We start from the raw sequence: 115,343 nt of genomic DNA on the forward strand, positions 1-115,343 counted from the left end.
TTTTTTGTGATGAAGGGGCGGAAAAAATCGTAGAAATGTTGGCAACCGAATGTAAAAAATACCAAGTAAAGATACACTTACGCAGTGAAATATCGCAAGTGAAACGCATTGAGAATGATGAAAGAGTGCAGTTTGCTTTAAGCGTTAATGGCACGCAATGGCAATGCAAAAACTTGGTGATTGCCACTGGAGGGCTTTCTATGCCGGGGCTTGGTGCCACGCCTTTCGGTTACCAAATCGCAGAACAATTTGATATTCCGGTTATTCCGCCACGAGCAAGCCTCGTGCCTTTTACTTACCGTGAAACCGATAAGTTTTTAACCGCACTTTCAGGCATTAGCCTACCCGTTACCATCACCGCAAAATGTGGAAAATCTTTTCACAATCAGCTTCTTTTCACTCATCGTGGTATTTCCGGTCCTGCCGTATTGCAAATTTCAAATTATTGGCAACCGAATGAAAACCTAGAAATTGATTTGTTACCAACGCATAATTTGGAAGATGAAATCCACCAAATGAAACAAAACTCGCCAAAACTGATGTTAAAAACCGTGCTGACACGTTTACTTCCCAAAAAATTAGTAGAACTTTGGATCGAACAAGGTTTTATTCAAGATGAAGTGATGGCTAACCTCAGTAAAGTGCGGCTAAAAAATCTCTTGGATTTAGTTCATCATTGGCAATTTATCCCCAATGGAACGGAAGGTTATCGCACGGCAGAAGTGACCATGGGCGGTGTTGATACCCATTATATTTCTTCCAAAACCATGGAAAGCCAAAAAGTAAAAGGCTTATATTTTATCGGCGAAGTATTGGATGTTGCCGGCTGGCTTGGCGGTTACAATTTCCAATGGGCATGGAGTTCGGCTTATGCTTGTGCCTCTGGAATAGGGAAAAAAATGTAGGGACACACGCAGTGTGTCCGTTTATAACATATTGAGATGATTTTGATTTTATACCGGACACACGCAGTGTGTCCCTACAAATAACGCCTAAATCATGTTTCAGTCACTGCCACATAATACCGGCTTTTTACATTATAAAACTTGCGGAAAAACAACCGCACTTTTATTCATCCATATAGCCCAAACTGCGTAATGCACGCTCATCATCCGCCCAACCGGATTTCACTTTCACCCATAATTCAAGATGCACTTTGTTATCAAACAAGCGTTCCATATCCGCACGGGCTTCCATACCAATGGTTTTGATTTTTTGCCCTTGTGCGCCAATCACCATTTTCTTTTGCCCTTCACGTTCCACCAAAATCAATCCGTTAATTTCATAAATGCCACGTTCATTTACTCTAAATTGTTCAATTTCAACGGTTACCGAATAAGGTAATTCTTCACCGGTAAAACGCATCAATTTTTCACGGATAATTTCCGATGCCATGAAACGTTGCGAGCGGTCTGTCACATAATCCTCCGGAAAATGATGCACGCCTTCACGCAAAGCTGAACGTACAATTTTTTCCAGTTGGTGAACATTATTTCCCCGTTGGGCGGAAATCGGCACAATATGGGCGAAATCAAATTTTCCGCTTAATTCAGTGATAAACGGCAATAAATCATCTTTATTTTTGATGTTATCCACTTTGTTGATCGCCAATACCACCGGTGCTTTTGCCTGGCGAAGTTTGTTTAACACCATTTCATCATCGGCATTCCAATGAGTTCCGTCCACCACAAAAATGATGAGATCCACATCACCGATAGCACTACTTGCCGCTCGGTTCATTAAACGGTTAATCGCACGTTTTTCTTCAATGTGCAACCCCGGGGTATCCACATAAATTTCTTGGTAAGCCCCTTCGGTTTTGATCCCCACAATACGGTGACGGGTAGTCTGTGCTTTGCGTGATGTAATTGAGATTTTTTGCCCTAGAATTTTGTTCAAGAGCGTTGATTTCCCGACATTCGGGCGGCCTACAATAGCGATAAAGCCACAATAGGTTTTGTCAAGTTGTGCTGTCATTTGATGTCCAGTTCGTTCAAAATTTGTTCTGCTGCTGCCTGTTCTGCTTTACGGCGGCTTGATCCTTTCCCCACAAAAGTGCGGTCAATTTTATCCACATTTTTCACTTTGCACTCTACAGTGAATGTTTGACAATGGGGTTCTCCTTGAATATTCACGACTTCATAGCTCGGTAATGCCAACCCTTTACTTTGTAAATACTCCTGTAGGCGGGTTTTCGCATCCTTTTGATTATCACCCGGTTTGATTTCTGCTAACAGGGGTTGATACCAAGTTCGAACTACTTGCGTTGTGAGAATAATGCCTTGATCCAACGACATTGCACCAATAATGGCTTCGACACAGTCCGCCAAAATTGATTCACGGCGAAAACCACCGCTCTTTAACTCACCGGAACCAAGGGACATATATTCCCCCAGTTCAAATTGACGAGCCAGTATCGCTAATGTTTTTTCTCTCACTAAAGTTGCTCTCATACGACTCAACTCCCCTTCATTGCAATGAGGGAATTGATGATACAAGGCTTCGGCAATGGTGAAATTAAGAATGGAATCGCCCAGAAACTCTAGGCGTTCATTATGTTTTGCGGCAGCACTTCGATGTGTGAGTGCTAATTTTAAGAGCGAAATATCCTTAAATTGATAACCGATTTTTCGCTCTAATCTCTCTAAATGATTCATTTTATTTAATTGCTGTAAAGAAACGTTCAAAACGTAAGCCTGTCGGCCATTCGTTCGGTTCTTTTTCTAAGCTCATCCAAATATAAGTGGCTTTACCTACGATATTTTTTTCCGGTACAAATCCCCAAAAACGGCTGTCATCACTGTGATCACGGTTATCACCCATGACAAAATATTGTCCTTCCGGCACGACCCATTCTGCCGTTGGGTTGCCTTCTTGTGGGAAAAATTCCGGGCCGGCATAACGACGATAAGGGCTGATTAGCACGTTATGTACTACATCGCCTTTTTCAGTCAATTCCAATTCATTCGGAAATGCCGGATTCGTTGGATTTTGACTATATTCGAACGTTTTGCTTTCACAGTTTATTTCGCAAGGTTTCCCTTCTTTACCATACACAACTTTCAAGGTTTTTTGATCTATATCGAAAATCACTCGATCTCCACCTTGCCCGACAATACGTTTAATGTAATCCACACCGGACATATTATCTTTTGAGCTCAATGCTAAATTTTCTGCGTAGGCTGCTCGGGTAGCACCCAGTCCCGTACGAAGTAATGCCTGTTCCGGTGCTTTAAATACGATAACATCACCTCGTTGCGGTTTCTCCCCTGCAATAATCGTATTTTGGAAAATCGGATCTTTAACGCCATACGCATATTTATTCACCACGAGAAAATCGCCGACACGCAATGTGGATTCCATCGATCCGGAAGGAATTTGGAAAGGTTCAAACAAAAAAGAACGCACCAGGAAAACCACAGCTAATACAGGAAATAAAGAAGATAAAAACTCCGAACCTTCCGAAATAGGTTCGATTTTGGCTTTTTCTTCATCACTGAGTGCTTGACCACGCTGCTCCATACGGGCGATTTGACGCTGGCGTTTAGGGCTGATAACAAAACGGTGATAACACCATAATATGCCGGAAAGTACGGTCAAGATCAGCAATAAAATGCTAAACGTATTGGGTAATTGGAAATAATCCAACGCTTTCCAAATACCAAAGCCTACGGCTAAAAAAATCACGAAAAATAAATTAGACATACTGTTCCTTATTTATCCTTACCCACATGTAAAATCGCCAAAAACGCCTCTTGTGGGACTTCCACATTTCCAAGGGATTTCATCCGTTTTTTACCCTCTTTTTGTTTTTGTAAAAGTTTTTTCTTACGGCTCACATCACCACCATAACATTTTGCCAATACGTTTTTACGTAATTGTTTCACCGTTGAACGGGCAATAATGTGGTTACCAATTGCGGCTTGAATCGCAATATCAAATTGCTGACGAGGGATCAATTCACGCATTTTTTCCACTAATTCACGACCACGATACTGAGCGTTATCTTTGTGTACAATTAATGCTAAGGCATCCACACGTTCACCGTTAATCATAATATCCACACGCACCATATCCGCCGCTTGGAAACGTTTGAAACCATAATCTAAGGAAGCGTAACCGCGTGAGGTGGATTTTAGACGGTCGAAGAAATCCAGCACCACTTCCCCCATTGGAATTTCGTAAGTCAACGCAATTTGATTACCGTGATACACCATATTGGTCTGAACACCACGTTTTTCCACACAGAGCGTAATCACATTTCCGAGGTATTCTTGCGGCACGAGCATATTACATTCCGCAATCGGTTCACGAATTTCAGAAATATTATTAAGCGGTGGCAATTTCGCCGGGCTATCCACATAAACCACTTCACCGTTAGTCATTTGCACTTCATAGATTACTGTCGGTGCAGTTGTGATCAGATCTAAATCATATTCCCGCTCTAAACGCTCTTGGATGATCTCCATATGAAGTAGCCCCAAGAAACCACAACGGAAACCAAAACCCAGTGCCGTTGAATTTTCCGGCTCATAGAATAATGAGGCATCATTGAGGCTTAATTTACCTAAAGCATCACGAAACGCTTCGTAATCATCCGAACTCACCGGGAACAAACCGGCATAGACTTGCGGTTTAACTTTCTTAAAGCCCGGTAAAACATCACTTGCCGGATGATGTTGATGGGTTAAGGTATCTCCCACCGGCGCCCCTAAAATATCTTTAATGGCACAAACCACCCAACCTACTTCGCCACAATTCAATATGGTGGTATCCACTTGTTTCGGTGTGAAAATACCAAGGCGATCCACGTTATAAGCCTGCCCTGTGGACATCACTTTAATTTTATCGCCTTTGCGTAGCGTGCCGTTTTTAATTCGTACAAGGGAAACCACGCCCAGATAATTATCGAACCAAGAATCAATGATTAAGGCTTGTAATGGTGCGTCAGGATCACCTTCCGGTGCAGGAATTTTCGCCACAATTTCTTCTAATACGTCTTCAATGCCTTGTCCGGTTTTCGCTGAGCAGCGAACCGCCTCCATCGCATCAATGCCCACAATATCTTCAATTTCTTCTGCCACACGTTCAGGATCTGCCGCAGGCAGGTCGATTTTGTTTAAAATCGGCACCACTTCGAGATCCATTTCAATGGCAGTGTAACAGTTGGCGAGGGTTTGCGCTTCCACGCCTTGACCGGCATCCACCACCAACAACGCCCCTTCACAAGCCGCAAGGGAACGTGATACTTCATAGGAAAAATCCACATGTCCCGGCGTATCAATAAAGTTTAATTGATAGGTTTCGCCATTTTTAGCTTTGTAATTTAAGGTAACGCTCTGTGCTTTAATCGTGATGCCACGCTCACGTTCAAGATCCATTGAATCCAACACCTGTGCTTCCATTTCACGATCGGAAAGACCGCCGCAAGTTTGAATCAAACGATCGGAAAGGGTGGATTTACCATGGTCAATATGGGCAATAATAGAAAAGTTACGAATATTCTTCATAAAGGTTTTGGTTTTCTCAAAAATCATTAAATTTAACTGGCGGATTGTACCTGAAAAGCATAGAAATCGCTAGAAAGAAAGGAAAGTGCGGTGGATTTTTTCTGAGTTTTAGAAAAACAAAACCCCGATAAAATCGGGGTTTCTCTCATTCAATTTGAAATTATAAACTTTCAGTGAAAGTACGAGTGATTACATCACGTTGTTGTTCTGGGGTTAAAGAATTGAAACGCACCGCATAACCTGAAACACGGATGGTTAATTGTGGGTATTTATCCGGGTTGTTTACCGCATCTTCTAAGGTTTCACGACGTAATACGTTCACGTTTAAATGTTGACCGCCTTCCACTTTGACAGTTGGTGCGACGTTTACCGGTAATTCACGATATTCGATTTGACCCAATTCGCTCACCGCAACAACTTGATCTTCTTCAAAACCACCTTTTGCACATAAACAACGAGCTTCGTTGGTTTCGCTATCTAATAACCAGAATGAGTTAAGTAAATTGTCATTCGCTGCTTGGGTAATTTGAATACCTTTAATCATAATAGACTCCTAATTAGTATGGGGATAATTATAAAACTGTGCAAATTTTATCAAAAAATTTTAATACATCAAATTCTTTTGATTAAGAATAAGCTGCTTTTCACAAATTTTTAATTAAATTCAAGATTTTCTTGTGATGAAATTTATTTATAGACTTTAATTAGCAACTATTATCAACAAATTCTATCGTTCCATAGGTTGAAAGTTGGTTTATAATAACACAACTCAATTTGAAGGGGATTAGATGATGAAAACATGGACAGATGTGATTGGCAAAGAAAAAGAGCAGCCTTATTTTCAACACACATTAAAACAGGTGCACCTTGCCAGACAAAGTGGAAAAACCATTTATCCCCCACAAGAAGAGGTATTTAACGCATTTAAATACACGGCGTTTGAAGATGTTAAAGTGGTGATTTTAGGGCAAGATCCTTATCATGGACCGAACCAAGCACACGGTCTCGCCTTTTCAGTGAAACCTGAAGTCGCCATTCCTCCGTCCTTATTAAATATTTACAAAGAATTAAGTCAAGATATTCCGGGCTTTCAAATGCCAAGTAATGGCTATTTAGTGAAGTGGGCAGAACAAGGTGTGTTATTACTCAATACTGTTTTGACTGTTGAACGGGGATTAGCCCACTCGCATGCCAATTTAGGTTGGGAAACTTTTACTGACCGTGTCATCGCTGCACTCAATGAACAGCGTGAAAATTTAGTTTTTTTACTTTGGGGAAGCCACGCTCAGAAAAAAGGCAGTATGACTGACCGCACCCGCCACTGTGTTTTAACCGCCCCACACCCCTCCCCTCTTTCAGCACACCGAGGATTTTTCGGATGTAAACATTTTTCTAAAACCAATCAGTACCTTAGGGAGCATGGAATAACAGAAATTGATTGGCAAGTTTAAGTGCGGTCAATTTTGAGCGTGTTTTTTATGGATTACCTCATCAAGAGATTCAATGGTTGGCTCAGTTAATGGAAGAAAGTAATAAACTTACGAAAAAACAATGATAATTGGTGTGCAAGAAAGGTTTATTGAGAAATAAAACCTACAACACTTATCTTTTCTAACTTCTTCTCCGCTCGTCTTTTACGGAAAAAAGCACTTAATTTTTCACCGCACTCTTGTGCCAATATGCCGCCGGTGATTTCGACCGTATGATTCATTTGATAATCATCAAAAAAGTGAAAACGGGAACCTACCGCGCCGGTTTTATAATCTAGAGCACCAAACACCAAACGCTGAATTCGACTGTGCAAAATCGCACCAGCACACATCGTGCAGGGTTCAAGTGTGACATAAAGGGTGGTATTCAGTAGGCGATAATTTTGCACCTTTTTTGCCGCATTGCGTAATGCCACAATTTCGGCGTGAGCCGTTGGGTCGTTTTCAGTAATGGAAAGATTCCAGCCTTCCCCCAGGATATTCCCCTCGCTATCGACCAAGACAGCGCCTACCGGAATTTCGCCTAAGGATTCGGCTCTATCCGCCAAGCTCAAAGCATGACGCATAAATTTCTCATCAAAATCCGACCGCACTTTTTTGCCTTACACTGAGAAAGGATATTTAATCGGCTCATGAGATTGATAGCCAATTACCTTGAAATCATCCATGGTGACCCAAGTTTCTAAATCTTCGAGAGTTTTAATATCAGGATTAATTTCCAATTTCGGCAGTGGGAAAGGCTCACGCTTTAATTGTACATCCCGCATTAATTCCAGTTGATCTTCATAAATATGCGCATTAATAATTTTGTGGAACGCTTTACCCGCTTTCTTTCCTGTAATTTGCGCCATTAACGCTAAGAACGTAAACACTTGAATTTGGTTGAAATTCAGCCCTAAAGGGACATCACAAGAACGTTGATAACTGGTGAGATGCAGGGTATCCCCCACAAGAGAGAAGGTGTGCGTGTGCATACAAGGACGTAAACAACCAAGATCAATTTCACCGGGGTTGAAAAATGTCATAATTTCACCACGATCGTCAATGCCTTGAGTGAGATTGTTCACAATTTTGCGAAGTTGATCCACCGTTTCGCCATTCGGTTTACGCCAAGCTCTGCCCTGAACACCATAAACCCGTCCCATATCGTCCGTACCTTTACGATGAGGATTGGCAAGCCATGCAGCATTTTCATTGGCATTGGCATCCCAAGTTTTAGTGCCGAGTTTGCGAAAATCCGCTGCATTATCATAACCACGAATATAGCCTAGAAATTCTGCAATGGCGGCTTTCCAATAGCTTTTTCTGGTGGTGATAAGGGGAAATTGGTTATTGGCGACATCATATTCTAAATCCGCATTAATCACCGTTAAGCAACGTTTTCCCGTGCGTTCATTGGCAATCCACTGCCCTTCATCAATAATGCGGCGACACAGATCGAGATATTGTTTCATAAAAAACTCCTTAATTTTTTACCGCACTTTTGCGTGTGTAAGCCCACCACATAATCAATGCGCCACCGATAATCATCGGTAAACACAAGGCTTGACCACGGGTCATAATGCCAAGGAAAGATTCCACTTCAGGCTCTCGCACATATTCCACAATAAATCGGAACACACCATAGCCGACTAAGAATAAACCGGCAACAGACCCCATCGGGCGTAGCTTTTTGATAAAGAGATTGAGCAACACAAAGAGCACAAATCCTTCTAAAAAGGCTTCATAAAGTTGCGAAGGGTGACGAGGCAATAAAAGAGGATCATTTGGGAAAATCATCGCCCAAGGTACATCGGTTTCACGTCCCCAGAGTTCAAGATTAATAAAATTACCAATACGCCCTAATCCTAAACCAAAAGGAATTAAAGGTGCGACAAAATCTGCCGTTTGCCAGAAATGACGTTTTTGCGAATAAGACGTCCAGATCATCGCAATGATTACACCGATTAATCCGCCATGGAACGACATTCCCCCTTCCCAGACCCGGAACAAATAAAGCGGATCTTGTAAGAAATGATCAAGGTGATAGAAGAACACATCACCGATACGCCCCCCTAGAAATACCCCCATAAAACCGTTGAAAAGTAAGGTATCCACTTGCTCAACCGTCCAACCGCTATTAGGTTGATTGGCTCGTCTCACGGCAAGCCAACGGGCAAATACAAAGCCAAGTAAATACATTAAACCGTACCAACGCAAGCCGATATTGCTATCACCAAAAGTAAAAATGCTCGGGTCAAAATGAGGAAGGAGTAGATATTGATTCATAATTTTCCTTTATTTCAGAAACATATCAATGGCAATCACGATTAATAGCAATGCAAAGCCTTTCTTCAACGTTGGCACCGGTAATTTAGCCGTTGCCGTTGCACCTAGTTTCGAGGTAAAAAATGAGGTGGCAGTAATACCGAATACTGCCGGTAAATAGATATAACCTAAAGAATAATCCGGCATAGCAGGATTACCCCAACCACTTACCATAAAACTCAACATACCGGATAAACCGAGCAACATACCGCAAAAGGCTGAAGAACCAATCGCTTTTTTCATATCAATGCCACGAGAATTTAAAAACGGGACAATAAAGCCACCGCCACCAATGCCTGCCGCACTGGATGCCATACCGATTAAAATACCGCCAATAATGGAAGATTTTGTTGTCAGAGTTTTTGTTGATTCCGTTGTTTTAGGCTTAATAGAAATCACCATTTTGACGGCTAAATAAACCACAAGACAGGCAAATAACTTTGCCGCAATATCACGATCTAACTTGCCGATAAATAAACCGGAAATAAAGACCGTCATCATAATCACAGGCGCTAAGATTTTCACTGCGTCCCACACAATATTACCTAATTTATGATGACGTTGTGCCGAAGAAAATCCTGTAATCACAATGGTTGCAAAAGAAGTGCCAAGCGCAGTTGACATCAGTAACGGCTCCGGTACTCCCATCATAGGTAACAAATAAACCAATACCGGCACAATCACCAATCCGCCGCCAATGCCGAATAAGCCAGCAAGAAACCCGACTATTCCGCCCACTAACAGGCAAATTACAATAAAAGTCAGCATAACCTAACCTCTTTTATTAAACGAACGTTTAGAATACTTTGAATAATGGGGTTTACGCGCAGGTGGGGATTTTTGTTCTCGTTCTACTTGCTCTATCGATTTATCCTTCTCGTTGGAAAACAAAAAAGTTGCAAATTCTTTCATCGCTCGGCGATATACATCTTTTTTAAACGATACAACTTGGCGTACGGGATACCAAAAACTCACCCAGCGCCAGCCATCAAATTCAGGTGATTTGGTTGTTTGCATATTGATATTTTTTTCATCTGAAACCAACTGCAATAAAAACCAACGTTGTTTTTGCCCAATACACATCGGCTTACTGTCATAACGCAGTAAACGCTTTGGTAATTTATAACGCAGCCAATGTTTTGACACAGATAAAATACGTACATCTTTTGGCTGCAATCCCACTTCTTCATACAATTCGCGATACATCGCTTGCTCGGCACTTTCATTATCATTAATGCCGCCTTGTGGGAACTGCCAAGAATTCTGCCCATAGCGTTTCGCCCAAAGCACCTGTCCTTTTCGATTGCAAATCACAATCCCCACATTTGGACGGTAGCCATCAAAATCGATCACTATCGTTTTACCTTAAATTTTTTATAAAAATAATCTGCGAATTGTTCCATAAATCAGTGTTTTTATCAACCAAGGAGGTAAAAGAGTACTCAAGCAATTTTTAAATTGTGGATAACATTGTGACTAACTTGATCATAATCCACAATCAACCTGTGTGAAAAATTATAAAAAGCGTTTTCTCCCATTGGATCCGTTCACTTTAATGAATTTTTTTGTAAAGATCCTTTTAAAAAAAAGAAACCGCACTTTATTTCATCAAAGTGCGGTTGAAAAATATGCATTCTCCCCTGATAAGAAATGCCCAACTAAACTCTTTCTCTCTTTTCAAGATTATCCAATATTTCTGTGGATAAAATTGTGATTGGGAAAATTCAAAATAGGGTATAACTTTTTACAATCCGGCAAATGAAATTTTATAGGAAGTTTAATTCCTTATAATTCAATCAATTAGATTAAATCTCACGAAGCAACCATAGTGTGAATAAGATCGCAAATGCGACTGTCTATTTTTTAAACTAGGAATTAATCCCACTCAAATAACGTGCCCAATCAAAGTATTGACCGGGATCGATTTTACGTCCCGGAGATATGTCAGAATGCCCCACAATACGCTTTAGCGTAATATCCGGATAAGCAGATATAATGCACTTTGTAAGTTGTTGCAGCGCTTCATATTGTGCATCGGTAAAAGGTTGCTCATTACTCCCTTCAAGTTCAATACCAATAGAAAAATCATTACATCTTTCACGCCCTTCAAAGCTAGAGATCCCTGCATGCCAGGCACGATCATTGAAATTTACGTATTGTGTGATGACACCACAACGATCAATCAAACAATGGGCTGACACTCTCATTTGATAAATTTCTTCAAAATAGGGATGAAGGCAAGGATTTAATTTTCCTTGAAAAAAATCATCAATGTAACCACCACCGAACTGCTCCGGCGGAAGGCTGATATAGTGGATGACCAATAAAGAAATGTCTTTAGGATCAGGGCGATCATCAAAATGTTCTGAAGGAATTTGACGGCAATCTTTCAGCCAACCCAGCTCAATACATTTCAGTTTTTCCATTATTTTCTCCTATTTTTACGATCAGTATCGCAGAAAAAGTGCGGTCAATTTTACAAAGTTTTTTGCCTTCCACAAAATGCCCTCGCCAATATTGGCTTAACTACGTCTATAAAGGAAAATCAATGAAATACATCGCTCAACTCAGACTGAAAAAAGGATTTACACTCATCGAATTAATGATCGTGATTGCCATCATTGCCATTCTTGCCACTATCGCAATTCCGTCTTATCAAAATTATACTAAAAAAGCGGCAATGTCTGAATTACTACAAGCCTCTGCGCCGCTTAAATCAGATGTCGAACTTTGTATTTATGGAACAGGGAATAGCTCAAATTGTAGTGGTGGTTCAAACGGCGTTTCCGCTAACATCACGACAGCAAAAGGCTATATAAAAAGCATTAGCACAAGTGCAGGCGCAATTACCGTTTCAGGCAATGGAACACTAGATGGAGTGGAATATACCCTCACTGCAAACGGTGACAAATCTAACGGTGTTACTTGGTCAACAACTTGTATCGGTGATACTTCATTATTTCCTGCCGGATTCTGTTCAAAATGACAGATTTTGCATTACTTGAACATAGCGTAACGACCCAAAATGGTGAGATTTTTTCAATCTCACCGGATTTATGGGAACGTAATCAACAACAACATACATTGTTCTTGAACTATTTTGCCTTGCCTTTAAAAGAAGAGGAAAATCGTTTATGGCTCGGTGTAGATTCTCTTTCTAATCTTTCTGCCTGTGAAACTATTGCTTTTGTTAGCGGAAAACTGGTCGAACCGGTTTTACTTGACAGCGAACAACTCAAAGATCTCCTGCAACAACTCTCACCTCAATCCATGCAAGTAGAAGATCAAATGAATTTCTATCATCATCAGGAACAAGAGTATCAGGAAAAAAATAATGACGAACCCATCATCCAATTACTAAATCGTATTTTTGAGTCAGCACTACAAAAAAATGCCTCCGATATTCACTTGGAAACGTTGCAAGACTGTTTTCAAGTACGCTTCAGAATTGATGGCGTTTTACAACTCCAATCCCCAATTAGTAAAAGTTTAGCCAATCGATTAATTTCCCGATTAAAACTTCTTGCTAAACTGGATATCAGCGAAACCCGATTACCACAGGACGGACGTTTTCAATTTAAAACGACATTCTCCGATATTCTTGATTTCCGTCTTTCGACGTTGCCTACCCATTGGGGCGAAAAAGTGGTGCTGCGGGTACAACAAAATAAACCGGTAGAATTGAGTTTTGCTGAACTAGGGATGACAGAATCACAGCAACAGGCTTTTCAGCAGGCCCTCAGCCAACCGCAAGGTTTAATCCTAGTTACCGGCCCAACCGGTAGCGGAAAAAGTATCTCACTTTATACCGCACTTCAGTGGCTCAACACATCGGATAAACACATAATGACCGCTGAAGATCCCATCGAAATTGAATTAACCGGGATCATACAAAGCCAGATTAATCCACAAATCGGACTTGATTTTAGTCGCTTACTACGTTCTTTTTTACGACAAGATCCCGATATTATTATGCTCGGAGAAATTCGAGATGAAGAAAGTGCAGCAATGGCACTAAGGGCTGCTCAAACCGGCCATTTAGTCCTTTCAACACTGCACACCAATGATGCCCTTTCTGCTATTTCACGCCTGCAACAACTGGGAATCCACCAGCATGAAATCGAGAGTGCTTTATTATTAGTGATAGCCCAGAGGCTTGTGAGGAAACGTTGCCAAAAATGCAGTCAATTTCCTACAAATTCTTGTGATTGTCATCAGGGTTATCGCGGGAGAATCGGTGTTTATCAATTTTTACATCGTCAGCAAAACGGCTACCAAACCGATTTTGATAATCTCCATCAAAGTGGGTTAGAAAAAGTGAAACACAGCATTACCGATGAAACGGAAATTTATCGTGTTTTGGGAGGTTTATAAAATGGCAAAAAAACTTTTTTATTACCAAGGAGAAAATTCTTTAAAGCAAATGCAAAAAGGCTCAATCATTGCCGAGTCTGTTCAACAAGCACAATTCCAATTGATGAATAGAGGTTTGACCAATATTAAATTAAAACGGAATTGGCAACTCAGCAGCAAACCTAAAAACGCAGAAATTAGCACATTATTAAACCAACTTTCAACACTCCTTCTGTCAGCTATTCCACTCAAAAACAGTTTACAGATTTTGCAACAAAATTGTACGCAACTTGCCTTAAATGTATGGTTAGAACAAATTTTAAAATCTATTGAAACCGGGCTTGCCTTTTCTCAAAGTATTGAACAACAAGGTAAATATATTACACGTCAAGAAATTCAACTAATTCAGGTTGGTGAAATGACAGGAAAACTGGCAGCGGTTTGTAGCAAAATTGCCACACATCGTCATCAATCCCTATCACTACAACGTAAATTACAGAAAATTATGCTTTATCCCTCAATGGTATTAGGAATTTCTTTATTACTCACTCTTGGTCTTTTGCTTTTTATCGTGCCGCAATTTGCTGAAATGTATCAAGGTAATCACTCCGAATTACCAGCGTTAACCTCTGTTTTACTTACCACATCAAATTTTCTAAAAGAGGACATCAGCATCTTGCTGTTTTTTACAGTGATATTTATCCTTTTTTATCAGCTAAAATTGAAACATTCCACACATTTTCACCGGAAAAAATCTCAAATCATTACGATCATGCCTATTTTGGGAAATATCCAGCAGCTATCCCGTTTAGTAAATTTTAGCCAAAGTTTATACATAATGTTGCAAGCCGGTGTTCCCCTTAATCAGGCTTTAAACAGCTTTCTGCCACGTACACAAACTTGGCAAACCAAAAAAATTATCGTGAGTGATCAGATTCTTGATACAGAAGTGCGGTCAATTCTACAGTGGGTTTCACAGGGTTATGCCTTTTCAGACAGCGTCAGTAGCCACCTCTTTCCAATGGAGGCACAACAAATGCTGCAAATTGGTGAAAAAAGCGGAAAATTGGCGCTGATGCTACAGCACATTTCAGAAAGCTATCAAGACAAACTCAATCATCAAATTGATCTCCTTTCTCAAATGTTAGAACCGCTGATGATGGTGATTATTGGCAGTCTCATCGGCATCATTATGATGGGAATGTATTTACCGATTTTTAATATGGGATCGGTAGTTCAATGATCTACTTTGCAAGTTTTTTACTCGGCGGAATCTTTGGTATCGCATTATGGCTTTACGTTTCCACCTTTGCCGAACGCTTACAAACCGATATTTATCGCTCTTACACGGAACTTTTTCCACAAAATCCTCCGCCATTTCAACCACATTTTTCCATTATTCAAGGAAAAAAGTGCGGTCATTTTTTACGCTATTTTTGTATCGTTGGATTTTTGTTTGCCTGGTTAACCCTTACCACAGAAAATGCATTTTTAACTTTATGGCTTGGTTGCTCAATCGTTTTACTTTGGGCTATCGCTTACCTCGACTGGCAATATCAACTGATTTCAACAACACTTTGTCTTATATTGACAGCTTTGGGACTCATTGGTGCATCACAATCTTTTTCTTTTTTAACGTTAGAAGAAAGCCTACAAAGTGCGGTTATTTTTTTCCTCGTTTTTTATGGCATTTATTGGATCGCAAAATGGTCCTATAAAGAAGAAGCATTCGGGCAAGGCGATTATTGGCTCGCCCTTAGCATTGGCAGCTACTTACCGTTAAAACACTTCCCTATTTTTTTATTAATTGCTTGTTTATTGGGCATTTTCTATACTTTTCTCTCACCCAAAAGACTGTTTTTTTTGCCTTTTGCCCCTTTTCTCATTCTCTCAAGTTTTGTAGTATGGGTATTCAATTATTATTCATAGGGAACAGTGATGACTTATATCGTAGGGTTGACCGGCGGCATCGGCAGTGGCAAAAGCACGATTGCCAATTTATTTGCAGAGCTTGGGGTACCTATCGTGGATGCCGACATTGTCGCACGTGAAGTGGTGGCAAAAGGTACGCCTTTACTTGAACAAATTGCCGAACATTTTGGTAAATCTATTTTATTAGAAAATGGTGAACTCAACCGTCCCGCATTACGGCAGCTAGTCTTTGCTAACGAAGCGGAAAAAAATTGGCTCAATAGTCTATTGCATCCTGCGATTCGCGAAGCCATGTTGAAACAACTTTCCACCCAGACTACTCCCTACACACTTTTAGTTGTACCACTTCTGATTGAAAATAACCTTACTGAGCTTTGTCATCGCGTGCTTGTTGTAGATGTCAGCCCACAGACCCAACTCATGCGGGCGGCAAAACGCGATAAAAATAATTTTGAACAAATTCGACAAATTATGAATTCACAAGTGAGCAGAGAGGAACGGTTAAAATGGGCAACAGAGATCATTAATAATGACAAAGATTTGGCTGAAAACTTACCGCACTTAAAGCAAAAAGTGCTAGAATTGCACTGTTTTTATTTACAACAAGCGGAAAAAATAGATGTCTGAAGAAATTATTGAAGTCCCTTGCCCGATTTGTCAAAAAGCCGTTCCTTGGACAGCGGAAAGCCCATTTCGTCCCTTCTGCAGTAAACGTTGCCAACTTATCGATCTTGGTGAATGGGCGGCAGAAGAAAAATCCATTCCAAGTGATACCGCCGATTTTGCTATGAATCCTAATTTAAGCGATGAATGGAGTATAAAATGAAAATTCAACATCAAGACGATCATCAACGAGGTGAATTTTTTATTTTAAATGAACAAGGGGTGAAAATCGCCGAACTCACTTATTTTTACGAAACGGAAAATAAAATTAATGCGAATCATACCTTTGTGTCAAACCAACTCCGCGGGCAAGGTATCGCCGATAAACTTTATCAAGCATTACTAGACTTCATCACAAAAAATCAGTTGGAACTTCATCCCACTTGCAGCTACCTCGAACGCAAATGGGAAAAGAGCAATAACAAAAAATGAATAATTAAAACAGAAAATAACTTCCATTTTCTGTTTTAATGTAAAGTGCGGTCATTTTGAGTAATTTTCCCATTCGTGCTATCCTCAAGCCATTTTTAAGAAACTGTAATTTCCATGAAACAAGATTATTTAAGCCAACAGCGATTTGCTGATTTTTCTTTACACCCTATTGTTTTAAAAGCCTTGCAAACCAAAGGCTTTGAGTATTGCACGCCTATTCAGGCACTTTCATTGCCTATCAGTCTGCAAGGTAAAGATATTGCAGGACAAGCTCAAACCGGTACAGGCAAAACGATAGCGTTTTTAACGACCACCTTCCACCATCTGCTTACCTATAAAAAAGATAAGACGGAGTTCAATCAACCGCGGGCATTGATTCTTGCGCCAACTCGTGAACTTGCTGTTCAAATTAGCAACGATGCGGAGTTTTTAACAAAAGCAAGCGGATTAAAAACCGCCCTTGCGTATGGGGGGGACGGCTACGATAAACAGTTACAGGCTATTGAACGTGGAGTGGATATTTTAATTGGTACGACAGGGCGTATCATTGATTATGTAAAACAGGGTACGATTCGTTTGGATCAAATCCAAGTTGTCGTATTGGACGAAGCAGATCGAATGTTTGATCTGGGTTTCATTCGCGATATTCGTTACCTATTACGTAAATGCCCTTCTCCGCAAAAGCGTTTAACAATGCTTTTTTCGGCAACGCTGTCATACAAAGTACGTGAACTTGCTTTCGAAGATATGAACGATCCGGAATACATCGAAATTGAACCCGAACAAAAAACCGGTCATCGTATAAAAGAGGAATTATTTTATCCTTCGAACCAAGACAAAATGGCACTATTGCTGACTTTAATAGAGGAAGAATGGCCTGAACGCTGTATTGTATTTGCCAATACTAAACATCGTTGCGAAGAAATTTGGCGCTATTTAGTGGCTGATGGACATCGTGCGGGCTTGCTAACCGGCGATGTTGCACAGAAAAAACGTCTTACACTCTTGAAGCAATTCACTGACGGTGCTTTAGATATTCTTGTCGCAACCGATGTAGCGGCTCGAGGCTTACATATCGCAGATGTTACCCACGTATTTAACTATGATTTACCAGATGATCGTGAAGATTATGTACACCGCATCGGACGTACCGGTCGTGCCGGTGAAAGTGGTATTTCAATCAGTTTTGCCTGTGAAGAATACGCAATGAATTTACCGGCTATTGAGGAATACATCGGGCATTCAATTCCTGTCAGCCAATACGACCAGACATCTCTATTAAATTTACCTAAACCGTTTCCTTTAAAATCCCGCTCAAACAATCATTCACGGGTTCCGATGAGAAGTCGGACTTACCGAAAATAATAGAAAAAGGCAGAAATTTACCTCTGCCTTTTTTATTTTACTGCAAGCTAAATCGAATCGGGACAGATACATTACTTGCAAATCCATGTGGTTTGGGCCCAATCGGCCTTGCTCTTTTCACCGCCTTCAATGCGGCGGTATCCAGACTATCATCGCCTGAAGATTTCACGACATTTTCACCACTTAGTGAACCATCGTTACCAACATTAAACGAGATATGAACAACCCCTTGTTTACGCATCATTTTCGCACGCATCGGATATTCTTTTCGACGCTCAATTTCACGATAAAGTGCGGCTTTATAAGCAGAAATTTCATTTGTATTTGAACCGCTTCCCTGCATATTTGCATTGGTATTTACACTACCGGTTGTCGTCGCTTTTGAATTTACCGTTGATGTAGAATTGACGTTACGATCGCCTATCGGCAAAGATTGTGGTAATTTTTGTGCTTTTTCAAACGGTTTCACCTGTTTTTTCGGTTTTTCTTTAGGGGGTTTTGGTTTATCTTTTGGCTTTTCCGGTTTCTTATCCGGCTGTTTTTTCTTTTCTGGTTCCGGTTTTTTTGTCGGATCCGAAACGACCTCTTCTTTTGGTGGCTCAGGTTCAACTTTTTGAGGTTCCGGTTCAGGCTCGGGTTCAACCTCTTCAATACGCATTCCTTGCACCATTTCCATTGAAATGGTCGTCGCTAGCTCACCGGCATGATTATTTGCGCTATCATTAGATTCATGCCAATTCCATGACAAGGCGCCAACTACTGCTCCATGAATGAGAAGCGAAATAAGCAAAGCTAGAGATGAACGTTTAGCTTGTTGCATAACTCTTCCTATTTACCGGCAGGTGTCGCACCGGCACCTTTATCTTTCATTGATACCAGAGCCACATTTTTAATCTCGTTTTTGGCAAGTAAGTCGGTAATAGTCACAAAGTCCTGAAAACTCGCTTGCGCATCAATTTTCAAAGTCACCTTTTGCCCTTTATCCCATTGGCTAATTTCCACTTCTAAAGCTTCTTGTGAAATAGGTTTATCGTTGAAGTAAAGTTCCCCTTTCGAAGTCACCGTGAGCAATTTAGCCAAATCATCGGATTTAAAAGCGACGGTTGTACTTGCCTTTGGCACATTTACTTGAATTTTTCCCTGCGAAATAAATGATGCGGTAATTAAAACAATGGCCAACAACACCAACATAATGTCAATGAAAGGAATAATGTTGATTTCATCAAATTTTTTCACGATTATTCCTTATCATCTTTCTGTGAATTTAACACTTTCCATTTTAAACGGTTTACTTCAATTTTACGGTTTAAACCGCTATAAAACACCATAGCCGGAATAGCCACCAAAATACCAAGTGCGGTCGCTTTTAGTGCCAAAGAAAGGTGTAACATAATTTCACCGGCATCCACATCACCGCCACCCTGACCGATTTGATAGAAAGTTAATAAAATACCGATAACCGTACCTAATAACCCAACATAGGGAGCATTCGCACCGACAGTAGAAATCGTGGTCATATTACGATTCAGATCGATATCCAATGCATGAATATTGGAATATTTGCCTACATTAATTCTGCTTAGAAAAATAAAGCGTTCAATAACCATTGCAAGCATAATTATGCTCATAATCAGTAAAAGTCCGATAATGATGTAATCGCTGTATTGCTGTAAAAATTCGAAAAGTTGAGGCATTTTTTATCCTTAAGACATAAAAGTAATTGAGAATTAGTTTCAATTAGACATCGAATTCTAGCAAAAGGAAATGAGGTCGTAAATATTAATTGAGGGAAAAACACAGTGATTTTTAACCGCACTTTGAGTACAAAAAACAAAAGTGCGGTAAATTTTATGAGAGATTTAGAGGGATTGAAGGTAATCTAAAACGACTTGATGATGCTCACCTGTCTTAAATTTATCAAATACTTGTTGAATTTTGCCTTGCTCATCAATAAGAAAGCTTATCCGATGGATACCATCGTAAGTTCTTCCCATAAATTTCTTTTCTCCCCAGACGCCAAATTGCTCGGCAACTTGATGAGTTTCATCTGAAAGCAAGGCGAAATTGAGTGCTTTTTTCTCTACAAACTGTGCTAATTTCTTAGGACTGTCGGGGCTAATACCTAAAATGACGACACCCAATTTTTCCAGTTCATTTTTTACATCTCGTAATCCGCAAGCTTGTGTTGTGCAACCCGGTGTGAGGGCTTTGGGATAAAAATAAACAAGGACTTTTTTCCCGTTAAACTCAGCAAGGGAAACCGGCATTCCCTCCTGATTAATCAATGTAAATTGTGGTGCGGTATCGCCCACTTGTAATGTTTTCATAGAAAATTCCTCAAAATAAAAAAATGATTTGCAAATTTTAGTCATTTTAGCGATCCTAAGGGACACTTTTCAAATGTTAATCACGATAATCTGAGACGGAGGTTTTATGTCTACGCAAAATCCCTTATTTTTTGGCAGCATTGTTGCTTTAGTCACCCCAATGGATAATCACGGCGGAATTGATTTTGAAACCCTAGAAAAATTAGTGGAATTTCATATTGATGCCGGCACCGATTCCATTGTTTCAGTAGGCACTACCGGTGAATCCGCGACATTAAGTATTGAAGAAAATGTCAAGGTCATTGAAAAAACCGTAGAACTAGCAAAAGGACGCATTCCAATCATTGCAGGAACAGGCGCCAATGCAACGAGTGAAGCGATTGTCATGACTAAATTATTACGTGATAGTGGCGTAGCCGGTTGCCTTTCCGTTGTCCCTTATTATAACAAACCAACGCAAGAAGGAATGTATCAACATTTTAAAGCCATTGCCGAATGTACCGATTTACCTCAGATTCTTTACAATGTACCGGGACGTACGGGAAGTGATATGAAACCGGAAACCGTTGCACGTTTAGCCCAAATTGAAAATATTGTGGGAATTAAAGAGGCAACCGGTGAAGTGAGTCGTGTAACAGAAATCAAAAAATTAGCAGGAAAAGATTTCATCGTATTAAGTGGTGATGATGCAACCGGGTTAGAAGCAATGAAATTAGGTGCTGAAGGTGTCATCTCCGTGACCAACAACTTAGCTGCAAAAGACATGGCTGAAATGTGCCGTTTAGTACGTGCCGGTGAATTTACTAAAGCAGAAGAAATCAATCAACGCTTAATGGTATTGCACCGTGATTTATTTGTCGAATCAAACCCAATTCCGGTGAAATGGGCAGCTTATCGTTTAGGATTGATTAAATCACCTTCTCTTCGCTTACCATTAACGATTCTAAGTGAAAGCGCACAACCAAAAATTGAAGCGGCATTAAAAGCAGCCAGTTTGATTTAATGAATCATAAGGGGCTGGATTCAGCCCCAAACCTTTCCAATAACTCATTGTCAAAGTGCGGTCGTTTTTTTATTTATTTTTAAGGATTTATTATGAAAAAGATTCTCTTAGGATTAGCAACGGTAGCGTTATTATCCGCCTGTTCAAGCGATCCTGAAAAATTACAAAGCGCAAATGATAGCTATCAAAAATCAAACTCTCCCATCCCAAGTTTCGCACCTTTAGCGAGCGGTGGCGTTAATCTACCACAACAAGCCTCTACCTACGATTTACCCAATGTTGCCGTTAAAAGAGATACAACCGTTGATATTCGTCCGCCGGCAGTCCCTTTGGCGATTATAAAAAACTCACTGACACAATTTGATGGAGAACGTGCTTTAATCGTTTATTCCAATGAACAAGCCTCTCTTTATAACTTACAGCAAATTCAACGTTTATTAAAAGAAGAAGGGATTGATTCCACTATTAATGGCGCAGTTTTATTAACAGATTGGCATAGTACAGAACGCGCAGACGACAAAACAGGCACAGAAATTCGTTATCAAGTTGAGCAATTTACTGCACATGATGCCAGTGCATTAGGTGTTTCTGTCTCGCAGATGCGCCGCAATAATATTCTTTTCACGCCAAGCGTGGCTGAAAAACAACGTTATACTTCCGATCGATTAAACCGTTTTGTTGCAACGTTAACCAATAACTACACGAAGCAACAACAAGATCTCAATAACGCCTCCGTAGGTGCATTCCAATCAGGTTTAATCACCGATATAAACGGAAGAACGGCATTAGGTATGGATGCAACCTTTGGTCAGGCATGGGAAAAATTAGGTTCTGTACTGCCAAAATTGGGATTTGCCATCAAATCAGAAACAGCCGGTCGTGGACAACGTGAGCTGAAATATTCACCTTTAAATAAGGAAGATTGGTTACGTTTAGGGGTCAATGCACCGAATCTCGAAAAAGGTACTTACTTGATGCAAATTTCTGCGGTTGGCAAACAAAGTGCCCTTGTGATTACCGACGAGGAGAATAAAGCATTAAGTGGCGAATCCGCCCAGGAGGTTTATCAAGCCCTCGGTACTTTACTTGCGAAATAAATAAAAAGTGCGGTTGATTTTCGCCTTGAATTTCAACCGCTCTTTGCTTTCCGAAAATAATACTATTCCGCTTTCACACCGAGATTGCCAATTTTTACGCCAAGCACACCAAGAGATACCGCATCTAAATAATCGCCCAAAAACTTAAATAATTCATTCAATTCTGTGAATGAGCGTTGGATTTTGATTTGATCTTCTACTCTCCGAACAAACTCATAGCGAATGCCACTTTCTTCAAAATGTGCCGTCAGGGTTAAATAAACCGTTTCAAAAAAATGGCTGTGCGCGCCTTCTTCACCCGGATCACTAATACGTACGTTCCATGTTGTATTGAATAATGTTTCTGTTTTATTTGACATTTTTTACCTCATATTGCGCTTTTAACTTAAGAAAAACCCGATTATAAAGTTTCTGAAATCAAAAAATTTATAATCGGGCTTTTCAAAAAATTTCCCTACGTGTTTTGCTTTTCGTTGGTAACTGCCTTTCCCCTTACGTTTTTTCTCAATACGCTGACGGAATAATTTGTCATGTAATAATGCCATGATCGCATTATCTCTTACGACACCTCTCGTGTGCTGATAAACGGTTTGATTTTCAACCGCACTTTTTTGTTTTTTTGCCATAATTTTTCCTTAAAAAAGCCGTGAAGACATTTCCACGGCGGTTGTATTATACGAATAAACCTTAAAATTACAAAATTTCAAGAACGCTTTCCGGCGGTCGTCCGATTTTTGCTTTCTCACCATTCACTACAATAGGCCGTTCAAGTAAAGCGGAATACTCACTGATTGCATTCAATAGTGCTTCATTTGTCAATGCCGAATCCGCGAGATTCAGCGAACGATAAAGTTCATCTTTCACTCTCATCATCAAGCGAATATCTGTGATGCCTAATTTATCCGCAAGTTGTTGTAATTCTGCAACGCTATAATGTTTTTGCAAATAAAGCTCAATGTTTGGCTGAATCCCTTGCTCTTCCAATAACGCCAAAGTTTCCCGGCTTTTGGAACAACGAGGGTTGTGATAAATAATAACAGACATAGAATTTCCTCTCGCTGGCTATAACTAGAAGAAATTTTAACTTATAATGGCGAAAAATGCTCACTTGGATGTTGATTATGTTAGAAATGTTGAAAAGCTGGTATGCCCGCCGTTTAGGCGATCCGCAAGCTATGGGGCTATTGGCAATTTTACTCTTTGGTTTTATTGCCATTTATTTTTTCGGTGATTTAATCGCCCCTTTACTTATCGCCATTGTCCTTGCCTATTTATTAGAAATGCCGATTAATTTTCTGACGAAAAATCTGAAACTTCCTCGTATGTTAGCCACTGTTGTGATTTTTGGTGGATTTATCGGTTTGGCGACAGTTTTCTTTTTAGTCCTTGTACCAATGCTTTGGAACCAAACCATTTCTTTATTGAGTGATTTGCCGGCAATGTTCAATAAATTAAATGAATGGCTTCTTGGTTTGCCTGAACATTATCCTGAGCTGATCGATTATTCCATGGTCGATGCTATTTTTAGTTCGGTACGTGAAAAAATTCTCGGCTTTGGAGAATCTGCCGTCAAACTTTCTTTGGCTTCCATAATGAATCTCGTGTCGCTTGGTATTTATGCTTTCCTCGTGCCGTTAATGATGTTTTTTATGTTGAAAGACAAAGGTGAACTATTACAAGGTGTGAGCCGTTTTTTGCCACGCAACCGTCACCTCGCGTTCAAAGTATGGACAGAAATGCAACAACAAATTGCCAATTATATCCATGGAAAACTCTTAGAAATTTTAATTGTCACCTTAGTCACTTACGTGATTTTCTTAATTTTTGGATTAAATTATCCACTCTTATTATCCGTTGCCGTTGGGCTTTCTGTGCTGGTTCCCTACATCGGTGCGGTGCTTGTGACTATTCCCGTAGCGCTCGTTGCCTTGTTCCAATTCGGCATTAGTCCAACCTTTTGGTATATCATCATTGCCTTTGCAGTGAGCCAACTCTTAGACGGTAATTTATTAGTCCCTTATTTATTCTCTGAAGCGGTGAATTTACACCCTCTAATTATCATTATTTCTGTCCTTATTTTTGGCGGTTTATGGGGATTCTGGGGCGTATTTTTTGCCATTCCTTTGGCAACACTGGTCAAAGCCGTACTCAATGCGCTACCGGAAGATTAATAAGAAGATAAATTTTATTGTCTGTACAAGAGCATAAAATAAAACAGGGTACTCTCACTGTTCAAAGATGGATTACCCTACTTTATTTTTTCAATATCTAATATTTCAACCACATCCACTGTCCCCACTTTAATCTGCCACTTGATATTAAAATCGTAAAGGCTAATCCCATAAATACGTTCGCTCGGCTTACCATGTTGATAGGCAGGACGCGGATCCTGTTCGATGACTTCACGAATAAAACGCCTTAAGTGCGGTCGTTTCTCTTCCAATTTTTTGACTACACTTTGAGCATGTTCGGTAAATTCCACCTGAAGTTTTGCTGGCGGTTTTTGTTGTGCAAAACTTGATCGAGCATCCGGCTCACTATCGGCATAAGCAATATAAGGTTTAATATCGAAGATCGGCGTACCGTCCACCAAATCTACCGCCCCTAAATGTAAAAATACTTTGCCGTTAATGCATTCTACCTCTCGTAGTGCCACCTTTGATAATCCTAGCGGATTGGGGCGATGGGTCGCCCGTGACGCAAACACACCTACCCGTTGATTTCCCCCTAAACGGGGTGGCCTTACAGTGGGCTGCCATTTGCCTTGCTGAATTTGATCAAACTGAAAAATTAACCAAAGATGGCTAAATTTTTCCAAACCTCGCACCGCTTCCGGTGAATTATAAGGCGGGAGTAATTCCACAATACCAACCCCATCTTGCACTAAGTCCGGTTGACGGGGGACAGAAAATTTTTCTTTATAAGGCGTGTGAATAATCGCAATAGGCGATAGGGTTAAATCATTCATAAATATTTAGGATTATTGTAGAATACGCCACTTATTGTAATCAAAAGTGCGGTCAAAAAAAATGACAAATGAAAAATTGAAAATGTGGTGGGAAACAGCGCGCCCGAAAACTTTGCCCTTAGCATTAGCCTCAATCTTCACCGGCTCGGCTTTAGGCTATTGGGCAAATCCGGAGAAATTTAATTATTGGGTGATGGTACTTTGTTTACTGACGACGATCTTATTACAAATTCTTTCAAATTTTGCCAATGACTATGGCGATCATCAAAAAGGTTCGGATACCGAAGAACGTATCGGACCATTACGTGGCATTCAAAAAGGGGGAATTTCAGCCACTGAATTGAAATGGGGGTTAATTTTAATGGCTGTGGCAAGTTTTATTGCCGGGAGTTTACTGATCGGCATTGCTTACGAAAATCTTGCTGATTTATTAACTTTTGCGGGACTGGGTATTTTAGCCATTATCGCCGCGATTACTTACACGGTGGGAACCAAGCCCTATGGTTATATGGGATTAGGTGATATTTCCGTTTTACTGTTTTTTGGTTTGCTTGGGGTGGGCGGAACCTACTATTTACAAACGCATAGTATCGACAGCAAAATTCTTCTACCGGCCCTCGGCTCAGGTTTATTAGCCGGTGCCGTGCTAAACATTAATAACTTACGGGATATAGAACAAGATGCCAAAGCGGGGAAAAATACATTAGCTGTACGTTTAGGGGCGCATAAAGGACGCATCTATCACTGCATTTTATTAAGCAATGCAGTATTATATTACTTCATTTTTACCATTACTAGCGCAACCTCTTGGACAAATTATTTATTCTTACTCACCGTTCCATTACTTATAAAACACGCAATTTTTGTCTATCGTAGCCAAGAGCCCGGCACGTTACGCCCAATGCTTGCACAGATGTCAATGATTTCATTACTCGTCAATGTGCTTTTTAGTTTGGGCTTGCTTATCGGCTAAATCGGCATATACTAGGCATGATCTCAAAATTTTAATAGGGGAAATTTATGTTTATTGATACTTCAGAACTTTGTGATCTTTACGCTGATCAAGTGGATGTGGTAGAACCCATCTTTTCCAGTTTCGGTGGCGTAAATCACTTTTATGGTAAAGTCACAACGGTGAAATGCTTTGAAAATAACGGACTCATCGCTGAAGTATTAGAAGAAAACGGCGAAGGGCGTGTATTGGTTGTTGACGGAGGTGGTGCCGTGCGTCGAGGATTAGTCGATGCAGAACTCGCTCAACTTGCAGCAGATAACGACTGGGAAGGCATTATTGTTTACGGTGCGATTCGCCAAATCCAACAACTTGAAAATATTGATATTGGTATTCATGCATTGGCACCCATTCCCGTCAGTGCCGATGAAAATAACATCGGCGAAACTGATATTCCCGTAAATTTTGGAGGGGTAACCTTCTTCCCTGAAGATTATATTTACGCCGACCTTACCGGTATCGTTCTCTCCCAAGAACCACTCGATCTAACAGATTTTGAGGAAGAATAATCAAAATTGAAAGTGCGGTAATTTTTTACCGCATTTTTTGTTTAATTTTTTTGCACTTGATCACACTTTTGAATTTTGCTCGTTGCAAGTTCATGACATTCCTTTAACATTATTTCGTTCATTTAGTTTACAAAAATGTGGGGGAATTTTATGAACGCAACATCTTCACTTAAAATACATAAAAATGGCATCATATTCCTTGCGGATATTGTGTTATTTTTTGTTTTATTAAAATTTTTACCTTTTTCACCTAAAGAGAATGCCGGGCTTGCATTACTAGGTTTCATTGCCGTACTTTGGTTGAGTGAAGCTTTGCATGTTACGATCACTGCATTACTTGTTCCATTACTGGGAATTGTATTAGGTCTGGTCACTACAAAACAGGCTCTTGCTACTTTTTCCGATCCCACTATTTTCCTATTCTTTGGCGGATTTGCATTGGCAACAGCGTTACATATGCAGAAACTGGATAGAATGATAGCCAATAAAATTATGGCTCTCGCGAAAGGAAACCTTTTTGTTGCAGTGATTTATCTCTTTCTCATCACCGCTTTCCTTTCAATGTGGATGAGTAATACGGCAACCGCTGCGATGATGTTACCGCTCGCAATGGGTATTTTAAGTAATATGGATAGAGAAAAAGAACATAATACTTATGTATTCGTTTTGTTAGGGATCGCCTATAGCGCAAGTATTGGTGGAATGGGAACCTTAGTCGGAAGTCCGCCAAATGCCATTGTGGCGAGTAACTTACACCTCACGTTCTCAGATTGGCTCTGGTACGGCTTACCAATCATGTTGATCTTATTACCTTTAATGATCGGTACACTTTTCATTGTATTCAAGCCTAAACTGAATAAACGTTTTGAACAATCTTTTGAAAAAATTGAGATGAATCCGCAACGGATTTTAACTTTAGTCATCTTCGTATTTATCGCTTTGTGCTGGGTATTTAGTGGCAAAATTAATCCTATCATCTCTGGCTTTCTAGGATTACCAAAAAACATTGCAAGTTTTGATAGCGTTGTTGCATTACTCGCCGCCATTATTATCTGCGCAACAGGTGTAGCGAGTTGGAAACAAATCCAAGATAATACCGATTGGGGTGTATTGATGCTCTTTGGCGGTGGCTTAACATTAAGTGCCATTTTGAAAGATTCCGGTGCAAGTAAAATTCTTGCTGACGGCATTGTCTTCTTAGTTCAAGGACAACATTACTATCTAATTGGTTTATTAGTCGCAACATTTATCATTTTCTTAACAGAATTTACATCTAATACCGCCAGTGCAGCATTGCTTGTGCCAATCTTTATTTCCATCGCTCAGTCCTTAGGGATTCCGGAAATTGGTCTTGCATTAATTATCGGCTTAGGCGCATCCTGTGCATTTATGTTGCCGGTGGCAACGCCGCCAAATGCCATTGTGTTTGGTAGCGGTCAAGTCAAACAAAGCGAAATGGTACGTGCCGGTCTGGTATTAAATATTGTCTGTGTCTTTGTGATTGCTACATTCGGCTATTTATTCTGGTTGAACTAACGAGAAAAACACTATAAAAAACGACCGCACTTTGAGCCAAGTGCGGTCGTTTCTCTTTCTGTTTTAATCTAAATGTTCATGGCTACTTAAAAAACCACCGCTTTGATGTTTCCAAAGTTTGGCATACAAACCATTCTGTTCAAGCAATTCGCTGTGTGTCCCCTGCTCTACAATTTGACCTTTATCTAACACAATTAAACGGTCCATTGCCGCAATAGTAGATAAACGATGGGCAATAGCGATCACCGTTTTATTTTCCATCATTTTATCGAGGCTTTCTTGAATCGCCACTTCCACTTCAGAATCCAACGCACTGGTGGCCTCATCCAGTAATAAAATCGGTGCATCTTTCAACATCACACGGGCAATAGCAATACGCTGACGTTGACCGCCGGACAGTTTAACCCCTCGCTCACCCACGTGTGCATCATAGCCTTTTCGCCCTTGTGCATCCGTCAAAAACGGAATGAAATCTGCTGCTTCGGCACGTTCTGCCGCCCATTTCATTTCTTCATCCGTTGCATTTGGGCGACCATAAATAATATTGTCACGGACGGAACGGTGTAATAGCGAAGTATCTTGTGTCACCAAACCAATTTGACGACGCAAACTTTCTTGTTGCACATCCAAGACATTTTGTCCGTCGATGGTGATGGTGCCATGCTGTGCCTCGTAAAAACGAAGCAAGAGGTTCACAATCGTGGATTTTCCCGCCCCGGAACGCCCGATTAAGCCGACTTTTTCTCCCGGTTTAATGGTGAGATTAAAATGATTTAATAGCGGCTTTGTCGGATCATAGGCAAAGGTAATATCATTAAATTTAATTTCCCCTTGCTTGACCTGTAACGCCGGACAATTCGGTTTATCCACAATGGTATGCGGTTTTGTCAATGTCGCCATTCCATCATTTACCGTACCGATATTTTCAAATAAGCGTGCCGATTCCCACATAATCCAACGGGACAAGCCGTTCACACGCAATGCCATGGCAGTCGCTGTGGCAATCGCCCCGACGCCCACTTGCCCCTGTTGCCATAAAATGACCCCCAATACGGCAGTGGTAAGGGTTAAGAAAATATTACTTGCATAAGTTAAGGTATCAAGGGAGGTGGCAAGACGCATTTGTGCGTGTACCGTCACCATAAATTCTTCCATGGAGCGTTTGGCATACGCTGCCTCACGGGAACCGTGAGAGAATAATTTCACCGTTGCAATATTGGAATAAGCATCGGTTACCCGTCCGGTCATCAAAGAACGGGCATCGGCTTGGCGTTCTGCCGTTTTCGCTAAACGAGGAATCAGCAATTTCAAAATGGTGATAAAGAGGAAAATCCAAATCGCAAAAGGCAATAAGAACCAAATATCCAATGCCGCTAACACCAAACCTGAGGTAATAAAATACACCGCCACATAAACCAACATATCAGCGATCGTCATCACCGTATCACGCACGGCAAGGGCGGTTTGCATCACTTTTGCCGAAACCCGCCCGGCAAATTCATCTTGGTAAAAACTCAAACTTTGTCCAAGCATTAAACGATGGAAATTCCAACGCAGCCGCATTGGGAACACCCCTTGCAAGGTTTGCAATCGAACATTCACACCAATAAAAGACCATACAATGCTTAACAAAAGCAATGCAACCATACCAATTAATAAATGCCCTTTTTCTTGCCATAAGGTTGCCGGAGTATAAGCCCCAAGCCAATCGACCAGTAAGCCCATAAATTGGAAGAGTAACGCCTCCATTATGCCGGTCCCCACCGTTAAAATCGCCAGCAAGAAAATCCAGCCTTTCATTCCGTCAATACTTGACCAAATAAAACGGAACAAGCCTTTTTCCGGTGTTGTCGGATTGCCTTCCGGATAAGGATTTAAACGGTTCTCAAACCATGAAAAAATTTTATCGAACATAAGATTTCCTTAAAAACAAAAGGCAACATAGGTTGCCTTCAAAACTTAGCCATTATAGCGTAAAAAAACTGCAATTTACATTGCACAATTTTTTTAAATCATCCATCATACTTCCGCTGTAAAAATTGAGATGAATAATCCGAATTCCATTATCAATGGATTATTTACCTCACAAATTAATTATTCCATTAACTTTAGGAGAGAATACGATGTTTACCGATTGGAAAGAACACACTTCACACGTTAAAAAATCATTTGGCGAGCTTGGCAAAAAACACCCGAAAATGTTGCAAGCCTATCAAGCATTAGGTGCGGCGGCTGCGGAGGGGAATGTACTTGATGCCAAAACCCGTGAATTAATTGCTCTTGCGGTGGCTATCACCACTCGTTGTGAAAGTTGCATTAGCGTTCATGCAGAAGAAGCGGTAAAAGCAGGGGCGACGGAAGAAGAAGTTTCCGCAGCTTTAGCGATGTCTATCGCCCTTAATGCCGGTGCTGCTTATACCTATTCTTTGCGTGCATTAGAAGCATTTAATGTACAAAAAGGGAAATAATCTTTCTAAAATGAATGATATTGGCGTTCAATGAACGCCTTTTTTATTGCCACAAATTCAATTTTTCCATTTGTGCAATCACCTCTTTCACTTGAATTTCCGCCATCAAATTTTTCCCTTTCAATTTTGTCGCCCAGGGCAATTCCGCAGAAGGTTTGCCAAATTCTTTTTGCACGTTTTGTTCATACACAGACACCACATTTTCCCTATTATTGTAGGGGGCAGTACGCAATGGATTGTGATAGGCATACAATCCGATGATCGGCGTTCCCTGTGTTGTGGCAATATGAGCCGGGCCGGAATCCGGCGAAAGTACAAGATCAACCTTCGCAATCAATGCTGTCAGTTGTTTTAAACTCGTTTTTCCGGCGGCATTGGTCGGTGAAAAATCACAAAGTGCGGTTATTTTTTCCACCATTTCCAACTCTCTTTTCGCCGGAGAACTACAAAAAATCACATTCACATTATGCTGATTGGCGATATTTGCCACTTCCGCATAACGTTCCACCAACCAATCTTTTTCAGCCTTACTGGAACAAGGGGAAATTAATAAATTTTTACGGGTCGGATCAATAAATTGTGCGGTGGCGTGCTGATCTTGTGGTGAAATGGCTAAATGCCAGGTGGGAGCCACTTTGGGCACACCAATATATTCGGCAAACGCCATAAAACCGTCTAATACATGGGGCGATATCGGATCAATCACACGGCGATTGACAAAAAGCCATTGCCCCTCACGAGAACGTTTTTTGCCAAAACCGATTTTATATTTTGCCTTAATCCCGAGAGAAAGGATGGATGCTCGAAACGCCGTTTGCATATTCAACAAAGCATCAAAATGAGTATTTTTAAGCTGTTTCCATAGGGAAAAAACGCCCTTCCAGCCGGTTTTCTTATCATAAGGGATCAAGGTCACATTCGGTATCCCTTCTAATAAAGCCGCTTCCGTTTTCCCCACAATCCAAGTGATTTTTGTCTGCGGATAATAGGTCTGAATACGTTGCACCACCGCAAGGGCATGACACACATCCCCCATGGCAGACAGACGAAGAATACAGATTGATGTAGGAGCTTCGGTAAAAAGCGACATAGGCATTCCTTTCTCGTTTAAATTAGCGTTATTTTAAAGTAGAATGGGGGCATTTTCTATCATTCAATCCATCTAAAATGCTTGAGTTCCAACAAGATAACCAATTTTTTGTCTTCAATTTTGACCGCACTTTTGACCAACAACATCAGTTTTTCGACCCTCAATTTTGGCAAACAAAAAACCGTATTCTTGGCTCGGCGAAAGGTCGGGGAACCACTTACTTTTTGGCAACACAAGATTGGTTTGGCGTAAATTGTGCCCTTCGTCATTATTATCGAGGCGGTTTATGGGGAAAATTCAATAAAGATCGTTATCATTTTTCAAGCCTTCCCCAAACACGCAGTTTCGCAGAATTTTTTTTATTACAACGCTTGTATGAAGCGGGTTTACCTGTCCCTAAGCCCATTGGCGCACGCATAAAAAAAGGTAAGATTGGCGTTTGCTATCAAGCAGATATTCTCACCGAAAAGATCGAAAATGCACAGGATTTGACCGCACTTTTGCAAACTCAACATCTTGCTGATGAAACTTGGCAACAAATCGGTGGGTTAATTCGTCAACTGCACGATCTGCAAATTTGCCATACGGATCTCAACGCCCATAATATTCTGGTTCAACACACAGATCTCACACAAAAATGTTGGCTGCTGGATTTTGATAAGTGCGGTGAAAAATCAGGGGATTTTTGGAAAACGGAAAACTTGAACCGTTTACACCGCTCTTTTATGAAAGAAAGAGAAAGAATGAAAATCCAATTTACAGAACAAAACTGGGCAAAATTAATCTCCGGTTATCATCAAAATTTCAACAAAAAGGATAAACAATAATGCAGAAAATTGTACTTGCCACCGGCAACCAAGGCAAAGTAAAAGAAATGGCAGATGTGTTAGCCACATTCGGATTTGAGGTTATCGCTCAAACGGATTTAGGGATTGAAAGCCCGGAAGAAACCGGACTGACCTTTGTGGAAAATGCTTTATTGAAGGCTCGCTATGCAGCAGAAAAATCAGGCTTACCAGCGATTGCGGACGATTCCGGTCTAGTCGTCAACGCGCTGAATGGCGCACCGGGTTTGTATTCCGCCCGCTATGCCGGAGAAGAAGGCAATGATGCCAAAAATCGTCAAAAATTATTGGCAGAACTTGCCGATGTACCAAAGGAAAAACGCCAAGCAAAATTTGTGAGCTGTATTGTGTTATTACACCACCCCACCGATCCTTCCCCAATCATTGCAGAAGGCGAATGCCACGGTGTAATTGGTTTTGAGGAAAAAGGGGAAAACGGATTTGGTTACGACAGCTTATTCTTCAGTCCGGAACAAGGCTGCACCTTTGCAGAACTGGAAACAACTGAAAAGAAAAAAATTTCTCACCGTGCACGGGCATTGCAAGAATTAAAGGTAAAATTGAGCGTTTAATAAAAACCGGTGTTATATAATGCCAAAAAAGGAAAATAAATGACCGCACTTTAATGCTTAAAAGTGCGGTCATTTTTGTCAAATGTTTTAGTTTTCTTCTTGTTCTAGCTCTTTTTCTTTCGCTCTTAGCAAGATTTCTTGAATATCAGCTGCCATTTTTTGGTCGCATTCTCGAGCAATATCCCGTAGTGCCGGATTTTTAAAGAACTGGGCTTGAGGATCGTACACTTGCGACATTAATTTCACTTCATGACGATCAGCATGGAAATAATATTCCGCAATTTCTTTTGCCACTTCCGCTTCCATACCAAGGTTTTCAAGTGCCACCCGACCGGTACGAACCGCAGAATCGAAGGTTTCACGAACCGCTTCATTTACCCCCGCATCATATAAATCAAAGGTATGAAAACGATCATAGGCTCGAGCAATAATTTTAATATTTGGGTTTACTTCACGGGCAAAATGCACGATGGCAGATGCCTGCTCTTTATTGTCAATGGCAACAACGAGCATTTCAGCCTGTTCTAATCCCGCCGCAATTAAAAATTCACGGCGTGAGGCATCACCGAAATAAGATTTAATGCCATACTCATTGAAACCTTTAATCATATTTGGATTGAGATCCACCACCGTGGTGGCATAACCGCTCAAACGCAGCAAATCATTCACAATTTGTCCAAAGCGCCCCATTCCTACAATAAGAATTGGGTGTTGTTCATCAATTTCATCCGCTTGAATATCTTCCTCTTTATCTTTCGCACCGTATTTCTCATAGAGAACCAAAATAATTGGTGTCATCACCATCGAAAGTACAACAATTGCCGTCATATTAGCATTGACCGTTTCATCAATTACGCCTTTAGACAAAGCAGCGGCAAAAAGAACGAAAGCAAACTCCCCCCCTTGAGCCATTAAAAGAGTGCGTTCCAACGCTGTTTTATGGGTACTTTTAGCGAGTCGGGCGACAACATAAATACAGAGACCTTTGGTGATCATCAAAACAATCACACCAAGGAAAATTAATTGCCAATTCTCCGCAACGACTTTCAAATCCAATGCCATACCGACACCGAGGAAAAAGAGTCCAAGCAACAGTCCTCTAAAAGGCTCAATATCAGCCTCTAATTGGTGGCGGAATGCGGATTCAGACAACATTACACCGGCGACAAAAGCCCCCATCGCCATAGATAATCCGGCTTCTTCCATTAACAATGCCGCACCTAATACTACAAAAAGCGCTGCGGCCGTCATCACTTCACGGGCTTTGGCATTTGCTAAAATACGGAAAACCGGGTTTAAAATGAACCGGCCAATAAACACTAATACCGCTAAAGCAAGCATAGCAATGCCGGCCGATTGCCACCAAGGCATAGAAGCTTCTGTTTTTTCAAAAGGAGAAAGAAAGGTTACAACGGCAAGTAATGGTACGATTAATAAATCTTCAAAAAGTAAAATCGAAACGATTTTTTGACCGCGCTTTGTAGAAAGTTCTTTACGTTCACCTAAAACCTGCATAACAATAGCAGTGGAAGTCAATACGAAACCGGCAGAAGAAACAAAGGCGACTTCCCAAGATACGCCAAATTGGACACCAACAATAGTCATTAAAATAGCGGAAATAATCACCTGCATACTGCCAAGCCCAAAAATCTGGCGGCGCAAGCTCCATAAGTGTGAAGGTTTCATCTCAAGCCCAATCACAAATAAGAACATCACAACACCAAATTCTGCAAGGTGAATGATGGCATGGGGATCGGCTATCAAATGTAAACCATAGGGTCCGATAGCTAATCCTGCCGCTAAATAGCCAAGTACAGAACCTAACCCAATACGTTTAAATAGCGGCACTGCAATAACCGCTGCTCCTAATAATGCTACAACTCGAATTAAATCACCTGCGCCTTCCGCCGCCATAGTCACTCCCAAAAAAATAATTTAAAAAAGTAAAAAACGGACACATTTTACTTGGTTTCAGTGAGGATTTGTAGAAGATAAAGAAGGTATTTGAAATAATTAGTCACAGTATTTTTATAATTAAGGTTAATCGAATTTATATTATTTGGTGACAACTCGTTTTATATAAAAACTATCAAATAACAGTTTTATACTAAATAAATTTTGGATTTAATAATACGATTTAACCCCTATATTGACTGAATCTTGAACGTTTTAAGGGTACACAAAATTGATGAATCTAAAACGTCCCCCTAAAATTCCTTGCTATAAACATATAAACTCGTAAGAAAACGTATGAAGAAATAAAGTAAAATGGCGTTAAGGGTTTAGTTTATGAAAAGGTAAGAAGAAATAAGAAGAGAAAAGTCCGTTTGGTCCCCCCTACCGGACTTGAACCAGTGACCAAGCGATTATGAGTCGCCTGCTCTAACCGACTGAGCTAAGGGGGGAAAGTGCGGTGATTATAGAGAAATAATCCGTTGAAGTCTATAAGGAAAGGGATGGTCGCTGAAAAAACAACCACCCTTATACTCCATTATTGAAGCACTGAAATATCCGCTACTTGTAAGAACAAGCTTTGCAACGTATTCAGGATCGCCAAACGATTTTGGCGTAGTGTTGGATCTTCTGCGTTCACCATCACATTGTCGAAGAAATTGTCCACCGGTGTACGTAAGTTGGCAAGTTTATCCAACACCTGCGTATATTCACCTTGTGCGATTAACGGCTGCACTTCGGCTTTTAATGCCAGCACCGCTTCAGCTAAGGCTTTTTCCGCAGGCTCGACACAAGCGTTTAAATTAATCTCACCGATAGTAATATCCGCTTTGGCAAGAATATTTGCCACACGTTTATTGGCTGCCGCCAAGGCTTCTGCGGAATCTAAAGTACGGAAATGGGATACCGCACGCACTCGAGCATCAAAATCTGCCGGGCGGGTTGGGCGGCGAGCCAATACGGCTTGAATCACATCCACCGCAATGCCTTCATCTTGATACCATGCACGGAAACGTCCGAGCATAAAATCCACCACATCCGCAACCACATTTTTATTGGTGAGTTTATCGCCGAAAAGTGCGGTGGCTTTTTGCACTAAATCTTCCAAATCAAGAGGGAGATTTTTCTCTACGATAATGCGTAGCGCCCCTAATGCGGCACGGCGTAAAGCAAAAGGATCCGCACTGCCTTTTGGTGCTTGTCCGATACCGAAAATTCCCGTTAACGTGTCGAATTTATCCGCTAATGCGACCGCACTTGCCACAAGGGATTTCGGCAATTCATCGCCGGCAAAGCGTGGCATATATTGTTCGTTCAACGCTACCGCCACCTCTTCGTCTTCACCATCGTGGCGAGCATAGTGCATCCCCATCACACCCTGCGTATCGGTAAATTCAAACACCATATTGGTCATTAAATCACATTTTGACAGCAAACCGGCACGTTTCGCTTTGGTTTCATCTGCGCCTATCTGTTTGGCAATTTCACCGGCCAACTGTTCAATACGAGCGGTCTTATCACGCAATGTACCAAGTTGTTGTTGGAACAATACGGTTTCCAAACGTGGTAAGCGCTCCACCAATTTTTGTTTTAAATCGGTTTTGAAGAAGAACTCCGCATCGGTCAAACGTGGACGAACCACTTTTTCATTCCCTTCAATAATCGCACTCGGATCGTCCGGGTTAATGTTCGATACGAAAATAAAGTGCGGTAATAATTTGCCCGCTTTATCGTAAATCGGGAAGTATTTTTGGTCGCCTTTCATGGTATAAACTAAGGCTTCCGCAGGCACGGCAAGGAAACGCTCTTCAAATTTTGCCGCCAACACGTTCGGATATTCCACCAATGAGGTCACTTCATCGAGTAAATCGTCCTCAATATCCGCCACACCACCAAGTGCGGTCGCTTTTTGTTGAGATTTTGCCAAAATTTCTGCTTTACGTTCGTTGAAATCGGCAATCACCGAGCCTTTTTCACGCAACAATTGTGGATATTGATCAGCGTGCTGGATTTCAAATTCACGTTCACCCAAGAAACGGTGTCCACGAATAGTGCGACCACTTGCCACACCTAAAATTTCACCTTCAATGAGTTCATCACCCAGTAACATCGTGACGGTATGAACAGGGCGAATGAATTGCACGGTTTTGTCCGCCCAACGCATTGGTTTTGGAATCGGCAATTTCGCTAAAGCATTTGCCACAATCTCACCAAGCAAATTTTTGGTCGGCTGACCTTCAATTTTCGCACGATGAACCAACCATTCGCCTTTGTCAGTAGCAAGGCGTTCTGCTTGATCGACAGTAATCCCACAACCACGCGCCCATCCTTCTGCTGCTTTGGTTGGTTTGCCTTCCGCATCAAAGGCCGCCGATACCGCAGGCCCACGTTTTTCAATTTCTTTGCTCGGCTGCTGTGTGGCAAGTGCCAATACTTTCACCGCTAAACGGCGTGGTGCAGCAAACCATTCGATTTTGTCAAAGGTTAAGCCCGCTTGAGTCAATTCCACCTGCACATTATCTGCAAAGGCAGTAGCTAATGTTTTCAGAGCTTTTGGCGGCAGCTCTTCTGTGCCGATTTCTACTAGGAAGTTTTGGGTTGTCATTGTTTAATCTCTTTTTTATTAAATTTGATTTTTATTGGATCTTTCTTTTTCTGTATATCTTTCCCTTTCTTCTTGAGTATAATCCCATACTCTGTAAGCTCCTCCTCCAATAGGGGTATTGCCAGGGTAATAATCTGCAGTATAGTCTGTAATTATATTTGGATTTTTTCGTTTAATAACATCTGCAATATTAAAAAAAGCAGTCATCGGATTTTTGCACGGAATGATTATTTTACGTCCTCCTATTCTTACTTCTACACCATAAATATGTAATTCATGATTAGCTGCCGCTGCTGCAGGTTTAAATAAAGAAACCTTATTATATGGATAATATATATAATTTATAAATACACCATTTTCCTTGAATATTATTTTATCTAAAATTGGATCAAGTGATAGAAAAATAACAAGAAACACTAATATAATAATATATTGAGCATTCATAATTACACTTCCTGATAAAACGTTCCGCCCAAATATTTCAAAAGAATACTTTGAACTTGAAAACATTAACCCTATATAACCAATCATAAGAAAATTTATATAATATTTATATTTTTGATTTTTTCTACCTAAATCAAGAGAATAAATACAACGCCCACCAATAACACCAGATAATACAAAACTTTTATATAAAACAAACAAAACCATACCTATAATAATTATTATAGATAAAATATAGAAATTGCCATCATAAGTAAAATATTCTTTCATAATCACTCCTCAATCAGTAAATATAATATGTATAAATTCTCACAATTCACGCACGAAAATAAGATATTTCATCCTAAGTAAAACTTTATTTTCCAAGCCCAACTTAGTTAGCCAATGCCCCAATCGAGCTATAAAAATTCAGGGCATAGCGGATGCCAAAGACGAACACCATAAATACTGCAACGATATTTACTACAAGGAAGAAAACAAGCTGTTTGGCATTGGTTTCTTGCCATAGATAATTGAACATTTCCCTATTAATTTCTTGCTGAGCTTCGTCTTTATGATGTAATTCATTTAATGCTTTGAGCATTTTTTTGCTGAAGCCGACAATGTTAATCAAGATAACACTAAAAGCAATAAACGCCGATGAGAGACCAAAGAAAAGCATTAATCCAATATCGACACTCTGTTTGGCTCGTTCCATAGAACTGAACATAAACAACGCTAACGCTAAAAATAATACCGCAGGTGTTAGGTTGCGTAGGAACGTTAAATAATCATCGCCAATTTTAAATAGAAATTGCCAAAAACTGATCTTATGGTTTGACATTATTTTTCTGCTTTAACCTTTAAGCTCCGCTGTAAAATTTGCTGAAAATCAGTGTAATCGCATAAGCCGTCATTATCCTTATTGCAATCTGCTAATGTAAGCGGAATGCGATGAGGGGGCGTAGATAAACTTAATGGTGTCAGATTGATTAACTGTTCGGTGGTTTGGTAAACATATTCCAAGCGAAATTTCGGTTTACCACTTACGTTGTGTTTCCACACTTCAAACATCAGTTTTCCGCCGATGGGAATATTTTCCAAAGAATTTTCTAATTCATAAGGCTCAACCCCAAGGGCGGCAAGCAATGCGACAATGTTGGAATCATGCCCCACTAGGAGCGTGATTTTATTTTCGCTCTGTAATTGTTGCTGAATAAATTGTAGTAAGGGGTGAGCCACATGTTGTGCCAATTCTTGATTATTTTTAAATAGAGTTCGGTAATATTCATTTTTGATTTCATTGATCGCCTGCCATTTTTGCAAGCTATCAATGTTACCATTAGCAATCTCGTTTGGTGATTTGCCCACATAATGCGCCAGTAATAAACTGCTCACTATTTTTTTAGCAGTGCTGATAGAACCGGTAATCCGTACCGATTTCCCCTCTTCGATACGATATTCCCCTTGCTTTCCTCCTAAATCACATTCGGCTTTTTGTAAACAATTTGGTGAATTTTGATAATCTATCAGTTCACTTAACAAAGCGTAATTTGGGGCGAGTTTTTGTTGTAAAGCGGTTAAATCAACATTTTTTTTAGCCTGTTCAATCAAGGCAATATTAAGATTTTTTGCCTTAGTGTGAAAAATCGGATCTTTTTCGTCACCGATTTCACCTTGATGTTGCAAAGCAACATGACACCCGGCAAAAGCCCCTGCAATGAGTGCCTGCCCGGTGGCAATGGTTCGTTGCACACTGTTTGCGTAAACAAAAATGCTTTCACCGGTGGCACAACGTTCTGTGGTGAGTAAGCCATTTTGTTTAAACCACTGCCCCAAATATTGTCCAAAATAGGTTTCTAAAATCGTGCCTTTCGGTGTGAGATAACCGGACGGAACATCCCATTTCGCCCAAGGATAAGGGGAATATTTGGCCATTTCCTGTGGATCTTTTTCCACCGGTGAACGTAATCCATGACGGCTAAAAATCAACACCTTATCTAACTGGTAATCTTTTGATGATAAATCCTTCTGTTCACTCGCCCCTGCCTCATTAATACATATCAAAAGGCAGAAAAGTGCGGTTAAATTTCGGGAAATTTTTGTAAAGATACCTTTCATCATTAGGATTACCCCTTATCCAAGCCGCTATTCTGCTTGCGCCGCAAGAGCAGTCGGATTTGGCGTTGGTTCTGCGATTTTGGTTAAACGGTTACGATCCGTATGATGGAAAGGTTCATCATAGTTCGGAATCAGCATAACCGTATCCTGCTCGTAAGACCAAGTGCCGTCATCGTTGATTTTGACTTTAATCGTATAACTTTCCGTGGTGAAGTTTTGTTCGATAAACGGATTGGAAATAATCCCGTTGGTGAGTGAACCACGCACGGCCTTCACGGTAAATTCTTTTGCATCCGCCGGTGCATTGCCCGTCGCCATCAGGGTTTGTCCACGTGGAATACTTAAGGTGAAAAGAATGTTCCCCGTTGCCGGCTCCCATAACCAATAGCCCACTTGATCGTGGAAAGTTTCCACCTCATTGGGCTGTACAATACGGGTATGATAGCGTAAACCATAAAACAGTTGAGGACCGTTTGTCTGTGCATCAATGGGTTGCAATTCAATACGTTCGATATAGGGCTCTTTCTCCGCACCTTCTGCTTTTGGATTGATATCCAACCCACGTTTGCCTTCCCAAATCCCTGCCATACCACTTAATGGTCCAAGATTGGCAAGGGTGTTTACATCGGGTTCGGCTTCCGTGTAAATGTCTTTTGGATATTGGTAATCGGTCATTTTTATCTCCTGTTTCATCCTGTCTAAAGTGCGGTCGTTTTTCGAGTTATTTTTTACAACCCGGGAAACCTAAGGCTTCACGGCTGGCGTGATAGGCTTCAGCCACCCCTTTGGTTAAAGCACGGATCCGCAAAATATAGCGTTGGCGTTCAGTCACTGAAATCGCTTTGCGTGCATCAAGCAAGTTAAAACTGTGCGCTGCTTTTAAAATGCGTTCATAGGCAGGCAATGGTAATGGTTTTTCTAGTGCCAATAATTCTTGCGCTTCTTTTTCGTATTGGTCGAAACAGTAGAATAAGAAATCCGTGTTGGCATATTCAAAATTATAAGTGGATTGTTCCACTTCATTTTGGTGGAATACATCGCCATAGGTGGTTTTGCCAAGCGGACCGTCTGACCACACTAAGTCATACACGCTATCCACGCCTTGAATATACATGGCTAAGCGTTCTAAACCATAGGTGACTTCGCCTGTTACCGGTTTACATTCCAAACCGCCCACTTGTTGGAAATAAGTGAATTGGGTCACTTCCATACCATTCAGCCATACTTCCCAGCCTAAGCCCCACGCTCCCAGGGTTGGATTTTCCCAGTTATCTTCCACAAAGCGAATATCGTTTTTGGTTGGATCAAAACCAAGCATTTCAAGGGAGCCTAAATACAATTCTTGAATATTATCCGGTGAAGGTTTAATCACCACTTGGAATTGATAGTAATGCTGTAAGCGATTTGGATTTTCACCATAGCGACCATCTGTCGGGCGGCGTGAAGGCTGAACATAAGCAAATGCCATCGGCTCAGGACCTAACGCACGCAATGCGGTCATTGGGTGAGATGTGCCTGCTCCCACTTCCATATCAAAGGGCTGAACAATAGTGCAACCTTGTTTTGCCCAATAATCTTGCAGGGCGAGAATCATACCTTGGAATGTTTTTACGTTGAATTGACTGCTCATAATCTTGAATATCAAATGTGATGAAAAATGCCGCCATTATACTTGAAAGCAAGGGGCGGATAAAGGCGAAAAGTGCGGTGAGAAATAGGCGTTTTTTTATGAATGAAATTAACGCTTGATATGAAAAATCTCAATTAGGAAAGCAAAAGGAGTTATGACAAAATACCCTTTTATTTAACCGAAGGAACATATCAATGAAAAAAAATTTAATTACAACCGCACTTTTGCTGGGCTCTTCCACGTTTGTCTATGGGGAATCTTCCAGCACAGAACTGCCACCCATTAACGTTTATTCCGCTTATGCCACACCGGTCAATCAAGATCAAACCGCATCATCTGTTACCGTTTTGACTGAAAAAGATTTTGCATCACGTAATGCCACTTATGTGAGTGATGTGTTGAAAACCGTGCCGGGGGTGGCGATAGCAGGTACAGGAGGACGTGGTGCGGTAACCAGCCTATTTTTACGTGGTGCCGAATCAAATCATACCGTTGTGGTTATTGACGGTGTAAAAATGAACCCTGTCAATGATGGTTTTGATTTTGGCGGCTTAACATTAAGCAATATTGAGCGTATTGAAGTATTGCGTGGTGAACAATCTGCCCTTTGGGGAAGTGATGCGATTGGTGGCGTAGTTTATATCACAACAAAAAGCGGACTTTACAAAGAGAAACCGTTTAATGTCGATTTTGATTTAGGCACAGGTTCGCATGGCACTTATGATGCCTCAGCAACAGTTTCAGGTTATAACCAAGGTTTTTACTATGCCCTTCACGGTAATAGCCATCGTACACGTGGTATTTCCGTATTAAGCCGAGATAAGTTTAACTATACCGCAACAGATGGTACGCAAATCCAAACAGGTGGTGCAGTTGAACGTGATAAATTCCATCGTGATAACAGTTCATTACGTTTAGGCTATGATGACAACAACAAAGGCATTGAACTTTTAGCCGCACATTCTTCACAAACTACAAGAAATGATACCTCAATATTTACTGAAGCAACGGATAAAGACTATTTCAGAACACGTGAAACGACATTCAAATTAAGTGGCTATGTTGGCAGCGATCAAGAGCTATTCAAACATAAAGCAAGTGTCAGCCATATCAAAAATGATTATAACTATATTAGCGCATCACCTTATACCCGCGACTGGAAAAAACTAAACACCAATTACCAACTTGATATTAATTTCGACCGTGAAGGCTATATTAAACAAGGCTTGAGCTTATTAGGTGAATATCAAAAATCACATTACGAAGCACAATCCGCCTATTCGACATTTAAAGAGCAAAAACTAACGGAAAAAAGTATTGCCGCAGAATATCGTTTATTTACCGAGGATGATCATAGCCTTTCTGTGAGTGGTCGTTTTACAGACAGTGATAACTTCAAAAATACCTTTACCGGTCGCCTTTCTGGTGCTTATCGTTTATCTGAAAATGTTAAAGCTCATGCAAGTTTTGGTACAGCGGTGCATAACCCTACCTTTACTGAACTTTATGGCTATGGCACATCTTCATTTGGCCCGGTGATAACTTGGATCGGCAATCCTGACTTAAAACCAGAAAAAAGCCGTGGTGGAGAATTGGGTTTCTTATTAGAAACGGTAGATAACAAGCATAGCCTAGATATGACATACTTTGCTCGAATTGTTGATAATTTTATTAGCAGCGAGTCTGTCGCAACAAATGTCAGCCGAGCAATTAATGTTAAGGGTAAAACAAAAGTAAGAGGCATTGAAGTCGCATACAAAGGAAGAATCACCGATGATTTAACCGCTTATGCAAACTACACCTATACCCAAATCAAAAATGGTGAAGCAAGATTAGGTGCAGAAGGTGAAACCTTAATTCGCCGCCCTAAACATATAGCAAATGCCGGGTTGTCGTATCAAATCACAGAAAAATTGGGATCTGACATCAATGTGTCTTATGTTGGAAAACGGTTTGATACTTATTGGGGGACTTACCCTTCAAAACGTGTCGAAATGCCATCTTACACTTTGGTTAATTTAGGTGCTAATTATCAAATTTCACCGAACCTAAATATGTATGTAAACTTGAATAACGTCTTTGATAAAAAATACGAAACTGCCGTTGAATACGGTCAAGACGGTCGCAATGTTTATGTTGGATTGAAAGGTTCGTTCTAAACCCCAAAAGTGCGGTCATAAAAAACGGTATCCCACTTGAGATACCGTTTTTTCTTTAATTCACTTCTTTAATCCGCAATTCCTTCGGGACTTCAAAGAACATATTTTCTTCTAATCCTTGAAGTTCTTCTAATTCATTCGCACCAAATTCCTTCAAGCGAGAAATAATAGATTGCACCAATTCTTCCGGTGCAGATGCGCCTGCGGTAATGCCAATGGTTTTGACATTTTCAAACCAATCGGCTTGAATATCTTCTGGATCATCAAGCAGCTGAGATTGCACACCCATACGAGAAGCCAGTTCCGCCAAACGATTAGAATTGGAGGAATTTTTTGAGCCTACCACTAAAACGAGATCCGACAATTTTGCCAACTCACGCACCGCTTCTTGGCGGTTTGTGGTGGCATAGCAAATGTCATTTTTGTGCGGACCTTGGATTGACGGATATTTTTCTTTTAATGCTGAAATGGTTTCCGCCGTGTCGTCCAAAGAAAGGGTGGTTTGCGTCATAAAGGTTAGATCATCGCTTTCTTGCACCGGTAAACGGGCAATGTCTTCCACACTTTCAATGAGATAAATACCGCCTTCATCATTACTATATTGCCCCATTGTGCCTTCTACTTCAGGATGACCTTTATGCCCGATAAGAATCGCTTTCGTTCCCTTACGGCTCGCTCGTGCCACCTGCATATGCACTTTTGTCACTAATGGGCAAGTGGCATCAAAAACCTTTAACTGACGATCTTTGGCTTCTTGTCGGACGGCTTGAGAAACGCCGTGGGCAGAAAAAATCACAATAGCACCATCAGGTACTTCGCTTAATTCTTCCACAAAAATGGCACCACGCTCACGCAATCCATTCACCACAAAACGATTGTGTACCACTTCGTGACGCACATAAATCGGTGCACCGTGAATTTCAAGGGCAAGCTCTACAATACTGATGGCACGGTCAACACCGGCACAAAATCCCCGTGGGTTGGCTAAAATTATCTTCATTTTTGACCGCTCTTTTCTGTTTGTTTATCTTGGATTTTTTTCTTTTCGCTTTTAAAGACATCCAGCATAAGCAGGCCCGCACCAATACAAATCGCCACATCCGCGATATTAAACACGGGATAGTGGTAAATATCCCAATAAAAATCTAAAAAATCCACCACAAATCCGTGATAGGTGCGATCCACCATATTGGCTAATGCACCGCCAATGATTAAGGCATAGGCACTATTTTGGAGCTTTTGATCAGCGGTATTTTTCTTTAAAAAATACATCAACATCAAAGAAATAGCGATAGCTAATACAATAAAAAAGTATTTTTGCCAGCCATCGTGATCCGCTAAAAAGCTAAATGCCGCACCGTAATTACGCACATAAGTGAGATTAAATATCGGCAAAATATTCACACTCTCGTAGAGGGCAAACTTTTGAACTACAAGATATTTGGTGAAGATATCAAGGGCGAAAGCCACTACACTTAGCCAAAGAAAAGAAAGACCGGATTTGGTTTTAGTCATAAAAATTCCTAAATAAATGAAAAGTGCGGTCAAAATCAACCGCACTTTGAATATGACAAATCACATTATGCAAAATGTCTCACTTCACCGTTACCCACTACATTTTCCACACAACGTGGGCATAGTGCAGGATGTTGAGGATTGATGCCAATTTGATCGGAATAATGCCAACAACGTGGACATTTTTCCCCACTTGAACGCACCACGCTCACTGCAATGCCTTCAAGCTCGCCTTCTGCTACCTCTGTTGGCTTATCCGCAAGTGGTTTGACGATGGCTTTTGAGGTAATTAACACAAAACGTAATTCATCACCAAGTTGCTCAAGCAAGGCACAGTATTCGTCATTGGCATAAAGAGTCACTTCGGCTTCTAATCCGCCGCCAATCACTTTTTCATTACGGGCGATTTCCAACACTCGGTTCACTTCAGAACGCACGCTAATGAGTTTTTGCCAATAGGCATCGTCTAATTTTTCGTTTTCACCTAATCCGAATAAGCCTGTGTAAAATTCTTCAGTGAAGACAAATTCCGCACGCTCATTTTCGGTTTTTGGTAAATATTGCCAAATTTCATCGGCGGTGAAAGATAAAATCGGTGCCATCCAACGTACTAAGGCTTCTGAAATATGCCATAAAGCGGTTTGGCAGCTACGACGGGCAAGGCTATCTGCTTTGGTGGTATATTGACGGTCTTTGATAATATCTAAATAGAATGATCCCATTTCCACGGAACAGAAACGCATTAAGCGTTGCACCACTGCATGGAATTGATAGTTATCATAAGCCTCAATAATTTCTTTTTGTGCTTCTAATGCACAAGCTACCGCCCAGCGATCTAAGCTAATCATTTCTTCCGCTTTGACTAAATCACGTTTTGGATCAAAACCGTTGAGGTTAGCGAGTAAGAAACGGGCGGTGTTACGGATACGGCGATAGCTATCCGCCGCACGTTTTAGGATTTCGTCTGAAACCGTCATTTCGCCGGTGTAATCCGTTGATGCCACCCATAAGCGTAAAATATCGCCGCCGAATTTATCCATCACTTCTTGTGGCGTGACAATATTTCCGATGGATTTCGACATTTTGCGTCCTTGACCGTCCACCGTAAACCCATGGGTAAGCACTTGTTTATAAGGGGCTTGATTATCCGTTGCAGTGGAAAGCATTAAAGAGGACATAAACCAACCACGGTGTTGGTCTGAACCTTCCAAATACATATCCGCACTGTGACCTGCAAATTCAGGGCGATTAGCCACCACAGAAGAATAGGTCGAGCCGGAATCAAACCACACATCTAAGGTATCCGGCACTTTGCGATAATGCTCTGCATCGGCACCGAGTAGCTCTTTTTCGTCCAAATCCCACCAAGCCTGAATACCGGCTTTTTCTACCCGTTTTGCCACTTCTTCAAGCAATTCTAAGGTGCGAGGGTGTAATTCTTCCGTTTCTTTATGGACGAACATCGTCATCGGTACTCCCCAAGTACGTTGACGAGAAATACACCAATCCGGACGATTTTCCACCATTTTTTCAATGCGTGCTTGTCCCCAACTTGGGATCCAACGCACTTGTTTAATTTCTCCAAGGGCTTGTGGGCGTAATCCTTTCACTTCCATACCGATAAACCATTGCGGTGTGGCACGGAAGATAATCGGAGTTTTATGACGCCAACAATGGGGGTAACTGTGCGTAATTTTTTCTACTTTTAATAAATTACCGGTTTCTTGCAATTTTTCCACCACAAGCGGATTGGCTTCAAAGACGCCTTTTCCGGCAAAATATGGTGTCGTGGAAATAAATTTACCATCATTTGCCACAAGACAAGCCATCGGCAAATCATATTTTTGCCCCACAATAAAGTCGTCTAAACCATGATCCGGTGCAGTATGTACCAAACCGGTACCACCATCGGTGGTAACGTGATCGCCTAAAACCACAGGAACAGTATAATCATTAAAAGGATGACGGAATTTAACCAATTCAAGGGCTTGACCTTTTACCGAACCCAATATTTCTACCTTTTCAACGCCTGCTGCTTTCGCCACCGATTCCACAAGATCTGCCGCTAAGATCACACGCTCATCGCCTAATTGAACAAGTTGATAGTTCAATTCTGCATTCATCGCAATGGCACGGTTAGAAGGAAGAGTCCAAGGTGTGGTGGTCCAGATCACTGCAGAAAGTTTGCCATGACCTTTGCCTTGTGCATTAAATTTAGCTTCAATTTCGTCCGCACTTTCTGCCGGAAAACGGACATAAATAGACGGGGATACTTTATCTTCGTATTCCACTTCCGCTTCAGCCAAAGAAGACGCACAATCCAAGCACCAATGTACAGGTTTTGAACCTTTATAGAGATGACCGTTTTCAATGACTTTGCCGAGGGTTCGGATAATATTGGCTTCCGTATCGAAGTTCATCGTAAGATACGGATTATCCCAATCACCCAATACACCTAAACGAATGAAATCTTTCTTTTGCCCTTCCACTTGTTCCGCTGCGTATTCACGACATTTTTGACGAAATTCCGCCGCTGAAATTTTCTCGTTTGGTTTTCCCACCAAACCTTCCACTTTCAGCTCAATCGGTAAACCGTGACAGTCCCAACCCGGAATATAAGGAGAATCAAAACCCAAGGCGGTTTTGGATTTAATAATAATATCTTTTAAAATTTTGTTTACTGCATGACCGATATGAATACTCCCGTTTGCATAAGGAGGACCATCGTGCAAAATAAAGGATTTTTTACCTTTTGCCGCTTCACGAATTTTTTGGTAAAGATTTTTCTCATACCAATTTTTCAACATCACAGGTTCGCGCTTGGCTAAATCACCACGCATTGGAAAGCCTGTTTCCGGTAAATTAAGCGTGTTTTTATAATCGACTGTCATTTTATTTTCCAATTTTTACTTTTTAAAATTCTTGCTAAAAAACGCTTTTGCGGTTTCAACATCCCGTTTAATCTGTGTTTTTAAATCATCAAAAGAAGGAAATTTCATTTCCTCTCTGATTTTATGGCAGAACTCAACCTCAACCTGTTCACCATAAATTGTCTTTGCAAAATCAAATAAATGCACTTCTAATAATTGCATTACGCCGTTAATGGTTGGGCGTTTTCCCATATTGGCGACACCGTTAAAAATCTCACCGGATTTTAACCGCACTTTTACCGCATATACCCCTTTAATCGGATTGACTTGGCGATGTAAACGGATATTTGCCGTCGGAAATCCCAATGTTCTGCCCAATTTATTGCCATGAATGACACGACCAAAAATGCGATAAGGTTTGCCTAACAAACTTTCCGCCAGGGATAATTCATCTTTTGCTAAGGCTTCCCGAATGGTGGTACTGCTAATACGTTGTTCATCCAAACAGAAACTGTGATTGTCTTCCACGGTAAAACCGAAACGCTCACCTGCCTGTTTTAACATAGCGAAATTGCCTTGACGATTTGCACCGAATTGGAAATCATCGCCAATACTTAAAAATTTTACGTGGAGTTGCTTCACTAAAATCTGTTCAATGAACTGCTGTGCCGATTGCTCGGCAAAAGTGCGGTCAAATTTCGCCACAATCACCACATCCACATTGGCTTGTTGTAAATAGTAAAGTTTATCACGCAAACGCATCAAACGTGCCGGCGCATGATCCCCCATAAAATATTCTCGGGGCTGCGGTTCAAATAATAATACCGCCACGGGTAAATGTAATTCGTCCGCTTTTTGGCGAAGGTGGCGCAACACCGCTTGATGCCCTAAATGCACACCGTCAAAGTTGCCGATTGTGAGCGCACAACCTTGTAAAACCCGGCTTGCATGATGTAGCCCACGAATTAATTGCATGACCTTACCCAAGAAAATTTCAGAATTTCGGCATTATAGCGGTAAGTTAGTTTTTTGTCAGCAAATGGTGCGGACGAATGCCTAACAAAACCAACATTCCGCCATAAACTATCGCAGCCAGTGCAATGAGCCAAGCCAACCAATGAGCCCGTTGCATAAAACTCATCACAGCCCATTCATTAATCTCAGGGGTGTAATACCACACCGCCGCGCCCATCACACAGGTAGCCAACAAAACTTTCACAAAAAAGACCGCACTTTGGCGTGAAAAATGGTACACATCAGATTTCGCCAAACCACGATAAAGTAAGTAAGCATTAAGGGTAGCGGACATGGCAGAAGCCATCGCTAGTCCCACATAACTAAAGGGAATTGCCAACACATTAAATCCCATATTACTCACCATCGCGATAATGCCGATTTTTACCGGGGTTTTGGTGTCTTGCCGTGCGTAATAGCCATTGGCAAGAATTTTAATCAGCATAAAACTCAACAAGCCGGCATTAAACGCCCACAAAGAATAGGAGGCAGCGTGCACATCGTTAAAGGTAAAGCTCCCCCGCATAAAAAGGGTGAGTAGCATGGGTTGCGCCAGTACAGCGATGCCCACTGCAGCAGGTACACCAAGTAATAAAATCATCCGCACGCCCCAATCCATAGTGTGGCGAAAATCTATCGCACTCTGTTCGGAATTATCTTCCCGATTAACGTGATGGCGAGCAAGAGTGGGTAAAATCACGGTGGAAATGGCAATGCCGAATAAACCGAGAGGAAACTCCAACAATCGATCGGAATAATAAAGCCAACTAATCGAACCCGTCATGAGAAAACTGGCAATGACGGTATCCAATAATAAATTGATCTGGCTGACGGATACGCCAAACAATGCCGGAATCATCAATTTACGAATTTTTACCACGCCTTCATCGTGCCACGCCCATTTCGGTTTCACCAAAAGTCCGGCTTTTTTCATAAAAGGAATTTGGAATAAAAATTGCAATAAACCACCTAGAAAAATCCCAATGGCAAGGGCAAGATCGGGATTATCCATTCTCGGCGCTAAGAAAAGTGCGGTGGCAATCATTGCAATATTTAATAATACCGGCGAAAAAGACATTACGCCAAACTTACCTAGCGTATTCAGCACCGCACCGGAAAGCGCAACAAAGGTGACAAACCACAAATAAGGAAAGGTAATTTTTAATAGCAAGGAGGCTTGTTCAAACTTATGAGCATCGGGGCCGTCATTCAGCCAATCGGTGAACCATCCCATACCAAATAATGCCGCCACAACAGGTGAACCGACCATCGCCAACAAGGTTACAATACTCACTAAACCGCCTAATGTGCCGGACACTTTGCCGATAAATTCACGGGTTTTATCCAAATCACCGCTTTTACGATATTCGGCTAATACCGGCACGAAAGCTTGGGAAAAAGCCCCTTCGGCAAATAAACGCCGGAGAAAATTCGGAATACGATTGGCAAATAAAAAAACATCCGCCGCCGCGCCTGCCCCAATCAAATGGGCGATGACAACATCACGCACCAAACCTAATACACGCGATAATAGCGTCATACTGCTAACAATCACGCCCGATTTTAAAAGTCGTTTACTCAAAACATTGTTCTCTTGGCTAAAAATTTTGCTTAATTGTATAGAAATTTTGTTTTTACGCTATATTCCACGTAAAAAAACTGATAAAATCCGCCCACATCGTTTGTGTGAGCCCCTATTGAAAGCGCTTGTAAAAATAACGATGCTTACTTTCGGTTGTGTCTCACCGAAATCAACACAAATTTTCCATTGACAAACGTATAAAAAATCGTCATATTGACGCCCTTTATTTTGTCACACTAATTAACAGAAATTTTAGGAGTTTGACCTTGGCTAATATCAAGTCAGCAAAAAAACGAGCGGTACAATCTGAAAAACGCCGCCAACACAACGCAAGCCAACGCTCTATGATGCGTACTTACATCAAAAAAGTTTATGCTCAAGTAGCAGCAGGTGAGAAAGCAGCAGCTGAAGCAGCATTCGTTGAAATGCAAAAAGTTGTTGACCGTATGGCTTCAAAAGGCTTAATCCACGCTAACAAAGCAGCGAACCACAAATCTAAATTAGCTGCACAAATCAAAAAATTAGCGTAATTAAAACAGCTTAAAAAGGCCGCACTTTTAGGTGCGGTTTTTTATTGCCGAAATTATAGAAAAAGTGCGGTTAAAATTCTCTGTGATTTTTCACCGCACTTTTCGTTTTCTAATTGTCGTTCTGTGAACTCGGCTTTCTCCGTTTTCCAATATTTTTCGTATCCTTGTGCCGTAATTTTACTTTTTTCTTCGCCGCCTCTTTTTTCTTTTCCTCAAGTTTGGCTTTAATACGGGCTTTTTGTTTTTTAGTCACCGATTTAATTTCACCGTCTTTCGGTGGTTTGGTGCGGGGTTCTAAACCTTCCAGAACACGGGCTTTTAATATTTCTTCCGTATAACGCTTAATTTTGCCAAGTAATTTATAATCGTGGGCTTCCACAAAAGACACCGCAGTGCCTTTTTTGCCCGCGCGGGCGGTGCGCCCAATGCGGTGTAGATAAGTATCCGCACTATATGGCAAATCGAAATTCATCACATGGCTGACATCATCAATATCAATCCCACGTGCCGCCACATCCGTTGCCACTAACGCCGTCACCACATCCGATTTTAATTTATCAATGGCATGATTACGCTGGGTTTGTGCCATTTCCCCTTCCAAATAGGTGGAACGAATCCCACGCTTGCGTAAAACTTCAGACAGTTCTCGTGCCTCCTCACGGCGGCGTACGAATACAATACCACGATTGACATTTTCCGTTTCGATAAAACGAGCCAGTAATTTCACTTTGTGTTCATGACTATCGGCGTGGTAATACCACTGATTGATTTTCTTCCGTTCACGGCGGCTGGGTTCTGCATCCACTTTTACAGGATCATTAAGCAAGCGTTCGGCAAAATCCACCAACAATTCCCCTTCAAGGGTGGCAGAAAACAATAAGGTTTGTTTGCGCCAACGGGTTTCCGCTGCAATTTTTTCCGCATCTTGTCCAAATCCCATTTGCAACATTCTGTCGGCTTCATCAAAAATTAAGATTTCCACCGAACGGCAATCAAAATTCTCTTCTTGAATATATTGCAATAAACGCCCCGGAGTCGCCACCACCAAATCTTGATTGGTGTTAAATACTTCACCGTGATTTTGATATGCCACACCGCCGGTGATGGTGGCAATATTTAAATGGGTAAATTGCGCTAATTCTTCCGCCTGTTGCGCCACCTGCATGGCTAATTCTCGGGTGGGCGTTAATACCAAAATTCTTGGCGGACCGGGCTTACGGCGTGGATAATCAAGTAGATGTTGCAATGCCGGTAATAAAAATGCCGCCGTTTTTCCTGTTCCCGTAGGGGCAGAACCTAATACATCACGGGCTTCCATTGCCGCCGGTATCGCATTTAATTGGATTGCCGTTGGGCGTGAATAGCCTTTTTTTTCAATGGCTTGAAGAAGTTCAGGGGAAAGATCGAATTGGTCAAATTGGGGAAAATTCATTATTGTACGGTTCTTTGTTAAAATTGGTGCGAATTATACCTGAAAAGCCCTGAAACGCCTAAAAATAAACAGGAAAGTGCGGCCAATTTAAGAAATATTTATGAGTAGTTTCACCTTTAAACAATTTCACATTAATCAACAACATTGTGCGATGAAAGTGGGCACTGACGGTATTTTATTGGGGGCTTGGGCAGATGTTGCACAGGTTAAAAATGTGCTGGATATGGGCAGTGGCACAGGCTTGTTAGCCTTAATGCTCGCACAACGGAGTTCACCGGATTGTTTAATTTCTGCAGTGGAGTTAGATCCTGCCGCCGCCCAACAAGCACGAGAGAATATTGCCCATTCCCCTTGGCAAGAACGTATTAATCTGATTCAAGCGGATGTGCGGGATTTTCTGCATACCACTGCTGAAACCTTTGATCTCATTGTCGCCAATCCTCCCTATTTTGCACAAGGAGTGGAATGTAAAAACGAAGAACGGGAGTTAGCCCGTTATACCAAACAAAGTCATTTAGACTGGCTAACTTGGGCGGATAAACGCTTATCCGAAACAGGAAAAATCAGTTTTGTTCTGCCTTATGAGGCTGCAAAAACACTCGAAAAACTGACCGCACTTTATTGTATCAAGCAAACGGAGATCATCACGAAAGTCGGTAAATCGCCGCAAAGAATGTTAATCACTTTTTCCAAACAACCACAAAATTTATTGCGTGATCAAATCGTGATTTATGATGAGGAAAATCGTTATACAGAGGAATTTATTGAGTTAACCAAGGATTTTTATTTGAAATTTTAATGCTAAAGGCAACCTTAAATTTCTTGAGGTTGCCTTATTTATCTCCAAAATAGGAAGTTTAGTGCTTATTTTGTCAACTTCGTCCAGTTGTAATAACCGTAAAGGGAGTTCAGTAAATATGCACTGTACATTAAATACATCGCCGGTGTTTCCGCCCATAAAATAATAGAAAGAATATTGAGGACAATCCACAAAAGCCATTGTTCACGATAACGCAAAATCATCAGCAACTGTGCTGCCACCACGATAATGGTTGTTAAACCGTCTAGCCCCGTTGAACTTCCGCCCGCTGCCTGCAAGGCTTGCACAAATAAAAGCGTACCGATGCCAATAAAAAGCGCAAGAGTAATCCAACCTTTTGCTGTGAGCGCTTTTGCCACCACACTTTCACCGCCATTGTCATTTTGCATATTGTTTTTCCACATAAAATAGCCGATGAATTGTGCCGGTAAATAGACATAAAGCACGGTATTCATTTCCCCTAAGAAATTTTGTCCCCATGCCACATAGAAATAGGTATAAGCAAAAATCAAGCCGAAGAAATAGTTGCTGATTTTCCCTTTACTCACCAATACCACACATAAAATGCCTGAAATCCCGGAAATCATTGCCAGCCATGAATCCGGAGCCTGCACATACGCCCAAATTTGCGCAATAATAAACACCGCCAACCAGATCACTTCAAAAGGTTTCCAACCGGATAAAAACTCACGTTTAAGACGTTCAGACCAATCCATTTTTTACTCCATAATAATGAAAAAAGCGCACCATTCTTGCACCGCACTTTAACAAAGTAAAGCATAGAATCAGAAGTACTATCACGATTGTGATAGAGATCACAGTTTTCATTGCATTCCCTTTGAATCGGGCTACAATAGCCGCCCGAATTTTAATGAATAAAAAATAGAGAATTGTATGACACCTTTTGCCCTTGGTCAGCGTTGGTTAAGCGGAAGTGAAAATAATCTTGGGTTAGGCATTGTGACTGCTTTTGATGCCCGCACTGTCACATTATATTTCCCCGCCTCCGATGAAACCCGTATCTATTCGATCGCCCAAGCGCCTCTTGCCCGTATCCAATTTAACAAAGGTGAAACGCTAAAGCACAAAGACGGTTGGCAAGGCAAGATTGTAGATATTCAAAGCATGAACGGCTTGAATTTTTATTTGGTGGAAAATCCGCAAAATGAACAAATTATCGTACAAGAAGGCGACATTTCACCGCTTATTTCCTTTAGTTCGGCGAAAGATCGGCTCTTTTCCGCACAATTAGATCGTAGCCATCATTTTGCCTTGCGTTATCGTACATTAAAGCATCAACAAGCCCAATTTCAATCACCATTGCGTGGCTTGCGTGGTATTCGGGCGGGTCTCATTCCTCACCAGTTGCATATCGCCGCTGAAGTGGGTAACCGAGTAAATCCTCGAGTATTGCTTGCCGATGAAGTGGGTCTGGGTAAAACCATTGAAGCCGGGATGATTTTACAAAATCAGCTGTTTGCCGAAAAAGTTCAACGTGTGTTAGTGCTTGTGCCGGAAACCTTGCAACATCAATGGTTGGTTGAAATGCTCCGCCGGTTTAATTTGCATTTTTCTCTGTTTGATGAAGAACGTTGTACCGATTTTACCACCACCGGGGAAAATCCTTTTGAGTCAGAATCACTGATTATTTGCGCCTTAGATTGGTTGGTGAACTCGCCAAAACGGGCAGAACAAGCCCTTGAGGCGTGTTTTGACTGCCTCATTGTGGACGAAGCCCATCATTTGGCTTGGTCTGAAACCGCTCCAAGCCGTGCGTATTTACATGTTGAGCAACTTGCCAATAAAATTCCATCGGTTTTATTACTCACCGCTACGCCGGAACAATTAGGGCAAGAAAGCCACTTTGCCCGCTTGCGATTACTCGATCCCGAACGCTTTTTTGATTATGCAGCTTTCCAAGAAGAACAGCAGCACTATCAACCGGTTGCCAACGCCGTTCAATCTTTATTAGCGGATAAACCCTTAAGTGCAGTGGAAAAAAATCAGATTTCTACACTATTAAAGGAGCAACATCTCGATCCACTGCTCCAAGCATTAGCTTCCCCGAATGAGGAAAACCAACAAGCGGCACGTCAAACCTTAATCCAAAACTTGATTGATCGCCATGGCACAAGCCGTGTGCTGTTCCGCAATACACGCCAAGGGGTGAAAGGTTTTCCACAACGTATTTATCACCCGATCAAGTTAACCGCTGAAAATACCGATCAAATAGAAGAAGTGAAAGCCCAATGGCTGTTAGATTTTTTAAAAACACAACGGGATAAAAAAGTCTTTGTGATTTGCCAATATGCTCAAACCGCCATTCATCTTGAACAATATGTACGAGAAAAAGAAGGAATTCGAGCCACAGTTTTCCACGAAAAAATGTCGATTATTGAACGTGACCGTGCCGCCGCTTATTTTGCCGATAGGGAAAGTGGCGCACAGGTTTTACTCAGCTCCAGCATTGGTTCAGAAGGGCGAAATTTCCAGTTTGCAGACACGCTAGTCTTATTTGATTTGCCACAAAACCCTGATTTACTTGAACAATGTATTGGGCGTTTAGATCGAATTGGACAGTTGAATGATGTGCAAATTTATGTGCCTTGTGTGGAAAAATCTGCCGATGATGCATTGGCTCGCTGGTATCACGAAGGATTAAATGCCTTTGAACAAACCACGCCAATGGGTATGACATTATTTGAACAATTCTCGAGCTTGCTACAAAAAGTGCGGTCAAATCCAACCGCACTTTCAGAGCTCGATAGCCTTATTGCAGACACCAAACAAGCACGAGAAAAACTCAAAATCGCTTTAGAGCAAGGACGTGATCGTCTTCTAGAACTCAACTCCAACGGCGGAGAACAGGCAAAACAGCTAGCCAATGCTATCGCAGAGCAAGATAATGAGGCGGAATTAGTCAATTTTGCCCTCAATTTGTTTGATATTATTGGGGTAGAACAAGAGGATCTTGGTGAAAACAGCATTGTCTTGACGCCAACGGGCACCATGCTTGTTCCTGATTTCCCCGGACTAAAAGAAGAAGGCATAACCATCACCTTTGATCGCCAACTTGCCCTTGCCCGTGAAGAATTGGAATTTCTCACTTGGGATCACCCAATGATTCGCCAAGGTATCGATCTTATTGCCTCCGGCGATATTGGCAAAGCGGCCATGGCGCTATTGATTAACAAGCAATTACCGGTTGGTACCTTATTGTTAGAATTAATTTATGTGGTAGAAACACAATCACCGAAAGGATTACAGCTTAATCGTTTCCTACCACCGACACCGATTCGCTTGTTACTTGATAACAAAGGCAATGATATTGCAGAACAAGTCGCATTCGATACCTTGCACGGCAAATTAAAGCCTCTTGGTCGGGATGTGGCAAATAAAATGATCAAAATGGCACGCCCAACGTTGGAACAATTATTTGTGCTTGGCGAAAAGAAAATTCAACCCCTTGCCCAAAGTTATATTCACCAAGCCCAAAAATTGGCGGAACAAACCTTGAGTATGGAAATTGATCGATTACAAGCTTTACAAAAGGTGAATAAAAATATTCGCCAAAGTGAAATTGAGATTTTAGCGTCACAGCGTGATCAAGCTTTAGAAACACTAGCAAAAGCAACTTGGCGATTGGATAGCCTTCGAGTTATCGTCACCAATAAGGAATAATGATGGCACTGATTGAATATCATCCTCCTATGGAACCGTATTTAGATATTATTTACCAAGATAACTACATTTGCGTGGTCAATAAACCGAGCGGGCTGCTTTCCGTACCGGGCAATCAACCGCAATATTACGACAGTGCAATGAGTCGGGTGAAAGAAAAATTCGGCTTTTGTGAACCGGCACATCGTCTTGATATGGCAACCAGCGGTATTATTTTGTTCGCTTTAAGCAAAGCGGCAGACAAAGAACTCAAACGCCAATTTCGTGAACGTGAACCGAAAAAATATTATCAAGCCTTGGTGTGGGGACATCTTGCGCAAGACTATGGAGAAGTTAATTTGCCGATGATTTGTGATTGGGAAAACCGCCCCCGCCAGCGTTTAGATTTTATCTTTGGCAAAAGAGCGGTCACAAAATTCGAAGTTTTAGATCGTTTACCCAATAACAGCACAAGGGTAAAACTCACTCCCATTACCGGCCGCTCCCACCAACTCCGCTTGCATATGCTGGCATTAGGCCACCCGATTTTAGGAGATAAATTCTACGCCCATCCGCAAGCCAAAAGTATGTCGCCACGCCTCTGCCTGCACGCAGAAAGCCTCAGCATCACCCACCCTATCACAGGGGAACCGATGACGTTTTGTGCTGAAGTAAGTTTTTAAAGAAAGACTCCTCCCCTGAGCATGGGGAGAATATCTATTATCTAATCTTCTTTTCCTAAAATCTGATTGACTTCGCTTTTATATAATACGGCTTTCGCACCGAAAACGGCTTGAATTCCCCCACCGACTTCTAATACATCAATGGCGCCAAGGGATTTTAAGCGGGCTTTATCCACTAATTTCACATCCTTAACAGATACCCGTAAACGGGTAATGCAGGCATCCACATTTTCGATATTTTCCGCACCGCCAAGACCTGTGATGATCTGATGAGCATTTTCGGTTAGAGAAGTGCTTTGCTGTTCCACTCTTTCCTCTACCTCTTCCGCTCTTCCCGGCGTCATGACATCAAAGCGAGTAATTAAGAAGCGGAACGAGAAATAATAGAGTAATGCCCAAGGAATACCCACCAAAACCACACGAATCCAATGAGTGTTCCCATTGCCTTGTAAAATACCAAAGAGCAAGAAATCAATAAATCCACCGGAGAATGTATTTCCAATAGAAATATTCAGTAAATCGGCGATATAGAAAGAAACACCGTCCAAAAATGCGTGGAAGACATAAAGCCAAGGCGCAACGAATAAGAACATAAATTCGATAGGTTCGGTAATACCGGTGATAAACGAGGTTAACGCCGCACCTAAAAATAATCCGCCAATTTTTGCCCGGCGGGCTTTTGGCACGCAATGATACATAGCTAAACAGGCGGCCGGTAAACCAAACATCATGGTATCAAAACGACCGGCAAAAAAACGCGTACCTTCGGTAAATAAACCTTGGTGGTTAGGATCCGCTAATTGAGCAAAGAAGATTTTTTGTGCACCAATAATGGTTTCGCCGTTTACGATTTCTGTTCCACCCAATTCGGTGTACCAAAATAGCGGATAGATCATATGATGCAATCCCACTGCGCCGCTTAACCGCATAAGAAAACCATAGAAAAATGTGCCGATCTCACCCATTGAGGCAATGCCTTTGCCTGCAGATACCAGCCACTCCTGAAAAGTCGGCCAAATTAAAAAGAAAATTGCGCCGATAAAAATCGCCGTAAATGCCGTGACGATTGGCACAAATCGAGAACCGCCAAAAAATCCCAAGATTTGCGGTAATTGGATATTATGGTAACGGTTATGTAGCTTCACTGTCACCAATCCCATCACCAATGATCCGATCACGCCGGTATCAATACTTTTCACTTCAGGAGAAAAAAGAGGAATTAAAGCAGAAATCGTCCCGGTCATAATCAAATAACCGACAACGGCAGCAAGTGCTGCCACGCCTTTATCCCGTTTTGCCAGACCAATACCTAAACCGATGCAAAGAAATAATGCCAAATTCGCAAAGACCACCGAGCCTGCGGAGGACATAATTTGAAAAATCCCCTGCAACAACGAATTATCCAGTATAGGATAGGCTTGCAGTGTGACTTTATTGGATAATGCCCCGCCAATCCCGAGTAGCAGACCGGCGGCAGGTAAAATAGCAATCGGCAGCATAAAAGCTTTACCGATTTGTTGGAGCTGTTTAAACATAGATTCCTCACATTAATTTGAAATTTGCGCTTTCCATTATTGAAGCTAGTACTTCAAACCAAATCACAAATAGGCACTATTTTTTCTTATCATAATAAGATAAATCAAGCAGTTACACTCTATGACTAAATCCTCCTATGATCAATAAGCAAACGTTGATTTTGTGATAGCGTTAACATTTTTTATAGAAATTTTATTTGCTAATTTTCCCCTAATTTTTTCTCTTTAGAATACACGACATCGGAAAGCAAATGGGTTGCGAACTGTCACTCTCAAACTTTATACAAGGAGAAAATAATGAAAAAATCAAACAAAACTATCTTATCTGCTTTATTAGCCAGTGTGATGATGTTCAGTGCCGTGAACATGGCACAAGCAATGTCGCCGGAGTCGCAAGAAGCCTTGGCTAAAGCTCAAATTACTGCAGCTCAGGCATTGAGTGCTGCACAAAATAAAATCGGTGCAGATGCAAAAGTAAAAGAAGTGGAATTCCACCACACTAAATACGGTAAAGATTATTTCCAAGTGGATCTTTTCGCCAATAACCAAAAACATCTGGTAGATGTGGATGCCGCAAACGGTGAAATTCTAGGTACAACCAGCAAAACACCAAAAGAAGTCAGAGTGCGTGCGAATCAAAATTCACCTAAAATTTCCTTTGAACAGGCAATGAATGTCGCCATAGAAAAAACAGGCGGCAAAGTGGCTGAAGCCGATTTAAAATTCCGAGACGGACAAGGATTTTATAAAATTGAAACTATTGCCAATGGGCAGCATTTCTATGTTGTCGTCAATGGTGAAAATGCTCAGATTATAGATATGCCAATGAAAGCCCAAAGTGGGGGCAAAGGCGGGTATGAAAGATACGCTAAAGGCAGACATCATCATGAAAAATGGTACAAAGGCGATTGCCCGGCTGAATGCCCAATGCAAAAAAATTAATTGAAAATCGACCGCACTTTTTCATAAAGTGCGGTTTTCCTTTGCCAAATTTTCGGTATGATGAATAAGCCCTGAGGACGTTTTATTTTGGTAAAAAATTATGCGAATTCTATTAGTCGAAGATGATCAGATGATCGCTAATGCCGTATCAGAAGGGTTGAAAAGTGCCTGTTATGCGGTGGATTGGGTCAATAACGGCAATACAGCGGAACAAGCATTGACTACACAATCCTATGATTTAGTGTTGTTAGATCTCGGTTTACCTGGACAAGACGGTTTGCAACTACTACGCCATTTACGCCAAACCCCAAATCATACCCCTGTTCTTATCGTCACTGCCCGAGATGATTTAGACAGTCGCCTAGCCGGCTTAGATGGTGGTGCAGACGATTATATTATTAAACCTTTTGATCTCGCCGAATTACTCGCCCGCATTCGTGCAGTATTGCGCCGACAAAGTGGACAAAGTACGCCTTTCTTATCGAATGGTTCGCTTACGCTAAATCCGACTAATTATCAGGTTTCCGTTTCCGATCAAGTAGAACCGATTATTTTAAGCAATAAAGAATTTGCCATTTTACAAGCCTTGATGAACCGACCGGGGATTATTCATTCTCGTGCAGAATTAGAAGATAAAATTTACGCTTGGGGTGATGAAGTGGAAAGTAATGCCATTGATTTTTTAATTCACAGTCTGCGGAAAAAATTGGTAAAGCGCATATTAAAAATGTACGTGGCGCGGGTTGGTTAGTGGCAAAAAATGAACAGATTGGAACATAAAAATGAGAAATTCCCTTCAATTTCGCCTCACACTAGCGTTAACAATTTTATTCACCCTTGTGGCATTAAGTGCCGGAGGAATGGCATTTTATAACACTTATCGAGAAACCAATAAACTACAGGATGAGATGTTGGAACGGTTTTCAGGATCGGTCAATTTATCGGAAAATCCCACCGCACTTTTACCGCCTAAAATGCTTGATGGGCGGGTTCGGGTTTATTTTGACCACAACCGTCCCGGCTCCCCTTCAACGGATTTTCCGCCACAAATGGCAGAGGGATTCCACAATTTGAGAAAAGAAGGGAAAAAATATCGTCGTATGCTCACTGAGAATATGCCAAAGGAAATGCGTCTCCATAAGCATGACAAAAACACCGACCAATTCTACCGCACTTATGTACGCAATACGCCGGAGGGCAGAATTATCGTAATTCAAGATAACAGCTATCGAGAAACTTTGGCATTCCGTAATGCTTGGACAAGTATATTGCCATTGTTAGTCTTGTTTCCACTCGTGATTTTACTCACCATTGTGATTGTGAGATTGACTATGAAACCGGTGCAACGCCTATCAAAAAAAGTGGAACAACGACACGAACAAAATTTACAGCCTTTACCAACCACTCATCTTCCCAATGAGATTCGTGGATTTGTCATGGAAATTAATCGTTTATTATCACGCACAAATAGCTTTATTCAGCAGCAAAAACGCTTTATTGCCGACGCTTCGCACGAATTGCGTAGCCCGATGACTGCCCTTTCTTTACAGGTAGAACAACTTGCTACACAGGATTTACCAACCGAAGCGAAAAACCAAATTAGTGCCGTAAAACAAGGTATTCAACGTAGTCGTCATTTATTAGAGCAATTGCTTTCCCTTGCCCGCTTGCAAAATCAAGGGGAAAAACCTTATCGCGAAATTGAGATACAAGACATTTTCCGCCAAGTTATTGGAGGTTTACTTCCTCTCGCCTTAGAAAAACAGCAAGATCTAGGTGTGGAAGGTGAACAAAAAGTCACCTTTTACGGCAATGAAATGGACTTCTATTTACTCATCAAAACCCTCACCGACAATGCCATTCGCTACACGCCAAGTGGCAGTCAAATCGACCTCAGCGCACAAACCACGCATGAAGGAATCATATTGAAAGTGGAAGATAACGGCAAAGGTATTCCAACAGAAGAGCGGGAACGCGTACTTGACCCTTTCTACCGAATTCTTGGTTCGGAACAGCAAGGCTCTGGGCTTGGCTTGGCAATCGCCATGGAAATCGTAAAACACTACGGCGGAACATTAACACTGAAAGACAGCGAGAAGTTTGAAACGGGGTTATTGGTGGAGGTGTGGTTGCCAAGGAAATAGCTGATTTAATCCATGGGTAATAACTTTCCCAAAGTTATGCATAGTTTGGATATTGGACTTAAACTGACCTTAATTTCACGTGATATCTTCTGTGAGAGATTTATATCATGATAAATCCGCCTATTTCCTTGCATTCTCCCCTTTACAGTGTCAAACTCTCCTCACTTTTTAAAACTGTAAAGAATAATGATAAAAAAACGAAAATACCAAGATCCCCATTACCAACAAGAATTAGCAAAATACGGTAATCCAATTCCAAGTCGGGAGCTTATTTTAAGTGTGATTCGTGAAAATAATGCCCCAATGAATCGGGAAGAAATTTTGATCGCACTTTCTATTCGTGATGAGGAAAAAATGGAGGCAATGCGCCGTCGTTTACGGGCAATGGAAAATGACGGGCAGCTTGTGTTCACCAAACGCAAGCGCTATGCCTTACCGGAAAAATTAGATCTTATTAAGGGTTTGGTGATCGGGCATCGAGAAGGCTACGGCTTTTTGCAAGTCGAGGGCAAAAAAGAGGATTTCTTTATTCCCAATCACCAGATGCAACGGGTGATGCACGGTGATTTTGTCTTGGCACAACCGGCAAATTTAGATCACCGTGGACGCCGTGAAGTACGCATTGTGCGCGTGTTGGAAAGTCGTAAAAAACAAATTGTCGGACGCTTTTTCTTGGAAAACGGCTTTGGTTATGTGGTGCCTGACGACAGCCGTATCGGGCGTGATATTCTTGTGCCAAACGAACACCGTAATGGTGCACGAATGGGGCAAGTGGTTGTGGTGGAATTACAACAACGCTCCGCCGCTTTCAATCAGCCAATAGGGGGTATCACAGAAATTTTGGGTGATAATATGGCGAAAGGGATGGAAGTGGAAATTGCTTTACGCAATCATGATATCCCCCATCAATTCCCAAGTGCGGTGGAAAAATACGTTAAAAAATTTACTGAGGAAGTGCCGGAGGAAGCGAAAAAAGGTCGTATAGATTTACGGGATTTACCGCTTGTGACCATTGACGGTGAAGATGCACGAGATTTTGATGATGCGGTGTATTGTGAAAAACAAGGTAAAGGTTGGAAACTTTGGGTGGCGATTGCAGATGTGAGTTATTATGTGCGTTTGCGTTCGGCACTCGATAACGAAGCCTACAACCGAGGGAACTCGGTCTATTTTCCAAATCGAGTGGTGCCAATGCTGCCGGAAATTTTATCCAATGGCTTGTGTTCGCTTAATCCACAAGTGGATCGCCTGTGCATGGTCTGTGAAATGCAAATTTCCACCAAGGGCAAGCTCACCCATTATCGTTTTTATGAGGCGGTGATGAATTCCCACGCCCGTTTGACCTATACCAAAGTGGCAAACATATTGAAAGGTGATACGGAACTGCGTGAACGCTATCACGCACTCGTCCCCCATTTAGAAGAACTTTATCATCTTTATCAGGCATTACTTTCAGCCCGTCATCAACGTGGCGCAATTGATTTTGAAACCATTGAAAGCAAATTTATCTTTAATGCGATGGGGCGTATTGAACGCATCGAGCCGGTGATCCGCAACGATGCCCATAAAATCATTGAAGAATGTATGATTTTAGCCAATATCGCTGCCGCCAATTTTATGGAACAGCATAAGGAGCCGGCACTGTATCGTATTCACGCTACACCAAGCGAAGAAAAACTTACCTCATTCCGTGCTTTTCTCAGTGAGTTTGGGCTAACGTTGGAAGGGGGGATGAAACCGACCACGAAAGATTACGCTGCGCTGTTAGAAAAAGTTAAAGAGCGGCCGGATCACGAGTTAATTCAAACGATGCTACTCCGCTCTTTAAGTCAAGCGGTGTACAATGCGGATAATATCGGACATTTCGGGCTAGCATTGGAAGAATACGCTCATTTTACTTCGCCTATTCGCCGTTATCCCGATTTAACGCTCCATCGGAGTATTAAATATTTGCTTGCTAAAGAGCAAGGTGCAAAACGTAAAACCACTGATACCGGTGGCTACCATTATTCTTTCGATGAAATGGATCAGCTTGGCGATCATTGTTCAATGACCGAACGCCGTGCCGATGAGGCGACCCGTGAAGTGGCGGATTGGCTGAAATCTGAATATATGCAAGATCACGTTGGTAATGAATTTAATGGCGTGATTTCTTCTGTGACCGGTTTTGGTCTGTTTGTCCGTTTAGACGACTTATTCATTGATGGTTTAGTGCACATCTCAACCTTAGAAAATGATTATTATCAATTTGATGCCGCCAAACAACGCTTAATCGGGGAAAACAGCGGTATGCAATATCGTTTAGGCGATAAAGTGCGGATTCGTGTGGAAGCCGTTCATCTAGAACAAAAAATGATTGACTTCTCACTTGTCGGTAGTGAACGCAAACCTCGCCGGGCTGGAAAAACAGCAAAAGAGAGAGCAAAGAAAGTCTTTAAAGAATTGCCGCCAAAAGCGACGAAAAAGCCCAAAAGTGCGGTTAAAAATAAAGAAGTTTCTCAGAAAAAGAAAAAATGAAAATAATATCGCCCCAAAATCAAAAAATAGAGAAAAATTATGTCAGAACAGATTTATGGTATTCACGCCGTCAATAGCATTTTAGCTCATACACCGGAGCGTTTAATTGAAGTGTTTGTATTAAAAGGACGTGAAGATAAACGCTTACAGACTTTGCTTAATGAGCTGCACGCAATAGGCATTGGCGTACAGTTTGTTAATCGTCAAACGTTGGATAAAAAAGCAAATGGTGAAGTTCATCAGGGGGTGATTGCACGGGTACAGGCGGCAAAAGAACTCAATGAAAATGATCTTGATACTCTTCTTTCCAACAAACAAAATCCGCTTTTATTGATACTTGATGGGGTAACGGATCCCCATAACCTCGGCGCTTGTTTACGTACCGCTGATGCGGCAGGAGTCACCGCTGTCGTTGTGCCAAAAGATAAATCCGCCCAGCTCACCTCTGTGGCCCGCAAAGTGGCCTGTGGTGCAGCGGAAACCGTGCCACTCATTCGTGTGACCAATCTTTCCCGTACCCTTCGTGATTTACAACAAAATTACAATATTTGGATAGTCGGCACTGCCGGTGAAGCGACAGAAACTCTTTACCAAAGTAAATTGACCGGCGCACTGGCTCTCGTGATGGGGGCGGAGGGCGAAGGAATGCGACGTTTAACCCGTGAGCATTGCGATCAATTAATGAGTATCCCTATGGCTGGATCTGTTTCATCTTTAAATGTTTCGGTTGCCACAGGTGTATGCTTATTTGAAATTGTACGCCAACGGTTAAATACATAAAGACCTTAAAAAGCGACCGCACTTTATAAAAATACCGAGTATCTGAACTCGGTATTTTTATTGTTCATCTATTTTTAAACTTTTTTTCGTCCTAAAAATAACGATAAAGCTAAAGCAACAAATGCCGGAATCAACCATGCCATACCATCAGCATAAAGTGGTAAATGACTCAGCAGATTCTCAAGAGTCTTCGGTAACAAATCAACATTCTTCAAGCTATCACAAGCGCTAAAGAACACTGTAACCAATAACGTGAAATAATAACTGAATTTAATATTCGACAATTTACTACGGATAATTTGCAGCAGTACCAACATAATTGCCACCGGATAAATCAACAATAATGCCGGAATAGTAATTCTCAATAATTCCGTTAAACCGGTTTGCGCAACCGTTGTAGTTAAAATCGTAAATACGACGACCCAAAACGGATAAGATAACCGAACATGAAATTTAGAGAAATAATCCGCACACGCACTAGTCACCCCCACAAGTGTCGTCATATTCGCTAAAATGATAATACCCGACATAATCCAAGTGCCTGAAACCCCAAATAATGCATTAACATAACGGGAGAAAATTTGTCCGCCATTGGTTGCCCCCTCTGCAACTTGTGCACTGGTCGCCCCTAGATAGAACAATGCAAAATACAACATTGCCAATAAAAGTACGGAAATCAATCCTGCAAAAATCGTATATTTCATCACTTTTTGTGGAGAAGTAACATTCCGCACTGCCAAGGCACGGGCGACAATCCCACCAAAGGCAATAGCAGCCAGAACATCCATTGTTTGGTAACCGCTGATTAAGCCTGAGGTAATCGCAGGATTTGTAGCATAAGCCTTGCTTGGCTCCACAATGTCAGAAAGTGGGGATATGATAACGTTCACGGCAACAACAACTAACAATACGAGCAATGCTGGTGTCATGAATTTCCCTACTGTTGAAATAATTGTATTCGGACGCAGCATAAACAGCATACCGACAATATTAAAAATAAGGGAAAAAATAAAATGTGCGTGATTGCTGTCATCCACAATATTCAGCGGCAACCATGCCATTTCATAGGCGACATTGGTCACGCGCGGCATGGCGAATAATGAACCAATCACTAAATATAGGGTAACTAAAAATATTACCTCAGCCCATTTTGGCAAATCACGGGTAAGATCTTCCCCCCGCCCAAGCATCGCTACAACGACTAATGTAATGAATGGCATAAATACACCGGTCAATACAAAACCCAAAGATGCGGTTGCCCAATGTGTGCCTGCTGTAAACCCTTCCATCGGCGGAAAAATAACATTTCCTGCGCCTAAAAAAAGCGCAAAAATCATCATACCTAAAACGATAATATCTTTACGAGTAAACATAGTATTCTCAATTAATAAAAAGGGTTTCATTCTACTATAAAGTACCTGATAACCCTAATCCTCAAACCAAAAAATGTGAACTCGATCAATCTATTAATATCAACGCAAAACGCCCATAGAAACAACCGCACTTTCATACCGATATTTTTCGCAGATAAATAAAAATGTGGTAGTATCAAGCTTTCTTTGAGTTTTTATTGTGTTTATTTTTTTAATTTTTGGGAGATCTTTTAATGTTGCGATTGATACAACAGTTTTTCAAACTCGAATCCTCTAGCGGAATTTTATTACTCTTTGCCGCGCTTATAGCCATTTTGTTTGCTAACTCGCCTTTAGGTACGATTTACAATGATTTTTTACATTTACCGGTGAGTGTTCAAATTGGGACTTTCTCCATTGATAAAACCTTACTCCACTGGATTAATGATGGCTTTATGGCAGTATTTTTCGTTTTAGTCGGGTTGGAAGTGAAGCGTGAATTGTTAGAAGGCTCTCTTTCCAGTTATCAACAAGCTATCTTCCCTGCTTTCGCAGCAGTAGGCGGAATGGTCATTCCTGCATTGGTCTATGTTTTTATCGCCCGTCAAGATCCGACTCTTGCGAACGGCTGGGCAATTCCGATGGCAACAGATATTGCTTTTGCCCTTGGTGTGATGGCACTTTTAAGCAAACAGGTCCCCTTGCCGTTAAAAGTCTTTTTGCTGGCACTTGCTATCATTGATGACTTAGGTGCCATTATCGTTATTGCCTTATTTTTCTCTCATGGATTAAGTATTCAAGCACTTATTTTCGCTACAATCGCGATAATTCTACTCATTGCCTTAAATCGCTTTAAAGTCACCGCACTTTGTGCCTATATGGTAGTGGGCCTAATTTTGTGGGCATCCGTATTAAAGTCCGGCGTACATGCCACATTAGCCGGCGTAATTATCGGTTTCTGTATTCCACTGAAAGGTGAAAACGGTGAAACACCATTAGAAGATTTTGAGCACTTACTTGCCCCTTGGACATCATTCCTTATTTTACCTTTATTTGCTTTTGCTAATGCAGGGGTAAGTTTTGAAGGGTTAGATTTTTCTATGCTGACATCACCGTTGTTGCTCGCTATTGCTCTAGGATTGATTATCGGCAAACCGGTCGGTGTGTTTGGTTTTAGTTATCTTTCCGTGAAATTAGGTATCGCTAAATTACCGGAAGGCATTAATTTTAAACAAATTTTTGCCGTCGCTATTTTGTGCGGTATCGGGTTTACCATGTCCATGTTCCTCGCAAGCCTTGCTTTTGATGCGAATGCCGGCGAAAGTGTCAATACGCTATCCCGTTTAGGTATTTTGCTCGGCTCGACACTTTCCGCCATTGTGGGATATTTTTTCTTAAAACAATCCACAAAGGCATAATTTTGCATAAAAAAGTGCGGTTAATTTTGACCGCACTTTTTTACAATAAAATCCCACTTTCCGCTTTGGTAAAATTCATCACGAATAAACTTTTATAGGTGCGAACATGATATTCACCGGTTAGCACACGACGTGTGAAGGCATGGTAACTTTCCATATCTGCTGCATGAATGAGCAACATAAAATCATAGTCGCCGGAAATTTCATAACAACTCATCACATCGGATTCTTCACGCATTTTTCGTTCAAATTGCTCTTGATAATAAGAATGCTGATTGTCCATTTCCACCATCACAAAAACAGAGATCGTTTTGCCCACTGCCTTAGGTGATACTACCGCGACCTGTTTGGCGATGACACCTTTTTCCGTCAGAAGCTGAATACGCCGTTGGCAAGTCGCCACTGAACTGTTTACTTTATCTGCAATTTCTTTTAACGGTAACGTTGAATCTTGTTGTAATAAATTCAGTAAATCCCGATCAAGCTTATCTAATTGCATTATTCACCTTAATAAAAAATTTCTATTTCAAACGTTATAAGAAAAAAATTTTCAAGAATCAACATATATTGAAAATTTTTATCACGCAAACTGCCTATAATTTTTAATACTACATTTTTTGAACGGATTTGCTATGAAATTGATAACTCAAGGTGTTTTGCTCTGCTTGTTTTCCCAATGTCTATTTGGTGTGCTTTATTTATTCAGTTTGTGGTTACAGCCTATTAATGGCACGGATATTTTCGCCTGGCGAATGGTAACCATGTTATTTGGACTTGCCTTAATCATTTTTCCTACCGTTGGCCCTCACGCTATTCTTCGCTTAATGAAAGAAAATTTAGGAAACAATCTTTCCCGTTGGACGATATTTTTACTGGGCACCGCCAATGCAGGCAGTCAATTTTGGTTATTTATGTGGGCACCGGTAAATAATGAAGGGGTCAATATTGCAATGGGATACTTCCTATTTCCACTCGTGATGGCAATTCTGGGGCGAATATGGTTAAAAGAACCATTGAGCCAGATCCAAAAATTTGCCCTTTGCCTCGCCGCCTGCGGGGTCGCCCATGAACTTTGGCATACACAAAGTTTTTCTTGGACAAGCCTATGGGTCTGCTTAATGTACCCGCTCTATTATCTCAGCCGCAAAAAAATGCAAATTCCGGCATTACAGGGAATCACTTTGGATATTTGTTTGATTTCAATCCCTTGCTTTATCTATTTGATTTATCAAGGAAATAGTTTTCAGCTTATTGCTAACGAATGGCGTTATTGGTATCTATTACCCGCGCTAGGCATTGTTAGTGCCGTCTCCTTATCTGCGAATTTAAAATCCAGCCAACAAATTCCCATCAGTTTATTTGCGGTACTAAGCTATATTGAACCGGCATTACTTTTTTTAATTGCGCTATTTTGGCTCGGTACAGAGGTTTCCCCTGCCGATTATTTGACTTATATTCCTATTTGGGCAAGTTTGATTTTGCTGGGTATGAACGGCTTGATCAAAAACAGAGATAAAAATAACCGCACTTTATGCAAAAGCAATGAATGAGCCATTCTCTTACGAATAAAGTGCGGTGGATTTTTCTACCGTTTTTCCAAGATTGGTTTTAAGAATCTAGCGGTGTGAGATCCTTCTACGTTCGCCACCTCTTCCGGCGTACCGGTGGCGATAATTTGTCCGCCACCGCTTCCCCCTTCAGGGCCGAGATCCACAATCCAATCAGCAGTTTTGATCACATCTAAATTATGCTCAATCACGACAATGGTATTGCCTTGATCACGTAGGCGGTGAAGTACGGCAAGTAATTGCTTAATATCGGCAAAGTGCAAACCGGTAGTCGGTTCATCCAAAATATAAAGGGTTTTCCCTGTATCCCGTTTGGAGAGCTCAGTTGCCAATTTCACACGCTGGGCTTCCCCACCGGAAAGGGTCGTGGAGGATTGCCCCAAACGAATATATGATAACCCTACATCCATTAAGGTTTGCAATTTACGGGCAATCATTGGAATTGCATCAAAAAATTCACGCGCCTCTTCCACCGTCATATCCAAAACTTGATGGATAGTTTTGCCTTTATAGCGGATTTCTAAGGTTTCACGATTATAACGTTTCCCTTTACATTGATCACAAGGCACATACACATCCGGTAAAAAGTGCATTTCCACTTTGATCACGCCATCGCCTTGACAAGCCTCACAGCGACCGCCACGCACGTTAAAACTAAAACGCCCCGGGTTATAACCACGCGCACGCGCTTCCGGCACGCCGGCAAAGAGTTCACGGATTGGGGTGAATAAACCGGTATAAGTCGCAGGGTTAGAACGTGGCGTTCTTCCGATTGGGCTTTGGTTAATATCGATGACTTTATCAAAATGTTCCAACCCCTCAATAGATTTATAAGGAGCATAATCGGTTTTATCCGCACGGTTTAGCGCATTTTGAGCAAGCGGGAACAGGGTATCGTTAATCAACGTAGATTTGCCCGAACCCGATACGCCGGTGATACAAGTAAACAACCCGACAGGAATATCTAAATTCACATTTTTTAAATTATTCCCCGATGCACCCTTCAGTTTTAACCATTTTTTCTTATCAAGTGCGGTTCGTTTTTTCGGAATTTCAATTTGCTCAACACCGGATAAGAATTTACCGGTAATGGAATCAGTATTCGCCATAATTTCTTGTGCATTGCCCTGCGCAATCACCTGTCCGCCATGTACCCCGGCACCCGGCCCTATATCAATAATATGATCGGCAGCACGAATGGCATCTTCATCGTGTTCGACCACAATCACCGTGTTACCCAGATTGCGTAAATGAATCAACGTATTCAATAAACGTTCATTATCACGCTGATGTAAACCGATAGAAGGTTCGTCCAGTACATACATCACGCCCACTAAGCCCGCCCCAATTTGGCTGGCAAGACGAATCCGTTGCGCCTCTCCCCCGGAAAGGGTTTCGGCAGAACGGGAAAGTGAAAGATAATTAAGCCCTACATTGACCAAGAACTGTAAACGCTCACGGATTTCTTTCAGAATTTTCTCGGCAATTTGCGCTTTTTGCCCCGTTAATGAAAGTGCGGTAAAAAATTCGAGAGTTTCACCAATGTTTTTTTCAGAAATCATCGGCAAATTAGTCGGTCCGATATACACATTCCGTGCCTCCGGACGTAAACGTGAACCACCACAATCGGCACAAGGACGATTGCTGATATTTTTAGCCAATTCTTCACGCACCGACATAGACTCCGTCTCTTTATAGCGGCGTGCCATATTGTTCAAAATGCCTTCAAAAGGATGTTTACGAATAACCACATCACCACGATCATTCATATATTGAAATTCAATTTCTTCCTTACCGGAACCGTGCATAATGATGTGCTGAATTTTTTTCGGCAAACTTTCGTAAGGAACATCCACATCAAAATCATAATGTTTCGCAAGGGAGGTGAGCATTTGATGATAGTAAAAATTACGGCGATCCCAACCTTTCACTGCCCCACCGGAAAGGGAAATACTCGGGTTTTGCACCACACGCGCTTCATCAAAATATTGCTGAACCCCTAAGCCATCACAAGTTGGACAAGCACCTGCCGGGTTGTTAAAAGAAAACAAACGGGGTTCTAATTCCGGCACGGAATAACCACAGTGTGGGCAAGCAAAGTTTGCTGAAAAGACCAGTTCTTCCGCTTTTGGATTATCCATTTCCGCCACAATTGCCGTGCCGCCGGAAAGCTCTAACGCCGTCTCAAAAGATTCCGCTAAACGTGTGGCCAAATCTGACCGCACTTTGAAACGATCCACTACCACTTCAATGGTATGTTTTTTCTGTAATTCGAGTTTTGGCGGATCAGATAGATCACAAATTTCACCATTAATCCTCGCACGAATATAGCCTTGCGCCGCAATATTTTCTAAGATTTTAACGTGCTCCCCTTTGCGATTTTTTACCACCGGCGCAAGCAACATCATTTTTGATTCTTCAGGCAAACTTAACACTTTGTCCACCATCTGACTGATAGTTTGAGCGGTCAGTGGTACATCGTGGTTTGGACAGCGAGGCTCCCCCACTCGGGCAAAAAGAAGACGTAAATAATCGTAAATTTCTGTGATCGTCCCCACCGTTGAACGAGGGTTATGAGAGGTGGATTTTTGTTCGATAGAAATCGCAGGCGACAAGCCTTCAATGGAATCCACATCCGGTTTTTCCATCAAAGAAAGAAATTGACGGGCATAGGCGGAAAGAGATTCTACGTAACGGCGCTGTCCTTCCGCATACAACGTATCAAAGGCTAAAGAGGATTTACCGGAACCGGAAAGACCAGTGATTACAATGAGTTTATCGCGAGGAATCGTTAAATTGATATTTTTAAGATTGTGGGTTCGTGCCCCACGAATGTCGATGTTTTCCATAAATAATGCATTCTGCCAATTATTTTTTCAAAATTGCGAGCATTATCGCATATTTCAATATCTGTGCAAATATCCAGTTAAATCTTATAGACCTTTTGTAAAATTTCAGGCAAAATAACCAAACTTTTTTAATATAAAAATGAGGATTCTTCAATGGCAGGAGTAAATAAAGTTATTATTGTGGGTCATTTGGGTAATGATCCCGAAATTCGTACGATGCCAAATGGTGATGCCGTTGCCAATATTAGTGTCGCAACCAGTGAAAGCTGGAATGATCGTAACACAGGAGAGCGTCGCGAAATCACAGAATGGCACCGTATTGTGTTCTATCGTCGTCAAGCAGAAATTTGTGGCGAATATTTGCGTAGGGGATCTCAGGTTTATGTAGAAGGCCGTCTGCGTACCCGCAAATGGCAAGATCAAAACGGACAAGATCGCTACACCACAGAAATTCAAGGCGATGTCATGCAAATGTTAGGCGGTCGCAACCCGAATGCAGGTGGATATGGTGCACCGGATATGGGACAAAGCAGTCTACAACCATCTTATCAAGCGAACGCTAACAGCAGTTATCAGTCATCCCGTCCAGCTCAACAAGCAAAACCACAAGCCGAACCACCAATGGACGGGTTTGATGATGATATTCCATTCTGAGTTACGTATAACTAATTTTTGTAAAAATAAATTATAAAAAACTAAGAGAAGCCAATTAAGATTAGGCTTCTCTTTTTTATAATTCTTTTATCATTTTATCTACGATACCGAAAAAGGGGAGTAAAATGATGTCTGAGAATTTCAAGTAATATATCTTACATAGATAAATTTAGGAGCTGACGTAGATTAGCTAGTATGTTAGTCTACATCAGTCCCCAATCTATTATTCCCCCAACAAGAACTCCCCAATATGCTGATGCACAATTCCATCAATATTATCCTGCCAAAAATCGTCCATGGTTATTACATATTTCGGGTAATTATCTGCAATGGCCTGCAAAGGTGAAAATTCACGCTGAACAGTTTGTTCGCTTTCCAATTTATACGCTACTTGGATATAAATTTTTTCATTCTGTTTTTGAGCGACAAAATCAATTTCTTGAGTGCCAAATTTACCAATATATACTTGATAGCCACGGCGTTTGAGTTCTAAATAAACCAAATTTTCTAAAATACCTGAAATAAGACTTATACGAAAACCCATTGTTGAATAGAGTAAGGACACATCCCCCAAATAAAATTTTTCTTGGGTTTTCAAAATCTCTTTGCCTTTAATATCAAAACGCTCGACACGATGTAAAATAAAGGCACTTTCTAAGGCTTTTAAGTAGTTATAAACAGTATTTAAATCCACTTTTCGTTGTTGGCTTTTAAAATAATCCGCTACGTTTTTGCCTGAAAAAGTGTTGCCGATATTATCAAAAGCATATTTAACGATACGTTCGAGTAACTCCACATCACGAATTTTATGGCGTTGCACCGTATCTCGCAAAATCACAGACGCATAAATATCCTGCACGATTTTATAAACAGTTTCCTGCTCATAATCCGCCGTATGCACCATCGGGAAACCGCCCTTACGCAAATATTCTGTAAAAATTGCGGTGGAATTTGCCACAGATTGTTGGCTATAACCTGCCTTAAAATCCAAAAATTCTTGATACGATAACGTAAAAATCGGGATTTCCACATAACGTCCAGCAAGATAGGTCGCCAGTTCAGAGGATAATAAATGTGAGTTTGAGCCTGTGATATACAGGTCTAGATTGAAATCCACCATAAACGCATTGACAGCTTTTTCCCAATCCGCCACTTCCTGAATTTCATCAAGCAAAAGGTAGTATTTCTCTGTGGTCTGAATTTTCTCTTTCACCAAAGCATAGAGTTTGTCTGCGATTTTAAAATCAGCAAAAGCAAAACTTTCAAAGTTGATATGAATGATTTGTTGACCAGCAATGCCTTGTGCCAATAATTCCGCTTGTAGCAGTTTAATGACCGTTGATTTCCCCGAACGGCGAATACCCGTAATCACTTTGATTAAAGGCATATTGATAAAAGGTTTCAGTTGTTTGAGATAGTTTGGGCGGTTAATCATCTTTAATCATTTTTTGGTTATATTCATAACTTAAAGATGATTATATCATTTTTTATTGGTATAACCATAAAAACTGAAAATATATGCATGTTCTTATGGAAATAACAAAAATATAAAACAGTGGTATTTTAAGAGCAATTTGCAAAATCCTCTCAAAACCCCACCGCACTTTTTCAATAATATTTAAATTTATACAACTCGACATTCGGACAGTCTTTCGGCAATCCATACTTAATCAATGCCAGCCGTAGGATACCAAAATGCAAGCCACTTTACCTTCACCAAAAATTTGAGCAAATTTGGTTTAGTTAATGGTATTCATAAAGATCAGTATTTTATACGATACATTAAATTGCCTACATCTCATCATATCCAATCATACCAAACGCATTTTTATTCTGTAATTTCATATCTGCTGGAATCTCTTTCGGCACTTCTGCTTCTAAATATTGGTTAAATATATCTGCAATAAATTTTGCATAAACAATGGATTTAGTGTCAAATACAAATAATTTTGTATAAATGCGCAATGTACAACTATTCTCTGTTTTAACAAACCGAGCAATATTTTTTGAAGCTATATTAAAATAGCGATTTTTATCAGTTTTTAACTGGTATTGTGCTTCTGCAGCTGATGAAAATGCCTGGTACATTTTTTCAAATTGTTCAATATTTTTAATTGTAATATTATCATTATCGTAACTGTCATCCCCTTTTTCAGGGGAATAACAGAAATGGAACTGTGTGGGACGTTCTGAGGTAGCAACACTACCTAAAATCGGGAAAACCCAACTTTCTTTACGATTAGCTAGCTGATTTAAATCTTCCAAAAATAATGAAAAATTCGGGCATTCATCTTCATTATTAACCAAATAATAGCTAATTGGATTATCGGGGCTAGTTTCCACTTCTTTTGCGATAAAATTAAATCCACCAATTTTGGCAATATGGTAAGCAAACCAACTAGTTACAGGCTCCATAAACCCTGATGTGCTAACAATGGTAATTTTGGAGCCCCGATCAATACAACAGCCATAAGGACGATTTTTTCTATAATTTACTACAACAATTTTATCACTTGGATTTTCAGAAGGGCTAATCGCATTAGCCAAATTAAATAGATGAAAACAATCTGATTTTCCTACTGTTTTAATAATCTCCGTTTCAGAAATATATTTACGAGTTAAAATTGTACTTAATGGTTGATAACGTGGTAAATAATAAAGTTTCGTATATTGTCTATCATAGTTAAAACGGAAAGATTGCAAAATTCGAGATTTGAACTCTGTTATTTCTGCCTCCTCTTTATCCTCTTGCATGATTTCTGAAAAAGCACTAGCAATCAAACCTGCTGGTACAGCAAAAATTGCAAGAGTTAAAATACCAATAATACTGGCGATGAGGCGACCTATTGTTGTGATTGGAGGTGTGTCAGCAAAACCGCCAGGATCACCAATATATTGCAGAAACGCCCATACTACCGAAGTCCAGCCGTTGTTATATACCTCAGGCTGAGCTTGGTGCTCAACAAAATATAGAATAAAAGATAGAATTAGAGTAATAATTACTAAAAACCCCTAAAGAAACACGCATTTCATCTTGTTTTGCCTTAAAAGCTCGGCTAAGAATTTGAATTGACTTTAAATATCGGAAAATTCGACATAAACGAAACACTCGTAAAATTTGTACTGTTGTTGCTGAGATAGGAAAAATAAAAGTAAGAAAAAAAGTATAGGTTGATAGAATATCTATCAAACCATAAAAAGAAAAACAGTATTTTATTCTTCCAATTAACCCCTGATATTTTTTATCAATTAAATCAATACACCAAATGTGTAATGAAACTTCAATAGTAAAAATAGCAAGAGTAATATAATCAATAATATTCAGCCAAAGGCTGTATCGTTGACGAATACTTTCATATGTAGAAAGAAATATACTAAATGTGGATAAAGCAATAAAAAATAAAATGATATAATTAATTCTGTTATGCCATTCTTTACCCTCTAAACTATCATTAAAAATATGAGCCAAACGTAATTTTAATGTTTTTTTGATAACTCCATTTAAGTATCCTTCTCAGTTTCTGATAAGCGCTTACGACGATTTCTTTCTTTTTGAAAACCATACATATCAATAATCTTAGCTTTTGTATAATGCCAATTGGTTGAATTATGATTACTATCCTTGACAAAACGCTCTTTTTGCAGCTCATCGATAACTTGTTTATTTTCCAGATAAAAATCATAAATTTTAATAATATTTTTTTGGGTTACTTTAGAATTAGAGAATTCAAAAGTTTTACAAAAGAATGAATCAAATGCCGGTAATATACCAAACACTCCTAATATAATTTTAGTAATCAATGTTTTAGTTGGTTTATTCTCTCCATCAGAAATTTTATCAAAAATAACCTGATAAATTTTAAGAATTATTTCTACTTTCTCAGGGGTTCTATAATCCTCAACATCAATTTCCCAAACCGTCTTATCTTGACAATAAACCCATTCAACTAGCTCTTTAAAATAGAGAGGATTTTTAGTTTTTAATAAATAACTAGATCCTCGCAACATTCCCCAGCTACCTAAATAACTCCATAAAACAAAACGGCTTTGTTCAATATTTATTTCATTTTTTAGTTTTAAGTTTCTAAAGTGAGAATAGCAAAGATCGAAGCTATAATACCGATGATAGGGCTGACTTGCTTCATCACAAAAACTAAAAAAAACATTTTTTATTTCATCAGGTTTCATCTGCATAAATATCCTTTAATTAATAATCTCACAATTAGGCAACTGCCCATCTAATTTCAAAACAGAGAGATGGTTCAACTTTAGATAATAAAATTTTATCTAACAGCTTTAAATAAGATAAATAACTTAAATCATCTTTACTATCAGAGATCAAACAAGTTACCTTTCAAATTTATCATTTTTAAATTAGGTCAGAATGATAGCTTTTAATAATTATTTACTATTTATTACATTCAATATCTTATACTTGATAATTTACATATAGCATATAAAAATTTAATTATTTTAAAACTATTTAATGAAAGCTCTAAATATGTTAAAACTCACTTACCTCTCAATAATATATTCATATAATTTTCATTATTTTTAATAGTTATAACATTACTTCCTTTTAAATAAAATAATGGCAGAATAAATTAAACATCTGCCATTATTTTTCTACCAAAGTTTTAAAATTACTTGACCAAAAGCAACTAAAATGGATTGTCCATTTAAATCATAGGTACTATTATACGATGATCCATATTTAGGTTTTAGAGTATTTCCTGAAACAACCCAAGCATCGTTTGAACTACCAAATTTTGGCTTTAATTCTTTTCCATTGAATGTCCAAGCATCATTTGAGCTACCAAATTTAGGTTTTAATTCACGTCCATCACAAGACCATTTACTTGATAATTCTATTTTAGGCATATACGCTCCTATATTATTTTTTTAGCAGATATTTATAGTTGGTATTAACATAACAACTATAAGTAGTATACCCTTTAGTTAAACTGATGGCAAACTGTAATATTAAATGGGTCTAATATTGTAAAGTTATTTTTTCAAATCAATAAAATCAATACCTTAATTTCATATAGTAGATCAATATCAACTGTATAACTTACTTTATTAATGATCTGTATAGAAGTATATTCTTTAGTTTTTTAACATTAGAAAAATAAAAATTTGTGACTACATCAAAACACTACTCACATGAATTTATATGTGATAATTTAAAGAAAATTCCACTTGATAAATTTGAACAGATTTTAAAGTGAAGTAGAGATCGCATTTAAAAAGATAAGCGGGCATTTTATGAACTTTTTGCAAAACTACTGCCCTTTGCCCAAAAACAGGCGTAATGACTAGAGATACAAAAATGACTTCGCTAGTATGTAATGTAGATTTTATTATCACATTGATAGTGGACCCTACGATTAATCATGCTCACCTATAAAAATTAAAACAACTCTTTATAGTCCGCTTTATTCAAGCCATATTTTTTCATTCGTAAATACAATTTCTTACGAGGAATTTGTAGATAATTTGCGGCTTCATTGATTCTCCCTTGAAAACGATCCAGCACTTCTATAATGATCTGCTTTTCATATTCATCAATAAGATTATCAAGCGATAGCTCACTTTGTTCCTGCATCAACGAGAAACGATCATTTTGAACGGTAACGCCAACAGCATAAAGTTCGGCTGTGTGAATTAATTGGGAGATATTGCCAAGCCACTTTTGCGAAATCAGCTGTTTAATAAAATTCTCACTCACCAGTGGTTTCTTCTTATTTAATTTTTTACAAGTTTGGGCTAAATAATGGCGAAAAATCGGCTCAATATCAGAAGTTCGGCGAGAAAGTGGCAAACATTCTATTTGCGTTAAATTAAACGCATAAAAAAGCTCCGGTAAGAGGTTAAACTCTGTCAATAGTTGATACGGAGAATATTGGCTAATACCAATAAAACGAAAATGCTGTTGCTGAATGGATAATGCCAGTCTTTTCTGTGCCGCTTGTGAGAGATATTCAATATTTTTAAGTTGCAATAACCCCTGTTGGGCTCGATCAAGGTGGGGCTGTAATTCTTCGATATCACAGGGGGCAAGTAATTCTAGGCTATGTTGAGGCGAAAAACGATCAGCAGAAAAGCAGGCAAGATGTTGGGCCGCTAAGCTTCGCCCAGTTCCAATTTCTCCAAAAATAAAAATCGGTAATGATGTTTCTCCAAGTTGTTGTAAACGTTGGCGAAATTGTTTCATCCAATGACTCTGCCCGATAAAATGGGTTTCTAATGTTTCTTGCTGTGCATTTTTAATTGCCAGTTGCTGTTGTCTTTGGTCTAGAGCCTGCTCAAGCTGTATCAACAATTTTTCCGGTTTGATAGGTTTTTCAATAAAATAAAATGCCCCTTTTTGCATTGCTTCAATCGCCATTGGCACATCACCATGTCCGGTGATTAGAATCACAGGCAGATGTTTATCCCTTTGATGTAAACGGCTCAAAAGTTCCCAACCGGATAGTTGAGGCATATAAATATCGCTCACAACTACGCCTTTCCAATTTTCAGGTATGATCTCTAATGCGTCTAACGGATTATTAATCGCTTTAATTCGGTATCCCTCTGCATTTAATAGTGATTGGTAAGCATTTAATACATCATTATCGTCATCAATCAGTAACACCGTTTCTCGATCTAACATATTTCCTCACTATGTAAAAACTCTAAAATAACAACCGCACTTTTAGAAAGACTAGAGGCAATCGCCAATTTTCCCCCAAATTGCTGCATAATGCGCTGGCAAATCGTTAAACCTAATCCTAATCCGATACTTTTAGTCGTAAAAAAAGGTTGTAATAATTTATCGGCGTGATCCGTTTGCCAACCACTACCATTGTCTTCAATAAAAACACAAGTTTTGTTTTGATAACGGACTACATCAACTTGAATAATCGGTATGGCTTGACCCGCCTCCAGTGCATTTGAAAGGATATTAACGAAAACCTGTTCCAACAAAATTGGATTTACAAGCAAGCAAACATCCCCTTTAATCTGCAGCTCAGCATTTAGAGGTTTATGACGAAGCTCCAATAAATTCCATGCCTCCGTCAAACTTTGTTTAAGAGAAACCACTTGATAAGGTGTAGATGAAATTTCATTTTTAGCAAATTGACGTAATGCTTTAATAATATTAGCAATTCTCTCCGTTAATTTTTCCACCTTTTCAATAGTAAGATAACTTTGCTTATCTTTTTGCTGTTCAAGGTGTTTTTTCAGCGTAAAAAGATAAATTGATATTGCATTCAAGGGTTGATTAATTTCGTGGGCAAGTGTCGTCATTGTTTGCCCGACAATTGCCATTTTGGCAGCTTGAATCAATTCATTTTGCGTTTCCTGTAAATCTTTTTGAATTTTTTCTCGCTCCTGCAAAATTTGAATATGATTATTTAATAATAAACCAATTTCTGTCAGCTCATCTTTACCACTAATATTGAGAGGTTGATTTGTTCTACCTAGATTAAGGTTTTCAATAGCATAAATAAGTTGTGAAAAACGGTAGCTTAAATGACGCTTTACATAATATTGGTTGAATAAAGCAATCAGAATAAGGAAAATAACCAATGAAGAAATAATGATTACGCCACTTATTTTTGTTTGCTGTTTTAAATTTTCATTTAGTCGGGTAAAACTTTCTTTCGTTTTATTTAATTCTTGCTTTATTATTTGTTGCGTTTTGCTAACAATCTCATTTTTTTGATACTGAATATTTTTTAATTCAATTTGATAATGAATGATATCTTGAATCAGATTATCTAACTCATGATGAGATTCAATCATTTGATATAGATCGTTAAACATCTGTTGCAATGGCACAATACTTGGATTTTTGATCGTATAGGAGGAATGTTGGGCTAATGTAGTAATTACCTGCTTTAAATAGGCATAGTCTTGCAAAAGTGTGCTTTGATTAGGTTGTAAATCATATAAAAATTGCACTAATTCGCTTCTGATCTGCTCTTTTTTATCCTCTAATTGATATAAATAAAGTAATTCATTCTCTGATTTAGTTTTATTTTTCTCATTATAAAAAGAGGAATTTCTCAGAAAAGAATTATTCTGCCAGTTTAGTTCTTGAATTTGTGAAATGATTTCATTGTTAAAATCATCATTTAACCATTGAATTTTAGTTAATAAAGTTTGTTTTTTCTGTAAAATCAAAAAATTATCAGATAAATTATTATTAATTTGATCAGTTAATTGATTTAAATCATTCAAGTATTTTGTAATTATTAATTTTTCTTTCTGATTGAATAATAAAGAAGATAAATTTTCAGCCTCATTGAGTTGAGTTTTAAGATTTTTAAAACCAGCCTGTCGGTTTAAATTATTTTGAGAATAATAGAATCGTTCTAAATCATTAAAGAATACATTAAACTTATCCTCCAATTTTAGCGCTGCATTTGTCTTTGGAAAATAATCTTCAATAATATAATTAACCTGACGATATTGAATATACCAAGCAGATAGACTTACAAGCCCAATAAGTAATGTTAATATTAATCCAATTATTGAGGCTCTCTTCAAATGTTGGGGGATTTTTCCCTGTTTCATTTAATGTCCTCTAATTGCACAAGTATTGAATTCATCTGTTGTTGGAAAAAATCCGTCCATAGTTTCTCTTGCTCTAATAAAAAATATCGATCATTTTTGATTTTCTTTAAATAATTAGGATCTATCGCTTGTTGCTCACTGACTGGAACTAGGGTTAGTTGATGGCGAAGTGCTGTCAATTTTCGTTCTGTTTTTTGCTCTTGTTGATAAATTAACGTCCAAACATCTTTCAATTGATTGAGACGAAATGTGACGGCATTATCAAATAATTTTTCGACTAAATACTGCCTTAATAACAAAATATCGTAATCTATCGGTTCCTGTGCCAATAATTTTTTCTGTTGTTCGTATTGGCGGCTATTTGGCTCTAAAGGTTTAAGTGGAAATTTTGCCATATTTGGCGAAGTCACAACTTCTTGTCCTTCCGGACTTAACAAAAATTTAATAAATTCAAGTGCCGGCTTCGAGGCTTGGTTATTTTTATGTACGGCAATAAACGCCGGTGAAGCAATAGAATGAGGAAAATAGACAAAACCAAAATCCTGATTATTGAGGTTATTCGCATAGCTATCAATACTAATACCTGCTGTTGCTAAACCGAGTTTAATTTTTTCTGCGACATTAAAGCTACGAGAAGAAATCAAGGATAAATTACCCGATAGCGTTAAAATTTCTTGCCATCCAGCAACCCAGCCTTTTTGTTGTAAAAGCATTTCCAGCATGATGTGATTACTGCCGGATCGAGAAGGTGAACTAATCAGTAAACTATTAAAATAAGCCGGATCAGTCAGGCTATTCCAATCGCGCGGCTCCGCTAAATGACGTTGTTTAAGTAAGTTTCGGTTAAATAAAATACCATAGCCAGAAAAAGCCACTGCCGTCGTTGTTGATTTGAGTTGTGAAGGCACGAGTGCATTTTGATAAGTTTTCGGTAACTCCAACAATAATCCCTTTTCCTGTAAATATTGAAATAAAAAAGGGGAAGAACTCAATACTAAATCGACTTTCTCTATATTTGGTTGAACTAATAAACGCTTAAGCGAACTTGATGTTCGATTAATCAAGCGGACTTTTTGGTTAGGAAAATTGTTTTGCCATTGTTTAACCATATGTTCGGTTGTTTCCGGCGAAAAGGTGGTAGCAATAACAATTTCGTTGGCTAATAACAGCGGACTAATCGAATACAACAGAATAAAGAGTAAAAATTTCATCACATAATCCTTCTCTATTTTGTGATCTAAATCACAAATTTCAAATTTTCTTTTTTCTGATTATTTTCATTATGGCTTGAAATTAACTCAATTTCGATAGTCGAAAAACCACTTTCTTCAACCCAACAATTTATGGGTCATTTTTGACACCCAAATGTTAAAAAATCGGTCATTTTTGTGCATTTTTAGCTGATTTTACCCGTCATTTTAATCGGGTTAACATACAAAATAATTACTACAAAGTAAGAAACATTCTTTTTTCATCATTCAAATAAGAGGAATTTCTATGCTTTCATTTTTAGCATCTAAACCGGGTAAACCCATTCCCGATAGTGAAATCAGAGAACGTTACAACCGTTTGAGATGGCATGCATTGTTTGGAATTTTTATCGGCTATGCGGCCTACTATATTTTACGCAATAATTTTTTGCTTTCTTCGCCTGAACTTATCAGCGAATTTGGTTTTACCAAAAAAGATATTGGTTTCATTTCCGGAACCATGTTGATTGTATATGGTTTAAGTAAAGGATTTATGTCCGCCTTTGCCGATAAATCCAACCCAAAACATTTTATGATTTTCGGCTTAATGATGTCCGCCGTCGTAAACTTAATGATGGGATTTAGTGCATCATTTTGGGTATTCTTATTTTTATGTATTTTGAATGGTATCTTTCAAGGAATGGGGGCGGGTCCAGCTTATGTTGTATTAGCCAGCTGGTTTCCTCGAAAATCCCGTGGTGTCACAACAGCGGCATTTAATATTTCTCATAATGTTGGGGGCGGCTTAGTTGCACCAATTGCAGGAGCAAGTATCGCGTGGCTCGGGCAAGAACACTGGCAAGCGGCACATTTTATCGTACCAACCGCCATTGCTACTGTGGTGGCAATTATTTTCTATATTTTCGGCACAGGCAGAACTTATAACGAAGGTTTACCTCCAACCAGCAAAATTCTTGGCACAGAACAAGAAGAACTGGTTGTCACCAAAGAAGAAAATGTCAACTTAACCACTTGGGAAATTTTTAGAGACTATATCGTTAAAGATATTAACGTTTGGTTTGTTTCTTTTATTGATGTATTCACCTATATGATTCGTTTCGGAGTATTAACTTGGCTGCCTCTATACTTACTGGAAACTAAAGGCTTTTCTAAAGGACAAATGGCGACTGCCTTTGCTATCTTTGAATGGGCAGCAATCCCCTCTACCTTGCTAGCAGGTTGGTTGACTGATACTTACTTTAAAGGTCGCCGTATGCCATTGGCAATTATAACGCTGGTTGGGGTGGGTATAGCGATGTTTGCTTACTGGGGAGGGCAAGATTTGCTCACCGTTACCATCGGTGCAGGTGTTATCGGCTGCTTAATTTATGTGCCAATGTTCCTTTCTTCTTTACAAACTATTGAGCTTGTACCTTCATTTGCCGCTGGCTCAGCAACTGGTTTAAGAGGATTACTCAGCTATATTCTCGGAAGTTTCTCCGGTACAGCGCTATTTGGTATTCTCGCTGAACGTTTTGGTTGGAATGCAGGCTTTTATTTACTACTGTTCGCAGTATGTGGTTGTATCTTCTGCTGTTATATGACCCACTTAGGTGTACTGCGTTTAGAAAAACAGCACAGCAAGGATAAATAAAACAAATAGGAATAAATATGCCCCGAGAGATCACTCTCGGGACAATTTGTATTGACGGAATAAGGCTAACTTTCCTTGGATAATGGGTTATTTTAGTTCCGTTGATTATTTAGCTACTTGACTCTCCCCTACCAATAATAGCGTACCAATGACGAAAGACACAAACATCAAAAGTATGATGGATTGTAACGTTATTAGGAGGATAAATTGAATGAGCTATTGAGTGGGATTCAATAATAAATTTTCAGTAAAAAAGTGCGGTCGCTTTTTCTCCTATTTTTGTAAAGCGACTGATTGAAAATTTATATGAGATAAAATTTTCCTGAAATCAACCGCACTTTTTGGTTTACCAGACAGTACCGGGATGAGCAACTCAATATTTTTATAATGATACTCAGCAAAATAATCGCTAAAGCCTGAGGCTAGAGCGATTATTGAAAGAATAATAAAGGAGTTGCACTATTTTTGATGTTTCTGCAACCATTGTTGCATAAATTTAATTTCCCCTTCTTGCGCCTGAATAATATTTTTAGCCAGTTGGCGTAATTCAGGATCTTTGCCGTATTTCAGCTCAATTTCTGCCATTTTAACAGCACCTTGATGATGAGGAATCATACCCGTTACAAAGGCAATATCTGCATCTTGGCTTTCCATTCCCTTCATCATATCTTGGTGCATTTCATTCATTCCAGCCATCAGCTCTTGCTGCATAGGGGTAAGCTCTGTGGCGTGATGGTGGTGAGTGGTGTTTGCCATTGCTGTTGCACCAAGTGTTAAAGCAAATAATGCTGTCATTAGTTTTTTCATAAAATCCTCCATTGGGTTAATTGAGTGGGCAGTTTAAACCTTAACCTTAGGTTAAGGTCAAGAGCATTTAGAATGTTTATTTTCATGCAAATGTATATCGAGGGAATTCAATAATTAAGTGTAGAAAGGAAATAGCAGCCGGATTGCTAAGCTTACGAGTAAAGTATAGAAGGCTGTACTGTCATGTTTTTGTCATTAAATAACAATAGAATGCTGATATGTAATGACTCAACCCGTTAAGGAAAAATATGAAAAAATTGATTTTATTTGTTTTTATACCGAGTATCGCCATGGCTCATACTTATAGTAGTTCATCTTTTCATGAAGAGCTCAGTACAATAACAACACCAGAAAAAACGTTAAACTTATCTGTTGGAATCGGAAGCGGTGCCTTTCATCGAGCAAATGATCCTGCCGATATTTTTTACACCGTGACTGATAGAGGCCCTAATATTGACTGTGGTGATAGCTATAAAGTTTTAGGGATATCACATTGTTCTAAGGGTAAGATTTTTCCTATACCTAATTTTTCACCAACCATTTACCGATTAAAATTGTCGAAAGACAACAAATCTTCTGCAAAGATTTTGGATAAAATACCGCTCAAAACGCAATCAGGAAAACTTGCCTCTGGCATATCCAATCCAAATACCGAAACAGCGTATGATATTAACAAAAACTTACTCAAGGATGATGTAAACGGTTTTGATACCGAAGCATTGGTAGTAACACAAGCGGGAGAATTTTATCTTGCCGATGAATATGGTCCGAGTATTATTTACGCTGATCAAAATGGAGTGATTAAAAATCGTTTTGTGCCTAATGGTGTAAAATCTGAACTAAACGGTGCGGATTATACTATCACAGAAAATTTACCAGCAGAGTTGAGAAATCGTCAACTAAATCGAGGGTTTGAAGCTCTAGCATTGAGTAAAGACGAAAAGACACTATTTTTTATGCTACAAAGCCCATACGATCCTGGAAAACGAACGGTTACACTCTATTCTATGGATATTCAGTCTCAAACTATTAACGGACAACGGCTATATGAATTAGATACCCCAAATACTTTTCTCAAAGATAATGCTAAAAAAGCACGTATCCAAAATGATGTAAAAATAAGCGAAATAGCAACAATCGGAGACAATGAACTCATCGTTTTAGAGCGGATTAGTAAAACCACTAAATTTTACAAAATTAAACTTAAACCTAGCACAACTGAAAAAACAATAAAGAAAGAATTAATAGTAAACACGGATGATTTGGACAAGTTTCCAACTAAAATCGAAGGATTAGCGATTATTTCACCTCAAGAATGGATTTTAGTTAACGACAATGATTTTGGTATTGAGGGAGATAAAACACGCATTATTCGCTTATCGTTACAGGATAAATAACAAAACATTTCTAACATCACTATAATTAAATCATAAAGGCGTCATTACCAAATGATGCCTTTACTTCACGACTTCTGCCGTATAATTTAATTTATGAATGGCGTTAATCAGTTGTTCATCCGTCACCTTCGAATCTTCCAGCACAGTGACAGTTCTATCCTTTATTGAAGCTTTTGTGGAAATCACACCATCAATATTGCGTAATTCTTTATTCACCAAATAGGCACAAAGTTGGCAAGTCATTTCTTTCACTTTCAATACAATTTGTTTCTCAGCCTTTATCGGCGTATCTTCCGCTTGAACAGAAAATACCGTAAACAATGAAAGTAAAAGAGCGGTCAATAATTTCTTCATTTTTTGTTCCTCATTCTAAAATCCACGGAAGAATCGTCGGATAAGTAAAAAAAAGCAACATAATAATGAAGACGATCCAATAAAGTACAACAAGTTTTCTGCGTGAAATATATTTAGTACAAATGATTTTTTTAGAAAACATCAATAACCAAAAACCATAGGCAAAAGCGCATACTGATACTAAAAGCATAGGAATACGCAAATAATCATATTCGCCCAAGCCCATCAACCAAGTGGATGACACACCGAACACAAGATAAATTAAAGGGGCAATGCAACACAAGGTTGATGCCACTGCCGCACTCAATGCAGTGGCAATGGCAACCCAAAAAGATTTGTTAGCGTTTTTTAGAGACGTAGTCATATTTAAACTCTTTCGGATCAAAGAAATTTAATGGATCACCTCCAATTTCTGCATAGGGATAACCAAAATTATTAATCGGGGCTAATTCCGGTTGTGGATATAAATCAAAATCACGTGCGTGGTTAAATCCTATCCAATTCGCTTCCCAATTGCCGAATAAATATTTTGCGACAGCTTGCGTATCTTTATCTTCGACGGATTTGTTCTCTGCTAATCGCATTTTGGCGACATCTGCAGAATCTACCGGCACCCAACCAAAACCGGCAAGATAAAATTCCGCTCGACAATGTTGTGCGCCACTCACATTTGCTACGCCATATTCATCTGCACTGCCAAAAGCGCCTTTAGAATATTGCCCCATTTTATCCGCCGCACCTAAACGAATACCAAAAATTTCACGCGCCGGAATTCCAGCCGCACGCGCAAGGGCAACAAAAACGGAATTAATGTCGGTGCATTTACCTTTTAACACGCCTGTCGTGAGTATTTTTTCCACATCACCGTCACCGCAACCTAATACGGAGTTGTCACGCTCCATATTTTTCACAATCCATTGATGAATCAACTCCGCTTTCTTCAATGGATTACTCTCTGTTCCAACAATCTTATCGACAAACTGTTTCACAATGCCATCGGTTTTAATGTGTTGGGTGGGTTTCAAATATTCCTGAACATCTACAGAATAACGAATCTCTTTTGGCGGTTGATAATGATCTAATGCCCCTTTTACCATAGGTTCACGATCTTTAGTTTCAATCACCATCGTCACTTTTAAGTCGCGTTTTGCCGCATCTTTATCCCAAGTCGCAAATAAGGTTTTCGCCCCATATTGATTATTTTCTGTCACATAAGCATCAAGATAATTGCCTTCAAAATGGAGGGATTTCACTTGTTGATAATCGTTATTAAACGGTAACGGCACCCATAAATTTGTCTGTCCTTGCGAACCTTTTGGAACGCTCAAATCATAGGTTTGGGTAAATTCATACAAATGGGAATCTGTATTATAGTTTGGTATGTTGATATTGGCATAAGTCAATGCGCTGCACGCAGAAAACATTGCCATGACAATTCGTTTCTTCATGGAAAGATCCTCTAGTTAATAACAGTTAAAACTTAACACATTAGGTAAACTAATATGGACGGCAAATATGCTAACGGATCTCTTCATTATCCGTCAATGTTGTTAATAAAAATTTAACAAATATTTGTTTGGTTAGTATTGATTATATTTTATTAATGGCTCAACCCTATCTAATCCCCCACAGTGTACCAAACCACAACAACAGGCCATCTCCCCAGATTTAATCGTAAATAATGAATGTTGCAACGGTTGTGGTGAATGTAAAATAGCCTGTTTTACCAGTGCGATTACCTTGAAATAAAAACACACTGATTTTTCACCGCACTTTCCTCTTGCAATATTTGACACTGCCAATACTTCTGCCTATTATCCATCCATTATTTCTCTTATTATTACAAAATCTAAATTATGCAAAAAACAGCCTTAAACCTACTCAAAAACGCCCTCACCCAACGCATTTTAATCCTTGACGGTGCAATGGGGACGATGATCCAACAATATAAGCTCACTGAGGCAGATTTCCGCGGTGAGCGTTTTAAAAACAGCCCTATTGATTTACGCGGCAATAACGATTTACTCACGCTTACCCAACCACTATTGATTTCCGCCATTCACGAAAAATACCTTGAGGCTGGGGCGGATATTATTGAAACGAACACCTTCAGTTCCACCACCATTGCCCAAGCGGATTACGATTTACAAGCGGTCGCTTATGAGCTGAATGTTGCAGGGGCAAGATTGGCGCGCCTTGCCGCCGATAAGTACTCCACCCCCGAAAAGCCTCGCTTCGTGGCGGGAATTTTAGGCCCAACTAATCGCACTGCCTCGATTTCACCGAATGTGAATGATCCGAGTTTCCGCAACATTACCTTTATGGAATTGGTCGATGCCTATGCCGAAGCAACGCGCGGTTTGATCGAAGGCGGGGCGGACATCATTATGATCGAAACGATTTTCGACACTCTCAACGCCAAAGCCGCTATTTTTGCCATTGAAACCATGTTTGAAGCATTAGGCGTGGTATTGCCAGTAATGATTTCTGGCACGATCACCGATGCCTCAGGGCGAACGCTCTCAGGGCAAACCACCGAAGCCTTCTACAATTCCCTGCGCCACGCGAAACCGATCAGTTTCGGATTAAACTGTGCCTTAGGACCGAAAGAGTTGCGACCTTATGTGGAAGTGATGTCGAAAATTAGTGAAAGCTACGTTTCCGTTCACCCTAACGCGGGTTTGCCGAATGCTTTTGGTGGCTACGATTTGGGCGCAGAGGAGATGGCAACGCATATCAAATCGTGGGCGGAGAGTGGCTTGGTCAACATTGTAGGTGGCTGTTGTGGCACAACGCCCGAACACATTAAAGCCTTTGCGGAAGCGGTGGCAAACATTCCACCACGCCCCTTACCCGAAATCAAAACCGCAATGCGTTTATCTGGGCTTGAACCGCTCAACATCGATGACAACAGCCTGTTTGTCAATGTGGGCGAGCGCAATAATGTAACGGGATCGGCGAAATTCAAAAAATTGATTAAAGAAGAAAAATTTGCCGAAGCCATTGAGATTGCCATTGATCAGGTGGAAAACGGCGCGCAAGTGATTGATGTCAATATGGACGAAGCCCTGCTCGATTCGCAAAAATGTATGACCCGTTTCCTTAACATTATGGCGACTGAACCCGATGCAGCAAAAGTGCCTGTGATGATCGATTCAAGCAAATGGGAGGTGATTGAGGCAGGTTTGCAAGCGATTCAAGGGAAAGGCATTGTCAACTCCATCTCACTGAAAGAGGGGGAGGAGAAATTTATCCAACAAGCCAAATTGGTGCGTAAATACGGTGCGGCAGTGGTTGTGATGGCGTTTGATGAAGTGGGGCAAGCGGATACCGAAGAACGCAAAGTGGAAATCTGCACCCGTGCCTATCGGATTTTGGTCGATCAAGTCGGCTTTCCGCCTGAAGATATTATTTTCGACCCGAACATTTTCGCCATTGGCACGGGCATTGAAGAACACAATAACTACGGCGTGGATTTTATCAATGCCACAGGGCGAATTAAACGCACCTTGCCACACGCCAAAATTTCGGGTGGCGTGTCAAACGTCTCCTTTTCATTTCGAGGCAATAACCCGATGCGTGAGGCCATTCACGCGGTGTTTCTCTATCACGCCATCAAGCAAGGAATGGATATGGGGATTGTCAATGCGGGGCAGTTGGCGATTTATGACGATCTCGATCCCGAATTGCGTGAAGTCGTGGAAGATGCGGTACTTAACCGCCGTGCTGATGCGACCGAACGTCTGCTGGATTTTGCAGAAAAATACCGCAATCAGACCGCGTCCCACGAAGAAAACAGCATTGCTGAGTGGCGAACTTGGGCGGTGGAAGAACGTTTAAAACACGCCTTAGTGAAAGGGATCACCACCTATATTGTAGAAGACACCGAAGAAGCTCGCCAAAAATTCCCTACACCGCTAGAGGTGATCGAAGGGCCATTGATGGACGGTATGGACGTGGTCGGTGATTTATTTGGGGACGGTAAAATGTTCCTGCCACAAGTGGTGAAATCTGCCCGTGTGATGAAACAATCGGTCGCCTATTTAGAGCCGTTTATCAACGCCACCAAGCAAAAAGGCTCATCAAGTGGCAAAGTAGTGATTGCCACCGTCAAAGGCGATGTGCACGACATCGGCAAAAACATTGTGAGCGTCGTGTTGCAATGTAATAATTTTGAAGTGATTGATCTGGGCGTGATGGTGCCTGCGGATAAAATCATTCAAACGGCGATTGATGAAAATGCGGATATTATCGGTTTGAGTGGTTTGATCACGCCGTCTCTCGATGAAATGGAATACTTTTTAGGCGAAATGAACCGCTTGCAGTTGAACATTCCCGTGATTATCGGCGGGGCGACCACCTCCAAAGAGCACACGGCGATTAAACTTTACCCGAAATATCAACACGAAGTCATTTACACTACCAATGCCTCCCGTGCCGTTACCGTCTGTGCGGCGTTAATGAATCCGGAAACGAAAGCAGAACTGTGGGCGAGAACGAAAAAAGAGTACGAGCAAATCCAGCACGCCTTTGCCAACAAAAAAGCACCTCGTAAGCAGTTGCCCATTGAGGAAGCCAGAGCCAACCGCTTTGATGCGTTCAGCGGCGAATGGGCGGACTACCAAGTGCCAACGCCAAAACAAACGGGCATTGTGGAGTATAAAAATGTGCCGATTGCCACACTCCGAAAATTTATCGACTGGTCTCCGTTCTTTCGGTTATGGGGCTTGATGGGCGGTTACCCTGATGCCTTTGACTATCCTGAAGGGGGCGAAGAAGCCCGCCGAGTGTGGAATGATGCCCAAAAAGTATTGGACGAATTAGAGCAAAATCACAAGCTCAACCCAAGCGGTGTGATGGGGATTTTCCCTGCTAACCGTGTCGGCGATGATATTGAAATCTATCAAAATGCTGACCGCACTTCTGTTATCGGCAAAGCCTATAATCTGCGTCAACAAAGCGAACGAGGCAAAAACAGCAAAAGCCCGTACAATCTTTGTTTGAGCGATTTTATCGCAAGTAAAGAGAGCGGCAAGCAAGATTGGTTCGGTATGTTTGCCGTCTGTGCTGGGATTGAAGAACACGATTTAGTCGAAGGCTACAAAGCCGCAGGGGACGACTACAACGCGATTTTACTGCAAGCGGTGGGCGATCGCCTTGCCGAAGCAATGGCGGAATATCTGCACTTTGAACTTCGCACAAAAATCTGGGGATATAGCAAAGAAACCTTTGAAAACGACCGCTTGATCCGTGAAGACTATGTCGGTATTCGCCCCGCCCCCGGCTACCCAAGTTGCCCAGAGCACACCGAAAAACAGATCATCTGGGATTTACTGGAAGTCGAACAACGCATCGGCATGAAACTCACCGAAAGCTACGCCATGTGGCCTGCCGCCAGTGTGTGTGGTTGGTATTTCACCCACCCTGCGAGTAATTATTTTACTCTGGGGAGAATTGATGAAGATCAGGCTGTGGATTATGCCAAACGTAAAGGCTGGAATGAGAGAGAAATGGTCAAGTGGATTGGGGTCTCGATGGGGTAATTTATATCCGTTATTATTTTTATAATTATAGGGAACCATTTATGAATAAACATATAGAAAAATATTTAGATCTTTATTTATCTAAGGAAGATGTTGAATATGCAACTTTATTAACTGGAAAATGGGGGTGTGGAAAAACATTCTTTATAAAAAATTATATAAAAAATCATGATGAAAAACATAAATTTGTTTATGTAAGTTTATTTGGATTAAAAGATATTACAGCGGTAAATCAAGCTATTTTTCAAGAATTACATCCTTTTTTATCCAACAAAAGAATAAAGTTTTTAGGAGGTGTTTTGGCATCAGTTATAAAACTAGGATTTAAAGTTGATTTAGTTGGAGATGATAATAAAGAAACAACAATCAATATTGATCCTAGTAAGCTAAACCCTTTTGACGCTCAATCTAACAAAGATTTAGTTTTCATTTTTGATGATCTTGAAAGAACAATGCTACCTTTATCTGAAATTTTAGGATTTATAAACTTATTTTGCGAAAAACAAAATGTAAAAGTTATTGTAATCACAAATGAAGACGAGATAGAGGATGACAAAAAGATTTATAAGAAGTTTAAAGAGAAAGTTATTGGAAAAACATTTAACATATCTAATAACATTGAAGATTACTGGAACAATTTTAATGAAAAATATGAGGAAATATTTAAACAATACAGCAAACTAATCAAATCAATATTTGAAACTATTGGTGATGGGAATTATAGAAATTTAAATCAAACTATAGAAAACTATATTGATTTTACCCGAGGGATCAATCCTAAGTATTTTGAAAATCCTGATTTCACAAGACTACTTACTGAACAGTTTTTTACATTATCATTAGATTATAGAAAAGAACATGATATAACTAAAACATTTGACTCACTAAAAGAAAAAAATTCAGTTCTTTATTATCAACTCATCTTTGAAAAAGAAATTTGGAAAAAAATAATTACTGATTTTTATATTAATTTCGATGAACTAAATGAATTAATATCATCATTTCCTATGTTTAGAAAAGAAGGAAAAATGCCATCATGGAGGAAATTATGGCATTATAGAGAATTAAATAATGAAGAATTCAACGAATACCTTAATGACGTAAAAACAAATTTCATAGAAATAAAATATGATAACATTGGAATCATAATGCACGCCGTCAGCATGCTTATATTTTTCATAAAAAATAACCTATGTAAAGAAATGTCAATGAGTGATATAGAAAATAAAATCTCTGAGTATTTGGTTTTATATAAGGATAAAAAACAATTATTAGATATTAGATTTACCAGAATAAATGGAACAGGGTTAGGGTATCTTAATGAAGATGACCATGATTTTATTAGAATTAGAAAAAATTTCTTTAATAATTTAGAAAAACAAAATGACGACATAAAAGCTGATAAGACTATTGAAGAATTTTACAAGTTATTAGAGTATATTAAAATTGGCGATTGGGAAAATACCTATAAAGAATATAAAAAATACCAATTTATTTCTTTCCTTAGAAAAGAGCATGCAATTAAAGTTATGGATATTTTAGAAAATAATTTTCAATGGCTATATAACTTTTGCTATTTTCTTGATGAGAGATACTCAGAAAATCATTATATTGATGGTATATCTTTGGCAAACCATCTTAATTCCGAAGAGAGTTTCATTGATGAAATTATATCCCAGTTATCTGCCTATTATCAGAAAAAAAATCTTGAACCATTTGAAAACTTCAAATTAAATGAAATTCTAGATATGTTAAATCTGAAAAAGGAGAGATTCAAAAAATAATGCTATTAAGCACATCAATACTCTGTATTTTATACTAGTGTAAAAGTAAAAGATTATAAAAATAACTCTAACACCAGTACTAGGTAGATTATTTGTATTTTGGCATAGTAGATAAAATTTAGCTAAATCCTACTGCTTGTCTAGTACCTCTAACGTATAGGTTACACATACAAGCCCCTCTGGGGCTTTTTTACTTCTAGTTTGCGATCTCCATCGAAAAATCCCTCATTTCCATTCGACAATTCCCCTACAAGCGGTTAAATTTATCCAAAATTTTGTAAGGAATAACTTATGACTAAACTAATTCGCAACAGCACCGCTGAATTTTTGATTTTTACCAATCAAGCTGGTGATCAAAGCATTGAAGTGCGGTATGAAGATAACGAAATTTGGCTGACGCAAAAACGTATTGCTGAGCTTTTTGAAGTGAATGTGCGTACGGTAAATGAACATTTAAAAAATATTTTTGATAGTGAAGAATTAAATGAGCTTTCAGTTATCCGGAATTTCCGGATAACTGCCACAGACGGCAAAAACTACAACACCAAACATTACAACCTTGACGCAGTGATTTCCGTTGGGTATCGGGTTAATTCCGTGCGAGCAACGCAATTTCGTCAATGGGCGACACAAGTATTGCGTGAATTTGCTCAAAAAGGCTATGTGCTAGATCGTGAACGTATGGAAAACGGTACTTTCTTAGGCGAAGATTATTTTGAACGTTTATTGGAAGAAATCCGTGAAATTCGCCTATCCGAACGCCGTTTTTATCAGAAAATTACCGATATTTACGCCACAGCAGTTGATTACAATAAAAATGCACCTACGACTAAAACATTCTTCGCTACCGTGCAAAATAAATTACATTACGCTATTCATCAACATACTGCCGCTGAATTAATTGTGGAACGAGCCGATAGCGATAAACCAAATATGGGGCTAACAACTTGGGCAAAGTCCCCAGATGGCAAGATTTTAAAAAGCGATGTTTCAGTGGCAAAAAATTATTTAAGTAATGAAGAATTGAAAGATTTAGGGGCAATCGTCAACGCATTTTTAGATTTAGCCGAACGCCGAGCTAGACGACAAATTCCAATGACAATGGAAGATTGGGCGAAACGATTGGATATTTTCTTAAATGCGGACGAATTACCCATTTTAGACGGCAAAGGCAAAATCAGTTTCGATGAAGCCAAATTATATGCTGAAACAGAATTTGAAAAATACCGTGTGATTCAAGATCGCAATTTTGAAAGTGATTTTGACCGCTTGTTGAAAAATCATTCCAAGACTTAAGAAATAAACAATATGGTTTCTAATTTTGGGGCTGTCCTAGATAACCAGACTAAACTTCCTCTAACTAATTGTTTTAAAAGGAAATTTGAGATTTTAAGTCACTGTGATTAAAACGCCATTCACATTCCTTCAAATACAGCTCAAAATGGGCTTTCGGAATGCCGTTAAACTTGCGTAAATGGCGTTTTGCCTGGCTCCAAAAATTCTCTATTCCGTTAATGTGATTTTGATTTTCAGCGAAGTGTGTGCTGTGATTGATGCGAAAATGATTAAATTCACTCACATCAAGTACATCATAGCTTCGATAAAAATCGGTGTAAACAATGCTGTCGGGCTTCACTTTTTCCCGAATAATCGGCAAAAGTGTCGCAGATTGCGTATTCGGTACGACAACGGTATAAACCTTACCGTCCCGCTTTAAATGCCCGAATACCGCAGTTTTACCTGCTGTACCACGACCTCGCTTACCTTTGCGATGACCGCCGAAATAGCTTTCGTCCGCTTCAATTTCGCCCTCAAACATTTCCAAATGAGGGCTATGTTGATAGATGAGCAATCGCAAGCGGTGGAAATAATAGGCTGCCGTGGTTTTGTTTACATTGACCAACTCAGCCGCTGTTCGGGCAGTTACCCCTGCGACAAACAGTTCAATGAGTTTATGTTGTTTGTACTGACTTAGACGACTTTTTCTCATTGGGTTATCTTAACCTAAATGGAGTTTTAGTCGTTATCTAGGACAGCCCCCTAATTTTTTATATTTTCCTATAAATAGGAAGTCAATTTCTAAGCGTCATTTTCTCAAACTTGCACTCTCTCCGTTTTCCGCTATCATACGCCACCTGATTTCCCATTTATTGTTTGACGATGAACAAACTTAAACAACTTTTCCTTTTAGCTACTCTCTTCGTGCTCTTTGCCTGTACCACACAACCGCCGAAAAAGCCCGTTAAAACCCGTTTCTTAAAAGAAAATATCACCCAAGCGGAGCTCAATAATCCCACCGCTTATAAACGCTATTACTATATTTGTCAAAATATCGAAACTCAATCTACTTCTTATTTAACAACCTATTTCCCGCTTTCGAGAGAGAGCCGTTTGAAAGAGAATTTTGGGATTTATTTTCAGTTAGATGGGGGTAAGGCAGTGCCGTTTGATCATATTGAGAACCGAGCGTTAAATACACGCGGTTCGAAATTTGAGGTTATTTACCGTTCCTATCAGCCGATTGAGGGGAGTGTTGTAGATTTAGTCGCGCGCCAACATAGTTCGACTTATTATAAAAACGATCAAGGCACACAGGTGCGTTGGCTAAGTTGTAAAGAAGGTTAGCGATTGTATGGTTGATTTCCCAAATGGGAAATTAACGTCCAATTTTCCTAATAATCCAAGAAGTTGGGATTAGCTTTCCAACTTCTCTACCCTAAACATCTCTTTTCTCTCTAAATCAAATTCGGCACGCACGCCAAAGGCTTTTGCAAGATTTTCCGCATTTAGCACCGCTTGCGTTTCGCCACTGGCTAGCACTTTGCCTTTATCCAGCAAAATCACTTCATCACAAAATTGATACGCCAGTGATAAATGATGGATTGCCGCCACGCACGTCTGTTTGGGCGTGAGGGATTTAAGTTGTTCCATTATGTCGATTTGATAATAAGGATCGAGCGGGGCGATCGGCTCATCAGCAAGCAGTAATGGCGCATCTTTAATACAGCAGCGCGCCAGTTGCACACGGGCTTTTTCACCGCCTGAAAGTCGCTGAAAGGGTTTATCCAATAAGGCAGAAACAGAAAATCGCGCTGAGATCGACCGCACTTTTTCCTGCTCTTTTGCAGGGCTAAGGGGATAAGGCAGCCCTAGGGCGATCACCTCATAAGCGGACAAATCCCAGTGAATTGCGGTATTTTGGGCAAGATAGGCGAGCTGTTCGCTTTTTTGCTGGGCGTTCATTTCGCTTAATTTGCAAGTATTTAGCCAAATTTGACCGCTTGCAAGCGGTAAGATCCCCGCAATACTTTTCAACAAGGTCGATTTCCCTGCGCCGTTTGCCCCCATAATGCCGACTAATTTTCCTTGCGGAATATGGCAACTGACATTGCTTAAGGCGTAGGGCTGGCTTACATTTTCAAGGTTAATCACGGGCAAGCCTCCGTTGTTGTGTGAGTAAAATCCAAATTAGCACGGGTGCGCCAATAATGGCGGTAAGTGTGCCGATGTAGATGTGTGAGAAAAGCGCGAGATATTGCACACAGAGATCGGCGATGAGCAGCAATAAAGCGCCGATTAACGCACTGCTCACATAAAGCTGAGAGGGGCGTTTTTTGAGTAACATTCGGGCAAAATGGGGGGCGATTAAGCCGATAAAGCCTATCGTCCCCGTTTGTGGAATGGTTGCGCCAACCAGCAATGCCACGCCTAATGCGGTGATAAAAAAGCTCCGTTTGGGGTTAATGCCCATTGTGGCGGCGGTTTCTTCGCCAAAGGTGAGAACATCAATATAACGCCGTTGCTGAAAAAGGCAAAAGCCACCGAGCAAGAGAATCGGGAACGATAAAAGTAACGTATCCATTTTTGCCCACACTAACGAGCCTTGCAGCCAGCGATAGAGTTCTGCCAATGCCCACGGGCTTTCGGCGTTGGAGAGTAAAAGGGCGATTGCTGAGCCGAGTAGCATATTCACTGCCACGCCACTTAAAATCATCACCGTTGCGCCTTGTTTGTGTGCAATGAGATAGACCAACGTAAAACTGGCTAATGCCCCAAGTACGCCACCGAGCAGCAACAGGCTGGCAGGGAGGGAAAAATAGTAGAGCAAAAAAACGCTCGCGGTGGTTGCCCCATTGGCGCTGCCGAGCAATCCCGGGCTGGCGAGGGGATTTTGAAAAACCGCCTGCATCGCATTGCCCGCCAGCGCTAAACTCACACCTGTCAGCACCGCCAAGAGTATGCGAGGCAGGCGAATATCCCAGATCACAAGAGGGCGCATATCCGTTAGCACGCCATCGGCATTTTTTAACTGCGCAAAATCACCGAGTTGGTGGTAAAGCGTCCAGATAACAATCAATACTAAGCATAGAAAAAGCAATAGGTTAAGGTATTTTTTCATAAAAGTGCGGTTATTTTTCTTTATGTTTATGGGTGAAGATCAATTTCTTACCGTACATCGTCATATGCTAATTCCTTTTCTGTAAGTTATGGTATTGCTGGGAAATCAGTTCTGCCCCTTGCCAAATACCGTGGTCGAAGCAATAAGTGTATTTCATTGGAATCCGAAAGTGCGGTCGGTTTTTAAAAAGTTTTTGTAAAATCGGATGATTGAGTAGCTCTGCCTGTTCGTTATAGCTTTGTTTATCTGAAATTTCAATCAGTACATTGGGTTGGGCGAGCAACATTTTTTCGAGGGAAAAATTTTGTCCGGTTAAAGACATTTTCAATGGGGTTAATCCAAGTAAATTCAACAAAGCGGAATATTGCGGGAAATTGCTTTCCACGACACCTGTATCTGACAGCATTAAAGTATCTGTGAGAGATTGATTTAGCTTGAAATTTTGCGATTTCAAGGTTTTCACCAAATGCTCAGCATGAATTTCATTGCCTGTGATTTTGCCTAGTTTCAACATCAACGTAAAGAGTTCATCAGGCGTTTGTGGGTCATCATTAATGGGAATCACTTTTGCCCCGAGTTTTTTCAACTCTGCCATCAGTTGAGGGTAGAAGGTTTCATTGAGCAGTATGGTTTTATCTAAGTAAGGTAATAATGCGGTGAGTTGCGGTTCGAGAGTCGGTTTATCGGTATTGACTTTATCTAACATCATCAGCGGATTTTTGGAATAAGTTGATTGCGCTGCAATTTGGTCAGGGTGGGCTAATTCTGCCAAAAGCCGATCACTGCATAAGGTTAGCGAAACAAATTGTTCGCCATAAGAGGAAAACGAAAGAAAAAGAGCGGTTGAAAAAACAAAAAATTTAAACATAGCTGACTAATTTAGTATCACATCAACGGCGACATTATTTATAAACATCCATTTTTATCTCATAAAACATGGATTTTTCGACCCAGATCGCAAAAGTGCGGTCGATTTCTTGTTTATTTTCATAGAAATAGAAAAAATACTGACGTTGATTTTATCAACATTCTCACTATTAACAAGGAAACACTATGAAATTAATCAAAACCCTAATCAGTTCAACCCTTTTGGGCTGTGCACTATTTAGCACAAGTTCATTTGCTGAAGAAAAAGCAGTGGAGTCAATGAAAACTCAAACTGAGATTACTGAAAATACTCCCTCAAAAAATATGGGGGATAAGCTCAATATCAATACAGCTACCGCAAGTGAAATTCAGAAATCTTTGATCGGAATCGGAGCAAAAAAAGCAGAAGCCATTGTTCAATATCGTGAAAAGTATGGTAATTTCACTACTGCGGAACAGCTACTTGAAGTACAAGGAATAGGCAAAGCAACCCTTGAGAAAAACCGTGATCGCTTCACTTTTTAATAAATATTGAAATATTCAAAGGTCGCAATGTGCGACCTTTTATTCTTTAAAGAGATTATTTACTGTAATTGACACAAATAATCTGCGCAGCATTATAAAGCGTAGTATTAGGTGTTAAGCGAATACTATGTTTTTCCTGTTTTTTCGGTGCTGCACGTAGCCCTACCCCCCAAAACTCATCATAGAAATCCGTACGTACTTGTGTTAAACGATAATTTTTACAGTTCAAAATTTTATATTGACGAACAGAACGCGCATATCGTTTTGATTCTTTAGGGTAAACATATAGACCTCGGTCTAAATTAATGACTGCGTCAAAATGCACTTCTTTAGGTTCTTCGTTATCAACCCAAATAGAATCCGTATCAATATAGTAATTGACATCTTTTACCAAGCGTACATAGCCTTTACGATCTGTTGTGGGTGGAGTGAGCTTAACATCTTGGTGTTCAACGTTTTTTTGTGCCGGAACAGTACAAGCGGCAAGTAGCGCGACAGGGAAAATTAAAATCAGTTTTTTCATTATTTACTCCTTAGCCTAATGTTAGCCGGTAGTTAATTAAAATTTAACGGTATGTCCGTAGCCTTCTAAAATGGATTTTATATGCTCGAGTGATTCACGTGTCGGCGGCATCACATCTTCAAGCTCATAATCAAATCCGAGTGTTTTCCATTTATGGGCTCCGAGTCGATGATAAGGCAATAACTCGACTTTCTCGATATTTTCCATTCCCTCAATAAATTGTCCAAGTAAATGGACATCATGATCACTATCTGTATAACCCGGCACCACCACATAGCGAATCCATGTTCTTTGATTACGCTTTTGTAAATATTTCGCAAATTCCAAAGTTCGTTTATTAGGGACGCCAATTAAATTTTGGTGAACCTGATCATTTAATTCTTTTAAATCAAGTAACACAAGATCGGTTACATCAAGTAATTCGTCAATAATATGATCATAATGGCGGACAAAACCATTGGTATCAAGACAGGTATTAATTCCCTCTTTTTTACAAGCTCGAAACCAATCCCGCACAAATTCCGCCTGAAGAATCGCCTCACCACCCGATGCGGTTACACCACCGCCCGTGGCATTCATAAAATGGCGATAACTCACCACTTCTTTCATTAATTCTTCAACACTGATTTCTCTACCGCCATCTAAATCCCATGTATCACGGTTATGGCAGTATTTGCAACGCATAAGACAACCTTGCATAAACAAAATAAAACGAATGCCCGGACCGTCCACCGTACCACAAGACTCAAATGAATGAATTCTTCCTAAAACAGACATAATAAACTCACAATTTAAAATATAGCTAAATTTTATCAGAATATGACAACATAAAAAATGAGCCTGAGTAAAATCAGGCTCATCATTGTTATATCACCGCTAAAGTGCGGTCAGTTTTTTCAATATTTTACATTGATTCCGTGAAAGTACGGGTAATCACGTCTTGTTGTTGCTCTTTGGTTAAAGAGTTAAAGCGAACAGCGTAACCGGATACACGAATGGTTAATTGTGGGTATTTCTCCGGATGTTCCATCGCATCTAACAACATTTCACGATTCAACACGTTAACATTTAAGTGCTGCCCCCCCTCAACCGTTGCTTCATGGTGGAAGTAACCATCCATTAAGCCCGCAAGATTACGACGTTGTGCTTCAGCATCTTTACCTAATGCATTTGGCACAATAGAGAAAGTATAAGAAATACCGTCTTTCGCATAAGCAAACGGAAGTTTAGCCACCGATGTTAAGGAGGCTACCGCACCTTTTTGGTCACGACCGTGCATTGGGTTTGCCCCCGGTCCGAACGGTGCACCGGCACGACGACCATCTGGGGTATTCCCTGTTTTCTTACCATATACGACGTTAGAAGTAATGGTAAGCACAGATTGAGTAGGCACTGCGTTACGGTAAGTTTTAAGTTTTTGAATTTTCTTCATAAAACGTTCAACTAGATCACAGGCAATGTCATCTACACGGTTGTCGTTATTACCATATTGTGGATATTCACCTTCAATTTCAAAGTCTATGGCAACGTTAGAGGCAACCACATTGCCGTCTTTATCTTTAATGTCACCACGAATTGGTTTCACTTTCGCATATTTGATTGCAGAAAGTGAGTCTGCCGCCACAGAAAGACCGGCAATACCACACGCCATAGTACGGAATACATCACGATCATGTAACGCCATTAATGCTGCTTCATACGAATATTTATCATGCATATAGTGGATAATGTTTAGGGCGGTGACATATTGTTTTGCCAACCAATCCATAAAGCTATCCATACGGGTCATAACAGTATCAAAATCTAAAACTTCATCTGTAATTGGCGCAGTTTTCGGACCTACCTGCATACCTAATTTTTCATCGATACCGCCATTGATTGCGTACAATAAGGTTTTTGCCAAGTTTGCACGTGCACCGAAGAATTGCATTTGTTTACCAACAATCATCGGTGATACACAACATGCGATTGCATAGTCATCGTTGTTGAAGTCAGGACGCATTAAATCGTCATTTTCATACTGAACAGATGAGGTATCAATAGAAACTTTTGCACAGAAACGTTTGAAGTTTTCCGGTAATTGTTCAGACCAAAGAATAGTGAGGTTTGGTTCCGGAGAGGTTCCCATGTTGTAAAGAGTATGCAAAATACGGAAAGTATTTTTGGTAACTAATGTACGGCCATCTAATCCCATACCTGCGATGGTTTCGGTTGCCCACATAGGGTCACCGGAGAATAATTGATCGTATTCAGGGGTACGCAAGAAGCGAACCATACGCAATTTCATCACTAAGTGGTCAACTAATTCTTGGGCTTCCACTTCAGTGATTTTGCCAGCTTTTAAGTCACGTTCGATATAAATATCGATGAAAGTCGCTGTACGACCAAATGACATTGCCGCACCATTTTGTGATTTGATCGCCGCTAAATAAGCAAAATACATCCATTGGATCGCTTCTTGTGCGTTAGTAGCAGGATTAGAAATATCGTAACCATAACTTGCTGCCATTTGTTTCATTTGAGCAAGAGCACGATGTTGTTCTGCGATTTCTTCACGTAAGCGAATAGTTGCTTCAAGATCTACGCCGTTTTCAAGGTTATCTTGTAAAGAAGAGAATTGAGCGTATTTATCTTTCATTAAGAAATCAACACCATAAAGTGCAACACGGCGGTAATCCCCAATGATACGACCACGACCATAAGCATCCGGTAAACCGGTCAACACACCTGATTTACGGCAACGTAAAATATCCGGTGTATAAACATCGAATACCCCTTGGTTGTGGGTTTTACGATATTCAGTAAAAATTTTCTTCACTTTAGGATCAAGTTCACGACCATAAACTTTGCATGAACCTTCCACCATTTTGATACCGCCGAATGGCATAATCGCACGTTTTAAAGGGGCATCGGTTTGCAGACCAACGATTTTTTCTAAATCTTTGTTGATATAACCCGGTGCGTGAGAAGTAATTGTTGATGGCGTATGTTCATCAAAATCTAATGGCGCGTGTGTACGGTTTTCAATTTTAATTCCTTCCATCACCGATTCCCAAAGTTTAGTGGTTGCTTCGGTCGGGCCAGCTAAGAAAGAATCATCGCCTTCATACGGTGTGTAGTTTTTTTGAATAAAGTCGCGTACATTGACATTTTCTTGCCAATCACCGCCGGTAAAACCGGCCCAAGCAACTTTTTGCGCTTCATTAAGTTCTGACATAGTCATTTCCTTTGTTAATTAATAAAAATAATTTGTTTCAATTCATTAGTGGGATTTTGTTAAGTAACGTTGAAATAAACCAATGCAAATTGCACCACCCACTATATTTCCCAACGTTACCGGGATTAAATTCTTTACGATAAAATGATAGACATCCAAATCAGCATATTTACTCGCTTCAATGCCTAACTGCTGCCAAAATTCCGGACTACTATAATGGGCAGTAACAATCCCCATCGGAATCATAAACATATTTGCAACACAGTGTTCAAAGCCTGAGGCAACAAATAAACCAATCGGCATAATCATAATAAATGCTTTATCTACAACGGTTTTGCCCGAATAAGATAACCAAACAGCCAAGCACACCATGATGTTACATAAAATGCCTAAATTAAATGCTTCAAACCAAGTATGGTGAATCTTATGTTGTGCCGTATTAAGAATGGTTAAGCCCCATTGTCCGTTTGCCGCCATCGTTTGACCGCCAAACCAAATAAGCGCAACAATAATCAAGCCACCGACAAAATTACCTAAATATACGGCAATCCAGTTGCGAATCATTTGCCATGTTGTAATCTTTCCACCAACCCGTGCAATAAATGTGAGTGTTGATGAAGTAAAAAGTTCAGATCCTAACAACACCACCATAATCACACCAATCGAAAACACTAAACCACCAATTAATTTAGTCATTCCCCATGGGGCACCTGCAGACGCAGTTTGTGTCGTTGTATAAAAAACAAATGCCAATGCAATACATGCACCAGCATTAATACCAGACATAAAAGAAAGAAACGGACGCTTTTTTGCTTTATAAACAGCGGCACTTTCTGCAAAATCTGTCGCTTCAACAGGTGTTAATGCTAGCGTAGAGGAATTTTTAACATCTGACATAAAATACCTAAATATGATGATTTCTTTTTCGTACTACAATCATGGGTATTCTACTCTCTTAGGTATTCTTTGCAAGAGACACGCTATGTTATCTAAACAAAATTTGATATTTTGCAAGTTTTGTTAAATTTGTCTAATTTTGATAAGAAAAAAGGCTTGGAAAATCCAAGCCTTATATTCTTCTTTATTTGCGAAATTATTCGCCCAAACGCTCTTTAATACGAGCAGATTTACCTGAACGTTCACGTAAGTAGTAAAGTTTCGCTTTACGCACCGCACCTTTACGTTTAACAGTGATGGAATCTACTACCGGAGAGTGAGTTTGGAATACACGCTCAACACCCACACCGTTTGATACTTTACGTAAAGTAAATGCAGAGTGCAAGCCACGGTTACGAATTGCAATAACCACGCCTTCGAATGCTTGCAAGCGACGTTTGCTTCCTTCTACTACCCATACTTTAACTTCTAAAGTATCACCCGGGCGGAAGCTAGGTACGTTTTGTTTTAATTGTTCTTGTTCAAGTTGTTTGATAATGTTAGACATTTTTTGATCCTTAATTGATCTAATGATCCTAGAATTAACTGAGTTTACTGTTATTTTCCGTTTTCACTTCTTTTAACAGCTTACATTGTTCGTCAGTCAGAGCTAGGCCTTCCAATAGCTCAGGGCGACGGAGCCACGTTCTCTCAAGCGATTGTTTTAACCGCCATTTGCGAATTTCTTCGTGATTCCCCGACATCAGCACAGGTGGAACGGTGAGCCCTTCTAAAACTTCCGGTCTAGTGTAATGTGGACAATCTAGCAAACCATCGACAAAAGAATCTTCTTCTGCGGAAGCCTGTTTGCCTAATACACCGGGAATAAACCGCGCAACTGCATCAATTAATGTCATTGCCGGCAATTCACCTCCGGTTAAAACGTAATCGCCGATTGACCATTCTTCATCAATTTCAGTTTGAATCAATCGTTCATCAATCCCTTCATATCGCCCGCACACTAAAACCAATTTTTGATTCTGTGCCAACTCTACAACACCGGATTGATCGAGTTTACGTCCTTGTGGTGAAAGGTAAATCACCTTTGCACCTTCTCCCACAACCGCTTTTGCTGCGTGAATAGCATCCCGTAAAGGCTGCACCATCATTAGCATTCCCGGCCCACCACCATAAGGGCGATCATCGACCGTTTTATGCTTATCTCGTGTAAAATCACGAGGATTCCAGCATTGCACTTGCAAGAGATTTTGTTTTACGGCTCTACCGGTTACCCCAAATTCCGTAATTGCTTTAAACATTTCAGGGAATAAGGTAATTATTCCAATCTGCATAATTCAGCCTTACTCTGTTTAAAACTGACGACATTACGTTCGAGCATACCTGAGATTAGAAACCAGCGTCCCAATCCACTTCAATTGTTTTCGTGGTGAGATCGACTCTTTTAACTACTTGTTCATACAAAAACGGAATTAACCGCTCTTGTTTTCCAAAAGCATCTTTGCTATTGGCTTTGACGACCAGTACATCATTTGAACCGGTTTCCATCATTTCCGTGACCGTTCCCATCGTATAGCCTTGAAGATTGACGACTGAGCAACCGATTAAATCGTGCCAGTAATAATCGCCTTCTTCCAATTCAGGAAACACGGAGAGATCCACACCAATTTCAACATTTGCTAAAACTTGGGCTGCTTCACGATCATCCGTACCTTTTAGCTTTACAATCAGTTCGTGATTATGATGACGCCAATTTTCAAGCTCTGTTGGCTGCCATTGTCCTTTGATTTTTAAAAACCAAGGTTGATAATCAAAAATGCTTTCAGCATATTCGGTTGATGAATAAATACGTAACCACCCACGGATACCATAGGTTGAGCCTAATTTGCCCACAACTTCAATACGTTGTTGTTCCATATTTTTCACCTATCTCTACTCAAAAGCGAATTAAGCGGCTTTTTGAGCTTCTTTTACCAAACACGCAACGCGATCAGATAATGACGCACCTTGACCTACCCAGTGATTTACACGGTCTAAGTCAATACGAAGACGTTCAGCATTACCTTGTGCAATTGGATTGAAGAAACCTACACGCTCAATGAAACGACCGTCACGTGGTGAACGGCTGTCAGCGACTACGATTTGATAAAAAGGGCGTTTTTTAGCTCCGCCACGAGATAAACGAATGGTTACCATAACCTTCCTCTAATTATTTGATGATTAAAAGAATATTTCTAAGCTCGAAAGTCACTTAAAAATATAGCTTACTTTTTTCTCTGTATATATAGACAAAAAGCCTGAGGATTTTACACTTTTTGAACAAAAAGGCAAGCTAAAAACAGCATTAGGGAAATGAAAATTCTGTAGAAAAAACGACCGCACTTTATAAAAAGTGCGGTCAATTTATTCAGTGTTTTTAGAGATTAATAAACCCCTTGTGCCAACATCGCATCAGCCACTTTCACAAATCCGGCAACATTTGCCCCCACCACATAATTGATGTTCTCTTGACCTTCTACTGTACCGTATTTTTTACAGTTTGCATGAATATCTAACATAATGCGGTGTAATTTGGCATCTACTTCTTCCGCTGTCCAATACAGGCGTTGTGAGCTTTGTGCCATTTCTAAACCAGATGTTGCGACTCCGCCGGCATTAGCGGCTTTACCCGGTCCGAATAACACACCGGCATCTAAAAATGCGTCTGTTGCTTCAATAGAAGTCGGCATATTTGCGCCTTCTGCCACTAATTTCACACCGTTTGCAATCAAGCCTTTTGCATCGTCAATTTCAAGTTCGTTTTGGGTCGCACAAGGAAGAGCGATATCCACTTTCACTTCCCAAGGGCGTTTACCTTCCACATATTGCAAACCAAACTGTGTTGCATAATCTTTTACACGACCACGTTTAACATTTTTAATCTCAAAAAGTGCGGCCAATTTTTCGGAAGTAAAACCTTCAGGATCATACACATAACCGGAAGAATCCGAACAGGTCACCACTTTTGCACCTAATGATAACGCTTTTTCGATAGCATATTGCGCCACATTTCCTGAACCGGAAACAGAAACCACTTTACCTGCGAAACTATCGCCTTTTTCGGCTAACATAGCTTGTGCGAAGTAAATCAATCCGTAACCTGTTGCTTCCGGACGAATTAAACTTCCGCCGAAAGATAAGCCACGGCCGGTGAAAACACAGGCGGCTTGATTTGATAATTTTTTCATATAACCGGCAAGATAGCCTACTTCACGTCCCCCTACACCGATATCACCGGCAGGCACATCGGTATCAGCCCCGATATGACGATATAATTCCGCCATCAATGCCTGACAAAAACGCATCACTTCCGCATCAGATTTCCCTTTAGGATCAAAATCCGAGCCACCTTTGCCACCGCCCATCGGTAATGTTGTGAGGGCATTTTTGAAAATTTGTTCAAAGCCCAAAAATTTTAAGATTGAAAGATTCACAGAAGGGTGGAAACGCATACCCCCTTTGTAAGGTCCAATGGCACTATTAAATTGCACACGAAATGCACGGTTTACTTGAACTTGACCTTGATCATCTGTCCAAGCGACACGGAATTGAAATGCCCGCTCCGGCTCGACTAAACGTTCTAATAAGGCTTCAGAACGATACTTCGGGTTGGCTTCCAAAAACGGCCAAATAGAAGTGAAAACCTCACGAACCGCTTGTAAAAATTCAGGCTGGTGGCTGTCACGTTGTGCGACTTTCGCTAAAAATTCGTCTAAAGATGAGACTGTTGACATACTGTGTTTCCTTCTTAAGTTTTGATGTTATCTGTGTTTGTTTTATTATGAGCAACCGTTTGCGAACGGCTAGAACACAATATGCAATGACTCGTTTAACATTGCAATGATTTTTTTAAGGAAAAAATGAATAAAAAAGAAAAAACGAGAAAATATCTAATATTTTCTCGTTTTTATTAAACAAAATTTAATTTTCGTGATGAATATCACATTTTTACATAAAAAAACTATTTATTTTTGTTTTCCAAATACAACCATTCTGCGACTTGTTTGGCAAAATAAGTCAAAATACCATCTGCCCCAGCCCGTTTAAAACAAAGAAGGGATTCCATAATACATTCTTTTTCTTTTAGCCAACCATTTTGAATAGCTGCCATGTGCATGGCATATTCACCGGAGACTTGATAAGCAAAAGTCGGTACGCCAAAATGTTTTTTCACACGATAAACCATATCCAAATAAGGCATCCCCGGTTTCACCATCACCATATCCGCCCCTTCCTGCAAATCCAGTGCGACTTCTTGCAAGCCCTCATCACCATTTGCCGGATCAAGTTGATAGGTTTTCTTATCACCGCCTTTCAGATTACCGGAAGAACCGACCGCATCACGGAAAGGTCCATAATAATTTGAGGCATATTTTGCGGAATACGCCATAATTTGTGTATTGATAAAACCTTTTTCTTCTAGGGCTTGGCGGATACGCCCGATACGTCCGTCCATCATATCACTTGGTGCAACAATATCCGCTCCGGCTTCCGCATGAGAAAGTGCTTGTTTTATTAAAACATCTGTTGTGATGTCGTTTAATACATAACCTTCCTCATCAATAATGCCGTCTTGCCCATGAATAGTATAGGGATCAAGTGCCACATCCGTTAGCACGCCCAATTCCGGATACGCCGTTTTTAAGGCTTTCACCGCACGCTGCACCAAACCGTTCGGATTATAGGCTTCTTCCGCCATTAAGGTTTTTTTGTTTTGTTCAATCACAGGAAAAAGAGAAATTACCGGCACACCGTATTTCACCAAAAGTCCGGCTTCAACCAATAATTGATCAATAGTTAAACGTTCCACGCCCGGCATAGAAGGAACCGCTTCACGATAATTTTCACCTTCTAAAATAAACACCGGATAAATTAAATCATCTGCTGTGAGTTTGTTTTCAGCGACCAAGCGGCGGCTAAAATCATGTTTACGTAAACGGCGTAAACGACGGGTTGGAAATCCTGTAAAAATTTGTTGGGTCATATTGCTATCCTTTTACTGACTATTTATGACAAGAAAGGGGGCAATGCCCCCATTTGTTATTCTGTTTTTTCTTCCGAATTTTTAACCGCACTTTCTTCAGTATCATCTTTGGGTTGGTAGAAACGAGCGACAAGCAAACCCAGTTCAAACAATAACCACATTGGTACAGCAAGTAATGTTTGAGAAAACACATCAGGCGGTGTAAGAATCATCCCGATAAAAAATGCGGCGACAATAATATAAGGGCGTTTTTCTGCAAGGGCTTTTACTGTTGTGACACCTGTCCAACAAAGTAAAATGATCGCAATCGGTACTTCAAAACAGACCCCAAAGGCAAGGAATAAGGCCAAAGCAAAATCGAGGTAGCTACTAATGTCCGTTGCAATCGCCACACCTTCCGGGGCGGTTTGCGTGAAGAAACCGAAAACAAAGGGAAACACCACGTAATAGGCAAAAGCGACACCGCAGTAAAATAAAATCGTACTGGAAAACAGTAACGGATAAATCATTCGCTTTTCATGTTGATACAATGCCGGGGCAACAAATGCCCAAATTTGATAAAGCAAATAAGGTACCGAAATAAACACGGAAACAATTGCCGTCAATTTAATCGGCGTGAAAAAAGGGGTTTGAATATTCGTTGCTATCATCGTTGCACCTTTCGGCATCACCTCTGTCAAAGGAGAAGCAACGAAATGATAAATATCATTAGAAAAATACACCAAACCAACAAAGATCACCGCAATACAAATCACACAACGCAACAAGCGGTTTCTTAATTCGACGAGATGGCTAATAAGGGGTTGAGATTCATCCACGTGATTCATAAAAACTCTCTATGATTGGGATTTTGGAGCCGGGGCGACATCCATATCATCCGGTGGATAATAATCAGACAAGCGCTCGGTTAATTCAGCTTGTTCATGGGGTTCAAGTGTGGTCAGATCTGAAGGCGTTTTTTCATCGGTTTCCACGCTTTCATTCTTTGTTAGGCTATCACTTGAAACCCTATTTTCGTCCGGTTTAATATTTTCAGCCGCACTTTTAAGTTCTTTGATCTGTTCTTCCACCGTTGTCCCCGCTGCTGCGGCTTTTGATTCTAACTCGGCGCGCATTTTATCTGCCTGCACCTTTAAGTCTTCAACGGTTTTACTTAACTCAGGCGAAAGGCTCTGCAAATTCAGGGATTCCGCTTTCTTAATGCTATCCTGTAGTTCTTGCAATTTCAGCTCTTGTTTTAATTCATTTTGAACATTAGCGGCTAACCCACGGATGGTCTTCACCCACCCCATTACGGTTCTGATTGCAACCGGCAAACGTTTAGGGCCTAGCACCACTAAGCCTACAATCATTAATAAAACAAGTTCGGAAAAACCAATATCAAACACGGGTTATGCCTGTTCTTTCTCTTTTGTTGTTTCAGTTTTTGCCGTTTCGTTGTTGTTATCAATGGATTTAAATTCAGCATCTTTGGCTTTTGGCTCATCATCTTGCATTGCCTTTTTAAAGCCTTTTACCGCCGCACCAAGATCAGCCCCTGCATTTCTCAATTTTTTCGTACCAAAAACCAATAAAATCACTACTAATAAGATAATCATTTGTGCCGGAGATAAACCAAACATAATAAAAACTCCCTTCTTCTGAAAATAAAAAATTTGGGCTGAATATACTCTTTTTGACCTCATTGAACAATAGCCAAAGCGAATTATTTTCTCATCAACAATAGAAAGTACGGTGCATTTTATGGGAGAATTAAAAGTTGGAAGAATGGCAAAAATTGCTATAATCACCGCTCATTTTCAGAAGGAAAGATAAATATGCATTCAATTTCTTATTGGCAACGCTTAAAAGTTGCTTTTCAATATGTGATGCCTCAACTTTATTTAACTCAATTTGCCGGCTGGTTTGCAAAGCAAAAATGGGGCAAAGTCACACATCTCGCCATTAAAGCCTTTGCGAAAAAATACAACATTGATATGAGTATTGCGCAAAAAGAACAATTTAATGAATATGAAAGTTTCAACGAGTTTTTTATTCGCCCGTTAAAAGACAACGCCCGCCCAATTAACCAAAATCCGACCGCACTTTGCCTACCGGCAGACGGTCGAATCAGTGAATGTGGTCATATTGACGATAACCGTTTATTACAAGCCAAAGGGCATTTTTTCCGTTTAGAGGATCTATTGGCAGAAGATAACGAATTAGTGGCTGCCTTTAAAAATGGTGAGTTTGCCACCACTTATCTTTCACCAAGGGATTATCACCGCGTGCATATGCCTTGCGACGGTACATTGCGCAAAATGATTTATGTTCCCGGCGATTTATTTTCGGTTAATCCGTTTTTAGCCCAACACGTGCCGAATTTATTTGCCCGTAACGAGCGGGTGATTTGTGTGTTTGATACAGAATTTGGCACCATGGTACAAATTTTAGTCGGCGCCACTGTCACTGCAAGTATAGGGACGACTTGGGCAGGAGTGATTAATCCGCCACGTCATAATGAAGTGAAAACCTGGACTTATGAAGGTGAAAGTGCGGTGAAATTAACCAAAGGTCAGGAAATGGGCTGGTTCCAACTTGGCTCTACCGTGATCAATTTATTCCAAGAAAATCAAGTACGATTGGCAGATCATCTCAGTGTCGGCGAGCCGGTTCGCATGGGTGAAATTTTGGCATACAAAAAGTAATTTTTAACAAAGGAAAACAGCATGAATTTTGCACAAATTAAACTAGAAAGTCTTTCTGAAAAAGGCAGTTATGGTATCGGTTTACAAATCGGTCAACAATTATTAGACAGCCAAATGGAAATCACCGTTGAAGCAGTAGCAAAAGGGATTTTCGATGCGATTAATCACAATCAACCAGCATTAGATATCAATGAATTAATGCTTTCCGTACAACAACTTCAACAACAAGCGGCACAAGCACAACAGGCTAAATTCAAAGTAATTGAAGAAGAAGGCAAAGCTTTTTTAGCGGAAAATGCCAAAAAAGCTGGTGTCACCGTCACGGACAGCGGTCTTCAATATGAAATTATCACTGAAGGCACTGGAGCGAAACCGTCAGCTACGGATAAAGTGCGTGTTCACTATACCGGCACATTACCAAACGGCACCGTATTCGACAGTTCCGTATCACGTGGTCAGCCTGCGGAATTTCCGGTCAATGGCGTAATTCGTGGTTGGGTGGAAGCATTACAAATGATGCCTGTAGGTTCTAAATGGAAATTGACTATCCCACACGAGTTAGCTTACGGTGAACGTGGTGCAGGTGCTTCAATCCCACCATTTTCTACCCTGGTATTTGAAGTAGAATTATTAGATATTCTTTAATCTCAAAAATAAAAAGAGCGGTTGATTTTCAGTGTGAATTTCAACCGCTCTTTAGTTTTCCTAAGCTTACTATTTTCTCGATTTTCTTGATTTTTTAGATTTCTTATACCGTTTCTCTACTTTTTTATATCCTACCGAATAGCCCTTATCCCAAGCCTCACGCTGTGCCGAAGTCGTATTTCCGCAAAACTGAATTCGTTGACTGAGCTGATTTTCCCGATATGTGGGAAAATCCTTACCTACACGATAGCCATCTAAATACCAATCATCTATATCTTGACAAACAATGGTATTTAAACGCTTGATATGCCCATTAACGGAAATAGGCGATCTTGATGATAATCTCCCCTGTGTTTGTACGCACGCAGTTAAAGTTAAGATTATTATCGTTAAAATAAGGTTTTTCATTCCCCTTTCCTATAAATCACTGATTTTTATAAAATAATCATATCATCACGGTGAAGGGCAACGGAGCCATATTCATAGCCCAAAATAGCTTCAATTTCTTGAGATTTTTTTCCCTTGATTAACAATAACGCATCACTGTTATAGCGTGGCATACCAAGTGCAATATTTTTTCCACCCTGATTACGAATTTTCACTACCTCACCACGGGAGAAACGTCCTTCCACCGCCACAATCCCGGCCGGCAAAAGGGATTTATTTTGCACAAGCATGGCTTTTTCTGCCCCCTCATCAATAGTGATCGCGCCCGCTGAAGGGGCGGCAAATAACCATTGTTTGCGGCTTTCTAAACGATCTGCCTGATGGGCGGTAAATTTCGTGCCAATATCCTGTTCGTGTGCCAAATCCACAATGACATTTGAACGATTACCCGGAGCGATAATCGTCTCAATACCGGAACGGGTTGCCACATCAGCGGCAATAATTTTGGTACTCATCCCCCCAGTACCCAACGTTGTACCGCTTCCCCCTGCAATGGATCGAATATGATCGGTGATTTTATCCACCACCGGAATCAATTTTGCCGCCGGATTTTTACGTGGATCACTGTCAAATAACCCTTGTTG

General features: G+C 40.2%; 110 protein-coding genes, 1 tRNA gene and 2 pseudogenes (2 of these 113 cut by a window edge). 42 read left to right on the forward strand and 71 right to left on the reverse strand.

Features of this window, described 5'->3' with window-relative positions; all coding sequences use genetic code 11:
• Positions 1 to 905 carry the 3' portion of a BaiN/RdsA family NAD(P)/FAD-dependent oxidoreductase gene (locus BKG94_RS03345; RefSeq protein WP_077434209.1) on the forward strand. It extends 304 nt beyond the left edge of the window, so 905 of the gene's 1,209 nt are visible here — the last part of the coding sequence; its start codon lies beyond the left edge, outside the window; it ends in the stop codon at positions 903 to 905.
• Between the two features lie 163 nt (positions 906 to 1,068).
• Here the strand turns inward: BKG94_RS03345 and era are convergent, their stop codons facing one another.
• From era to grcA, 5 genes are all read right to left on the reverse strand, one after another.
• Positions 1,069 to 1,977 carry a GTPase Era gene (gene era, locus BKG94_RS03350; RefSeq protein ID WP_077434211.1) on the reverse strand — a complete coding sequence of 303 codons (909 nt, stop codon included), beginning with the start codon at positions 1,975 to 1,977 and terminating at the stop codon, positions 1,069 to 1,071.
• Entirely contained in the window at positions 1,974 to 2,657 is a 684-nt protein-coding gene (gene rnc / locus BKG94_RS03355) for a ribonuclease III (RefSeq protein ID WP_077434539.1), read from the reverse strand. The genes era and rnc overlap by 4 nt, the downstream gene beginning before the upstream one ends.
• Before the next feature lies 1 nt (position 2,658).
• Positions 2,659 to 3,705, reverse strand: a complete 1,047-nt coding sequence (gene lepB / locus BKG94_RS03360) for a signal peptidase I (RefSeq protein ID WP_077434213.1) — start codon at positions 3,703 to 3,705, stop codon at positions 2,659 to 2,661.
• Between the two features lie 8 nt (positions 3,706 to 3,713).
• Complete coding sequence (lepA, locus tag BKG94_RS03365; RefSeq protein WP_077434537.1) at positions 3,714 to 5,510, reverse strand: translation elongation factor 4; 1,797 nt, start codon at positions 5,508 to 5,510, stop codon at positions 3,714 to 3,716.
• Between the two features lie 160 nt (positions 5,511 to 5,670).
• Positions 5,671 to 6,054, reverse strand: coding sequence for an autonomous glycyl radical cofactor GrcA (gene grcA, locus BKG94_RS03370; RefSeq protein WP_077434215.1), 384 nt, complete (start codon positions 6,052 to 6,054; stop codon positions 5,671 to 5,673).
• Between the two features lie 247 nt (positions 6,055 to 6,301).
• Here grcA and ung point away from each other — a divergent pair, with 247 nt between their 5' ends.
• Entirely contained in the window at positions 6,302 to 6,961 is a 660-nt protein-coding gene (gene ung / locus BKG94_RS03375) for a uracil-DNA glycosylase (protein WP_077434541.1), read from the forward strand.
• A gap of 125 nt (positions 6,962 to 7,086) precedes the next feature.
• Here the strand turns inward: ung and tadA are convergent, their stop codons facing one another.
• The 6 genes from tadA to ampD form a co-directional block, all read right to left on the reverse strand.
• On the reverse strand, positions 7,087 to 7,593 hold the full coding sequence (tadA, locus tag BKG94_RS03380) for a tRNA adenosine(34) deaminase TadA (protein WP_244156998.1): 507 nt from the start codon (positions 7,591 to 7,593) through the stop codon (positions 7,087 to 7,089).
• Between the two features lie 9 nt (positions 7,594 to 7,602).
• Positions 7,603 to 8,454: a thymidylate synthase gene (locus tag BKG94_RS03385; RefSeq protein WP_077434219.1), complete on the reverse strand. Its 852-nt coding sequence runs from the start codon at positions 8,452 to 8,454 to the stop codon at positions 7,603 to 7,605.
• Positions 8,455 to 8,464: 10 nt separating this feature from the next.
• Positions 8,465 to 9,268, reverse strand: coding sequence for a prolipoprotein diacylglyceryl transferase (gene lgt / locus BKG94_RS03390; protein WP_425272256.1), 804 nt, complete (start codon positions 9,266 to 9,268; stop codon positions 8,465 to 8,467).
• Positions 9,269 to 9,277: 9 nt separating this feature from the next.
• Positions 9,278 to 10,075 carry a sulfite exporter TauE/SafE family protein gene (locus tag BKG94_RS03395; protein ID WP_077434223.1) on the reverse strand — a complete coding sequence of 266 codons (798 nt, stop codon included), beginning with the start codon at positions 10,073 to 10,075 and terminating at the stop codon, positions 9,278 to 9,280.
• Between the two features lie 3 nt (positions 10,076 to 10,078).
• Positions 10,079 to 10,660, reverse strand: a complete 582-nt coding sequence (gene rppH, locus BKG94_RS03400; protein WP_077434225.1) for an RNA pyrophosphohydrolase — start codon at positions 10,658 to 10,660, stop codon at positions 10,079 to 10,081.
• A 515-nt stretch (positions 10,661 to 11,175) separates the two neighbouring features.
• A complete protein-coding gene (gene ampD, locus BKG94_RS03405) occupies positions 11,176 to 11,733 on the reverse strand; it encodes a 1,6-anhydro-N-acetylmuramyl-L-alanine amidase AmpD (protein WP_077434227.1) in 558 nt (185 codons plus the stop codon).
• A 122-nt stretch (positions 11,734 to 11,855) separates the two neighbouring features.
• Here ampD and BKG94_RS03410 point away from each other — a divergent pair, with 122 nt between their 5' ends.
• From BKG94_RS03410 to rhlB, 8 genes are all read left to right on the forward strand, one after another.
• Complete coding sequence (locus tag BKG94_RS03410; RefSeq protein ID WP_077434229.1) at positions 11,856 to 12,293, forward strand: prepilin-type N-terminal cleavage/methylation domain-containing protein; 438 nt, start codon at positions 11,856 to 11,858, stop codon at positions 12,291 to 12,293.
• Positions 12,290 to 13,681, forward strand: a complete 1,392-nt coding sequence (locus BKG94_RS03415) for a GspE/PulE family protein (RefSeq protein WP_077434231.1) — start codon at positions 12,290 to 12,292, stop codon at positions 13,679 to 13,681. Before BKG94_RS03410 ends, BKG94_RS03415 begins: the two co-directional genes overlap by 4 nt.
• Position 13,682: 1 nt before the next feature.
• Positions 13,683 to 14,903, forward strand: coding sequence for a type II secretion system F family protein (locus tag BKG94_RS03420; RefSeq protein WP_077434233.1), 1,221 nt, complete (start codon positions 13,683 to 13,685; stop codon positions 14,901 to 14,903).
• Complete coding sequence (locus BKG94_RS03425; protein ID WP_077434235.1) at positions 14,900 to 15,589, forward strand: prepilin peptidase; 690 nt, start codon at positions 14,900 to 14,902, stop codon at positions 15,587 to 15,589. The genes BKG94_RS03420 and BKG94_RS03425 overlap by 4 nt, the downstream gene beginning before the upstream one ends.
• Before the next feature lie 9 nt (positions 15,590 to 15,598).
• Positions 15,599 to 16,219 (forward strand): dephospho-CoA kinase, encoded by a 621-nt coding sequence (gene coaE / locus BKG94_RS03430; RefSeq protein WP_077434237.1) that lies wholly within the window; start codon positions 15,599 to 15,601, stop codon positions 16,217 to 16,219.
• Positions 16,212 to 16,418, forward strand: a complete 207-nt coding sequence (gene yacG, locus BKG94_RS03435; protein WP_077434239.1) for a DNA gyrase inhibitor YacG — start codon at positions 16,212 to 16,214, stop codon at positions 16,416 to 16,418. Before coaE ends, yacG begins: the two co-directional genes overlap by 8 nt.
• Positions 16,415 to 16,687: a GNAT family N-acetyltransferase gene (locus BKG94_RS03440; protein WP_077434241.1), complete on the forward strand. Its 273-nt coding sequence runs from the start codon at positions 16,415 to 16,417 to the stop codon at positions 16,685 to 16,687. Before yacG ends, BKG94_RS03440 begins: the two co-directional genes overlap by 4 nt.
• A 114-nt stretch (positions 16,688 to 16,801) precedes the next feature.
• Positions 16,802 to 18,052, forward strand: a complete 1,251-nt coding sequence (rhlB, locus tag BKG94_RS03445; RefSeq protein ID WP_077434243.1) for an ATP-dependent RNA helicase RhlB — start codon at positions 16,802 to 16,804, stop codon at positions 18,050 to 18,052.
• Positions 18,053 to 18,089: 37 nt separating this feature from the next.
• Here the strand turns inward: rhlB and BKG94_RS03450 are convergent, their stop codons facing one another.
• The 4 genes from BKG94_RS03450 to bcp form a co-directional block, all read right to left on the reverse strand.
• Positions 18,090 to 18,872 carry an energy transducer TonB family protein gene (locus BKG94_RS03450; protein WP_077434245.1) on the reverse strand — a complete coding sequence of 261 codons (783 nt, stop codon included), beginning with the start codon at positions 18,870 to 18,872 and terminating at the stop codon, positions 18,090 to 18,092.
• Positions 18,873 to 18,880: 8 nt separating this feature from the next.
• Positions 18,881 to 19,288 carry a TonB system transport protein ExbD gene (exbD, locus tag BKG94_RS03455; protein ID WP_077434247.1) on the reverse strand — a complete coding sequence of 136 codons (408 nt, stop codon included), beginning with the start codon at positions 19,286 to 19,288 and terminating at the stop codon, positions 18,881 to 18,883.
• Positions 19,289 to 19,290: 2 nt separating this feature from the next.
• Positions 19,291 to 19,746, reverse strand: a complete 456-nt coding sequence (gene exbB / locus BKG94_RS03460) for a TonB-system energizer ExbB (RefSeq protein ID WP_077434249.1) — start codon at positions 19,744 to 19,746, stop codon at positions 19,291 to 19,293.
• A 165-nt stretch (positions 19,747 to 19,911) separates the two neighbouring features.
• Positions 19,912 to 20,379, reverse strand: coding sequence for a thioredoxin-dependent thiol peroxidase (gene bcp / locus BKG94_RS03465; protein ID WP_077434543.1), 468 nt, complete (start codon positions 20,377 to 20,379; stop codon positions 19,912 to 19,914).
• Between the two features lie 106 nt (positions 20,380 to 20,485).
• Between bcp and dapA the strand changes: the two genes are divergently transcribed.
• The gene (gene dapA / locus BKG94_RS03470; protein WP_077434251.1) at positions 20,486 to 21,382 is read left to right on the forward strand and encodes a 4-hydroxy-tetrahydrodipicolinate synthase; all 897 of its coding nucleotides are present in this window, start codon (positions 20,486 to 20,488) and stop codon (positions 21,380 to 21,382) included.
• A gap of 92 nt (positions 21,383 to 21,474) precedes the next feature.
• Positions 21,475 to 22,479 carry an outer membrane protein assembly factor BamC gene (gene bamC / locus BKG94_RS03475; RefSeq protein WP_077434253.1) on the forward strand — a complete coding sequence of 335 codons (1,005 nt, stop codon included), beginning with the start codon at positions 21,475 to 21,477 and terminating at the stop codon, positions 22,477 to 22,479.
• 62 nt (positions 22,480 to 22,541) lie between these two features.
• On the opposite strand, the gene BKG94_RS03480 is transcribed toward bamC, so the two are convergent.
• From BKG94_RS03480 to arsC, 3 genes are all read right to left on the reverse strand, one after another.
• Positions 22,542 to 22,838, reverse strand: coding sequence for a DUF5377 family protein (locus BKG94_RS03480; RefSeq protein WP_077434255.1), 297 nt, complete (start codon positions 22,836 to 22,838; stop codon positions 22,542 to 22,544).
• A gap of 21 nt (positions 22,839 to 22,859) precedes the next feature.
• The gene (locus BKG94_RS03485; protein WP_077434257.1) at positions 22,860 to 23,105 is read right to left on the reverse strand and encodes an alternative ribosome-rescue factor A; all 246 of its coding nucleotides are present in this window, start codon (positions 23,103 to 23,105) and stop codon (positions 22,860 to 22,862) included.
• Positions 23,106 to 23,172: 67 nt separating this feature from the next.
• Positions 23,173 to 23,523, reverse strand: coding sequence for an arsenate reductase (glutaredoxin) (arsC, locus tag BKG94_RS03490; protein WP_077434259.1), 351 nt, complete (start codon positions 23,521 to 23,523; stop codon positions 23,173 to 23,175).
• A gap of 77 nt (positions 23,524 to 23,600) precedes the next feature.
• Here arsC and BKG94_RS03495 point away from each other — a divergent pair, with 77 nt between their 5' ends.
• The gene (locus tag BKG94_RS03495) at positions 23,601 to 24,650 is read left to right on the forward strand and encodes an AI-2E family transporter (protein WP_077434545.1); all 1,050 of its coding nucleotides are present in this window, start codon (positions 23,601 to 23,603) and stop codon (positions 24,648 to 24,650) included.
• 77 nt (positions 24,651 to 24,727) lie between these two features.
• Here BKG94_RS03495 and tsaA read toward each other — a convergent pair whose 3' ends face one another.
• Positions 24,728 to 25,447: a tRNA (N6-threonylcarbamoyladenosine(37)-N6)-methyltransferase TrmO gene (gene tsaA, locus BKG94_RS03500; RefSeq protein WP_077434261.1), complete on the reverse strand. Its 720-nt coding sequence runs from the start codon at positions 25,445 to 25,447 to the stop codon at positions 24,728 to 24,730.
• A gap of 61 nt (positions 25,448 to 25,508) precedes the next feature.
• On the opposite strand from tsaA, the gene BKG94_RS03505 reads away from it, so the two are divergent.
• The 3 genes from BKG94_RS03505 (at position 25,509) to BKG94_RS03515 (ending at position 28,504) form a co-directional block, all read left to right on the forward strand.
• On the forward strand, positions 25,509 to 26,420 hold the full coding sequence (locus tag BKG94_RS03505) for a 1,4-dihydroxy-2-naphthoate polyprenyltransferase (RefSeq protein WP_077434263.1): 912 nt from the start codon (positions 25,509 to 25,511) through the stop codon (positions 26,418 to 26,420).
• A gap of 47 nt (positions 26,421 to 26,467) precedes the next feature.
• Positions 26,468 to 26,968 (forward strand): ribonuclease E activity regulator RraA, encoded by a 501-nt coding sequence (rraA, locus tag BKG94_RS03510; protein ID WP_077434265.1) that lies wholly within the window; start codon positions 26,468 to 26,470, stop codon positions 26,966 to 26,968.
• A 150-nt stretch (positions 26,969 to 27,118) separates the two neighbouring features.
• Positions 27,119 to 28,504, forward strand: coding sequence for a DASS family sodium-coupled anion symporter (locus BKG94_RS03515; protein WP_077434267.1), 1,386 nt, complete (start codon positions 27,119 to 27,121; stop codon positions 28,502 to 28,504).
• Positions 28,505 to 28,567: 63 nt separating this feature from the next.
• On the opposite strand, the gene BKG94_RS03520 is transcribed toward BKG94_RS03515, so the two are convergent.
• Complete coding sequence (locus BKG94_RS03520; protein ID WP_077434269.1) at positions 28,568 to 30,418, reverse strand: ABC transporter ATP-binding protein; 1,851 nt, start codon at positions 30,416 to 30,418, stop codon at positions 28,568 to 28,570.
• Between the two features lie 209 nt (positions 30,419 to 30,627).
• Here BKG94_RS03520 and BKG94_RS03525 point away from each other — a divergent pair, with 209 nt between their 5' ends.
• Positions 30,628 to 30,972, forward strand: a complete 345-nt coding sequence (locus tag BKG94_RS03525) for a carboxymuconolactone decarboxylase family protein (protein ID WP_077434271.1) — start codon at positions 30,628 to 30,630, stop codon at positions 30,970 to 30,972.
• Between the two features lie 43 nt (positions 30,973 to 31,015).
• On the opposite strand, the gene BKG94_RS03530 is transcribed toward BKG94_RS03525, so the two are convergent.
• A complete protein-coding gene (locus BKG94_RS03530) occupies positions 31,016 to 32,062 on the reverse strand; it encodes a glycosyltransferase family 9 protein (RefSeq protein ID WP_077434273.1) in 1,047 nt (348 codons plus the stop codon).
• Between the two features lie 77 nt (positions 32,063 to 32,139).
• Here BKG94_RS03530 and BKG94_RS03535 point away from each other — a divergent pair, with 77 nt between their 5' ends.
• Both BKG94_RS03535 and BKG94_RS03540 read left to right on the forward strand, forming a co-directional pair.
• Positions 32,140 to 32,889 (forward strand): 3-deoxy-D-manno-octulosonic acid kinase, encoded by a 750-nt coding sequence (locus tag BKG94_RS03535; protein WP_077434275.1) that lies wholly within the window; start codon positions 32,140 to 32,142, stop codon positions 32,887 to 32,889.
• On the forward strand, positions 32,886 to 33,479 hold the full coding sequence (locus BKG94_RS03540; RefSeq protein ID WP_077434277.1) for an XTP/dITP diphosphatase: 594 nt from the start codon (positions 32,886 to 32,888) through the stop codon (positions 33,477 to 33,479). Before BKG94_RS03535 ends, BKG94_RS03540 begins: the two co-directional genes overlap by 4 nt.
• An 87-nt stretch (positions 33,480 to 33,566) precedes the next feature.
• Here the strand turns inward: BKG94_RS03540 and BKG94_RS03545 are convergent, their stop codons facing one another.
• From BKG94_RS03545 to glyQ, 8 genes are all read right to left on the reverse strand, one after another.
• The gene (locus BKG94_RS03545) at positions 33,567 to 35,393 is read right to left on the reverse strand and encodes a monovalent cation:proton antiporter-2 (CPA2) family protein (protein ID WP_077434279.1); all 1,827 of its coding nucleotides are present in this window, start codon (positions 35,391 to 35,393) and stop codon (positions 33,567 to 33,569) included.
• Between the two features lie 414 nt (positions 35,394 to 35,807).
• Positions 35,808 to 35,884, reverse strand: a tRNA-Ile gene (locus tag BKG94_RS03550).
• Positions 35,885 to 35,970: 86 nt separating this feature from the next.
• Positions 35,971 to 38,037 carry a glycine--tRNA ligase subunit beta gene (gene glyS, locus BKG94_RS03555; protein WP_077434281.1) on the reverse strand — a complete coding sequence of 689 codons (2,067 nt, stop codon included), beginning with the start codon at positions 38,035 to 38,037 and terminating at the stop codon, positions 35,971 to 35,973.
• Between the two features lie 18 nt (positions 38,038 to 38,055).
• Positions 38,056 to 38,751 (reverse strand): hypothetical protein, encoded by a 696-nt coding sequence (locus tag BKG94_RS03560; RefSeq protein ID WP_077434283.1) that lies wholly within the window; start codon positions 38,749 to 38,751, stop codon positions 38,056 to 38,058.
• Positions 38,752 to 38,854: 103 nt separating this feature from the next.
• Complete coding sequence (locus BKG94_RS03565; protein ID WP_077434285.1) at positions 38,855 to 39,304, reverse strand: hypothetical protein; 450 nt, start codon at positions 39,302 to 39,304, stop codon at positions 38,855 to 38,857.
• On the reverse strand, positions 39,304 to 40,584 hold the full coding sequence (locus BKG94_RS03570) for a histidine-type phosphatase (RefSeq protein ID WP_425272257.1): 1,281 nt from the start codon (positions 40,582 to 40,584) through the stop codon (positions 39,304 to 39,306). The genes BKG94_RS03565 and BKG94_RS03570 overlap by 1 nt, the downstream gene beginning before the upstream one ends.
• A gap of 24 nt (positions 40,585 to 40,608) precedes the next feature.
• Positions 40,609 to 41,256: an FABP family protein gene (locus BKG94_RS03575; protein WP_077434287.1), complete on the reverse strand. Its 648-nt coding sequence runs from the start codon at positions 41,254 to 41,256 to the stop codon at positions 40,609 to 40,611.
• Between the two features lie 46 nt (positions 41,257 to 41,302).
• The gene (gene glyQ / locus BKG94_RS03580; protein ID WP_077434289.1) at positions 41,303 to 42,211 is read right to left on the reverse strand and encodes a glycine--tRNA ligase subunit alpha; all 909 of its coding nucleotides are present in this window, start codon (positions 42,209 to 42,211) and stop codon (positions 41,303 to 41,305) included.
• A gap of 194 nt (positions 42,212 to 42,405) precedes the next feature.
• Here glyQ and BKG94_RS03585 point away from each other — a divergent pair, with 194 nt between their 5' ends.
• Positions 42,406 to 44,370: a TonB-dependent receptor plug domain-containing protein gene (locus BKG94_RS03585; protein ID WP_077434291.1), complete on the forward strand. Its 1,965-nt coding sequence runs from the start codon at positions 42,406 to 42,408 to the stop codon at positions 44,368 to 44,370.
• Between the two features lie 55 nt (positions 44,371 to 44,425).
• Here BKG94_RS03585 and ispH read toward each other — a convergent pair whose 3' ends face one another.
• The 5 genes from ispH to murJ all read right to left on the reverse strand — a co-directional run bounded on the left by ispH (position 44,426) and on the right by murJ (position 51,351).
• Positions 44,426 to 45,370 (reverse strand): 4-hydroxy-3-methylbut-2-enyl diphosphate reductase, encoded by a 945-nt coding sequence (gene ispH, locus BKG94_RS03590; RefSeq protein ID WP_077434293.1) that lies wholly within the window; start codon positions 45,368 to 45,370, stop codon positions 44,426 to 44,428.
• The gene (lspA, locus tag BKG94_RS03595; RefSeq protein ID WP_077434295.1) at positions 45,367 to 45,885 is read right to left on the reverse strand and encodes a signal peptidase II; all 519 of its coding nucleotides are present in this window, start codon (positions 45,883 to 45,885) and stop codon (positions 45,367 to 45,369) included. The genes ispH and lspA overlap by 4 nt, the downstream gene beginning before the upstream one ends.
• 65 nt (positions 45,886 to 45,950) lie before the next feature.
• Positions 45,951 to 48,776, reverse strand: a complete 2,826-nt coding sequence (ileS, locus tag BKG94_RS03600; RefSeq protein ID WP_077434297.1) for an isoleucine--tRNA ligase — start codon at positions 48,774 to 48,776, stop codon at positions 45,951 to 45,953.
• A 15-nt stretch (positions 48,777 to 48,791) separates the two neighbouring features.
• Complete coding sequence (gene ribF / locus BKG94_RS03605) at positions 48,792 to 49,730, reverse strand: bifunctional riboflavin kinase/FAD synthetase (RefSeq protein ID WP_077434299.1); 939 nt, start codon at positions 49,728 to 49,730, stop codon at positions 48,792 to 48,794.
• A gap of 46 nt (positions 49,731 to 49,776) precedes the next feature.
• The gene (murJ, locus tag BKG94_RS03610; RefSeq protein WP_077434301.1) at positions 49,777 to 51,351 is read right to left on the reverse strand and encodes a murein biosynthesis integral membrane protein MurJ; all 1,575 of its coding nucleotides are present in this window, start codon (positions 51,349 to 51,351) and stop codon (positions 49,777 to 49,779) included.
• Positions 51,352 to 51,617: 266 nt separating this feature from the next.
• On the opposite strand from murJ, the gene rpsT reads away from it, so the two are divergent.
• The gene (gene rpsT / locus BKG94_RS03620) at positions 51,618 to 51,881 is read left to right on the forward strand and encodes a 30S ribosomal protein S20 (protein WP_005548279.1); all 264 of its coding nucleotides are present in this window, start codon (positions 51,618 to 51,620) and stop codon (positions 51,879 to 51,881) included.
• Positions 51,882 to 51,990: 109 nt separating this feature from the next.
• On the opposite strand, the gene srmB is transcribed toward rpsT, so the two are convergent.
• Positions 51,991 to 53,313 (reverse strand): ATP-dependent RNA helicase SrmB, encoded by a 1,323-nt coding sequence (srmB, locus tag BKG94_RS03625; RefSeq protein WP_077434305.1) that lies wholly within the window; start codon positions 53,311 to 53,313, stop codon positions 51,991 to 51,993.
• Positions 53,314 to 53,413: 100 nt separating this feature from the next.
• Here srmB and BKG94_RS03630 point away from each other — a divergent pair, with 100 nt between their 5' ends.
• A complete protein-coding gene (locus BKG94_RS03630; RefSeq protein WP_077434307.1) occupies positions 53,414 to 54,112 on the forward strand; it encodes a tRNA1(Val) (adenine(37)-N6)-methyltransferase in 699 nt (232 codons plus the stop codon).
• A gap of 65 nt (positions 54,113 to 54,177) precedes the next feature.
• Here BKG94_RS03630 and pnuC read toward each other — a convergent pair whose 3' ends face one another.
• Entirely contained in the window at positions 54,178 to 54,849 is a 672-nt protein-coding gene (gene pnuC / locus BKG94_RS03635) for a nicotinamide riboside transporter PnuC (RefSeq protein WP_077434309.1), read from the reverse strand.
• Between the two features lie 178 nt (positions 54,850 to 55,027).
• Here pnuC and rapA point away from each other — a divergent pair, with 178 nt between their 5' ends.
• Together rapA and rluA are read left to right on the forward strand one after the other, a co-directional pair.
• Positions 55,028 to 57,814: an RNA polymerase-associated protein RapA gene (rapA, locus tag BKG94_RS03640; RefSeq protein ID WP_077434311.1), complete on the forward strand. Its 2,787-nt coding sequence runs from the start codon at positions 55,028 to 55,030 to the stop codon at positions 57,812 to 57,814.
• 2 nt (positions 57,815 to 57,816) lie between these two features.
• A complete protein-coding gene (gene rluA / locus BKG94_RS03645) occupies positions 57,817 to 58,476 on the forward strand; it encodes a bifunctional tRNA pseudouridine(32) synthase/23S rRNA pseudouridine(746) synthase RluA (RefSeq protein WP_077434313.1) in 660 nt (219 codons plus the stop codon).
• A gap of 41 nt (positions 58,477 to 58,517) precedes the next feature.
• Here the strand turns inward: rluA and BKG94_RS03650 are convergent, their stop codons facing one another.
• Positions 58,518 to 60,011, reverse strand: a complete 1,494-nt coding sequence (locus tag BKG94_RS03650) for a PTS transporter subunit EIIC (RefSeq protein WP_077434315.1) — start codon at positions 60,009 to 60,011, stop codon at positions 58,518 to 58,520.
• Between the two features lie 297 nt (positions 60,012 to 60,308).
• Between BKG94_RS03650 and BKG94_RS03655 the strand changes: the two genes are divergently transcribed.
• The 5 genes from BKG94_RS03655 to rlmB all read left to right on the forward strand — a co-directional run bounded on the left by BKG94_RS03655 (position 60,309) and on the right by rlmB (position 66,394).
• Entirely contained in the window at positions 60,309 to 60,953 is a 645-nt protein-coding gene (locus BKG94_RS03655; protein ID WP_077434317.1) for a PepSY domain-containing protein, read from the forward strand.
• Between the two features lie 100 nt (positions 60,954 to 61,053).
• On the forward strand, positions 61,054 to 61,704 hold the full coding sequence (locus BKG94_RS03660; RefSeq protein WP_279626246.1) for a response regulator transcription factor: 651 nt from the start codon (positions 61,054 to 61,056) through the stop codon (positions 61,702 to 61,704).
• A gap of 31 nt (positions 61,705 to 61,735) precedes the next feature.
• Positions 61,736 to 63,097 (forward strand): sensor histidine kinase, encoded by a 1,362-nt coding sequence (locus BKG94_RS03665; protein ID WP_077434319.1) that lies wholly within the window; start codon positions 61,736 to 61,738, stop codon positions 63,095 to 63,097.
• 186 nt (positions 63,098 to 63,283) lie between these two features.
• Positions 63,284 to 65,614, forward strand: coding sequence for a ribonuclease R (gene rnr / locus BKG94_RS03670; RefSeq protein ID WP_077434321.1), 2,331 nt, complete (start codon positions 63,284 to 63,286; stop codon positions 65,612 to 65,614).
• A 39-nt stretch (positions 65,615 to 65,653) separates the two neighbouring features.
• Positions 65,654 to 66,394 (forward strand): 23S rRNA (guanosine(2251)-2'-O)-methyltransferase RlmB, encoded by a 741-nt coding sequence (gene rlmB, locus BKG94_RS03675; protein ID WP_077434323.1) that lies wholly within the window; start codon positions 65,654 to 65,656, stop codon positions 66,392 to 66,394.
• Between the two features lie 74 nt (positions 66,395 to 66,468).
• Here rlmB and brnQ read toward each other — a convergent pair whose 3' ends face one another.
• The gene (gene brnQ / locus BKG94_RS03680) at positions 66,469 to 67,767 is read right to left on the reverse strand and encodes a branched-chain amino acid transport system II carrier protein (RefSeq protein ID WP_077434549.1); all 1,299 of its coding nucleotides are present in this window, start codon (positions 67,765 to 67,767) and stop codon (positions 66,469 to 66,471) included.
• 233 nt (positions 67,768 to 68,000) lie between these two features.
• Here brnQ and nhaA point away from each other — a divergent pair, with 233 nt between their 5' ends.
• Positions 68,001 to 69,164 carry a Na+/H+ antiporter NhaA gene (nhaA, locus tag BKG94_RS03685; RefSeq protein ID WP_077434325.1) on the forward strand — a complete coding sequence of 388 codons (1,164 nt, stop codon included), beginning with the start codon at positions 68,001 to 68,003 and terminating at the stop codon, positions 69,162 to 69,164.
• Between the two features lie 40 nt (positions 69,165 to 69,204).
• Here nhaA and BKG94_RS03690 read toward each other — a convergent pair whose 3' ends face one another.
• Positions 69,205 to 69,666, reverse strand: coding sequence for an Lrp/AsnC family transcriptional regulator (locus BKG94_RS03690; protein WP_143531033.1), 462 nt, complete (start codon positions 69,664 to 69,666; stop codon positions 69,205 to 69,207).
• A 130-nt stretch (positions 69,667 to 69,796) separates the two neighbouring features.
• Between BKG94_RS03690 and rarD the strand changes: the two genes are divergently transcribed.
• Entirely contained in the window at positions 69,797 to 70,714 is a 918-nt protein-coding gene (gene rarD / locus BKG94_RS03695; RefSeq protein ID WP_077434329.1) for an EamA family transporter RarD, read from the forward strand.
• Positions 70,715 to 70,749: 35 nt separating this feature from the next.
• Here rarD and uvrA read toward each other — a convergent pair whose 3' ends face one another.
• Positions 70,750 to 73,581: an excinuclease ABC subunit UvrA gene (gene uvrA / locus BKG94_RS03700; protein ID WP_077434331.1), complete on the reverse strand. Its 2,832-nt coding sequence runs from the start codon at positions 73,579 to 73,581 to the stop codon at positions 70,750 to 70,752.
• A gap of 153 nt (positions 73,582 to 73,734) precedes the next feature.
• Here uvrA and BKG94_RS03705 point away from each other — a divergent pair, with 153 nt between their 5' ends.
• Positions 73,735 to 74,235 (forward strand): single-stranded DNA-binding protein, encoded by a 501-nt coding sequence (locus tag BKG94_RS03705; protein WP_077434333.1) that lies wholly within the window; start codon positions 73,735 to 73,737, stop codon positions 74,233 to 74,235.
• A 223-nt stretch (positions 74,236 to 74,458) separates the two neighbouring features.
• On the opposite strand, the gene BKG94_RS03710 is transcribed toward BKG94_RS03705, so the two are convergent.
• The 8 genes from BKG94_RS03710 to BKG94_RS03745 all read right to left on the reverse strand — a co-directional run bounded on the left by BKG94_RS03710 (position 74,459) and on the right by BKG94_RS03745 (position 84,014).
• Positions 74,459 to 75,670 carry an ATP-binding protein gene (locus BKG94_RS03710; RefSeq protein WP_077434335.1) on the reverse strand — a complete coding sequence of 404 codons (1,212 nt, stop codon included), beginning with the start codon at positions 75,668 to 75,670 and terminating at the stop codon, positions 74,459 to 74,461.
• A gap of 356 nt (positions 75,671 to 76,026) precedes the next feature.
• Positions 76,027 to 76,989 carry a hypothetical protein gene (locus BKG94_RS03715; protein ID WP_077434337.1) on the reverse strand — a complete coding sequence of 321 codons (963 nt, stop codon included), beginning with the start codon at positions 76,987 to 76,989 and terminating at the stop codon, positions 76,027 to 76,029.
• 205 nt (positions 76,990 to 77,194) lie between these two features.
• The gene (locus tag BKG94_RS03720; RefSeq protein ID WP_158074637.1) at positions 77,195 to 77,704 is read right to left on the reverse strand and encodes an ion transporter; all 510 of its coding nucleotides are present in this window, start codon (positions 77,702 to 77,704) and stop codon (positions 77,195 to 77,197) included.
• Between the two features lie 32 nt (positions 77,705 to 77,736).
• On the reverse strand, positions 77,737 to 78,429 hold the full coding sequence (locus BKG94_RS03725; protein WP_077434341.1) for a hypothetical protein: 693 nt from the start codon (positions 78,427 to 78,429) through the stop codon (positions 77,737 to 77,739).
• Positions 78,430 to 78,861: 432 nt separating this feature from the next.
• Positions 78,862 to 79,116 (reverse strand): hypothetical protein, encoded by a 255-nt coding sequence (locus BKG94_RS03730; protein WP_077434343.1) that lies wholly within the window; start codon positions 79,114 to 79,116, stop codon positions 78,862 to 78,864.
• A gap of 532 nt (positions 79,117 to 79,648) precedes the next feature.
• Complete coding sequence (locus tag BKG94_RS03735) at positions 79,649 to 80,893, reverse strand: sigma-54-dependent transcriptional regulator (protein ID WP_077434345.1); 1,245 nt, start codon at positions 80,891 to 80,893, stop codon at positions 79,649 to 79,651.
• The gene (locus BKG94_RS03740; RefSeq protein ID WP_077434347.1) at positions 80,887 to 82,803 is read right to left on the reverse strand and encodes an ATP-binding protein; all 1,917 of its coding nucleotides are present in this window, start codon (positions 82,801 to 82,803) and stop codon (positions 80,887 to 80,889) included. The genes BKG94_RS03735 and BKG94_RS03740 overlap by 7 nt, the downstream gene beginning before the upstream one ends.
• Positions 82,800 to 84,014, reverse strand: coding sequence for an ABC transporter substrate-binding protein (locus BKG94_RS03745; RefSeq protein WP_077434349.1), 1,215 nt, complete (start codon positions 84,012 to 84,014; stop codon positions 82,800 to 82,802). Before BKG94_RS03745 ends, BKG94_RS03740 begins: the two co-directional genes overlap by 4 nt.
• A gap of 286 nt (positions 84,015 to 84,300) precedes the next feature.
• On the opposite strand from BKG94_RS03745, the gene BKG94_RS03750 reads away from it, so the two are divergent.
• Entirely contained in the window at positions 84,301 to 85,647 is a 1,347-nt protein-coding gene (locus BKG94_RS03750; RefSeq protein WP_077434351.1) for an MFS transporter, read from the forward strand.
• A gap of 459 nt (positions 85,648 to 86,106) precedes the next feature.
• Here BKG94_RS03750 and copM read toward each other — a convergent pair whose 3' ends face one another.
• Positions 86,107 to 86,454 carry a CopM family metallochaperone gene (gene copM, locus BKG94_RS03755; RefSeq protein ID WP_077434353.1) on the reverse strand — a complete coding sequence of 116 codons (348 nt, stop codon included), beginning with the start codon at positions 86,452 to 86,454 and terminating at the stop codon, positions 86,107 to 86,109.
• Positions 86,455 to 86,702: 248 nt separating this feature from the next.
• On the opposite strand from copM, the gene BKG94_RS03760 reads away from it, so the two are divergent.
• Positions 86,703 to 87,851 (forward strand): esterase-like activity of phytase family protein, encoded by a 1,149-nt coding sequence (locus tag BKG94_RS03760; protein WP_077434355.1) that lies wholly within the window; start codon positions 86,703 to 86,705, stop codon positions 87,849 to 87,851.
• Positions 87,852 to 87,911: 60 nt separating this feature from the next.
• Here the strand turns inward: BKG94_RS03760 and BKG94_RS03765 are convergent, their stop codons facing one another.
• The 3 genes from BKG94_RS03765 to BKG94_RS03775 are packed head-to-tail and all read right to left on the reverse strand — an operon-like array spanning position 87,912 to position 89,653.
• Positions 87,912 to 88,205, reverse strand: coding sequence for a heavy-metal-associated domain-containing protein (locus BKG94_RS03765; protein WP_077434357.1), 294 nt, complete (start codon positions 88,203 to 88,205; stop codon positions 87,912 to 87,914).
• A gap of 10 nt (positions 88,206 to 88,215) precedes the next feature.
• On the reverse strand, positions 88,216 to 88,569 hold the full coding sequence (locus BKG94_RS03770) for a hypothetical protein (protein WP_077434359.1): 354 nt from the start codon (positions 88,567 to 88,569) through the stop codon (positions 88,216 to 88,218).
• A complete protein-coding gene (locus BKG94_RS03775) occupies positions 88,544 to 89,653 on the reverse strand; it encodes a transglutaminase-like domain-containing protein (protein WP_077434361.1) in 1,110 nt (369 codons plus the stop codon). Before BKG94_RS03775 ends, BKG94_RS03770 begins: the two co-directional genes overlap by 26 nt.
• A gap of 178 nt (positions 89,654 to 89,831) precedes the next feature.
• On the opposite strand from BKG94_RS03775, the pseudogene BKG94_RS03780 reads away from it, so the two are divergent.
• The 4 genes and pseudogenes from BKG94_RS03780 to BKG94_RS03795 form a co-directional block, all read left to right on the forward strand.
• Positions 89,832 to 89,954: pseudogene (locus BKG94_RS03780) on the forward strand (4Fe-4S binding protein); the annotation flags it as partial.
• Positions 89,955 to 90,061: 107 nt separating this feature from the next.
• Positions 90,062 to 93,748, forward strand: coding sequence for a methionine synthase (gene metH / locus BKG94_RS03785; RefSeq protein WP_077434363.1), 3,687 nt, complete (start codon positions 90,062 to 90,064; stop codon positions 93,746 to 93,748).
• 41 nt (positions 93,749 to 93,789) lie between these two features.
• Positions 93,790 to 95,532: a P-loop NTPase fold protein gene (locus BKG94_RS03790; protein ID WP_077434365.1), complete on the forward strand. Its 1,743-nt coding sequence runs from the start codon at positions 93,790 to 93,792 to the stop codon at positions 95,530 to 95,532.
• A 291-nt stretch (positions 95,533 to 95,823) separates the two neighbouring features.
• Positions 95,824 to 96,828: a virulence RhuM family protein gene (locus BKG94_RS03795; protein ID WP_077434367.1), complete on the forward strand. Its 1,005-nt coding sequence runs from the start codon at positions 95,824 to 95,826 to the stop codon at positions 96,826 to 96,828.
• Here BKG94_RS03795 and BKG94_RS03800 read toward each other — a convergent pair.
• Positions 96,825 to 97,522 (reverse strand): annotated as a pseudogene (locus BKG94_RS03800) (IS1595 family transposase). The gene BKG94_RS03795 and the pseudogene BKG94_RS03800 overlap by 4 nt on opposite strands.
• Positions 97,523 to 97,692: 170 nt before the next feature.
• Between BKG94_RS03800 and BKG94_RS03805 the strand changes: the two are divergent.
• Complete coding sequence (locus BKG94_RS03805; protein ID WP_077434369.1) at positions 97,693 to 98,157, forward strand: hypothetical protein; 465 nt, start codon at positions 97,693 to 97,695, stop codon at positions 98,155 to 98,157.
• A 69-nt stretch (positions 98,158 to 98,226) separates the two neighbouring features.
• Here BKG94_RS03805 and BKG94_RS03810 read toward each other — a convergent pair whose 3' ends face one another.
• The 3 genes from BKG94_RS03810 to BKG94_RS03820 all read right to left on the reverse strand — a co-directional run bounded on the left by BKG94_RS03810 (position 98,227) and on the right by BKG94_RS03820 (position 100,799).
• The gene (locus BKG94_RS03810) at positions 98,227 to 98,964 is read right to left on the reverse strand and encodes an ABC transporter ATP-binding protein (RefSeq protein ID WP_077434371.1); all 738 of its coding nucleotides are present in this window, start codon (positions 98,962 to 98,964) and stop codon (positions 98,227 to 98,229) included.
• Complete coding sequence (locus BKG94_RS03815; protein ID WP_077434373.1) at positions 98,957 to 99,931, reverse strand: FecCD family ABC transporter permease; 975 nt, start codon at positions 99,929 to 99,931, stop codon at positions 98,957 to 98,959. Before BKG94_RS03815 ends, BKG94_RS03810 begins: the two co-directional genes overlap by 8 nt.
• A 67-nt stretch (positions 99,932 to 99,998) precedes the next feature.
• Positions 99,999 to 100,799, reverse strand: a complete 801-nt coding sequence (locus BKG94_RS03820) for a TroA family protein (RefSeq protein WP_077434375.1) — start codon at positions 100,797 to 100,799, stop codon at positions 99,999 to 100,001.
• A gap of 185 nt (positions 100,800 to 100,984) precedes the next feature.
• Between BKG94_RS03820 and BKG94_RS03825 the strand changes: the two genes are divergently transcribed.
• Complete coding sequence (locus tag BKG94_RS03825) at positions 100,985 to 101,323, forward strand: helix-hairpin-helix domain-containing protein (RefSeq protein WP_077434377.1); 339 nt, start codon at positions 100,985 to 100,987, stop codon at positions 101,321 to 101,323.
• 55 nt (positions 101,324 to 101,378) lie between these two features.
• Here BKG94_RS03825 and BKG94_RS03830 read toward each other — a convergent pair whose 3' ends face one another.
• The 13 genes from BKG94_RS03830 to tatA form a co-directional block, all read right to left on the reverse strand.
• A complete protein-coding gene (locus BKG94_RS03830) occupies positions 101,379 to 101,846 on the reverse strand; it encodes a surface-adhesin E family protein (RefSeq protein ID WP_077434379.1) in 468 nt (155 codons plus the stop codon).
• Positions 101,847 to 101,882: 36 nt separating this feature from the next.
• The gene (gene pflA, locus BKG94_RS03835) at positions 101,883 to 102,623 is read right to left on the reverse strand and encodes a pyruvate formate lyase 1-activating protein (RefSeq protein ID WP_077434381.1); all 741 of its coding nucleotides are present in this window, start codon (positions 102,621 to 102,623) and stop codon (positions 101,883 to 101,885) included.
• A gap of 127 nt (positions 102,624 to 102,750) precedes the next feature.
• Positions 102,751 to 105,063, reverse strand: a complete 2,313-nt coding sequence (gene pflB / locus BKG94_RS03840; RefSeq protein ID WP_077434383.1) for a formate C-acetyltransferase — start codon at positions 105,061 to 105,063, stop codon at positions 102,751 to 102,753.
• Positions 105,064 to 105,108: 45 nt separating this feature from the next.
• The gene (focA, locus tag BKG94_RS03845; protein WP_077434385.1) at positions 105,109 to 105,960 is read right to left on the reverse strand and encodes a formate transporter FocA; all 852 of its coding nucleotides are present in this window, start codon (positions 105,958 to 105,960) and stop codon (positions 105,109 to 105,111) included.
• Positions 105,961 to 106,156: 196 nt separating this feature from the next.
• Positions 106,157 to 106,507: a 50S ribosomal protein L19 gene (gene rplS / locus BKG94_RS03850; RefSeq protein ID WP_049358025.1), complete on the reverse strand. Its 351-nt coding sequence runs from the start codon at positions 106,505 to 106,507 to the stop codon at positions 106,157 to 106,159.
• Between the two features lie 34 nt (positions 106,508 to 106,541).
• Complete coding sequence (gene trmD, locus BKG94_RS03855; RefSeq protein ID WP_077434387.1) at positions 106,542 to 107,291, reverse strand: tRNA (guanosine(37)-N1)-methyltransferase TrmD; 750 nt, start codon at positions 107,289 to 107,291, stop codon at positions 106,542 to 106,544.
• Between the two features lie 55 nt (positions 107,292 to 107,346).
• Complete coding sequence (gene rimM, locus BKG94_RS03860; RefSeq protein WP_077434389.1) at positions 107,347 to 107,874, reverse strand: ribosome maturation factor RimM; 528 nt, start codon at positions 107,872 to 107,874, stop codon at positions 107,347 to 107,349.
• 30 nt (positions 107,875 to 107,904) lie between these two features.
• Positions 107,905 to 108,153 carry a 30S ribosomal protein S16 gene (gene rpsP, locus BKG94_RS03865; RefSeq protein WP_018356451.1) on the reverse strand — a complete coding sequence of 83 codons (249 nt, stop codon included), beginning with the start codon at positions 108,151 to 108,153 and terminating at the stop codon, positions 107,905 to 107,907.
• Positions 108,154 to 108,380: 227 nt separating this feature from the next.
• Positions 108,381 to 109,730: an NADP-specific glutamate dehydrogenase gene (gene gdhA / locus BKG94_RS03870; protein WP_077434391.1), complete on the reverse strand. Its 1,350-nt coding sequence runs from the start codon at positions 109,728 to 109,730 to the stop codon at positions 108,381 to 108,383.
• A 227-nt stretch (positions 109,731 to 109,957) separates the two neighbouring features.
• The gene (hemB, locus tag BKG94_RS03875; RefSeq protein WP_077434393.1) at positions 109,958 to 110,980 is read right to left on the reverse strand and encodes a porphobilinogen synthase; all 1,023 of its coding nucleotides are present in this window, start codon (positions 110,978 to 110,980) and stop codon (positions 109,958 to 109,960) included.
• Positions 110,981 to 111,036: 56 nt separating this feature from the next.
• On the reverse strand, positions 111,037 to 111,807 hold the full coding sequence (gene tatC, locus BKG94_RS03880; protein ID WP_077434395.1) for a twin-arginine translocase subunit TatC: 771 nt from the start codon (positions 111,805 to 111,807) through the stop codon (positions 111,037 to 111,039).
• A 9-nt stretch (positions 111,808 to 111,816) separates the two neighbouring features.
• A complete protein-coding gene (tatB, locus tag BKG94_RS03885; protein ID WP_077434397.1) occupies positions 111,817 to 112,368 on the reverse strand; it encodes a Sec-independent protein translocase protein TatB in 552 nt (183 codons plus the stop codon).
• 3 nt (positions 112,369 to 112,371) lie between these two features.
• Complete coding sequence (gene tatA / locus BKG94_RS03890) at positions 112,372 to 112,602, reverse strand: twin-arginine translocase TatA/TatE family subunit (RefSeq protein WP_077434399.1); 231 nt, start codon at positions 112,600 to 112,602, stop codon at positions 112,372 to 112,374.
• A gap of 195 nt (positions 112,603 to 112,797) precedes the next feature.
• Between tatA and asd the strand changes: the two genes are divergently transcribed.
• Both asd and bamJ read left to right on the forward strand, forming a co-directional pair.
• Positions 112,798 to 113,667, forward strand: a complete 870-nt coding sequence (gene asd / locus BKG94_RS03895; RefSeq protein WP_077434401.1) for an archaetidylserine decarboxylase — start codon at positions 112,798 to 112,800, stop codon at positions 113,665 to 113,667.
• 21 nt (positions 113,668 to 113,688) lie between these two features.
• Positions 113,689 to 114,312 carry a BamJ family beta-barrel-assembly machinery protein gene (bamJ, locus tag BKG94_RS03900; protein WP_077434403.1) on the forward strand — a complete coding sequence of 208 codons (624 nt, stop codon included), beginning with the start codon at positions 113,689 to 113,691 and terminating at the stop codon, positions 114,310 to 114,312.
• Positions 114,313 to 114,381: 69 nt separating this feature from the next.
• On the opposite strand, the gene BKG94_RS03905 is transcribed toward bamJ, so the two are convergent.
• Together BKG94_RS03905 and proB are read right to left on the reverse strand one after the other, a co-directional pair.
• Positions 114,382 to 114,720, reverse strand: coding sequence for a hypothetical protein (locus BKG94_RS03905; RefSeq protein WP_077434405.1), 339 nt, complete (start codon positions 114,718 to 114,720; stop codon positions 114,382 to 114,384).
• A 26-nt stretch (positions 114,721 to 114,746) separates the two neighbouring features.
• Positions 114,747 to 115,343: the 3' portion of a glutamate 5-kinase gene (proB, locus tag BKG94_RS03910; protein ID WP_077434407.1), read on the reverse strand. 507 nt of this gene lie beyond the right edge of the window; 597 of the gene's 1,104 nt are visible here — the last part of the coding sequence; its start codon lies off the right edge, out of view — the gene reads right to left on this strand; it ends in the stop codon at positions 114,747 to 114,749.

This window comes from Rodentibacter ratti, assembly GCF_002000485.1.
In the GTDB taxonomy this organism is placed as follows: domain Bacteria; phylum Pseudomonadota; class Gammaproteobacteria; order Enterobacterales; family Pasteurellaceae; genus Rodentibacter; species Rodentibacter ratti.

Excerpts from the sequence above, each read along its gene's own strand:
- era (WP_077434211.1), bottom strand. The coding sequence starts at position 1,977 with ATGACAGCACAACTTGACAAAACCTATTGTGGCTTTATCGCTATTGTA.
- rnc (WP_077434539.1), bottom strand. The coding sequence starts at position 2,657 with ATGAATCATTTAGAGAGATTAGAGCGAAAAATCGGTTATCAATTTAAG.
- lepB (WP_077434213.1), bottom strand. The coding sequence starts at position 3,705 with ATGTCTAATTTATTTTTCGTGATTTTTTTAGCCGTAGGCTTTGGTATT.
- lepA (WP_077434537.1), bottom strand. The coding sequence starts at position 5,510 with ATGAAGAATATTCGTAACTTTTCTATTATTGCCCATATTGACCATGGT.
- grcA (WP_077434215.1), bottom strand. The coding sequence starts at position 6,054 with ATGATTAAAGGTATTCAAATTACCCAAGCAGCGAATGACAATTTACTT.
- ung (WP_077434541.1), top strand. The coding sequence starts at position 6,302 with ATGAAAACATGGACAGATGTGATTGGCAAAGAAAAAGAGCAGCCTTAT.
- BKG94_RS03385 (WP_077434219.1), bottom strand. The coding sequence starts at position 8,454 with ATGAAACAATATCTCGATCTGTGTCGCCGCATTATTGATGAAGGGCAG.
- lgt (WP_425272256.1), bottom strand. The coding sequence starts at position 9,268 with ATGAATCAATATCTACTCCTTCCTCATTTTGACCCGAGCATTTTTACT.
- BKG94_RS03395 (WP_077434223.1), bottom strand. The coding sequence starts at position 10,075 with ATGCTGACTTTTATTGTAATTTGCCTGTTAGTGGGCGGAATAGTCGGG.
- ampD (WP_077434227.1), bottom strand. The coding sequence starts at position 11,733 with ATGGAAAAACTGAAATGTATTGAGCTGGGTTGGCTGAAAGATTGCCGT.
- BKG94_RS03410 (WP_077434229.1), top strand. The coding sequence starts at position 11,856 with ATGAAATACATCGCTCAACTCAGACTGAAAAAAGGATTTACACTCATC.
- BKG94_RS03415 (WP_077434231.1), top strand. The coding sequence starts at position 12,290 with ATGACAGATTTTGCATTACTTGAACATAGCGTAACGACCCAAAATGGT.
- BKG94_RS03420 (WP_077434233.1), top strand. The coding sequence starts at position 13,683 with ATGGCAAAAAAACTTTTTTATTACCAAGGAGAAAATTCTTTAAAGCAA.
- BKG94_RS03425 (WP_077434235.1), top strand. The coding sequence starts at position 14,900 with ATGATCTACTTTGCAAGTTTTTTACTCGGCGGAATCTTTGGTATCGCA.
- coaE (WP_077434237.1), top strand. The coding sequence starts at position 15,599 with ATGACTTATATCGTAGGGTTGACCGGCGGCATCGGCAGTGGCAAAAGC.
- yacG (WP_077434239.1), top strand. The coding sequence starts at position 16,212 with ATGTCTGAAGAAATTATTGAAGTCCCTTGCCCGATTTGTCAAAAAGCC.
- BKG94_RS03440 (WP_077434241.1), top strand. The coding sequence starts at position 16,415 with ATGAAAATTCAACATCAAGACGATCATCAACGAGGTGAATTTTTTATT.
- rhlB (WP_077434243.1), top strand. The coding sequence starts at position 16,802 with ATGAAACAAGATTATTTAAGCCAACAGCGATTTGCTGATTTTTCTTTA.
- BKG94_RS03450 (WP_077434245.1), bottom strand. The coding sequence starts at position 18,872 with ATGCAACAAGCTAAACGTTCATCTCTAGCTTTGCTTATTTCGCTTCTC.
- exbB (WP_077434249.1), bottom strand. The coding sequence starts at position 19,746 with ATGCCTCAACTTTTCGAATTTTTACAGCAATACAGCGATTACATCATT.
- bcp (WP_077434543.1), bottom strand. The coding sequence starts at position 20,379 with ATGAAAACATTACAAGTGGGCGATACCGCACCACAATTTACATTGATT.
- dapA (WP_077434251.1), top strand. The coding sequence starts at position 20,486 with ATGTCTACGCAAAATCCCTTATTTTTTGGCAGCATTGTTGCTTTAGTC.
- bamC (WP_077434253.1), top strand. The coding sequence starts at position 21,475 with ATGAAAAAGATTCTCTTAGGATTAGCAACGGTAGCGTTATTATCCGCC.
- BKG94_RS03480 (WP_077434255.1), bottom strand. The coding sequence starts at position 22,838 with ATGTCAAATAAAACAGAAACATTATTCAATACAACATGGAACGTACGT.
- BKG94_RS03485 (WP_077434257.1), bottom strand. The coding sequence starts at position 23,105 with ATGGCAAAAAAACAAAAAAGTGCGGTTGAAAATCAAACCGTTTATCAG.
- arsC (WP_077434259.1), bottom strand. The coding sequence starts at position 23,523 with ATGTCTGTTATTATTTATCACAACCCTCGTTGTTCCAAAAGCCGGGAA.
- BKG94_RS03495 (WP_077434545.1), top strand. The coding sequence starts at position 23,601 with ATGTTAGAAATGTTGAAAAGCTGGTATGCCCGCCGTTTAGGCGATCCG.
- tsaA (WP_077434261.1), bottom strand. The coding sequence starts at position 25,447 with ATGAATGATTTAACCCTATCGCCTATTGCGATTATTCACACGCCTTAT.
- BKG94_RS03505 (WP_077434263.1), top strand. The coding sequence starts at position 25,509 with ATGACAAATGAAAAATTGAAAATGTGGTGGGAAACAGCGCGCCCGAAA.
- rraA (WP_077434265.1), top strand. The coding sequence starts at position 26,468 with ATGTTTATTGATACTTCAGAACTTTGTGATCTTTACGCTGATCAAGTG.
- BKG94_RS03515 (WP_077434267.1), top strand. The coding sequence starts at position 27,119 with ATGAACGCAACATCTTCACTTAAAATACATAAAAATGGCATCATATTC.
- BKG94_RS03520 (WP_077434269.1), bottom strand. The coding sequence starts at position 30,418 with ATGTTCGATAAAATTTTTTCATGGTTTGAGAACCGTTTAAATCCTTAT.
- BKG94_RS03525 (WP_077434271.1), top strand. The coding sequence starts at position 30,628 with ATGTTTACCGATTGGAAAGAACACACTTCACACGTTAAAAAATCATTT.
- BKG94_RS03530 (WP_077434273.1), bottom strand. The coding sequence starts at position 32,062 with ATGTCGCTTTTTACCGAAGCTCCTACATCAATCTGTATTCTTCGTCTG.
- BKG94_RS03535 (WP_077434275.1), top strand. The coding sequence starts at position 32,140 with ATGCTTGAGTTCCAACAAGATAACCAATTTTTTGTCTTCAATTTTGAC.
- BKG94_RS03545 (WP_077434279.1), bottom strand. The coding sequence starts at position 35,393 with ATGGCGGCGGAAGGCGCAGGTGATTTAATTCGAGTTGTAGCATTATTA.
- glyS (WP_077434281.1), bottom strand. The coding sequence starts at position 38,037 with ATGACAACCCAAAACTTCCTAGTAGAAATCGGCACAGAAGAGCTGCCG.
- BKG94_RS03560 (WP_077434283.1), bottom strand. The coding sequence starts at position 38,751 with ATGAAAGAATATTTTACTTATGATGGCAATTTCTATATTTTATCTATA.
- BKG94_RS03565 (WP_077434285.1), bottom strand. The coding sequence starts at position 39,304 with ATGTCAAACCATAAGATCAGTTTTTGGCAATTTCTATTTAAAATTGGC.
- BKG94_RS03570 (WP_425272257.1), bottom strand. The coding sequence starts at position 40,584 with ATGATGAAAGGTATCTTTACAAAAATTTCCCGAAATTTAACCGCACTT.
- BKG94_RS03575 (WP_077434287.1), bottom strand. The coding sequence starts at position 41,256 with ATGACCGATTACCAATATCCAAAAGACATTTACACGGAAGCCGAACCC.
- glyQ (WP_077434289.1), bottom strand. The coding sequence starts at position 42,211 with ATGAGCAGTCAATTCAACGTAAAAACATTCCAAGGTATGATTCTCGCC.
- BKG94_RS03585 (WP_077434291.1), top strand. The coding sequence starts at position 42,406 with ATGAAAAAAAATTTAATTACAACCGCACTTTTGCTGGGCTCTTCCACG.
- ispH (WP_077434293.1), bottom strand. The coding sequence starts at position 45,370 with ATGAAGATAATTTTAGCCAACCCACGGGGATTTTGTGCCGGTGTTGAC.
- lspA (WP_077434295.1), bottom strand. The coding sequence starts at position 45,885 with ATGACTAAAACCAAATCCGGTCTTTCTTTTCTTTGGCTAAGTGTAGTG.
- ileS (WP_077434297.1), bottom strand. The coding sequence starts at position 48,776 with ATGACAGTCGATTATAAAAACACGCTTAATTTACCGGAAACAGGCTTT.
- ribF (WP_077434299.1), bottom strand. The coding sequence starts at position 49,730 with ATGCAATTAATTCGTGGGCTACATCATGCAAGCCGGGTTTTACAAGGT.
- srmB (WP_077434305.1), bottom strand. The coding sequence starts at position 53,313 with ATGAATTTTCCCCAATTTGACCAATTCGATCTTTCCCCTGAACTTCTT.
- BKG94_RS03630 (WP_077434307.1), top strand. The coding sequence starts at position 53,414 with ATGAGTAGTTTCACCTTTAAACAATTTCACATTAATCAACAACATTGT.
- pnuC (WP_077434309.1), bottom strand. The coding sequence starts at position 54,849 with ATGGATTGGTCTGAACGTCTTAAACGTGAGTTTTTATCCGGTTGGAAA.
- rapA (WP_077434311.1), top strand. The coding sequence starts at position 55,028 with ATGACACCTTTTGCCCTTGGTCAGCGTTGGTTAAGCGGAAGTGAAAAT.
- rluA (WP_077434313.1), top strand. The coding sequence starts at position 57,817 with ATGGCACTGATTGAATATCATCCTCCTATGGAACCGTATTTAGATATT.
- BKG94_RS03650 (WP_077434315.1), bottom strand. The coding sequence starts at position 60,011 with ATGTTTAAACAGCTCCAACAAATCGGTAAAGCTTTTATGCTGCCGATT.
- BKG94_RS03655 (WP_077434317.1), top strand. The coding sequence starts at position 60,309 with ATGAAAAAATCAAACAAAACTATCTTATCTGCTTTATTAGCCAGTGTG.
- BKG94_RS03660 (WP_279626246.1), top strand. The coding sequence starts at position 61,054 with ATGCGAATTCTATTAGTCGAAGATGATCAGATGATCGCTAATGCCGTA.
- BKG94_RS03665 (WP_077434319.1), top strand. The coding sequence starts at position 61,736 with ATGAGAAATTCCCTTCAATTTCGCCTCACACTAGCGTTAACAATTTTA.
- rnr (WP_077434321.1), top strand. The coding sequence starts at position 63,284 with ATGATAAAAAAACGAAAATACCAAGATCCCCATTACCAACAAGAATTA.
- rlmB (WP_077434323.1), top strand. The coding sequence starts at position 65,654 with ATGTCAGAACAGATTTATGGTATTCACGCCGTCAATAGCATTTTAGCT.
- brnQ (WP_077434549.1), bottom strand. The coding sequence starts at position 67,767 with ATGTTTACTCGTAAAGATATTATCGTTTTAGGTATGATGATTTTTGCG.
- nhaA (WP_077434325.1), top strand. The coding sequence starts at position 68,001 with ATGTTGCGATTGATACAACAGTTTTTCAAACTCGAATCCTCTAGCGGA.
- rarD (WP_077434329.1), top strand. The coding sequence starts at position 69,797 with ATGAAATTGATAACTCAAGGTGTTTTGCTCTGCTTGTTTTCCCAATGT.
- uvrA (WP_077434331.1), bottom strand. The coding sequence starts at position 73,581 with ATGGAAAACATCGACATTCGTGGGGCACGAACCCACAATCTTAAAAAT.
- BKG94_RS03705 (WP_077434333.1), top strand. The coding sequence starts at position 73,735 with ATGGCAGGAGTAAATAAAGTTATTATTGTGGGTCATTTGGGTAATGAT.
- BKG94_RS03710 (WP_077434335.1), bottom strand. The coding sequence starts at position 75,670 with ATGATTAACCGCCCAAACTATCTCAAACAACTGAAACCTTTTATCAAT.
- BKG94_RS03715 (WP_077434337.1), bottom strand. The coding sequence starts at position 76,989 with ATGCAAGAGGATAAAGAGGAGGCAGAAATAACAGAGTTCAAATCTCGA.
- BKG94_RS03725 (WP_077434341.1), bottom strand. The coding sequence starts at position 78,429 with ATGCAGATGAAACCTGATGAAATAAAAAATGTTTTTTTTAGTTTTTGT.
- BKG94_RS03730 (WP_077434343.1), bottom strand. The coding sequence starts at position 79,116 with ATGCCTAAAATAGAATTATCAAGTAAATGGTCTTGTGATGGACGTGAA.
- BKG94_RS03735 (WP_077434345.1), bottom strand. The coding sequence starts at position 80,893 with ATGTTAGATCGAGAAACGGTGTTACTGATTGATGACGATAATGATGTA.
- BKG94_RS03740 (WP_077434347.1), bottom strand. The coding sequence starts at position 82,803 with ATGAAACAGGGAAAAATCCCCCAACATTTGAAGAGAGCCTCAATAATT.
- BKG94_RS03745 (WP_077434349.1), bottom strand. The coding sequence starts at position 84,014 with ATGAAATTTTTACTCTTTATTCTGTTGTATTCGATTAGTCCGCTGTTA.
- BKG94_RS03750 (WP_077434351.1), top strand. The coding sequence starts at position 84,301 with ATGCTTTCATTTTTAGCATCTAAACCGGGTAAACCCATTCCCGATAGT.
- copM (WP_077434353.1), bottom strand. The coding sequence starts at position 86,454 with ATGAAAAAACTAATGACAGCATTATTTGCTTTAACACTTGGTGCAACA.
- BKG94_RS03760 (WP_077434355.1), top strand. The coding sequence starts at position 86,703 with ATGAAAAAATTGATTTTATTTGTTTTTATACCGAGTATCGCCATGGCT.
- BKG94_RS03765 (WP_077434357.1), bottom strand. The coding sequence starts at position 88,205 with ATGAAGAAATTATTGACCGCTCTTTTACTTTCATTGTTTACGGTATTT.
- BKG94_RS03770 (WP_077434359.1), bottom strand. The coding sequence starts at position 88,569 with ATGACTACGTCTCTAAAAAACGCTAACAAATCTTTTTGGGTTGCCATT.
- BKG94_RS03775 (WP_077434361.1), bottom strand. The coding sequence starts at position 89,653 with ATGAAGAAACGAATTGTCATGGCAATGTTTTCTGCGTGCAGCGCATTG.
- metH (WP_077434363.1), top strand. The coding sequence starts at position 90,062 with ATGCAAAAAACAGCCTTAAACCTACTCAAAAACGCCCTCACCCAACGC.
- BKG94_RS03790 (WP_077434365.1), top strand. The coding sequence starts at position 93,790 with ATGAATAAACATATAGAAAAATATTTAGATCTTTATTTATCTAAGGAA.
- BKG94_RS03795 (WP_077434367.1), top strand. The coding sequence starts at position 95,824 with ATGACTAAACTAATTCGCAACAGCACCGCTGAATTTTTGATTTTTACC.
- BKG94_RS03805 (WP_077434369.1), top strand. The coding sequence starts at position 97,693 with ATGAACAAACTTAAACAACTTTTCCTTTTAGCTACTCTCTTCGTGCTC.
- BKG94_RS03815 (WP_077434373.1), bottom strand. The coding sequence starts at position 99,931 with ATGAAAAAATACCTTAACCTATTGCTTTTTCTATGCTTAGTATTGATT.
- BKG94_RS03820 (WP_077434375.1), bottom strand. The coding sequence starts at position 100,799 with ATGTTTAAATTTTTTGTTTTTTCAACCGCTCTTTTTCTTTCGTTTTCC.
- BKG94_RS03825 (WP_077434377.1), top strand. The coding sequence starts at position 100,985 with ATGAAATTAATCAAAACCCTAATCAGTTCAACCCTTTTGGGCTGTGCA.
- BKG94_RS03830 (WP_077434379.1), bottom strand. The coding sequence starts at position 101,846 with ATGAAAAAACTGATTTTAATTTTCCCTGTCGCGCTACTTGCCGCTTGT.
- pflA (WP_077434381.1), bottom strand. The coding sequence starts at position 102,623 with ATGTCTGTTTTAGGAAGAATTCATTCATTTGAGTCTTGTGGTACGGTG.
- pflB (WP_077434383.1), bottom strand. The coding sequence starts at position 105,063 with ATGTCAGAACTTAATGAAGCGCAAAAAGTTGCTTGGGCCGGTTTTACC.
- focA (WP_077434385.1), bottom strand. The coding sequence starts at position 105,960 with ATGTCAGATGTTAAAAATTCCTCTACGCTAGCATTAACACCTGTTGAA.
- rplS (WP_049358025.1), bottom strand. The coding sequence starts at position 106,507 with ATGTCTAACATTATCAAACAACTTGAACAAGAACAATTAAAACAAAAC.
- trmD (WP_077434387.1), bottom strand. The coding sequence starts at position 107,291 with ATGCAGATTGGAATAATTACCTTATTCCCTGAAATGTTTAAAGCAATT.
- rimM (WP_077434389.1), bottom strand. The coding sequence starts at position 107,874 with ATGGAACAACAACGTATTGAAGTTGTGGGCAAATTAGGCTCAACCTAT.
- rpsP (WP_018356451.1), bottom strand. The coding sequence starts at position 108,153 with ATGGTAACCATTCGTTTATCTCGTGGCGGAGCTAAAAAACGCCCTTTT.
- gdhA (WP_077434391.1), bottom strand. The coding sequence starts at position 109,730 with ATGTCAACAGTCTCATCTTTAGACGAATTTTTAGCGAAAGTCGCACAA.
- hemB (WP_077434393.1), bottom strand. The coding sequence starts at position 110,980 with ATGACCCAACAAATTTTTACAGGATTTCCAACCCGTCGTTTACGCCGT.
- tatC (WP_077434395.1), bottom strand. The coding sequence starts at position 111,807 with ATGAATCACGTGGATGAATCTCAACCCCTTATTAGCCATCTCGTCGAA.
- tatA (WP_077434399.1), bottom strand. The coding sequence starts at position 112,602 with ATGTTTGGTTTATCTCCGGCACAAATGATTATCTTATTAGTAGTGATT.
- asd (WP_077434401.1), top strand. The coding sequence starts at position 112,798 with ATGCATTCAATTTCTTATTGGCAACGCTTAAAAGTTGCTTTTCAATAT.
- bamJ (WP_077434403.1), top strand. The coding sequence starts at position 113,689 with ATGAATTTTGCACAAATTAAACTAGAAAGTCTTTCTGAAAAAGGCAGT.
- BKG94_RS03905 (WP_077434405.1), bottom strand. The coding sequence starts at position 114,720 with ATGAAAAACCTTATTTTAACGATAATAATCTTAACTTTAACTGCGTGC.